This window comes from Streptosporangium sp. NPDC002524 (assembly GCF_040295985.1).
In the GTDB taxonomy this organism is placed as follows: domain Bacteria; phylum Actinomycetota; class Actinomycetes; order Streptosporangiales; family Streptosporangiaceae; genus Streptosporangium.
In genome coordinates, this window is record NZ_JBEOWK010000034.1 from 1 (window position 1) to 95,419 (window position 95,419).

The following is a 95,419-nucleotide window of genomic DNA, read 5'->3' on the forward strand; positions in this document are numbered from 1 at the left end:
ACGTCGCCCCCATAGCAGTCGACGATCTTCAGACCGCTGACCTCGCAATCGCGGATCTCGAGACCGGCGAGGTCGCACAGGTGGATGCGGGCACCACGGAACCGGTCACTCTGGACGTACTCGATAGCCATCGAGGCAGTCTTCCGCATCCGTCCCGCCCGCGCCACTGCCGACGGTGAGGCCCATGGTGAACGTGCCCCATCCCTGCGTCAGGAAGATCGCGAGACGCGAGTGACCTGGGAACCACCGGCTACGACCGGGAGCCGCGACGCTGCCGGCTCCCGGCCATGATCGCGGGCCATCTTCCCTGCGAAAGGGCCAAGTATCAAGAAAAGTCTCACCCGGGCGGGTGAACGCGGGTCAGACGTCCTTCCAGGACAGGGCGAGCGTGGTGTGGCGCTTGCGGATGAGGAGCCCGCCGTCGGGCGGGTCGCCCCGGTAGGCGTCGACGCGCAGCCCCGACGTCATGGGCCTGTCCGCCATGTCCCAGGCCTGGATGTGGGCGACCATCTCGCTCGCCAGCCGAACCCTGTCCGGCCCGTGGCCGCGCGCGATCAGTGTCCCGTCCGGTGACGGCTCCAGCAGGCAGAGGTTGTCGCGCTCGACGATGCCGACGGCCATCCGGAAGCCCGTCGTGTCGAGCGGGGGCGAGGCCAGCCACCCGGGCCGCGCCTCCGAGATCGTGCACCAGCGGGGCTCGTGCACCGCGAGCCACAGGCTCAGCCCGTCGAGGAGCTGGGAGAGGCTGGCGCTGATCTCGGTGGACAGCTCGACCACGGGCCCGTCGAGCGCCCCCAGCACGTCGCCGATCTCGCTCGCCTCGGGCAGCGAGATCATCAGGTCGGACTCCCGGTCCAGCACCAGCGTCGTCTCCGGACCGGCGAAGGGGCCGCGCATCCGCATGAACCCGCAGGGCAGCACCGAGCGGCTCGTCCAGTGCCCGTTGTCCCGTTCCATCGCCACCGAGCGCTGCACCCCCCGCAGGTCCAGCGGGGCGACGAGGCGCCCGCCCGGCGCGAGCTGCTCCAGCCACGCCGGGGCGAGATCCCACACGCCGACGGTGGCGATCACCCGGTCGTAGGGCGCCCCCGGGGAGAACCCCTCCGCGCCGTCGCCGCACACCAGCCTCACCTCGGGGTGGCCCGAGGCCGCCAGGTGCTCCCCGGCCAGCGCCACCAGGTCGGAGTCGATGTCGAGGCTCACCACCCGGCCCTCCGGGCCGACCAGATGGGCGAGCAGGGCGGCGTTGTAGCCCGTCCCCGTCCCGATCTCCAGCACCCGCTGTCCCGGCTCCACGCCGAGCTGGTCGAGCATCAGGGCCATGATCGCCGGCTGGGAGGAGGAACTGATCGGACGGCCCTCCACGTCGCGCTTGGTCACGATCGCGTCGTCCTGGTAGACGGCCTCGGCCGCGAGCTCCGGCAGGAACACGTGGCGCGGCACCGTCCGCAACGCGTCGGCCACGACCTCGCTGATGCCCCGCGCGCTCACCCGCGAGACCAGCTCTTCCCGTAACGCGTGCCACTCAGTCATCGCCGACCTCCGTGCCGTATGCGTAGTGCCCTGAGTTATATGCCCCCGCACATGTCGAACGTCCCCGTGGTGCGCCGTCTCCCGTCTCCCCGTGCCGGGATCGGGCGGGAAGGCGCACGGGTCCCGGGGGGCGTGACGGTACCCCTCATACGGATGCCGCGCAACGCCCGCGCGGGCGGGATATTTCAATCCCCAACCGGCTGAGAATGGCGGAGAACGGCTTTAACATCCCAGCATGAACAGCGATTTCGACTTCCTGCACGGCACCTGGGACATAGACAACCGCAGGCTCCTCAAACCGCTGAGCGGGGAGGACGAGTGGGAGGAGTTTCCCAGCGTCGCCGTCTGCCACGGGTTCTTCGACGGCGCGGGAGTCTTCGACGAGATCACCTTCCCCACGAAGGGCTTCAAGGGGGCGTCGATACGAACCTTCGACGTCGAACGCGAACTGTGGGCGATCTACTGGGTCGACAGCGAGACCGGGGTCATGCACAGTCCCGTCTTCGGCAGGTTCGCCGACGGGAAGGGCGTGTTCCACGGCGACGAGACCCGCGAGGGCAGGCCCATCCGGATGCGCTACACCTGGTCGGAGATCACGCCGACCTCGGCCCTGTGGGAGCAGGCGTTCTCCGCGGACGGGGAGAAGACCTGGGAGACCAACTGGACGATGAGGCACACCCGCCGGGCGTGACGGCACCCGGGGGCGTCGCCAGGCGGCGTTCGGGGGGCCGCCCCTGCCGGTACTGCCCGCGCGGGGACGACCCCCGGGCTCGTGCCCACCCGGACCCCCGGGCCCGTGCCTGGACGGACCCCCGGGCTCGTGCCCATCCGGACTCCCGGGCCCGTGCCTGGACGGACCCCCGTGCCCGCGCCGGGATGGGGACCCGTGAGCCGGCCCGGGCGCGGGGGTCCGGGTGGGTGGAGGGCGGAATCGGCCGCCCTCCACCTCCGGTCCTGGGAGCGTGGACCGCTGTCCGGCATTCGGGGGACGGAGCCGGACAGCGATGAATCTATGCGTCCACCAACAGGATGTATGCGTAGAAATGCATGCTTACTGCAGGCAGAACTCGTTGCCCTCGGGATCGGTCATGACGGCCCAATATTCGCCGTACTCCTCCACCGTCCGCACCTCGACGGCCCCCAGGGCGGCGAGCCGTCCCACCTCCGCCTCCACGAGCTTGCGGCGCTCCTCCAGCGGCGTGTCGGGCGAGCCGCTCACGTTGACGTCCAGGTGGACGCGGTTCTTGGCGGTCTTGCCCTCGGCCACGCGCTGGAAGTAGAAGCGGGGCCGCCCCTCGGCCGGGTCCACGATGGCCGACCGGCTGGAACGCCTCTCCTCGGGGATGCCCTGGGCCTCCTCCCACGCCTCCCAGCTGCCGAACCCCTCGGGGGGCGGCTGGAGGCGGTAACCGAGGGCTTCGGCCCAGAAGGCGGCGAGCGACGGCGGATCGTTGGCGTCGAAAGTGATCTGGATCTCCATGGAGACCCCTATGCCCACTCGGCGAGGATTCTGGCCTCCTTCTCGGGATCGATGCCGTGCCTGCCGAACGGCCGCTCCGCCGGGGGGACGTCGCGGAGCCACGCCCAGGTGTCACGCACGGTCTCGGCGACCGGGCGGCAGGTCAGCCCGGTCGCGAGGGCCTTCGCCGACGACGGCAGCCAGACGGCGGCGAAGTCGGGGGTGTCCGGGGCCCAGAGCGGGAACTCCGTCCACGGCTGCACCTCCCGGTCGAGCAGGAACCGGTCGTCGGCCCAGACGAACTCGGCGTCGGAGCCGGTCACCGCGCGGCACTCGGCGAGCCAGCCGCCGTAGGTGACGTTGCCCGGCACCCCGCTGGCGAGGAACCGGTCGGCCTTCCCCGCCTCGGTGCGGTCGAGGACGAACGCGGCGAGGTCGCGCACGTCGATGACCTGCATCGCGCGGCCGGGGTCGCCCGGCGCCAGCACCCGCCCGCCCCGGGAGATCCGGTCCAGCCACCACGGCAGGCGGCCCACGCCCTCGTACGGGCCCAGGATGAGACCCGGCTGGATGATCAGCGCCTCACCCTCGAAGCCCTCCTCCACGGCCCGCTCGCACCCCGCCTTGAGCGCGCCGTAGTCGCCGTCCTCCGGCCCCGCGTCCGGCGCGCACTCGAACCGCGGCGAGCTCTCGTCGCACGCCTTGGCGGGGAAGTCGGCGAGCGCCGAGATGCTGGAGACGTACGTGTAGACGCCCGCCCGGCCGTTGAGCCTGCGCACCGACTCGCCGACCAGCCTCGGGACCCTGCCGATGACGTCGATGACGGCGTCCCACTCCCGGCCTTCCACCAGGCGGTCCAGGTCGGCCGCGACCCCGCGGTCGCCCTTCACCGCCTCCGCGCCCGGCAGGTCCACCCCGCTGAGCCCCCGGTTGAACGTCGTGACCTCGTGCCCGCGCCGCAGCGCCTCTTCCGTGACCGCCCGGCCGGCGAAGACCGAGCCACCGATGATCAGTATCCTCATAGCGCCTCATCCTGCGCGCCCGGCCGGTGCGTGACCACAGGCTTTCACCCGTGGCGCAAGTCATCCGCTCACAGCGGACGGCTCGCGGTCGGAGGATGCTCCAGCAGGTGCACTCGGGCGGTGCCGATGTCGAAGTACATGCCGACCAGCTCCAGGTGCCCGGCGCGGAAGAGCCGGTCCACCTGCGGGTAGGTCCGCAGGTTCTCCAGCTGCTGGATCACGTTGACCCGGCAGAGGCGGTCCAGCGGCCCGTCGTCCTCACCGGCGCTCTCGCCCTCGATGAACCGCGCCAGGGTGTGGTTGCCGTGGCGCATCCAGCGGCCGAACGCGGGCAGGCCCGCCGCCTTCTCACCCCCGCTGAGCAGCGCGGCCATCGCCCCGCAGCCCGAGTGCCCGCAGACCGTGATGGTACGGACGTTGAGCGCGCCCGTGGAGTACTCGATCGCCGCCGCCACCGAGTCGTCCGCCGGCACCGACCCCAGCCGGGGCACCAGGTTGCCGAGGTTGCGGACGGTGAACAGGTCCCCGGGACCGCTGGCGGTGATCAGGTTCGGCACGATGCGGGAGTCGGCGCAGGTGATGAAGAGATGCGAGGGCTCCTGCCCGCGCGCCATGTCGTGCAGGAGGGGACGGACCAGCGGAGCCGTACGCCGGTGGAACTCCCGCGCCCCGGCCAGCAGGTCGGGCACGGCGGGACTGGCGGGGCCGTCGTCGCGGGGCGCGTGCCGGGCGGCGACCAGCGGCCGGCTGCTCGCCCGCTGCCCGTTCCGCCGGTGGGACCAGGGCAGCCACCACCGGTCGGGGGCGAGGGGCGGCGTCTTGGCGGGGAGCACCCGGACCCCGCTGGCCGCCATGGAGTACCACTCGTCGTGGATCTCGTCGATGTTCACGGTCCCGCCGGCGCGCTCGTGCTCGTTGCGCCAGTCGTGGATCGCCTCGAACGCCGCGTTGTCCATGAAGTCGATGTTCAGGTCGAGGTCGACCGCGGCCCCCGCGGGGATGGCCCGCAGCTCCGAGGTGAGCGTGGGCACCCCCAGGAAGGTCAGCGAGCCGGCGATCACCACGTGCCAGTGGCCGTCGGCCTCCGCCATGGCCCGTACGGTCACCCGGGTGAGGCGGCGCAACGCGAACAGCGCGGCGAGGCCGAGCCCGACCAGCACGCCCTCGGCGAGACCGAGCAGCACCACCCCGGCCATCGTGACGACGTACACCGGGACCTCGCTGTGGCCGCGCAGGTTGCGCAGGTGCCCCATGTTGACCATCTGCACGCCGATGAAGACCAGGAGCGCGGCCAGCGCCTCCATCGGGATCAGCGCGATCATCCACCCCAGCCCGACCGCGAACAGCAGGATCCAGACCCCGTGCAGGATCGTGGACCAGCGGCTGCGGGCCCCGGCGCGGACGTTGGTGGTGCTGCGGACGATGACCCCGGCCACCGGCAGCCCGCCCAGCGCGCCGGTCACGATGTTGGCCACGCCCTGGCCGGTGAGCTCCCTGTCGAGGTCGGAGCGCCTGCCGTCGTGCAGCTTGTCGACGGCCACCGAGCACAGCAGCGACTCCACCCCGGCGAGCAGGGCCACGAGCAGCACCGCCCCGATGATCCCGTGCCAGTCGCCCTCGGGCCAGACAGGAGAGGCCCAGGAGTCCAGGCTGGCCGACAGGTCGATCCGGGTGACCTCCCAGCCGAGCGCCCAGGCGGTCACCGAGGCGACGAACAGGGCCGCCAGCGGAGCGGGGAGGGTCCGCAGCCGCTGCGGAAGGCGGGTCCAGGCGACCAGGACCGCGATGGTCAGCAGGCCGACGAAGACCGCGTGCGTGTGGTTGTGGATGATCTGCTGGGGCAGCTCGATCAGGTTCTCGACCGCCGAGCGCTGCGGGCTCCCGCCGAGCACCACGTGCAGCTGGGAGAGGGCGATCACCACGCCCACCCCGGCCAGCATGCCGTGGACCACGGCGGGGGAGACCGCCAGCGCCGAACGGGCGACCTTGCAGACGCCCAGCAGCAGCTGCAGGACGCCCGCGAGCAGAGTGATCATGCAGGTGGCCCGCCAGCCGTACGTGATCACGAGGTCGGCCACCACCAGGGAGAGCCCGGCCGCCGGCCCGCTCACCTGGACGACTGAGCCGCCCAGGAAACCCGCCACCACGCCGCCCACCACGCCGGCGATGAGTCCCGCCGCCAGTGGCGCTCCCGAGGCGACCGCGATGCCCAGCGAGAGGGGCACGGCCACCAGGAAGACCACCAGGGAGGCGGGCAGGTCATGCCGCAGCACGGAGGCGATGCCACCCGCTGTCAGAACACCGTCGCTCTTCGTGTCCGTCTCCATGGGGCAGACCTTACGGTGCTGCCCCGTGCCATCCGGGCGTTTACCCGAGGCCTTTACGGAGGACGGAAAGAATCAGCGGTAATAGTCGGGGTAGTCGGGCTCCTGCGCCCGGTGGTGGTTGCCCCGCGAGCTCGCGCGGCCTCGTGCGTCGGTGCCGGTGGCCGCGGCCTCGGGGGCCGGTGCCGTGCCGTAGAGCTCGCCGTAGCTCGGCCAGCTCGCCGCGTCACTCCCGTTCGGGGCGCCGGGCTCCGGCCAGGCGGCCGGGCTGGCCGGGCTCGCCTGCCGGGGCTCGTAGCCGTATCCGCCCGTCGCCGCCCCGCCCCGCGGGTCGGCCTGACGGCCGGGGGCAGGGCTCGGAGCGGGGGCGGGTCCGGAGTTCGGGGTCGGGGAGAAGGTCCGGGAGGGGCCGGTCGAGGTGGACACGGCCGGGCTCGGGCCGGTGATCGCGTCGTCCTCGATGGTGGCCCAGCCGGAGCTGACCTCGTACGAGCCAGTGGGCGGAGCGTTGTAGACCGGCGTCTGGTACGAGGAGTAGGACGGGCCGGGGTCGTCGAGGATGTCGGCGGTGTTGGCCGCGGGCCAGCCCCCCGAGGAGGGGTTCGTGGCCTGCGCCCACGGGTTTTCCGCCGGGCCGCCGTTGCCGGGGCCGGGTGGCTGCGGCGGGGTGCGGTAGGTGGCGGCGAGCGGGTCGGGCATCGCGGGGAAGCCGCCGCTGGTCGTGGGTCCCATCGGCGGCATCGGGGCGCCGGAGGCACCGCCGGGGCCGGGACGGCCACCGGCCGGGCCGGGGCGGGTGCCGGGGGCGCCGTTGCCGTTCGCCGGGGAGGCGGCGCCGCTGGGCCGGGAGCCCGCGCCGTTCGCCGCGGAGCCCGCGCCGCGACGGGCGTAGGAGCCGCCGAGCGGGTCGTTCAGCGGATCGGGCCGGGACCCGCCCTGGGCGGACCGGGGCGAGCCGCCCTGGGTGGACTGGGCGGCCGGCTGCGAGGGAGCCCTGTTGCCGCCGCGACGGGAACCCGCCCGGGAGGGGCGGGCCTCGCCGAAGGCGCCGGGGGTGGGAGCCGCGAAGGTCACGGTCTTCTGCTCGGCGAGCGAGGCGGCCGTGGGAGCCGGGTTCGGCTGGACCGGGGCGACCAGGTCGGAGAGGCCGGAGGGCAGGGAGGCGGAGGCGATGGCGGGCTCGGGAGCGGACCTGGCCGGCGGGGCCGGGGGCCGCTGCGGGGTGGCGCGGGGCGGCTGGGGCCTGGTCGGCAGCGGGGCCTGCACGGTCACCGCGTCGGGGTCGGCCTTCTGGCCCTCCTGCTCGACGGGACGGCTCGCGCCCATCCGGGCCGCCAGGGATCCTCCGAAACCGCCCTCGTCGGCCTGGAGCCGCGTCCAGTAGTCGTCGTCGTAGTCGTCCACCTGGCCGAACTCGTTCAGCCCACGCTTGCCCCGGGAGCTCGGCGGCCTCGGCTGGCGCGGCGGCTTCGGCTCGTCGAACGGGGTCAGGTCGGGGGTGAAATGGTTCATCTTCGGTTCTCTGGTGGCGAAGTCGTCGCTGGACATGGTCGGAGTCAGCGCCTCCTTCTCCGCCATCTCCCGTAGGCGCTCCGCGGGGAGTGCGCTCTCCCTGCGGTTCATCGACCGCATTCCCAGTGCCACGACGACGAGCACGAGGAGCACGACGGCGACCAGGCTTACTACGACCGCGATCATTGCACCACCCTCAAGGCCATGGCCTTACAGCGGCGCCGGTGAGATCGCGCGGCCATCGACGCGACCTGCCCCCATGCATCACCTGCGCTTGGACATTGGATCTGATTGTGTCGGACCACTATGAGCGTTGTCACACCCTAAGTGAAGAATTGGTAACCATTACTACCTCCGGTGTTTGGCCAGTCACTCGATGTGCGCCGCGGTGAGCCGCCCCCAGGCGATCGTCTTGTCCGCGATGCTCTTCAAGGTCTCGTTGAGGAGAGTCCCCTTACGAAGATCGACCTTGCCGTCCAGCGCGTAGACAGTGAAACGATAGTTCTCCTGGGCGTCGCACGGAGGGCTATAGCCCACCTTGCCGCTCGTCGTGCTCCCTTCCACGGCTCCCACCGGGACGCTACCCTCCGGTAGCTCGTTAGTCCGCGGATCGATGTCGAAAACGACCCAGTTCACCTCGCCGCCGGTCCGGGAGTTGTTGTCCACCACGATCGCGACGGACTTCGTTCCCTCCGGCACGCGAGACCAGCGGAGCGGCGGGTTACCGGCCGAACCCTTGCACGAGTAGTCGGACGGCAGGGGGCCGCCGTCCTTGACCTGAGGGCTGGAGACGCTGATCGGCTCCAGCTGCAGCCGTTCCGTGGAGGCCATGCCGCTCGCCATCCCGCAGCCCGAGGACATGGCGACGAGCGCCGCGGCCACCGCCACTCTCGAGGTGTGCCGCGGGCGGCGCGTAGACGTTTTCGGCTGCCCCATGCCCGATGATGCTACGCGGGTCTGGAAGATGTGCAGACCGGATCGCGAGGTTCTGCCGCAGGGAAAAAGTCTGAAATAGCAGGAAATCGAGGGGCGGAAGGGGTTGGAGTGACTTCCAAAACGAGTTTCCTCCACCCGCCGGGCCGCCCCTCGCCGGACCGCCCGTCCGTCGAGCCGCCCACCGGCCGGGTGCTTGTCGGGCCGAGCCGCCCGGCGGCCGGACCGCCCATCCGCCGGGCCCTCTATCCGGGCCCTCTATCCGCTGGGCCGCCCGTCCGTTCTGGCGCTCATCCGCCGGGTCGCCCACCGGCCGGGCCGCCCGCGGGGCCGGTGGGTCCGAGGCCTCAGTCGCCGCCCAGCTCCCGGTAGGGCTTCCTGAGCAGGTCGACCAGCGGGATGTGCCGTACCTTGACCGCCGGCGGTTCAAGGGCCCGCAGCAGCAGGTCGGCCGGGGCTCCGGTGACGTCGGGCCGGGGCCGCAGGCGGTTCAGGGAGACGGCGGGGGAGTAGAAGTCCCCGATCCGCTCGTCGAAGGTCCGCTCCCCGGAGCTCTGCGCCTTGGAGGTTCGCCCGTCCGGCGGCCTGGCGCCGGATCCGGTGTCGTGCATGTCAGCTCACCGCCCCGGGGCCGAGCCGGAACAGTTCGCGCAGTTGGTCGGTGGACAGGTCGGTGATCCAGTCTTCGCCGGTGCCGACCACGCTCTGGGCCAGGGCCTTCTTGCGTTCGATCATCTCGTCGATGCGCTCCTCCAGCGTGTCGAGGCAGATGAACTTTCTGACCTGGACGTTTCTGGTCTGGCCGATCCGGAAGGCCCGGTCGGTCGCCTGGTCCTCCACGGCCGGGTTCCACCACCGGTCGACGTGGACGACGTGGGTGGCGGCGGTGAGGTTCAGGCCGACCCCGGCGGCCTTGAGCGAGAGCAGGAACAGCATCGGCTCGTCCTGGCCCTGGAAGCGTTCGACGAGGGCGTCGCGTTTGCGTTTGGGCAGCCCGCCGTGCAGCCACAGCACCGGCCGGTCCAGGTGGGCGGCCAGGTAGGGCTGCAACAGGGCGCCGAACGCGGCGTACTGGGTGAAGACCAGCGCCTTGTCGCCCTCCTCGACGATCTCCTCGGCCAGCTCCTCCAGCCGGGCCAGTTTCCCCGACCGGCCCGCCAGCCGCGAGCCGTCCTTGAGCAGCTGGGCCGGGTGGTTGCAGACCTGCTTGAGCTTCGTCATGGTCGCCAGCACGTTGCCACGCCGCTCGATGCCCGTGGAGGCGTCGATCCTTCCCAGCATCTCGCCGGTCACGGCCCTGTACAGCTCCGCCTGCTCCGGGGTGAGCGTGCACCAGACCTTCATCTCCTGCTTCTCCGGCAGGTCGGAGATGATCGAGCGGTCGGTCTTGAGCCGCCGCAGCACGAACGGACCGGTCGCCCGCTTCAGCGCCGCGGTGGCGTCGGGATCGCGCCGCGTCTCGATCGGCTCCTGGTAACGGGTCCTGAACCGCCTGGCCGGGCCGAGCAGGCCGGGGTTGCAGAACTCCATGATCGACCAGAGCTCCGCCAGGTGGTTCTCCACCGGCGTGCCCGTCAGCGCCAGCCGGGTGCGGGCGGGAATGGACCGCACCGCCCTGGACTGCTGCGCCGAGCTGTTCTTGATGGCCTGCGCCTCGTCGCAGACCACCCGCTCCCACCCGAGTCCCGCGAGCGCCCCCAGGTCACGCAGCGCGGTGCCGTACGTGGTGACCACCAGGTCGGCCTCCCGCACGGCGGCGGCCAGCTCCTCGTCGCGCCTGCGCGTGCCGCCGTGGTGGACGTGGACGCGGAGCGACGGGGCGAACCTGGACGCCTCCTTCTGCCAGTTGCCGATCAGCGACATCGGGCAGACCAGCAGCGTCGGGGCGGGCGTGCCGGTCTCGCGCTCCGACAGCAGGAGTGAGAGGGTCGAGACGGTCTTCCCGAGGCCCATGTCGTCGGCGAGGATGCCCCCCAGGCCGAGCCCAGACAGGAAGCTCAGCCAGGACAGGCCGCGCTCCTGGTAGGGGCGGAGGGATCCGCGCAGCGCCCGGGGCGGGGCCACCGGGGTGAGACGGCGGTCGGCCTCGCCGGACAGCAGGTCGCCCAGCAGGCCGTCCGCGTCGACCGCGATCAGCGGCAGCCTCTCGTCGCCGCCCTCCACGACCTCGCGGATCACCTCGCCGACGGTCCGCTCGCCGCCGCCGCGCTGCTCGATCACCTTCAGGGCGGCCTTGACCTGCTGGTCGTCCAGCTCGACCCAGCGGCCCCTGACCCGTACCAGGGGGATGCGGAGCGCGGCCAGCCCGGCCAGCTCCTCCGCGCTGATCGTATGGTCGCCGACGGCGACGTCCAGCCGGACGCTCACCCGCCCGCCGAGGCCGAACCCCTCGCCGCCACCGCCACCGTCACCGGCGTCGCCGCCGGTGAGCGTGCGGGTGGTCAGCTTCAGGCCCAGCCCCTGGCGTCCGGCCCAGGCCGGGAGCCGTACGCCGTATCCCGCCGCCCTGAGCATGGGCGCGCCGTTGCGGAGGAACGAGAACGCCCACGCCGTCTCCACCGTGAGGGCGACCGGCTCGGGGGCGCGCAGCGCGACGTAGAGGTCGGGATGCAGGCGTACGGCCCGGCTGAGGTCGGCGCGGATCAGCTCCCCGGGCCGCTCGGGCAGCCACGGCGCCCGCTCACCGGCCCGGATCCGCTCGGCCGACAGATACCGGACGGGCTCGTGGTCCTCACGCCCCCGGCCGTTCCCGTCGCCTTCGCGTCCCCGGTCTCCGGGGAACTCTCCGCCGTTTTCGCGTTCCCGGCCTTCGTGGAGTCCTCCGTCGCCGTCCCGTTGCTGCTCTCCGGGGTGCCCTCCGCCGCGTTCGCGTCTCCGGTCTCCCGTGTGCTCTTCGCCGCCGTCGTGTCCCCCGCCGGGGACGGTGTCCAGGTCGGCCGCCGGGGCGAGGCCGAACTCGACCCTCCAGGAGTCGCCGTCGCCGGCCGGTTCGATCAGCCGGAAGCAGACCCTGACCGGTCCGCCCAGCTCGTGTGCCGAGTCGAACCAGCCGGTCAGGGCCTCGCCGAGCGCCGTGGCCTCGTCCTGCCTCGCGCCGGGGAGCGAGGCGTCCTCGCCGGTCAGGGCGTACAGCCAGCGGTCGGGCAGGGCGGTCTTGGGGCCGGGACGGTTGCCGAGGATCAGGCGGCCGGGCAGTGACAGCCGTGCCGCGCCGTCGACCAGGCCGTCCAGGGCCTCTCTCAGCACCTCTCCCGCCGGTCTCTCGCGGACCACCGCCCTGCACACCGGCGGCATCGCGGCGGTAAGGGCGGGCAGCGCGGCGAGGTCGGCGCCGGTCAGCACCGGGCGCCAGCGGGCGGCGTGGACGTCTCCCTCCGGTCCCTCAAGGACGAGCTGGGGAAGGATCCGGCCGCGCCGGACCAGGCCGCGAGCGTGCTCGGCGACCACGGCGAGGTAGCGCAGCGAGAGCGCGGGCTCCCACACGAGATCCCCGGCCTCCCCGGTACTCTCGGTATCCCCAGTCCTCCCGGCGTCCCCGGCCTCCTCGGCATTTCCGGGATCTCCGGCATTCCCGGCGCCGCCCGCGCTCCCGACGCCGAGACCGACGCCGAGACCGGTGCCGAGGCCGGTCCCGAGACCGACGGGGCCGACTGGGCCGAGGTCCGACAGCGAGCCGAGCAGGCGGAGCGCGCCGGCCGGCCGGAACAGCAGGGCGGGGACCCGCCAGGCGGAGATCCTCGGGCTCCGGGCCCGGCTCGCCAGTCCGGACTCGGGAGAGGGCAGCGGGCCCGAGGCCGAGCCGGGGAGCAGGAGGACCAGCTCACCCTCGACGGCCGTGGTGTCGGCCGGGGTCGCGACCGTCCCGGTGCTCGTGACGCCTGGGATCCGCGCGACGGAGGGGGTGCCCGTGGCGGCAGGGGTGCCCGTGGCGGCCCCCTGAGGGGCCGCCACGGCCTCGCGGCCCCCACTCGCACCTCGGGGGAGGGGCCTACCCGAAACTTCGCTTAGCGCCTCATTCAGAGCTTCTATTGATAAATCCCCCAAAATGCCACCGAGGGCGGTGGCCAGCGCGGTCGTGGACGCCGCGAAGGGGTGCGGGCGCGGGGCGGCACGGGAGACGGACCTGGGGGCCCGGGCGGTGTCCTCCGCCCAGACCCCCAGGAACCCGTCCACCCACACGCCATGGACCACGAGCACGTGACCACCCCTAGCCTTCCGTCGTCCGGCGGGCGTCACCCCCGAGCCCGGCCTGCCGACAGACTAGACGTGGCTGCGGAACGCGCGGATCGCCAGCGGGGCGAAGACCACGGCGAACCCCACGGCCCAGAGCAGCGAGAAGAAGGTCGCCTGGCCGACGTCGCCACCGATGAGAAGGCCCCGGATGGCGTCCGCCAGGTGCGTGACCGGGTTGATGTCCGACCAGGTCTTCAGCCAGGACGGGAAGGTGGCCGAGGGCACCAGCGCGCTGCTGGTGAAGGTGAGCGGCATCATCGTGGAGAAGGAGATCATCTGCACCTTCTCGGGACTGGAGGCCTTCAGGCCGATCAGCACCGACATCCAGGACATGGCGAGGGCGACCACGACCAGCAGGGCCAGCGCGCCCAGCAGGCCGAAGACGCTGGTCGTCACCCGGAAGCCCAGCACCATGCCGAACCCGATCAGCAGGGCGAACGCCCACACCTGCTTGGCGGTGTCGGCGATGACGCGTCCCGACAGGGGCGCGGTGCGGGCGATGGGCAGGCTGCGCAGCCGGTCGAAGACGCCCTTGGTGATGTCGGTGTTGAGGCCGATGGCGGTGGACAGCGTGTAGAACAGGGCGTTCTGCACGAGCAGGCCGGGCAGGGCGAACTGCAGGTAGTCGCCGGTGGACCCGGAGATGGCGCCGCCGAAGACGTAGGTGAACAGCAGCAGGAACATGATGGGCTGGATGCTCAGATCCAGCAGCTCCCACGGGTTGTGCTTGATCTGGACCAGGCTGCGCCAGGCCAGGGTCATGGTCTGCTGCAGCGTGGCCAGGGGGGTGACGCGCTTGGCGGCCACCTGCGGGATGGTCGTCGTCAGCGTGGTCATGCGAAGGCCTCTTCCTTGCGGGGGGTGCCCTCGTCGCCGGGGGCGGTCTCGTCGTCCGGCAGCCTGCCGGTGAGGGACAGGAACACCTCGTCGAGGCTGGACTTGCGCAGCGCGAGCTCCGAGGCGACGATGCCCTGGTCGTCGAGGAGACGCACGATCGCGGGGACGACGGCGGGGTCGTGGACGGCGGCGGTGGCCCTGCCCCCGTTGAGGTCGGGCGTCTCGCCCAGCACACCGGCCATGATCTTGCCGACCAGGTCGAGGTGCTCGGCCTCCAGGGGACGCACCTCCAGGACCTGGGCGCCGGTGGTCGCCTTGAGCTGGTCGGAGGTGCCGGAGGCGATGACCTTCCCGTGGTCGAAGACGACGATGTCGTCGGCGAGCTGGTCGGCCTCCTCCAGATACTGGGTGGTGAGCAGCACCGTGACGCCGTCGGCCATCAGGCCGCGCACCACGCTCCACAGCTCGGTGCGGCTGCGCGGGTCGAGCCCGGTGGTGGGCTCGTCGAGGAAGAGCACCTGCGGGCGGCCGACCAGGCTGGCGGCCAGGTCGAGGCGGCGGCGCATGCCGCCGGAGTAGGTCTTGGTGGCGCGCCCCCCGGCGTCGGACAGGTCGAAGCGCCTCAGCAGCTCGCCCGCGCGTGCCCGGGAGCCGGCACGCGTCATGCCCAGCAGGCGGCCGATCATCATCAGGTTCTCGACGCCGGTGAGCATCTCGTCGACTGCGGCGTACTGGCCCGTCAGGCCGATCAGCGAGCGCACCTGGTGCGCCTGGCGCGTCACGTCGTAGCCGCCGACGCTGGCGGTGCCGGCGTCCGGACGCAGCAGGGTCGCCAGGATCCGCACCGCGGTGGTCTTTCCCGCTCCGTTGGGGCCCAGCACGCCCAGCAACCGCCCCTGCGGCACGACGAGATCCACCCCGTCCAGCGCGCGGGTCTCCCCGTAGCGCTTCACCAGACCCTCGGCCTGGATCGCATAAGTCATCATTCGCGCCTCTCGGTAATTATCGGGTCCCCAGCATGCCCTGCGGCACCGACACTTTTCCGCGCTTCAACTGGGACGGAGGCGAGGGGAACACCGGCGCACGAACGAGGGGGTGCCTCGCCGGCGTACCGGGGGTGCCGGGGCACCCTCTCCCGCGCTCGCGGTGCCGCCTTCCCCAGTGCCCGGCGGGGTTTTTCCGTGACGAGGCCGGAACGCCCGCCGGGACAAGAGCGTTTAGGCTGACAGCGTGAGTGACCGAGCCGATGAGCACAGCGCCGCTGAGCACAGCGCCGCCTCCCAGGGGGCCGGGGTGGCCGGTCTGCCGGGCGAGCGCCGCACCGGAGTCTCCCTGCGCGCCCCCGCCAACCCGGTCTCCCGCAAGGCCATCCTGTTGTGGCTGCTTGAGGGGCTGTTCTGGTCCGTTCTCCTGGTCGGGGGCTCCTTCTTCCTGGCCAGGTGGATCGACGAGGACGGGTGGTCCTGGCTCCCCGGGTGGGCGCTCGACAACATCTGGTGGCTGCCCTGGCTGATGGTGCTGCTCCTGATCCCCGGCACGCTCGTCGAGCCGTTCTGGCGGTACGCCGTGCACCGGTGGGAGCTCGGCGGGGACGTCGTCTACGCCCGTTCCGGGTGGCTCAGCAGGGAATGGGTGTTCGTCCCCGTCAGCAGGATCCAGACGGTCGACAAGGCGCAGGGCTGGTTCGAGCGCCTGCTGGGCCTGGCCACGGTCGAGATCCGCACCGCCTCCCACGCGGGCTCGTCCACCATCAAGGGGCTTGAGTACCAGGTCGCCGCCGAGCTGGCCGAGGGTCTCGCCCGCCGGGCGGAAGAGCTCAGGGACGACGCGACGTGACCGAATCCTCCCCCGATCCCGGCCGCCCACCCGCCGGCGGCCCACCCGACGGACACGCGTCTGACGGGCATCCGCCGGCCGGAGCCGGCCCGCGTGCCGACGCGCGGGCGGGTTCGCGGGCCGGGCCGGACGGCCCCGAGGTGAGCGCACGGGCCGCCGCCGACGACGGCGCGCCGGACCACCCGCCCGTTCAGGGCGGTGACGGGCCAGGTCCCCCGCGCGCGCCCGGCGTGCCGGACCACCCGCCCGTCCCGGGCGGTGACGAGCCCGGAGACGAGCCCGGACTCTCGCGTACGCCCGCCGGTGACGTGGCCGGTACGGGAGCCGTACCGGAAGGGGTCCCGCCGGGGGTGGAGGGGCCGGGGGGCCCGCCGGTGGAGAGGACGCCGACGGAGAGGCCCCTGCGGCTCAGCCCGAAGGTGCTGCTGACCGACCCGATCCGGATGCTGCCCTCGCTCCTCCTGCCGCTGGCCGGTGTCCTGTTCCTCGGCGGCTTCTCCCTCGGGTCGTTCGGGTGGGCGGCGACGGCCGTCGTCGGCTCCGTCGTGTTCGCGGCCGTGCGCTGGGTCACCTTCACCTACCAGATCGTCGGCGACCGGCTGGAACTCACCCGGTCGCTGATCAGCAGGTCGGTGCGGACGATCCCGCTGGAGCGGATCCGCGGCGTCGACGTCAGCGCCCCGCCGCTGCACCGCCTGCTCGGCATCGCCGTCCTGCGGATCGACACCGGCGCGGGCGGGGACGAGAAGCAGGAGGGCGAGCTCGACGGGGTCACCGTCGCGGAGGGGGAGCGGCTCAAGGCCGTGCTGCTCTGGCACGCCCGCGCCAGGACCGCGAGGCGCGTCCAGGCGCGCGGGGCGGCGCCGGCGGCCACCTCCGTCCCCGGCACCCCGTCCGGCGAGCTCACCGCGGGCACGCCCGACGTGCCCGCCGGATCCTCCGCCCGCCACGAGGTGGGCGACACGACCCCCGAGCGGGTGTTCTTCGTGATGCCGAGGAAGTGGCTCGCGTACGGCCCGATCTCCGGCGCCTACCTGCTGACCCCGTTCGCGCTGGTGGCCGGTGCCGTGGGCCTGGCGTTCCAGTGGGGCAGCGAGTTCAGGATCGACAGGCGGGTCGTGGTGGGCGCGGGGGAGTGGATCTGGGAGCATCCGCCCCTGCTCGTCGCGGCCCTGGTGCTGCTGCTCCTCGCCATGCCGGTGATCGCCGTGATCATGTACGCGGTGTTCAACTGGGACTTCACCCTCCGCGCCAGCGAGGGATACCTGATCGCCGGGCGCGGTCTGATCACGCGCAGGAGCGTGTCGCTGGAGCGGCGCAGGGTGCGGGGGTTCGAGTTCGTCGAGGGACCGGCCGAGCGCCGGGCGGGGCTCGGCCGCGCGTGGGCGATCGTGACCGGTCTCGGCGACTCGGAGACCCGGGGCCAGCTGATGCCCGTCGCCCCGAGGGACGTCGTGCTCGGCGTGGTGGGCGAGGCGATCGGCCCGATCGCCACCGGGCTGCGGCCGCACCCGCCGGCGGCGCGCAGGCGCAGGCTGTTCCGGGCGATCTTCCCGTGGCTGGTGATCGCCGCCGCTACGGCGACGCCCGCACTGCTGTGGTCCGGGATCTGGTGGGTGCTCGCGGTGCCCGCCCTGCTCCTCGCGCTGCTGGGCGTACCGCTCGGCCTCGACCGCTACCGGTCCCTCGGCCACACGTACGACGGGAGCCGCCTGTCGGTCCGGTCGGGGTCGCTGCGGCGCTCCCAGGCGGTGGTGGAGCGGCGGGCCGTGGTCGGCTGGACCCTGAGCCAGACCTGGTTCCAGCGCCGCGCCGGTCTGCTGACCGTGACCGCGGGCGTGGGGGCGGGCACCGGCGGCTACGCGGCCGTCGACGTCGGCGAGGCCGAGGGCCCCGCCTTCGCCGCCGAGGTCACCCCCGCCTGGCTCACCCCGTTCCTCATCCCGGAAGCCTCCGCCGCTCCGAACGCCACTCCGGACGCCGCTCCGAACAGCGCTCCCTCTCCGGACGCCGCTCCCGCTCCGGACGCCGCTCCCGCTCCGGACAGCGCTCCCGCTCCGGACGCATCTGCCGCTCCGAGGACCTCCAGCGCTCCTGACGTCCCCGGGGGCGGCTGACACACGACGAGGCGGGGTCACCGGTGTCCCGGTGGCCCCCGCCTCGCGCGGTGCGGTCAGTCCTGGCGGCGAGCGCCGAACATGATCTCGTCCCAGGTGGGCACGGACGCGCGCCGTCCCCGGGACTTCTTGGCAGGCCGCGCCGGAGCCGGTGCCGGCTTCGGCGGCTCCGCGGGCTTCTCCGCCGCGGGCTTGTCGACCTTGGTCTCCTGCATGGCCCCCGTGTCCCCCTGTGTCTCTTGCCTGCCCGGCTCGGCCTTGGCCCGCTCGTCCACGCTGACGCGCGCCGCCGGTACAGCTATCGAACCCTCCTGGGCCGATCCGGTCTCCGTCGCGGGCTCGGAGGCGGGGGTCTCCTTCGCCGCGACGGTCTTCTCCGCTTCCGAGGAAGCCTGCTCGACGGCCTTTCCGGCGGCGGCGGGGGACCGCTGCCCGGCGGGGCCGGACGGGACGGCGGCCTGAGCTGTCTGAGCTGCCTGGGCGGCCTGAGCGGACTCGGCCGACTCCGCCGTGGCCGCGGCGGGGGACAGCGAGGGCTGCGCGACCTCGGCGACCTCCGGACTCCTCGCGACCTCCGGAGTCCTCGCGACCTCCGGTGCCCGTACGACCTCCGGGGCCTTCGCCGCCGCGGGCTCGGTCACGGTCTCCGGCGCGGTGGCCGCCGCGGGGGGCAGGGCCGGTCCGGGCTCAGGAGACGGCTCCCGCGGGAGGGCCTGTTCGGGCGCGGTGGCGGGTCCGTGCGCGGCGGGCGCCGGGTCCGGCGCGGTCACCGCGGGCGGCCCGGCCGCCACCACGGGCGGTTCGGCCACCGTCGCGGCGGGCTGCGGGGCGGGCTGCGGTGTGAGGACGGGCTGCGGCGCGACGGGCGCCGGGGGCTCCGGCTCCGGCGCGACGAGCGGCTCGTACGCGGCCGGCGTGACCGGCTCGTACGCGGCCGGTTCGTACGTGACCGGCTCGTGCGCCGCCGGGGTGACCGGCTCGTACGGAGGTGGGTATGGGGCGAGGGGCTCGGGCAGCACGGGCTCGGGGGGCCTGACCCGCGCGGCGGGCTCGGAGCCCTGGACCGGCGCGGGGGCGGCGGGCTCCGGGGCCCTCTCCTGCTGGTATCCGGCGGGGTCGGGGGCGCGCAGCGGCGGCACCGAGACCCTCGGCGCCTCGTACCCGGCGGGGAGCGGGGGCATGGGCGGCTGCTGGTAGGCGGCCGGGGACGGAGAGGGCGCCGAGGGCACCGAGGGCACCGACGGCGTGGGGGAAGCCGGGGGCGCGGCGGTCTCGGCCTGCGCGTAGGCGGGCCGGGGCTGGGCCGGGGTCTCGTGCCGCAGGACCGAGGGGAAGGCCACCGGCGGCTGGTTCAGCGGCTCGGGCGCCAGCGGCGGCACCGGCGCGAGCTTGGCCACGCGCGGCACGAACGGCGTGACCGTGGTGTCCTCGAACGGCTCGACGTCCTCGCCGCTGGACAGCCGCAGGGCCTCGTCGTCGTGGGGCGTGATGTGGCGCCGTCGCGGGTCGAAGAGCCACTCGGCGTTGCGCGTGTGACCGTTCCACACGAACCCGAGCTTGATGCGCCACATGTTGTCGTCCCGCTTGGCGGAGTCCCACTCGATCTCGTCGGCGGGGACGCCGCGGCGGGTCAGCCGCTCGGCGACGAGGTCGCCGAGGGTGGGACCGGGAGCGGAGTCGCCGGGCAGGCGTACGGCGCAGCGCTGCGCCTGCTGTGCCATGTACTCACGTTCCTGGAGCACGGGACCCTCGAACCATCGCACGCGCTCGACCGGGATTCCCGCCGTGTTGGCGATCTCCTCCGCGGTCTCGCCGGCACGGATCCGGGCCTGGATCTCCTTGGGGCGCAACGGACTCTCCACTTCGATCTCGTACTGGCCGAGACGGGAGAAGTTGCCGCGGACGGCAGCACGGAGCCGGTCGTCGACGGGCAGCGTGAACCGGGTACCCCGGCCGGCTGTCGCCAGCACGAGATAGGTCCCGTCCTCACTCACCGCGACGAGTCGGAGCTCCTGCATGCGAGTCCCTTCGTCGTCGTGCTCAATCTTCCCCCGGACCCTTGAGTCTCTCGCGTGTGCCGGTTGCCTGCCAGCACCGTACCCGGCATGTCCGAACATCGCCTTCCTGGATGGGGCTCGCAGCGATGTGACGCCGGTCACATTTGCTCCATTCATCTAATTACAGGGCACCGGGCTGGAGCAGCAACTTCGGGGTCCTCAAGGGATTCTCACGGATAACTCCGGGAACCGCTGCGGACTTCCACCAAGAACCGGGAGATGGCGGTGAGGCCGGTCCGCCGGTCCGGTGGGGGTATGCCGCGATTGCGGCGTTGTGCGGAGGCCGGTCGTCGCGGTCCGTGACGAGGTCCGTGAGGACGGGACGCGGCGGCGGCTGACATGGACGGCGGGAGAAGGTCATCTCCAGCGGACTCCCTCGGGGTCGAGCGGGCGCGGGCGTCTGCGAATCTGCCCCTCGTACGCGCCCGGGGAACGGCGGGACACGCGGACGCGTCACTCTTCGAGCGAGCCTTTGCGCCACCCTTTACCGAAAGCTGGCGAGAAGCGGCCGATTCGGGGGAACGGGGCCGGGTGGCCCGGGGAAAGCGGAGGGCGCCGTCGCTCAGCCCAGGACGGTGTCGAGGTGGTCGTTGGCGAAGACGCGCCCCGGGTCGAGAGCATCCCGTACCGCCAGGAAGTCAGCGAAACGGGGGTAGACCCCCGCGAGGTAGGCCGCGTCGCGGGTGTGCAGCTTGCCCCAGTGCGGCCGTCCGCCGAGCCTCGTCATGATCTCCTCGACGCCCTCGAAGTAGGCCGGGTTGGGGGTCGGCCGGTAGACGTGGCAGGCGAGATAGGCCGAGTCCCTGCCGTAGGCGGTGGACAGCCAGGCGTCCGAGGCCGGGGTGACCCGCACCTCGACAGGGAAGCTGATCCTCCAGTCGCGCCGGTCCAGCAGGTCGCGGACCTCGCGGAGGGCCTGGCCGAGGTGCTCTCGCGGGATGGCGTACTCCATCTCCAGGAAGCGCACCTCCCGCACGCTGGTGAAGACCCTGTGCGAGGCGTAGGTGTGGGCCGAGGCCGACAGGGTCGCGGCCGAGAGGGCGTTGAGCCGGGGGATGGCGCCCGGGTAGCGTCCGCCGACGCCGCACAGCGCGCCGAACAGGGTGTTCTCCATGAAGCGGTTGTCGAACCAGTATTTGAACGCGCCCGGCGGCCTGGCCGGCCCGGGGTCGCGGTTGTTGCGCTTGGTCAGGCAGGCGTCGGTGTGCGGCATCCAGAAGAAGTCGAGGTGCTCGTTGCCGGCGACGAGCGCGTCGAGGGAGCCGAGGATCGCGGTCAGCGTCATCGGCTCCCGCACGCTGCGCAGCAGGAAGGCGGGCTCCACCCGGAAGGTCACCGCGGTCACCACGCCGAGCGCGCCCAGGCTCACCCTGGCGGCGTTGAACAGGTCCTTCTCGGCCACCCCGCGGATCTTCCCGTCGCCGTCGCCGCGGACCGTGACGATCTCGCCGTCGGCGAGGACCATCTCCAGCGCGAGCACCTGGTCGGCCATCCCGCCGACGTCCCTGCCGGTGCCGTGGGTGCCGGTCTGGATGGCCCCGGCCACGGTCTGGGCGTCGATGTCGCCCATGTTGGCGAGGGCGAGGCCCCTGCGGTGCAGCTCCCGGTTGAGGGCGCCGACCGTCGTCCCGGCCTCGGCCGTCACCCAGCCGTCCCCGGCCTCGCGGATCCCGGTCAGCGCGCCGGGCCGCAGCAGGAGGCCGTCGGTGAGCGCCACCGGGGTGAACGAGTGGCCGGTGCCGGTCATGCGGACCCGGCGGCCCGCCGCGGCGGCGTCCCGTACGGCCCGGGAGACCTCCTCGGCGGAGGAGGGCGCGCGGACCTCCGCGGGGGTGGCGGACTGGTTCCCGGCCCAGTTGCGGAAGGTCTCGCCCATGGTCACTCCTGCCCCGCGGGCGGCGCCCGGCCGTCCGGGGGCGCCGACGCCCGCTCACGGGGGAGTCCCGCCCACGGTCGGGTGGGCCACCGCCGGTTCACGTTCGGTTCACGGCCGCGTGTCTCGCCAGCGAATATGAACGATACTCACGATTGCGGCCGGGCAACAGGGGTCCGCAGCCAGGCGGAACCGCCGACGCCGACCGCCACGGCCAGCAGGGCGCAGGCGAAGGAGAACCCGTAGGCGTTGGAGGCGCCGAACGCGTCGGTGAGCCTGCCCCCCGCCCACGCGCCGATCGCCACGCCGAACCCGACCGACGTCGAGATCCACGCCATGCCCTCGGTGAGCAGGCCCGCCGGGACCAGCCGCTCGGTCAGGCTGTAGCCGGTGATGATGGTCGGGGAGATGGCCAGCCCGGCGAGGAACAGCGCGCCCGCCATGAGCCTGAGGTCGCCGATGAGCGTGATCGGGGTCAGGCCCGCCGCGAACACCGCGAGCGAGCGGACGAACCTGCTGCTCAGCGGGATGCTCCACCGCCGCGAGCCGTACCAGAGGCCGGAGACCAGGCTTCCGGCGGCGAACGAGGCGAGCAGCAGCCCCGCCACGGGCTTGGCGCCCCGCTCGTCGGCGAACGCGACCGTGATCAGGTCGACCGAGCCGAACACCGCGCCCATCGCGAGGAACGCGCACGACATCAGGGCGACGCCGGGAATGGTGATCGGGGTGCCGGACCCGGCCTGCCTGGGACGGACGGGCGGCTCCGTGCCGCGCTGCAGCGCGAAGGCGACGGTGCCCACGACCGTGCAGGTCAGAGCCACGATCAGGCCGGCGTACGGGTTGATCGTGGTGGCCAGGGCGGTGACCAGCGCCGGGCCCGCGACGAAGATGACCTCGTCGGCGACCGACTCGAAGGAGAACGCGGTGTGCAGCCTCCCCGACCCGGCCAGCAGGTGCGACCAGCGGGCGCGCACGAGCGAGCCGAGCGAGAGCGCGGTCGCGCCGACCGCGACGCCGGTGGCGAAGAGGGTCCAGAGAGGGGCGCCGTAGTGGGCGCAGAGCATCAGGCCCGCCAGCGTGGCGCCGTGCGTCAGGGTGAGCGGGACGACTACCCTGGCCTGGCCGAACCTGTCCACCAGGCGCCCCGACAGCGGGGCCGCGACGGCCATGGAGACGTTGACGGTGGCCGCGACCGCGCCCGCCGTCGCGTAGGAGTCGGTGAGCGCCTCGATGAGCAGGATGATGCCGATGCCGAGCATCGCCATGGGCATCCGCCCGACGAACCCCGCGACGACGAAACCCCTGACACCGGGCGTGCTGAAGAGCCCCCGGTACGGCCCGACCACCGATCGTCTCCTTGCCGCTCCGCGCGCGCGGAAGCAGGCCGACGATTTCGCACAGGACCGCCGATCGGCAAGTGATTTTCCGGGCAACGGCTCACGACACGCTCCGATGGAGCTAACGTGAGCGCGGTGTCACGTCTTTCCGGGTTGCGGTTGTTCGTCCCAGTCGCAGTGGTCATCACCGCCCTCCTCGCCCTCGGCGGCGTCGCGCTCGCGATGATCAACGCCGGTCGCCCCGTCACTCCCGCGGCCTCCGCGGCCTCCGCGGGCTCGGGTGAGAGCGCCGTCGTGGAGTCCCGCATCCGGGATTTGTCGGCGATCGCGCCGGTGGCGAGCCCTCCCGCGACCCCGGCGGGTACAGCGGGTACGGCGGGTACAGCGGGTACGGCGGGTACGGCGAACCCTGACGCGAACCCGGATCCGAACCAGATCCCGGACACGCGGGCCGGAGACGATCCCGCCGCGCGGAACCCGGTCACGCAGGTCCCGGACCCCCAGAACCCGGCCCCGCAGGACCTGACCTCGCAGAATCCGGATCCGCTGGATCCGGGTTCGCGCGATTCCGCCTCCCAGGGACCGACCGCCGGGCCGGGAACCGGCGAGACCCCCGTCCCCCGGCCAGGGGCGACGGGTGCCTCCGGGCTCACCCCCACCCCGCCCCGGCTGCTGGTCATCTCCCCCTCGACGCTGACCGAGCAGACCAAGGAGGACATCTCCCGGCTCAAGTACGTCCAGAAGATCGACTCCTTCGACGGCGGGGCGGTCAAGGTGTCCGGGGTCGGGCTCAACCTCATCGCGGTCGATCCGGCCCGCTTCCGCGCCTGGGCCCCCAGGGCCGTCGCCGAGCAGCAGGGGATCTGGAACGCCCTCACCAGGGGCGAGTTCGTCGCCGACAGCGCGGCGGCACGCCGCCTCGGACTGGTCCTCGGCTCGGAGTACCAGGTGGACGGCGGCCCCCGGCTGCGGGCCGCGGCCTCCGCCGGGTTCGGCCTGCCCGGCGTGGACGGCATCGTGGGGGAGGAGACCGGCCGCAGGCTGGGCCTGCTGCCGGGCGTGGCGCTGCTCGTGCACAGCCCGGAGAAGGCCGCCGGCGTCCTCAGGACGCGGGTGGGCAGGCTGCTGGGCCCGGGGTCCCACGTGGTCGCCGTCGGCGGCCCCCGTGCGGCGAAACCCACCCTGAAGCCCACCACCGGCGGGACGACCGGGAGGGCGGGCACCGGCGGGGTGCGGCAGGCCACGGTCGGCAGGCCGGGCAGCTACCTGGAGCTCTACCGCAAGGCGGCCGGGGTCTGCCCGGGGCTCTCCTGGACGATCCTGGCCGCGATCGGCCAGGTGGAGAGTTCGCACGGGCGCAACAACGGCCCCTCCTCGGCGGGCGCGCAGGGACCGATGCAGTTCATGCCCGCCACCTGGAAGGCCTACGGCGTGGACGGCGACGCCGACGGGGTCGCCGACATCTGGAACCCGTACGACGCGGTCCCCGGCGCGGCCAACTACCTGTGCGCCAACGGGGCGGGCCGGGGCGGCAAGAAGCTGGAGAAGGCCATCTGGTTCTACAACCACTCCTGGTCGTACGTCGCCAAGGTCATGGGCATCTCCCGCGGCTACGCCGCCGCCTACCCCTGACGCGCCCGCGCCCGCCCGGACCCCGCGACCGCTTGGATCCCGCGACCATCCTTGAGGCCCGCGCGGATCAGCGGCCCTCGCCGATCAGCGGTCCCGCGCCCGGCCGCGCCCACGACCACCGGCGGCCCCGTGGCCCGTCGTCCCGTGACCGTACGCGCTCCCGCCCTCACTCCCGGCGGCGCGGCGGGGCCGGGCAGCAGGTGGCGGCGCACCCGGCGGGCTCGGGCTCGGCGAGCAGCTCACCGACCATCGAGACGAACCGCGGGTGGGTGCCGGCCGTGGCCGCCCTGGCCAGCGGCAGGCCGATCTTCTTCGCCGTCTCCGCGGCCTCCACGTCGAGGTCGTAGACGACCTCCATGTGGTCGGAGACGAAGCCGATCGGCACCAGCACCACCGCCGGGGCGTCGACCTCCAGCAGGTGGTCGCAGACGTCGGGCTCCAGCCACGGGATGTGCGGGGCGCCGCTCCGGCTCTGCCAGACCAGGTCCCACGTCCCGTCGCTCCCGTCGCCGCGCACCTCGGCGGTGACCAGCGCCGCCGCCCGGCGCAGCTGCGCCTCGTACGCCCCGCCGCCGGGCCCGGCCGTCGCGGCCATCGAGACCGGGATGCTGTGCGCGGTGAAGACCAGCCGCGCGGAGTCCCGGAGCCCGGCGGGCAGCCGGTCCAGGGCCTCGCGGGTGTGGTCGGCCACCGCCGCGACGAACCCGGGGTGGTCGAAGTAGTGCCGGAGCTTGACGACCTCCGGGGCCCCCTCGACCGCGGCCCTGGCGAGCGCGATGTCGTCGAGGTACTGGCGGCAGGCCGAGTAGGAGCTGTAGGCGGAGGTGACGAAGGCCGCGGCCCTGCGCACACCGTCCGCCGCCATCTGACGGAGCGTGTCTTCCAGGTAGGGGTGCCAGTTGCGGTTGCCCCAGTAGACCGGGAGGTCGATGGTCGGCTCGACGGCCGCGATCAGGTCGCGGCACTGCTGGTTGATCGGGCTGGCCCCGCCGAAGCGCTGGTAGTGCGCCTCGACCTCCAGCAGCCGCTCGCGCGGGATCCCCCTGCCCCGGACCACGTTCTCCAGGAACGGCATCACGTCGTCCGGCTTCTCAGGTCCCCCGAACGAGACGACGAGAAGCGCGTCGTAATTCCCCATGCCATTTATCAAACCGCATCCCGGGGTGTCCTCTCGCATCCTCACCTTGAGTGCTTCGTTATCAACAAGGTTTGTGGATGCATGTTCGGATGCATGTTCGGAGACGATCGCCGGGGTAAGTTCGAAACCGTGACCCCATTTAACGACATCCGCGATTATGTCGGCGTGCCGCGGGTGGCATCCCTGCGGCTATCCCCCGATGGAGCGCGCCTGGTCAGCGTGGTGCAGGCGCTTAATCCCGATGGAAGATCCTACGGAACCTCCCTGTGGGAGATCCCTCTCGACGGCCGCAGGCCCTACCGGCTGACCAGATCCGTCAAGGGCGAGGCCGGGGCCGAGTTCACGCGGGACGGCGATCTGCTCTTCGGTTCGCGCCGGCCCGATCCGACCGTGAAAGAGGCGGACGAGGAGGTCTCCGCGCTCTGGCTGCTGCCCGCGACGGGAGGCGAGGCCCGGCAGATCGCCTCCCGTCCGGGGGGCATCGCCGGGTTCGTGACCGGCGGCAGGACCGTGGTCTTCTGCTCCGACGTGCTTCCCGGCGACGAGGCGGACGAGGCCGAGCGGCGTAAGACCCGCAAGGACGCGGGGATCAGCGCGATCCTGCACGAGAGCTACCCGGTGCGTTACTGGGATCACGATCTCGGCCCCGGGGAGCCCCGGCTGTTCGCGGGCACCCTGGACGACGACGAGCGGCTGACCGAGGTCAGGGACCTCACCCCGCAGCCGGGCAAGGCGCTGTCCAGCCACAGCGCGTGCGACGTGACACCCGACGGCTCCACGGTCGTGACGACCTGGGGCGTGTCGATGCCGCGGGGCGAGCTCCGCTTCGAGCTGGTCGCCATCGACACGGCCGACGGCGGCGCCCGGCGCGTCCTGGCCGCCGCGGACGACCACGACTTCGACGGGCCGGTCAGGATCTCCCCGGACGGGCGCCTGGTCGCGTGCGTCAGGAACAACCACGCCGACATCGACCAGATCCCCGAGAGCACCCTGTGGATCGTCGACCTGGCCACCGCGGAGGGCCGCCCGGCGGGCGGCGCGCTCTGGCCGTCCGAGATCGTCTGGGCGCCCGACTCCCGCTCGCTGTTCGTGGCCGCCGACGACAACGGCCGCCGCCCGATCTTCAGGGTCCCGGCCGACGGGGCCGCGCCGGAGCGGCTCACCCCCGACGCCGCCGCCTACTCCTCGCTCAACGTCGCGCCCGACGGTGCCGTCTACGCGCTGCGCAGCGCCGTGGACGCGCCCGCGGCCCCGGTCAGGGTGGCCCCGGACGGCACGGTCGAGAGGCTGACCTCGCCCGCGCCCGAGCTGAAGCTGCCCGGCACGCTCACCGAGGTCACCGCGACCGCCGACGACGGCACGGAGATCAGGGCCTGGCTGGCGCTGCCGGAGGGCGCCTCGGCGGAGAACCCCGCCCCGCTCCTGCTGTGGATCCACGGCGGCCCGCTGTCCAGCTGGAACGACTGGTCCTGGCGCTGGAACCCGTGGATCATGGCCCAGCACGGTTACGCCGTACTGCTGCCGGATCCGTGCCTGTCCACCGGTTACGGGCCGGACATGATCCGGCGCGGCTGGGCCGACTGGGGCCCGCGCACCCACGCCGACCTGATGGCGATCACCGACGCCGCCCTGGAGCTGCCCCAGGTCGACCCGGCCAGGACCGCCGCGATGGGCGGCTCGTTCGGCGGCTACATGGCCAACTGGGTCGCCGGGCACACCGGCAGGTTCAAGGCGATCGTCACGCACGCCTCGCTCTGGAACCTCGACCAGTTCGCCGGCACCACCGACGCGTCCATGTACTGGCAGCGCGAGTTCGGCACCCCGGGCACCGGCCTGTACGCGAAGCTCTCCCCGCACCTGTCGCTGGAGAACATCTCCACCCCGATGCTGGTCGTCCACGGCGACAAGGACTACCGGGTGCCCATCGGGGAGGCGCTGCGCCTGTGGTGGGACCTGCAGCGCTCGGAGGTGGAGTCGAAGTTCCTGTACTTCCCCGACGAGAACCACTGGGTGCTCAAACCGGGCAACGCGGTTGTCTGGTACGAGACCGTCCTGGCCTTCCTCGACCAGCACGTCCTCGGGCGCGAGTGGAAGCGCCCGGAGTCGCTGTCGTGAGCACGGCGCGGCGAGCGGGGGGCGCCGCGCCGGAAGTGGTGACGGAGGACCCGATTCGGCGGGCCGGGCGGGGAATGCCGTACCGTCCGGCTGGGCATAGGGGGGCGGCGGGTGCCGTCGCGGACCCGGTGGAGCGAGTGAGGAATGAGGAGCGGATCGTGGACAGCGCCGTGACCTTCGGCCGGCTGGCGGAGGAGATCGCCAGGGAGGCCGGCGAGATGCTGCTGGCCAAGCGGCCGGCCCGCCCCGAGGTGCTGGCCACCAAGTCCAGCCCGACCGACGTGGTGACCGCCCTCGACCGGGCCTCGGAGGAGCTCATCCGCGACCGGATCAAGGCGGTCAGGCCCGACGACGCGATCCTCGGCGAGGAGGGCGGTCCCACCGGCGAGGGCAGGGTCCGCTGGGTCGTCGACCCGATCGACGGGACGGTCAACTTCCTGTACGGGGTGCCCGAGTGGGCGGTCAGCATCGCGGTCGAGGTGGACGGCGAGGTGATCGCGGGAGTGGTCAACGTCGTGCCCCGCGGCGAGGTGTTCACCGCCGTCAGGGGCGGGGGCGCGTGGCTGGCGGGGGAGCGGCTGAGCTGCAACACCGGCGTGCCGCTGGAACGGGCGCTGATCGCCACCGGATTCGGCTACGAGAGCGGGCGGCGCGAGGTGCAGGCGGAGGTGCTCCGCCACGTGCTGCCCCGGGTGCGCGACATCCGCAGGGGCGGCTCGGCCGCCTCCGACCTGTGCTCGGTGGCGGCGGGGCGGGTGGACGGCTACTACGAGCGCGGCCCCCAGTACTGGGACTACGGGGCCGGTGGCCTCATCGCCGCCGAGGCCGGGGCCAGGGTCGGCGGGCTGCGGGGCGGCCCGGCCAATCCCGGCCTCACCCTGTGCGCGGCCCCCGGCCTGTTCGAGGAGCTGCGCGACCTGCTCCTCCCGCTCGACCCGGAACGCGACGCCTGACCCAGAGGACGCCCGAAAACGCTGACCCCGGGAACGCCTGACCCAGAGGACGCCCGGGAACGCCTGACCCCGGGAACGCCTGACCCCGGGAACGCCTGACCCCGGGAACGCCTGACCCCGGGAGGGCCGTCGGCGGCCCCGGTCTCCTCCGGAGGCCGCCCCCACCCCGGCCGCGAGGGGGCTCCGGCCCCGGGCCGGGGAGGTGACGGCGCGAGGGCCGAAACAGCCCCGCCCCCGCCCTCGGCCCCGGCCCCGGTCGTAGGGGGTGACGGGGCGCGGGCACGAAAAAGCCCCCCGGCGGTGGCCGGGGGGCTCCTTCCCATCAGCGCTGGATGGGGACACCGTTGTCTGTGGCTAGACGGTGGAGATCCTCGATCTCGGCGGTGAAGGTGTCGGCGAGGTAATCGTCGCCGGAGGTCCTGGCCTCCTGCAGATTCCTGTGTGCCTGGTCGAGGCGGTGTTCGATCGTGGTGGTGAACTCGCCCATCTCACCTTCTTTCTCACGGACTCATGGGGACGGAAGGTACCGCGATAGAGACTGAGACCGGCTGTACCCAGGGTGAACCGCGAGCTAAACCTGTGTGTTTCCGACATCACACGGAGTGCCCCTTCTCGTGTGAGGGCCTTACCGTGTGCTTACAGGTGGTGAGGGGAGAATGGGGAGCCGTCCCAGCGGTTGCTCAGGGAATGTGACGGGAGGTGCCATAAGCCGTGCGAGTGCTTGTGGTTGAGGATGAGCGGGTGCTCGCCGACGCGATCGCGACCGGGCTCCGGCGCGAGGCGATGGCCGTGGACGTGGCCTACGACGGCGCGGGGGCGCTGGAGCGGACGGGATACATCGACTACGACGTCATCGTCCTGGACAGGGACCTGCCCAAGGTCCACGGCGACGAGGTCTGCCGCCGCCTGGTGGCCTCCCGCACGGCGTCCAGGATCCTCATGCTGACCGCCTCCGGCGACGTCGACGACAAGGTGGAGGGGCTGGGGCTGGGGGCCGACGACTACCTGGCCAAGCCCTTCGTGTTCGTCGAGCTCGTCGCGCGGGTGCGGGCGCTGGGCCGCCGGTCCGCCCCGGCGCTGCCGCCGGTGCTGGAGCGCTCGGGGGTCCGCCTGGACCCGGGCAAGCGGCTGGTGACCAGGGACGGCGGGGAGATCGCGCTCACCAAGAAGGAGTTCGCGGTCCTGGAGGAGCTGATGCGCGCCGAGGGCGCGGTCGTCAGCCAGGAGGACCTGCTGGACAAGGCGTGGGACGAGAACATCGACCCGTTCACCAACGTGGTGCGCGTCACCATGATGACGCTGAGGAAGAAACTGGGCGAGCCTCAGGTGATCGAGACGGTGCCCGGGGTCGGGTACAAGTTGTGAGCGCTCCGGCAGGCGGGGGAGAGGAACGCCCGACGTTCGTCCCGGTGGGCGAGGGCCGCGAGTCGGTGCCGACCCACCCGATGATCAGCCCCCACTCCGAGCGGGGCGCGTGGAAGAGCGAGCGGCTGGAGTCCGGGCCCGTGGGGAAGGGGGGCGGGGCGGCCGAGCGGCCCCCGCCGCCGACCGGGCCGCCCGCGTGGGACGGGCCGCCTCCGGCGGGCGCCGCCCAGGTCCCGCGGACCCCGCTGGACCGGGTGCGGGCGATCCTGGACCGGCTCAGCATCAGGTGGCGGCTCACCCTCACCTACGCCGTGCTGTTCTTCACGGCCGGTGCCCTGCTGATGGCCGTGATCTACCTGATGGTGGGCTGGGCGCTCTACGCGGCGTGGCCGCCCTTCCCGTTCGAGGAGCTGAAGGAGCTCATCGGGGCGGACGGGGCGGCCAACATCAAGCAGGAGTGGTACTGGCAGCAGCACGCCGCGATCTCCGGGGCGCAGCGGGAACTGCTGGCCCGCTCGCTGCTCGCCCTGCTGGGGGTCGGCATCCTGGCCGTCATCATCGGCTACATCGTCGCCGACCGGGCGCTCAAGCCGATCCAGCAGATGACCGCCACGGCCCGCAAGCTGTCGGGCTCCACGCTCGCCCACGAGCGGATCGACCTCAAGGGGCCCGACGACGAGCTGAAGGAGCTGGCCGACACCTTCGACGCGATGCTCACCAGGCTCAATGTGGCGTTCGACACACAACGAAGATTCGTGGCCAACGCCTCGCACGAGTTACGCACCCCCCTGACGATCAACCGGACGGTCCTGGAGATCGCCCTGGGCGACCCGGAGGCGTCGGGTGACCTGAAGGCGCTGGGCCGCACCCTCCTGGAGGTCAACGCCCGCAACGAGCGCCTGATCGAGGGCCTGCTGCTGCTGGCCCGCAGCGAGCGCGAGCTGAGCGTGCGCAAGCCGGTGGACATGAAGGACGTGGCCGAGACGGTCGTCGACCAGCTCGCCGCGCGGGCCGAGGAGGCCGGGATCACCGTGGTCGCCGAGTTGCGGAGCGCCGAGACCGTCGGCGATCCGGTGCTTCTCGAACGCTGCGTGGCCAATCTGGTGGAGAACGCTATAAAACACAATCTTTCCGATTCCGGCCGTCTGTGGGTCAGGGCGGGAATGGTGGAGGGTGCCTTGGTTGTTCAGGTGGCCAACACGGGGCCGCATGTGCCCGCGTACGAGGTGAACAGCCTTTTCGAGCCGTTCCGGCGGCTCAACGCCGACCGGGTCGACTCGGACAAGGGGGCGGGGCTCGGGCTGTCCATCGTCCGCGCGGTCGTGCGCGCCCACGGGGGCAACGTGACCGCCGTACCCAGGGACGGAGGCGGTCTGGTGGTCACGGTGCGACTTCGGTCACGTTGATCCGGCGGGGGGCGTCTCGTTCACGCCGTACATGTGGTTGGATGTGCCGTCGAACACGGTGGTGCATGCCGCCGATGCTGTGGTTTACGCCATATTTGGCTAACCGTGGCCATTGGCAGTACGTCCCTCACGTGTAGGGAGGTTCAGTGACCATTCCGGCGGGGTACCGAAGCAGGAATCTCTCTGGCGGATCGGGCACAAGTCGTGCCTCTCGAACGTTACACACGCGCGAGTGAGCGCAGACAGATAGATGAGGGGGATGGAGCAGACCGATGGCTACCGATTACGACAGCCCACGCAAGACCGACGACGACCTCAGCGAGGACAGTCTTCAGGAACTGCAGGCCCGCCGTACCGACAAGTCCTCGGGCAGCATCGACATCGACGAGACGGATCTCGCCGAGTCGCTCGAACTGCCGGGCGCGGACCTGTCAAACGAGGAGCTCTCGCTCCGGGTGATTCCTCGTCAGGCCGACGAGTTCACCTGCGCGCGCTGCTTCCTGGTGCACCACCGCAGTCAACTCGCCGTTGAGAAGAACGGCCAGCAGATCTGTCGGGAATGCGCGGCTTGAGATGATTCCGATGGCCTGTCCGAGGTGTGCCCTTCCAGGTATGGGTAGGGCCTCAGGACAGCCTTGAGGAGGTTCCGAGACATGACGTCAGAGAACAGGCGGACCGGTGCCGCGCCGGACGACTCCACGGCCGAGGAGTCGGACGGCGCGCCTGATCACGAAGTGACCACGGAAAGTGATTCCGGTCACAGGGTGGCCGCGGACGGCACACCCGGTCCCGGAGTGGCCGCGGACGGCGGGTCCGACCGGACGGTGCCCGTGGACGACGGTCCCGATCGCGAGGCGGCCGGGGACGACCGGTCCGAGCGGGAAGTGGCCGAGATCGTCGGCAGGCTCGCCGAGCCGGGCGACATGGACGGGGCCGAGCGGCGGAAGCTGCTCGGCCGTCTCACGAAATCGCTGGCCCGGGGGGCGAAGAGGGCCAAGGCGTCGGGTGAGAGCCGGGGCCGCTGGCTGACCGACGTGTTCATGGCCGTGGCGCCCCGCATCCCCATCCGCGACCTGCAGACCCTTTCCGAGCACCACCACGGTCTCACCTCCGAGGCGCTCGCCGACGACCTGGTGCGCACCGCGACCAAGGCGACCATGGCGGTCGGCGCCATCGGCGGGGCCGTCGCCGCCGCCGAGTTCGCCGCCCCTCCCCTCCTGCTCTCCGCCCCCGCCCAGCTCGTGGCCGAGACCCTCGTCGTGGCCGCCATCGAGGTGAAACTGATCGCCGAGCTCCACGAGGTGTACGGCATCCAGGTGCCGGGCACCGGCTCCCAGCGGGCGATGGCCTTCGCGATGGCCTGGTCCAAGCAGCGCGGCGTCGACCCCATGGCCCCCGGGACGATGACCGTCGCCCTGGGCACCGCGGCCAAGACCGCCCTGCGCAACAGGCTGATGCGCACCCTCGGGCGGCACCTCACCACCTTCGGGCCGTTCCTCACCGGAGCCGTGGCCGGAGGGTTCCTCAACCGCGCCGCCACGAAGAAGCTCGGCGAGGTCGTCCGGGCCGATCTGAGGGTTCATCGTGCCCTCCCACCTGGCAAGTCATAGAAACCTCTCAAACGGGTAGTTAATTCAGTAAGCCCCCGACTACCTGGAGGAATCTGTGCTGGGCCGCAGCGCATTTGTGATCGTCGCCAACCGTCTCCCCGTCGACCGAGTCGGTGAGGACATGTGGCGGCGTAGCCCCGGCGGCCTCGTCACCGCGATAGCCCCCGTCCTGCAGCGCAGGGAGGGGGCCTGGGTCGGCTGGCACGGCGCCCCCGACGAGAACCTCGAACCCTTCGAACACGACGGGATGCAGCTCGTCCCCGTCCCGCTGTCCGAATCCGAGGTCGAGCTCTACTACGAGGGCTTCTCCAACGCGACCCTCTGGCCGCTCTACCACGACGTGGTCGCCGCCCCCATCTACTCCCGGGTCGCCTGGGAGGCCTATCGGACCGTCAACGAGCGCTTCGCCGAGGCCGCCGCGGAGGAGGCCGCGGAGAACGCCGTCGTGTGGATCCAGGACTACCAGCTCCAGCTGGTCCCGGCCATGCTGCGCAAGCTCCGCCCCGACCTGCGCATCGGCTTCTTCCTGCACATCCCGTTCCCGCCGGTCGAGCTGTTCTCGCAGCTGCCGTGGCGGCGCGAGATCGTCGAGGGACTGCTGGGCGCGGACATGGTGGGGTTCCAGCGTCCCGGCGGCGCCTCCAACTTCATCCGGCTCTGCCGCCGCCTGCTCGGCCTCCAGCACCACAAGCACGAGATCTACGTGGAGGACCGGGTGGTGCGCGCCGGGGCGTTCCCCATCTCCGTCGACTTCGGCGAGCTCGACTCCCTGGTCAGGGAGCCGCACATCATCTCCAGGGCGAGGGAGATCCGCGCGGAGCTGGGAGACCCCGAGTGCATGCTGCTCGGCGTCGACAGGCTCGACTACACCAAGGGCATCGGCCAGCGCCTGAAGGCGTTCGGCGAGCTGCTCTCCGAGGGGGCGATCAAGCCGGGCGAGGCGGCGTTCGTGCAGATCGCCACGCCGAGCAGGGAGCGCGTCGAGGAGTACATGCGGCTGCGCGACTCGATCGAGCTCCAGGTCGGCCGGATCAACGGCGAGCAGGGGGAGCTCGGGCAGCAGCCGGTGCAGTACATGCACCAGTCGTACGGCAGGGACGAGCTCGCCGCGCTCTACCTCGCGGCGGACGTGATGGTGGTGACGCCGCTGCGCGACGGGATGAACCTGGTCGCCAAGGAGTACATCGCCTGCCGCAACGACCTGCGCGGCGCGCTGGTGCTCAGCGAGTTCGCCGGGGCGGCCGACGAGCTGCGCCAGGCGTTCATGGTCAACCCCTACGACGTCGACGGCCTCAAACGGGCGATGCTGACCGCGATGCGGGCCACCCCGCACGACCTGTCGCGCCGGATGCGGTCGCTGCGCCGCAGGGTGTCCACCTACGACGTGGACCGCTGGGCGAAGGAGTTCCTCACCTCGCTGGAGTCCTCGGGCTCCTCGGGGCACCCGGGATCCGCGGGGGTCACGGCCTCCCCGGGGGCCGTGGATTCCCCGGAGTCCCAGGACTCCCCGCAGGCTCCGGAGTCCCCGGAGACCCTGGAGTCCTCGGGGGCCTCCTGACGTCGGCGTTCCCGGTGCCGCCCGTCACGGGCGGCACCGGGAACGCCGTTTTTCCCGTCACCCGCGCGGCAGAGATCGCCCTCCGGAGGTGACGCGCGGGGGTTCCGGCGGCGACGATGATTCACATGGCCGAGCGCGGGCCAGCGGATTACCGTCGATCTAGAGCCGGTCGGGGTACCCGGCGGGGCTCACCGGAAGGGTGACGCGAATGGACATCGCGGAGATCGGAGCCGAGTTACAGGGGTACGCGGAGGACATACGCCGGGCGACCGGGACGCCCGGCGGGGTGATCGAGGTGTCGGACGGCTCCGAGACGGCCGAGGTGGCGTGCGGGTGGGGCGACCTCGCACGGCAGGAGCCGATGACCGCCCGCCTCGCGTTCCCCGGCGGGAGCCTGAGCAAGATCTACATCTCCCTCGCGGTCGCCCTCCTGGTCGAGCGCGGGGTGCTCGACGTCAACGCGCCGCTGACGAAGTACATCGAGGTGGCCAACCCCCTCGGCGGTGATCCGCTGACCGTCGCCCACCTGCTCACCCACCGCGCCGGGCTGGCACTGGACACCTACGACGCCGTCATCGGCACCTCGCAGGACGAGGCGATGGCGCTCGTCCAGGAGCTGTACGGCCCGGAGTACGGGCAGGTGCGGCAGCGGTGGGTCGCCCCGGCCGGGGAGGCGTTCGCGTACTCCAGCCTCGGCATGGCGCTCGTCGCCGCCGTGGTCGAGCAGCTGGCCGGGGTGCCGTTCGCGACGTTCGTCGCCGACGAGATCGCCGCCCCGGCCGGGCTCGCCGCCACCTCGTGGCCCGGAGGCCCCGGCTGGGGCCGAGGCGAGCGCATGACGGGATACATGGGGTTCGGCGACCAGGCGGTGCCGACGCCGGTCATCGGCTCGCGGTGCGCGTCCAGCACGGGGGTCGTGACGACGGCCGGGGACCAGAACCGCCTGATGGCGCACCTCCTGGGAGGGGAGGGCGCGCTCCTGGGCCCGGAGACCCTGCGGTGGCTGACGACGTCGCGGGTGGAGTACACGTTCCTGGGGCGTCCCGTGGGGATGCACCTGGGGGCCGGGGTCCAGCTCCGCGACGTGGGCACGCGGGAGTTCGCGGTGGGCCACAACGCGGCCTACCCGTTCGGCTGGTGGTCGGTGTCGTGGGCGTACCCCGAGCTCGGGCTGGTCGTGACCGCGGCGGGCAACCGGTGGGACATGCGGCAGTACATGGAGATCGAGCCGACCTGGGCGTGGCAGGTCGCGCGGGAGGCGGCCCGGCTGCGGGCCGGGGGCGCGCCCCGGCCTCCGGGCGGGCGCTCGCGGTCCTACGTCGCCGGGATGGTGGCCGGGGGGCGGCTGCACGGGCTGCTCGGCGTCGGGCAGGGGATCGGCGAGAACGAGCTCACCGAGATGATCGCGGGGACCCGGCGGGTCGGGCGCGGCGAGCCGTGGACCGGCGAGGACTTCGCCGACGGGCTGCGCGCGATGGAGTCCGCGCGCACGCCGGACGAGATCCGGGCGCGGATCGCCGCCGAGGGCGGGCTGGCGGCGGCCGTCGACCTCACCGCCCTCGCGTGGGGCGAGCGGCGCGGCGGGTCCATGATGGTGATCAGGGACTTCGCGTAGCCGGGCCCGTACGGGCACCCGGCCGGGTCCCGGCCGGGTGCCCGCCGCGCGTCCGCCGGCGGCGGGGCATGGCTTTCACAACAGGGCCTTCACGGCGGGGCGGGGCCCTCGCCGTCAGGTGGTGACCTCCTTGGCCGCGTCCTTCACGGCCTTCCACGCGTTGTAGCGCTTCCTGGCGGTGCGGGCGACCACGATCTGCGTCACCTGCATGCCGACCCCCATCACCACGGCGTAGCCGATCGCCTCGCCGAGGCTGATCTCCAGGGACTCGTTGTCGACGGGGGGCTTCCTGCCGGTGGCCTTCTCCCAGGCGAACCCGATGGCCTTCTTCGCCCCCCACGCGGTGGCGAGGCCCAGGAGGCCGCCGATGGCCTTCCACGCCATGTCCTGCTTCTCGGTCTTGTCGGCCATGTGGTCCTCCCGTTCGCGGTATGCCCCAAGAACACTAGTCTCCCCGAGCGTCGCATCGCGTGAAGCCATACCATAGGGAGGCATGACACAACAGCGACCGCGCCCTGCGCCCATGCCCGAGAAACCGACTCTCGATGGCCTGGAAGCCGTATGGTCCGGCCGCTGGGAGACCGAGGGGACCTACCGTTTCGACAGGTCGCGCACGCGCGGGGAGATCTACTCGATCGACACCCCGCCGCCGACCGTCTCCGGTTCCCTCCACGTCGGCCACGTCTTCTCCTACACCCACACCGACACGATCGCCCGCTTCCGGCGCATGCGCGGGCGCGAGGTCTTCTACCCCATGGGCTGGGACGACAACGGCCTGCCCACCGAGCGCCGGGTGCAGAACCACTTCGGCGTGCGCTGCGACCCCTCCATCGCCTACGACCCCTCGTTCGAGCCCCCCGCCAAACCCGACCCCAAGCGGCAGATCCCGATCTCGCGCGGAAACTTCATCGAGCTGTGCGAGCGGCTCACCGTCGAGGACGAGAAGGTCTTCGAGGAGCTCTGGCGCCGCCTGGGCCTGTCGGTAGACTGGTCGCTGACGTACGCCACCATCGGCGACGCCGCGCGGACCGCGTCCCAGCGCGCCTTCCTGCGCAACCTGGCCAGGGGGGAGGCGTACGTCGCCCAGGCGCCCACGCTGTGGGACGTCACCTTCCGCACCGCCGTCGCCCAGGCCGAGCTGGAGGACCGCGAGTGGCCCGGCGCCTTCCACCGGCTGGGCTTCGGCCTGTCCGAGGAGCAGCGGGCCCGGGGGTTCGGCGACCGGGTCTGGATCGAGACGACCCGCCCCGAGCTGCTGCCCGCCTGCGTCGCGCTCGTCGCCCACCCCGACGACGAACGCTACCGGCCCCTGTTCGGCACCACGGTCAGGACGCCGCTGTTCGGCGTCGAGGTGCCGGTGCTCGCCCACCACCTGGCCGAGCCGGACAAGGGCTCGGGCATCGCGATGATCTGCACCTTCGGCGACGTCACCGACGTCGTCTGGTGGCGCGAGCTCGACCTGCCCACCCGCGCCGTCGTCGGCTGGGACGGCAGGCTGCTGCCGGACGCGCCCGAGGGCGTGCCCCGGGAGCCGTACGCCGAGCTGGCGGGCAGGACCGTGCACGGCGCCCGCGAGCGGATCGTGGAGCTGCTGCGCGCGTCGGGCGACATGGAGGGCGAGCCGCGGGCCGTGCGGCGCGCGGTGAAGTTCTACGAGAAGGGCGACCGGCCCCTGGAGATCGTCACCACCCGCCAGTGGTACATCCGCAACGGCGGGCGCGACCTCGCCCTGCGCGACGCGCTCCTGACGCGCGGCGCGGAGCTGTCCTGGCACCCGCCGCACATGCGGGTCCGCTACGACAGCTGGGTGCAGGGCCTGGCGGGCGACTGGCTGATCTCCCGGCAGCGGTTCTTCGGCGTGCCCATCCCGGTCTGGTACCCCCTGGACGGCGACGGCGAGCCCGACCGCTCAGCGCCGATCGCGCCGCCCGAGTCCGCGCTGCCGATCGACCCGTCCGCCGACGTCCCGCCCGGCTACACCGAGGACCAGCGCGGCAAGCCGGGCGGTTTCATCGGCGACCCGGACGTCATGGACACCTGGGCCACCTCCTCGCTGACGCCGCAGATCGCCGGGGGCTGGGAGCGCGACCGGGACCTGTTCGAGCGGGTCTTCCCGATGGACCTGCGCCCGCAGGCCCACGAGATCATCCGGACCTGGCTGTTCTCCACCGTGGTCCGCGCCCACCTGGAGCAGGGCACCCTGCCCTGGAACCACGTCGCGATCTCCGGGTGGATCCTCGACCCCGACCGCAAGAAGATGTCCAAGTCCCGGGGCAACGTGGTCACCCCGCTCGGTCTGCTGGAGCAGTACGGCTCCGACGCGGTCCGCTACTGGGCGGCCGGTGGCCGTCCGGGCACCGACACGGCGTTCGACACCGGCCAGATCAAGGTCGGCCGCCGGCTGGCCATTAAGATCCTGAACGCCTCCAGATTCGTCCTGGGCCTGGGCGAGGGGGGCGGGGAGGTCACCGAGCCGATCGACCTGTCGATGCTGGCCCGGCTGTCGGAGGTGGTCCACGAGGCCACCGAGGCCTTCGAGGGCTACGACTACACCCGCGCGCTGGAGCGGACCGAGCGGTTCTTCTGGGAGTTCTGCGACGACTACCTGGAGCTGGTCAAGGCCAGGGCCTACGACGACGCGAACGAGGGTGACGGGGGCGGCGGGGGCGGCGGGAGCGCTGCGGCGCGGTCGGCGCACGCGGCGCTGCGCGAGGCGCTCGACGTCATGCTCCGGCTGTTCGCCCCGTTCCTGCCCTTCGTCACCGAGGAGGTCTGGTCCTGGTGGCGCGAGGGCTCGGTGCACCGGGCCGCCTGGCCGCGGGCGCGCGGGCGGGGAGGCGATCCCGAGCTGCTGCCCGTGGTGGCCGCCGTCCTCGGCCGGGTCCGCAAGGCCAAGTCCGACGCCCGCCTGTCCATGCGCGCGGAAGTCTCCCGGCTGACCGTCACCGGCTCGGGGGTCGCCCTCGTGCGCCTGGCGCAGGACGACCTGTGCGGGGCGGGCGTCATCGACGAGTTCGTGCTCCAGGAGGGCGAGGGGGACCTGCTGGTGGAGGTCGCCCTCACCTGACCCCGGGCGCACGCGAATCTGTCCCCGCCGTCGGGGGATCCTGCCGTACGGTCGAGGCAGGACAGGTGAGAGGAGGACAGGCATGCCGCCAGGATGTGGCAACTGCAGCTGCTACCTCGAAGACAGGGTGATCTCCCGCCCGCCGGACGAGCGCTGACCTCAGCCCGGTGAGCGCCCGCCCCTGACCGGGCGGGCGCTCACCCCGGTCGTCCGAGGGGCCCGAAGGCCGGGCGGCGGCGCGGGCCCGCGCGTAGCCGCAGGTCCGGACCGGCTGGAATCCTCCGGGCTCATCCGTTCCGTCCGTGCAGAGCGCTTCAAACCCTCGCGCATTTCTCCTCCCGGCGTGACAGTCTGGTCACGTGATCTCCGATCGGGAACGCCTGACCAGCCTGGTGCCTCGCGCGTTGCTGCGCATCGCGATGTGGAGCCTCTGCCTGATCATCATCGGCTGGGCGGTCTTCTACTTCGCGCAGTTCATCGCGACGTTGCGGATCGTGGTGCTGCCGGTGGCCATCGCGCTCCTGCTGACCGCGCTGCTGTTCCCGCTCACCCGGCGGTTCGGCGCGATGGGCATGCGGCCCATCTACGCGACCTGGCTCACGATGATCATCGCGCTCACCGTGCTCGGCGGCACCGGCTGGATCATCGGGGTGCGCGCCAACGACGAGTTCCCCGGTCTCGTCGACCAGGTGCGCGAGACGGCCAAGACGGTGGAGAACTGGCTCTACACCGGGCCGCTGCACCTGCAGCCGACCCAGATCACCAGCTGGGTCGACGAGATCGGCAGGCAGATCACCACCCAGCGCAACCAGATCACCCAGACGGTCCTCACCGGCGCCACGGTGGCGCTGGAGGTGCTGGCCTCCATCGTGCTGCTGCTGTTCGTGACGTTCTTCCTGCTCAAGGACGGCGACCGGATCTGGTCGTGGTTCCTGAAGGGCTTCGGCGGCGTCGCGCCCCGCGTCGACATGGCCGGGCGGGCCGCCTGGGTGACGCTCTCCCACTACGTGCAGGGCACGGTCGCGGTGGCCGCCGTGCACGGCGTGATCATGGGCATCGTGCTCGCGGGGATGGGCGTGCCGCTCTGGGCGCCGCTCGCGGTGATGATCTTCCTGGCCAGTTTCATCCCCATCGTCGGCATCTTCATCGCCGGTTCCGTGGCGACCCTGGTCACCCTCGGCGCCAAGGGCCCGATCTACGCCCTGATCTTCCTCGGCATCCTGCTCGTGGAGCAGCAGCTGGAGAACCACGTGCTCCAGCCGCTCATCGTCGGCAGGGTGCTCCACTTCCACCCGCTGGCGATCATCCTGGTGCTGGCGGTGGGCGGCATCCTGGCGGGCATCGCCGGGGCCGCCGTGGCGGTGCCGGTGGCCGCCGTGATCTACCGCGCGCTGCCCGAGCTCACGGGCCGCTCCCACCTGGCGCTGCCACCGGCCCCGCCCCACCCCGATCCCGGGGATCCCGGGGATCCCGGGGATCCCGGGGATCGGAGCGGCCCCGGCGATCCCGGCGGCCCAGGTGGTCCCGGCGATCCGGACCCCGATCCCGGAGGCCGGGCACCGGCGGGTGCGGCGGGAAAGCCGGTGAATGAGGAATCACCGCAGCCCAGGGGGTAACGTTCTGCCCCGTGACCCGTTCCGCCCTGACCACCCCCCCGCCGGACGCGACCCGCCCGGCGCCGCTTCCCGGCGCGCCCGCTCCCGGCACCCCGCTCGGCCCCCACTACAGCCGCTGCTTCGGCTGCGGCGCCGGGCACCCGAACGGCCTGCACCTGACCGCCCTCACCCCCGACGGGATCTCGGTGGTCGCCGAGTTCACCGTGGAGGAGACCCACCAGGGCGCGCCGGGCCTGGCGCACGGCGGCGTGCTCGCCGCGGCGATGGACGAGGTCATCGGCATGTCCGTGTGGCTCTTCCAGCGCCCCTACGTCACCGGCCGGCTGGAGACCGACTATCTCGCGCCGGTTCCGGTCGGCACCGTCCTGCATATGCGTGCCTGGTGCAACGGCATGTCCGGCAGGAAGGCGTACCTTGAGGCTGAGGGCCGGATCGGTTCCCCGGACGGGCCGGTCGCCGTGCGGGCCGCGGCGCTCTTCATCGAGGTGGCCATGGAGCATTTCGCCAAGCACGGCGACATCCAGACGATCGCCGACGAGCACCACGAGTACGAGGTGAACCCGTGACCCACACCGTCGAGGTGCTGATCCACCGGCTCGACGCAGACCTGCCGCCGCCCTCGTACGCCCACCCGGGCGACGCGGGCGCGGATCTCCACGCCGCCGAGGACGTCGAGCTCCTGCCCGGGGAGCGGGCCGTGGTCGGCACCGGGCTTGCGATCGCCCTGCCCGACGGGTACGCCGCGTTCGTCCACCCGCGCTCGGGCCTGGCCTCCAGGCACGGCGTGACGCTCGTCAACGCGCCCGGCACCGTCGACGCGGGATACCGGGGCGAGATCAGGGTGACGCTGATCAACACCGACGCCAAGGACGCCGTACGGCTGCGCAGGGGTGACCGCATCGCGCAGCTGGTGATCCAGAAGGTGGAGAAGGCGGCGTTCCACGAGGTGGAGCGGTTGCCGGGATCGGCGCGAGGCGCCGGCGGGTTCGGGTCCACCGGCCGCTGACAGGGAGCGAACCCGGCGAGGCGGGCGCGGTGACCGGTGGTGATCGGTGACCGGGGCGCGCCCCCGGCCCGCGGGCCGCCCGCCGCGCCCGGCGGGGGACGAGTGACCAGTGAATCTTCAAGGAGCGTGAGGAAAGTGTTCGGACGTAACCGCCGTGAGAAGTCCCCGGCAGCCAAGGCCGTGGTGGAGGAGGTCGAGCGGGTCCCGTCGCGGGAGTCGGGGCCGTGGGACGCCGACGAGGCCCACCCCGAGCGGGAGCGGGTCGACCTCGGGGGCATGCGCCTGCCGGTCGGCGCCGGGTTCGAGGTGCAGCTCAACCTGGCCGGTGACCAGATCGTCGGCGCGGTGGTCCTGTTCGAGGGCAGCGCCCTGCAGGTGCACGCCTTCGCGGCGCCCAAGCGGAGCGGGATCTGGGACGAGGTCAGGGCCGAGCTGGCCGAGGGGGTCAAGGGCGCCGGGGGCACCGCCGAGGAGCGGGAGGGGCCGTTCGGCGTCGAGCTGGCCGCCCGGATCCCCGCGGAGGGCGGCGAGCAGCCGGTCCGCTACATCGGGGTCGACGGGCCGCGCTGGTTCCTGCGCGCGGTGATCAGCGGGAAGGCCGCCGAGGACGCCGCGGTCGCCGCGACGCTGGAGGGTGTCGTCCGGGACATAGTCGTGGTACGCGGCGACGAGCCGATGGCCCCCAAGGAGGCGATCGAGCTCCGGCTCCCGCCCGAGGCCAGGCAGGCCGCGGAGCAGCAGGCCGCCGGGGGCGACGTGCCCGACCTCAACCCGTTCGACCGGGGGCCGGAGATCGCCGAGATCCGCTGACGGGGCGGATCGCGTACGCTGGTTCGACTCGTGTGTGAAGGAGAGGTCCGTGGGTTCTCAGGAGCCGCATAAACAGAGCGGTTTGCGGGGATTCTTCCGCCGGCTCACCGCCGGTCAGGCCGAATTGGAGGCCGACGAGCTCCAGCAGGACCTCGACCGCCACGGTGCCACGCCCATCGTCTCGTGCGGCGTGCGCCGTCGCTTCTGCGTGACCGGCACGCTGCGCACGGTGACGCTGCGCCCCCGCGGGGGCGCCCCGGCGCTGGAGGCCGAGCTTTACGATGGTTCCGATGTGATCGACCTGATATGGCTGGGCCGCAGGAAGATCGCCGGGATCGAGCCGGGGCGTCTGGTGCTGGCGGAAGGGCTCGTCAGCGTGCAGGATGGCCGCAAAGTCATGTTCAATCCGAGATACGAGCTGCGCCCAGCGGGCGGTGCGTGAGTGATTGACGATCACGAGACGGTGAGCGAGAAGATGACCACCACCGGCGAGACCGCCGCGCACGATACGGTCGAGGCCGCGATCCGCAGCCAGCTTGCCAAGGCCTTCGGCGGAGTGCGGGGCGTCATCGAGGCGGCCGTGCCCACCATCGCCTTCACCGGCATGTGGATCACCACCTCCGACCTGAAGATGTCCCTGATCGTCAGCATCTCGGCCGCGGTGCTGCTGCTCGTCGTGCGGCTGCTGCAGCGCTCGACGCCGCAGTTCGTGGTCAACAGCCTGATCGGCATCGGCATCGGCGCGTTCTTCGCCTCCCGCACCGGTCAGGCGGAGGACGTCTTCCTGCCGGGCATCCTCTACAACGCCGGATACTCCGTGGTGATGCTGCTGTCGATCGTCACCCGCTGGCCGGTGGTGGGCTTCCTCATCGGATCCGTCACCGGCGACCCGACCGCGTGGCGCGCGGATCCGGCCGTGGTGAAGCTGTGCACCAGGCTCACCTGGCTGCTGATGATCCCGTGCGTGGTCCGGGTGGCGGTGCAGCTCCCCGTCTACCTGATCGGCCGGGACGACGCCGTCGCCGAGCTGGGCATCCTCAAGATCGCGATGGGCTGGCCGCTCCAGGTCGCGGCGCTCGCCGCGATGGTGTGGCTGCTGGCCAAGGGCAGGACCCCGGTGCGGCCCGCGGTCTCCTGACCGCCGGGCCCAGGCCCCGGCTGGGAACCGGCCGGGGTGGCGTGCGGGGCGGGAAGGCCCCTGCTCAGTGGGGCGTGCGGTGCGGGGACAGGAGCTCGGCCAGCTCCTCCTCGACCTCCTGGCTGGCCACGAACATCAGCTCGTCACCGGCCTCCAGCGGGTCGTCTGCGGTGGGCACCAGCACCCGGCCCTCGCGCAGGATCGCGACCAGGGCGGTGTCGTTGGGCCACGGCACCGAGCCGGCGCGCTGGCCGACGACCGGGGCGTCCTCGGGCAGGGTGAGCTCGACCAGGTTGGCCTGGCCCTGGCGGAAGGTCATCAGCCGCACCAGGTCGCCGACGCTGACCGCCTCCTCCACCAGCGCGCTCAGCAGGCGCGGGGTCGAGACGGCCACGTCGACGCCCCACGACTCGTTGAACAGCCACTCGTTCTTGGGGTGGTTGATCCTGGCGACCACGCGCGGGACGCCGTACTCCGTCTTGGCGAGCAGCGAGACCACGAGGTTGACCTTGTCGTCGCCGCTGGCGGCGACGACCACGTGGCACTCGGCCAGGCCCGCCTCGTCCAGCGAGGAGATCTCGCAGGCGTCGGCGAGCAGCCACTCCGCCCGCGGCACCGTATCGATCTTGATGGCCTTGGGGTCGATGTCGACGAGCAGGACCTCGTGGCCGTTCTCCAGGAGCTCGGCGGCGATCGACCGGCCGACCGCTCCCGCGCCGGCGATGGTGACGCGCATCAGTGCTCCTCCTCCGGTGCCCCGGACAGCACCTTGTTGATGCGGTCCATGTCGGCCTCGACCGCCATGACGTGCAGCACGTCGCCCTCCTGCACCACCGAGTCGTTCCTGGGCAGCAGGGTGTCGCCGATCCGGTTGATGAACGCCAGGCGGGTGCCCGCCGCCGCCTCCAGGTCTCTCGTCGGGGTGCCGATCCAGCCGGGGTGGTAGGCCACCTCCGCGAGCACCACGCACCCGCTGGGGTCGCGCCAGAGCGGCTCGGCGCCCTCGGGCAGGACGCGGCGCAGGATCTGGTCGGCGGTCCAGCGGACCGTGGCGACGGTGGGGATGCCCAGCCGCTGGTAGACCTCGGCGCGCCGGGAGTCGTAGATCCTCGCCACGACGTTGTCCACGCCGAACGTCTCGCGGGCGACCCTGGCGGAGATGATGTTCGAGTTGTCGCCGCTGCTCACCGCCACGTAGGCGCCCGCGGCCTCGATGCCCGCCTCTTCCAGCACGTCCCGGTCGAAGCCGATCCCGGTCACCCTGCGACCCCTGAAACCCGCCCGCAGGCGGCGGAACGCCTGCGGGTCACGGTCGATGATCGCGACCGAGTGGCCGCTGTCCTCAAGGATGTGCGCCAGGGTCGAACCGACCCGGCCACACCCCATGATCACGATATGCATGCTCCCCCGCCGGTCGCTGTGAGGCGGATCTTGATCCCGATGTATTCAGCCAGTATGGACCGCCCCGGGAGTGCCGCGTGAGTGGGGCCGAGTAATAACGGCTAGCATCTGCAGACGTGTCGAAGGTGACGGACCTTGTCAAACGCCTTTTCATCGGGCGGGCGCTGCGCAGTACGCAGCTGCACGAGCAGCTGCTCCCCAAGCGCATCGCGCTGCCCGTCTTCGCGAGCGACGCCCTCTCGTCCGTGGCCTACGCCCCGCAGGAGATCCTGGTCATCCTCTCCCTCGCGGGGGTCTCCTTCTACCACTTCAGCCCCTGGGTGGCCCTCGCCGTCGTCGTGGTGATGCTCACCGTCGTGGCGTCGTACCGGCAGAACGTGCACGCCTACCCCAGCGGGGGCGGCGACTACGAGGTCGCCACCGTCAACCTCGGCCCGAACGCGGGCCTGACCGTCGCCAGCGCCCTGATGGTCGACTACGTGCTGACCGTCGCGGTCTCGGTCGCCAACGGCGTCGACTACGTGGGCGCCACCATCCCCTACGTCGCCGAGCACAAGCCGCTGGTCGCGATCGTCATCGTGGTGCTGCTGACGATCGTCAACCTGCGCGGGATCCGGGAGTCGGGCGCGGCCTTCGCGATCCCCACCTACGCCTTCATGTTCGCCGTCCTCGGCCTGGTCGCGTGGGGCGCCTTCCGGGTGCTCGTCCTCGGCGACGAGCTGCACGCGCCCACCTCGGGGTACGAGATCGTCGCCGAGCAGTCGAACCTGACCTCCTTCGCGGCGGCCTTCCTGATCCTGCGCGCGTTCTCCTCCGGCTGTGCCGCCCTCACCGGCGTCGAGGCGATCAGCAACGGCGTGCCCGCCTTCCGCAAGCCCAAGAGCAGGAACGCCGCGACCACCCTGCTGATGATGGGCCTGGTCTCGGTGACCATGTTCGTCGGCATCATCACCCTGGGGCTCGCCTCGGGGGTCAAGGTCGCCGACCCCGCCGTCGCCTACCGCGACGTCCTGATCGACGGCAAACCCGCCGGGCCCGGCTACTACCAGCAGCCGATCATCGCCCAGGTGGCCGACGCGGTCTTCGGCAACGGCTCGCTCCCCTTCTTCGTCATCGCCGCCGTCACCGCGCTGATCCTGTTCCTCGCCGCCAACACCGCCTTCAACGGCTTCCCGGTGCTCGGCTCGATCCTGGCCCAGGACCGCTACCTGCCCCGCCAGCTGCACACCCGGGGCGACCGGCTCGCCTTCTCCAACGGCATCGTGATCCTCGCCGCCGGGGCCTGCCTGCTGCTGTGGGGCTTCGACGCCGACGTCAGCCGCCTGCTCAACCTCTACATCGTGGGCGTCTTCGTGTCGTTCACGCTGAGCCAGATCGGCATGGTCAGGCACTGGACCCGGCACCTGAGGACCGAGACCGACCTGAAGGTCCGGCACCAGATGCACCGCTCGCGGACCATCAACTTCTTCGGCGGCGTGATGACCGGCGTGGTGCTGGTGGTGGTGCTGGTCACCAAGTTCACCCACGGGGCGTGGATCGTCTGCGTGGCCATGCCGGTGCTGTTCCTGATGATGAAGGGCATCCACCGCCACTACGAGAACGTGGCCGCCGAGCTCGCCGTCGCCGAGGACTCCCAGGTGGACGAGTCGATGCTGCCCGCGCGCAACCACGCCATCGTCCTCGTCTCCAAGATCCACAAGCCGACCCTGCGCGCCCTCGCCTACGCCCGCGCCACCCGCCCCTCCAAGCTGGAGGCGATCACCGTGGGGGTTGAGGGCCCCGAGGCCAGGGCGCTGCAGGAGGAGTGGGAACGGCGCGGCATCCCGGTGCCGCTGAAGATGCTCGACTCGCCCTACCGCGAGATCACCCGGCCGATCCTGGAGTACGTCAAGTCGCTGCGCCGCCGCTCGCCCCGCGACGTGGTGAGCGTCTACATCCCCGAGTACGTCGTCGGCCACTGGTGGGAGCACATCCTGCACAACCAGAGCGCGCTGCGGCTCAAGGGCCGCCTGCTGTTCCAGCCCGGCGTGATGGTCATCAGCGTGCCCTGGCAGCTGCACTCCTCCGACCGGCTCAAGGGCCGCCCCGAGCCCTTCGCGCCGGGCGCCGTACGCCGTCCGCGCCCGGAGGCGGCACGGGACGAGGACGTCAAGGCATAACCTTTCGTATGCGCTCCTGACGCGAGGAGGCTCGACCGACGACGGATTTTCCCTTGGGGGCAAACGACCATGGCCATCGAACTGACGGTAGGACCGGTTGCGCACGGTGGCTGGTGCGTCGCCCGCCACGACGGCCGGGTCGTCTTCGTACGGCACGCGCTGCCCGGCGAGCGGGTCACCGCCGAGATCACCGAGGAGACCACCCGGTTCCTGCGGGCCGACGCGGTCGAGATCCTGGAGCCCTCCGCCGACCGGGTGACCCCGCCGTGCCCGTTCGCGGGGCCCGGCCGCTGCGGCGGCTGCGACTGGCAGCACGCCTCCCTCGACGCCCAGCGCCGCCTGAAGGCCGACGTGGTGGCCGAGCAGCTCGAGCGGCTGGCCTCGATCGACTGGAAGGGCGTCGTCGAGGAGGTCCCCGGAGCCCCGGACGGGCTCGGCTGGCGGACCCGCGTCCAGTTCGCCGTCGACCGCGAGGGCGGCCTGGGCCTGCGCCGCCACCGGTCCCACGACGTCGAGCCGGTGGACGCCTGCCTGATCGCCCACCCCGAGGTGGAGAACGTCGGCGCCGAGGTCATGAACTGGCGCAACGCCTCCTCGGTCGAGGTCATCGCCTCCAGCACCGGCGACCAGGCGGTCGTGGTCGCGCCCAAGCCCCGGCGCACGGTGGCTGTGCCCGACCTCGACACGAGCGTGGCCGTCTTCGTCGACGAGGGCAAGGGCCGCAGCCGCGTCGTCCACGGCCGCAACCATCTCGTCGAGCGCGTCGGCGAGCGCGACTTCCAGGTCACCGGCAGCGGCTTCTGGCAGGTGCACCCGGGCGCCGCCGCCACCCTGCTCGACGTCGTCCTGGAGTTCGCCGCCCCGCGGCCGGGGGAGTGGGCCCTCGACCTCTACTGCGGCGTCGGGCTGTTCGCCGCCGGGCTGGCCGAGGCGGTCGGTCCCGAGGGGGCCGTGTTCGGCGTCGAGTCCGAGTCCGTGGCCGTCCGCGACGCCGAGCGCAACCTCCGCGACCTGCCCCAGGCCCGCTTCGCCAGGGGACGGGTGGAGAACGCCCTCGACCGCTTCGGCATCGAGCGCGCGGACCTGGTCGTCGTCGACCCGCCCAGGGCGGGCCTGGGCCGTGACGTCGTCGACAGCCTGACGACCCTCCAGGCGACCCGGATCGTGTACGTCTCCTGCGACCCGGCCACCCTCGCCCGCGACCTGGCCTGGTTCGCCGAGCGAGGCTACCGCCTCGCCGACCTGCGGGCTTTCGACGCCTTTCCGATGACGCACCACGTGGAGTGCGTGGCCCACCTGGTCAGCGAATCGGCCTAGTCTCCGACCTGGGGAGATGTGGCGAATGGTGTTTCATCGAGCCCCAGGGGGACCCCGTGGATCGCACGATCCACGGCGGTTGTTCACCCTTCCTCACGTGAAGGTCAACGAACAGCGAGACCATCGGACGCGGCGGAGATCGTTTCGTCGGGACCTCCAAGCCGGTTCGAGCAGGCCGGACCCGGGCTCCGCCCCTCACGCCCTCGACACGAACGAGCGGCTCGGCCTGCTGCCCGCCTGCTACGAACGCAATTCCAAGGAGATGTGCGAGGACAGCGCGCGAAGAAAGCCCGGCGCGTCGAAGATCTCGCCGGCGGAGGCGACGCCGACCGTCCTGGTCTGTCCCGTGAGGATGCGGTGGACCGCCTCCACCGCGAGCGGCGCGGTGACGGCGTAGATGTCCCGGCCGCCGGCCACGGCGCGCCGTTCGTCGCCGCCGGAGCGCACGACGACGTCGACGAGGAAGGTCTGCGCGGACCGCCCCCGCTCGTCGACCGGAACCGGCGTCGATGTGTCCGGGGCCGACAGGTCCCTGGCCGCCTCGACCGTCATGTAGGTGCGCACCTCGGGGATGGACAGGTGGCTGGGAACGGTGACGACATCGGCCATCGTGAACTCCGCGATGACCTCCCGGGGGCCCATCGGGTCGGGGAAGGGCCACTTGAGGGTCGTCGCGTCGTCCTGGCGATAGTCCAGCCGCCCGTTCCTGTACACGACGCGTGCGCCGCCCCGCCGCTGCCGGGAGACCGCTCCCGCGACCCGCGTCCCGTCCGTGGGCTGCCAGCCGCTCAGCCCGTACGCGATGTGCGCCTCGTCGGCTGCCGTCCAGTCGCCCATCGCCGCGGTGGTCAGCAGGTCGCCGAGGCCGCCGTAGAAGGCCATCGCGGGGACGATCACCGCTCCCGCGGTGCGGGCGCGGTCGGTGAAGTGCGCGAACGTGTCGATGTTGGCCTCGATCTCGGCCGCCACGTCCACGTACGCGATCCCGGCGCGCAGCGCCGCCTCGATCACGGGGGCGGCCGTCGTGGCGAAGGGCCCGGCACAGTTGATCACGGCTGCCGCCCCGGCCAGCGCGCGGTCGAGCGAGACCGGATCGCCGACCGACGCCGGCCGGACCTCGAGTCCGGGATGGGACGCCGCCAACGCCTGCAGCTTGCCGGCGTCGCGGCCGGAGAGAACCGGGACAAACCCGCGCTCCCGTAGCTCCGCCACCACGAACCGCCCGGTGTGCCCGTACGCGCCGAACACCGCTACCGTCTGCCCCGATCCCATGTGCTCTCCCCTGTGCTCGAATGATCCACTGCGGACATCCTGACGGCGGCGGGCAGCCGACCGTGAGTGTCCGGAACGCCATGACTCGTACAATTCCGGACATGAGCACTGTCGCGCTGGCTGTCACCGACGGCACGCTGCACTTCGAACTGTCCTTGGCACACGAGGTCTTCGCCGCCGCCCCGGACGGCGTGACGGTCCCCTGGTACGACGTCACCGTCTGCGGGCCGGTCGCCGTGCGGGTCGGCCGATTCCGGCTGGAGCCCGACCTCGGGCTCGACCGGCTCCGGCACGCCGACACCGTGATCGTCCCCGGAAGGGCCGACATCGACGAGGATCCGCCCGCCGACCTGGTCGACGCGGTGCGCGCGGCTCACGAGGCGGGCGCGCGCGTGGCCTCCCTCTGCACGGGCGCGTTCGTGCTGGCCGCAGCCGGCCTGCTGGACGGAAAGCGCGCGACCACGCACTGGGCGCACACCGAGGCTCTGGCCGCCCGCCACCCCCGGGTGGAGGTCGACCCGGACGTGCTCTACGTCGACAACGGCAGCGTGCTCACCTCCGCCGGCAAGGCCGCCGCGCTTGACCTCTGCCTGCACCTCGTCCGCCTCGACCACGGCGCGTCGATCGCCAACGCCGTCGCCCGCCGCCTGGTCGTACCACCGCACCGGGCCGGCGGCCAAGCCCAGTTCGTCGCCACCCCGGTGCCCGCCCAGGACGACCACCCGCTCGCCGCCCTGTTTCCCTGGATCATCGAACGGCTTGACCAGCCGCTGACAGTGGAGGACCTGGCTCGCCGGGCGCGGATGAGCTCACGCCACCTGGGCCGCCACTTCAAAGCGGCGACCGGCACCACCCCCCTGCGATGGCTGTTGACCCAGCGGATCCGCCACGCCCAGGAACTGCTGGAGAAAACCGACGACAGTATCGACACCGTCGCGGCGGCCACCGGCATGGGCACCGCCACGACGCTGCGCCGGCACTTCAACCGCACGGTCGGCGTGCCCCCGGACACCTACCGCCGCACCTTCCGCTCACGGCCCCGCTGACCCCCGAGGCCGGCGCCTGCCCACACCATGCGATCAGCCGCCGACCGGTGCTGTGGCCGGAAACCTCTGCCGGTCTCGCGTGTAGCCGCCGGCGTCGGTTGGATGTGTCGTACACGTCCGGCCCGCGCGAGGAGGCGCGGTGGGAGAACCGGTCAGCGTACGAAGACAGATGGACGCCGAGGGGCGGAAGCTGCGGCAGATCGTGCGCCGGGGCAGCACCGGTTCGGCCCGGTATCGGCGGGCGATGATCCTGCCGGCCTCTGCCGGGGGGTAACACCGTCCCGGTGATCGCGCGCCTGGTGGATCGCAGGCTCCGGTCACCCCGACCACACCGTCCAGACCTGGGCTCTGCACGGCCTACCCGCGCTGGCGCAACGTCAACGCCCGCCACCCCGACGTCCTGGCCGCCCAACGCCGTGAACGCGCCCGCGTCCGCAGCGAGAAACGCGTCCGCTGTGGCGGCCGACCACTGTCAGCTGCCGCCCGACCGCCCAACGTTTCCGGTCACAGCACTAACCGGGCTCGGCGCCGGTTGTCCGGGTCCTCCCGCGCCGGGCCAGCAGGAGGAGGGCGGCGAGCTGCGCGAGGGCGGCGGCGCCGAGGACGCCGACGGTGATCTCCTCCCGCCAGGCGGGGAGGTGCTCGGTGAAGCCCGACTGCTCGTTCGAGTACATCATCAGGTTGTTCAGGGCCATGAGCGGCAGCATCAGCAGGTAGAGGAGCGTGAAGACGCCGACGAGCAGCAGCGTGCGCGAGCCGGCGCCGTGCCCGCGCAGGCGGATCCCGTACAGGGCCAGGGCGACGGCGGGCACGAGGGCGAAGGCGCACCCCAGCACCATGAGTTCCAGCGCGGAGTCGGCCTCCCAGAAGGACGCGGGAGGGGCTGTGGCGCGGGCGATCCGATCGGACACGAGGTTGGCCGCGGCGAAGACCAGCAGGAAGGCCAGCGGGAGCGAGAGGAGCCACGCGCTCCGCGGGGAGGGCGGAAGGACCGCGTCCCGGCGTACGACGCCGCGCACGGTGGAGAGCTGGGCGATCGCGGCGGCGGCGAGGAGCACGCCGAGCAGCGGCGGGTACCACGGCGGCGACAGCGCGCCCATGTCGAAGGGCATCGTGGCGTATCCCCCCGACGGGTCGGGAAACCACTCGTCGTAGCCGGTGACCGGGTTCAGGACGTAGACGACCGGCATCGCGGCCACGTAGGCGGCGCTCAGGAAGCCCGTCCCGAGCACGAGGCTCACGGGCCGGCGCGACCCGAACTCGACGACGCCGAACAGCAGGGCGGCGGCGACGAAGAAGGCGCCGAGCAGGGCGAGGCGACCCTGGACGAAGGGGACGAAGGCGTCGATCGCCTGGGGCACCACGTGCTCGTTCACCTCGGCGGGGGCGCCGGGAAGGCGCCCGCGCACATCGCGGGCGGCGAAGAAGCCGACGATGACCACGAGGAGCCCGAACGGCAGTGGAAACCATGTCATTTTGCCCATAGCGATCGATGATCGCATGGGGTGATCGCATGGGGTGATCACTTCAAGCCCGGCACGGCCTCGTGGCCGGGCCGGCCGTGAGCGTGTTGTACTACCGGTTTCCCGGTGTGCTCGCGTCGTGGACCAGGAGGGCGATCTGGACCCGGTTGTTGAGATCCAGCCGGGTCAGGATCCGTGACACGTGCGTCTTCACCGTCGGCAGCGCCAGATGCAGCTCCCGCGCGATCTCCGCGTTGGAACGGCCGCGCCCGACCGCCAGGGCCACCTCCCGCTCCCGCTCGGCCAGCAGCGCCAGCCGGGCACGGGCCGCGGCGGCCCGGTCGCCCTGTTCGGAGCTGTCCGTCACCTGCTCGATGAGGCGGCGAGTGACGGCGGGGGAGAGGACCGGATCTCCGGCGGCCACCGTCCGGACGGCCGTGACGATGTCCCGCGGCGGGGTGTCCTTGAGGAGGAACCCGGCCGCGCCGGCGCGCAGCGCCCGCAGCACGTGCGCGTCGGTGTGGAAGGTGGTCAGGACCAGCACCTCCGGGGCGCCGGGACGGGCCCGGAGCCTCTCGGTCGCGGCCAGCCCGTCGACGCCCGGCATCCGGATGTCCATCAGCACCAGGTCGGGTCCGTACGCGGTGACCAGGGCGGGGACCTCGGCCCCGTCGGCGGCCTCCGCGACGACCTCGATGTCCGGGGCGCCGCCCAGCATCAGGCGCAGCCCGGCCCGCACGATCGCGTCGTCGTCGACCAGCAGGACGCGGATCACCTCATCCCCCTCCCGCGCCGCCGGACCTCTGCTGACCCGCGCTACCGGACTTCTGACCTGCGTTGCCGATCCGCTGACCTGCGTTGCCGAACTGCTGACCCGCGACGGGTTCCGCGCCGCCGGACTTCTGACTCGCGACGGGTTCCGCGCCGCTGAACCTCTGACCCGCGACGGATTCCGCGCTGCCGGACCTCTGGCCCGCGCTGTCGAATCGCCGGCCCGCGACGGACGCGATGTCCGCCGCGGGCCAGGGTAGCCAGGCGCGGACCAGGAAACCACCGTCGGCGGGACCGGCCGTCAGCTCACCGCCCGCCAGGCGGGCCCGTTCGGCGAGCCCGATCAGTCCCTGCCCGCGGCCTTCGCCCCTGTCCGCCCTGACGCCTTCGCCCTCGTACGCGCCGACACTTTGGCTTCGGCCCGTCATGATGTTTTCGGCCCGGTCCGCTCTGAGGCTTTCGTGTCCGTCGGCGCCGGAGGCCGGAGCCGGGCAGGGTGGTGGCGTGTTGCGGACCTCCACCGCGAGCCCGCCGGCCGGGCTCCCGGTCACCTCCACCGCGACCGCCGCGCCGGGCGCGTGCTTGCGCGCGTTGGTCAGCGCCTCCTGGACGATCCGGTACGCCGTACGCCCCACCACGGGCGTCGGCGCAGGCCCCTCCGGCGGCCCGGTCAGCTCGATCCGGCCGCCCGTCGCCCGCGCCTCCGCCACCAGCCTGGCCAGGTCCGCCAGTTCCGGTTGCGGGCGCTCGCCCTCCTCCGGCCCGGCCCGCAGCACCCCGATCACCTCGCGCAGGTCGCGCAGGGCCAGGTGGGCGCTCTCCCGGATCACCCCGGCGGCCCGCGCCACCTCCTCCGTGGGCGCGCCCGGGTTGAACTCCAACGCTCCCGCGTGGACGCTCAGCAGCGACAGCCGATGACCGAGCACGTCGTGCATCTCGCGGGCGATCTCCTCCCGCGTCTCCCGCCGGACCCACTCGGCCCGCAGCTCCGCGTCCGCCTCGGCCAGTTCGGCGCGCTCGCGCAGCGAGGCGATCAGCTGCCGCCGGGAGCGCCGGAACAGCCCCCACCCGATGGCCCCGGCGATCAGCGCGAAGTACGTCAGCGCCGAGCCCGCGCGGTCGTCGGACAGCTCCGCGAGCCGCCACAGGAAGACGGGCAGCGGTGCGAAGGCCAGCGCGGCCACCCACGCCGTGACCCGCCACGGCCGGGTGGCTGCCACCGTGAAGACCGCGACCATCGCCGGGCCGGTCAGATAGTGCGCGTAGGTGCCCGCCAGCAGCAGAGTCACCGCGAGCGGCACCGGCCAGCGCCGCCGCAGGAGCACCGCCGCGCACCCCAGCCCGCCGACCACCTGGTCGACGTCCCGCAACAGGGGATCGAGGTCCTCGGGGACCGGTATGGACTGTGAGCTGACGGCGGCGAAGCAGGCGGCGAAGAGGAACAGCGCAAGATCGGCGACCCAGTCACGGCGGGTGCGGTGAATGCGGCGCATACCTCGAGAATCTACGCGGCCCCCGCCCGCGACCGGGTGTCCGCGTGGCGGCCGGATACTTAAGTACGACTTCCGGGCCACCGGAGGCCGACCTTGGTCACCACCCGGCCGTCTTGAGCCCGATCCGGTGGCCGGTACCGCACGCCTACCGTCGGGCCATGACCTCAACCACCCCGAAGTCCCCGCTGGCGGCCCTGTCCGGCCTTGTCTGTTTCATCCTCGTCGTCGGCGGCGCGAGCGGCCTCCTGCACGAGTGGCTCGGCTGGATCCACTTCATGGGCTTCGTCCGTTTCCTCGTCCCCGGCGGCTACGAGATCTACAGCTACGTCATCATGATCGTCCTCGGCCTCGCGGTGGGCGCGGCCGGTGACGCGGTCACGCGCCGGGGCCGGGGATGACCCGCCGGGTCTCCACGGGCCCCGGCCTCGCCGCACGCTACCCGGACACCTCCTCGGCGGCCTGTTCCGCCAGCCGGGTCCGCAGGGCCCAGCGCACGGCCGGTCCGGTGGCGAGGCCGGACAGCGGGAACAGGCCGCCGAGCACCAGCCGGCCCGGGGTCCCCCAGGTGAGGATCAGCGTCGTGAGCGGCAGCGGGCCGGGCATCCTGGCGACCGCCGCGCCGGATCCGAAGAAACCCTGGTACTGCCCCTGCCTGTCGGCCGGGGCTCGCCGCGAGCCGTACGGAGGGCAACTCTAGGGAGCTCATTGGTCCCATGTAAGATCCAATACGACGAGGATCCACTGGGCCAATATGAGGAGGCGCGATGGACTTCCACGTGAGCCTCACCGGTCGCGGTGACCTGTCCGCCCGCATCTACCGGCAGCTCCTGGACGCCGTCCTCGACGGCCGCCTGCGCCCGGGGGAGCGCCTCACACCCACCCGCGAGCTGGCACGACGGCTCGACGTGTCGCGCAACACCGTGGCCGTCGCCTACGAGCGGCTCACCGCCGAGGGCGTTCTCGTCGGCCGGGTCGGGGCGGGCACCTTCGTGTGCGCCGAGCCTCTCGCCCGCACCCGTGCCAGGAACGCGCCCGCGGGCGGCGGCGTGCGTCCCCGCCGCCTCTGGCGCTCCCCGGACGCCTCCCCGGACGCCTCCCCGGACGCCTCCCCGGACGCCTCCCCGGACGCCTCCCCGGACGCCTCACCGGACGCCTCACCGGACGAGGCGGAGGGAGAGCCGGTCTACGACTTCAGGGTGGGCCTCCCCGACGCGGAGCTGTTCCCGCTCGAGACGTGGCGCAGGCTCGTCGCCCGCGAGCTGCGCCCGGCGCTGGTGCGCTCCGCCGGCTACGGCGCGCCCTCGGGGCACGCGGGCCTGCGGGAGGCCATCGCCCGCCACGTCGGCGTCTCCCGCTCGGTGCGGGCGAGCGCCGACGACGTGCTCGTCACGCAGGGAGCGCAGCAGGCGCTCGACCTGATCGGCCGCGTCATGATCGAGCCGGGCTGCCGGGTGGCCGTCGAGGAGCCGGGCTACCCACGGGCGAGGCTGCTGTTCCAATCCCTGGGCGCGCGGGTCGTCGGCGTGCCCGTCGACGGCGAGGGCCTGGACGTGGCCGCCCTCCCCGACTCCGCCCGCCTCGTCTACGTCACGCCGTCACACCAGTTCCCGCTGGGTACGCCGATGTCGCTCGGCCGCCGCACCGCGCTGCTCGAATGGGCCGGGCGGCGCGGTGCCGTGGTGATCGAGGACGACTACGACAGCGAGTTCCGCTTCGAGGACCGCCCGCTCGAACCGCTCCAGAGCCTCGACCGCAGCGGTCACGTCATCTACGTCGGCTCCTTCTCCAAGACGATGCTGCCGATGCTGCGACTGGGCTTCCTGATCGCCCCCGCCTCGCTCCAGCCCGCCCTCCGCGCGGCCAAGCGGCTCACCGACTGGAGCGGCGAGCTTCCCACCCAGGCGGCGCTGGCCGGTTTCATCGACGAGGGCCTCCTGGGGCGGCATGTCCGCAAGGCGACGCGCGAGTACGCGGCCCGCCACGAGCGGATCCTCACCATCCTCCGGCGTGACTTCCGCGACTGGCTGGAGCCGGTCCCCTCCGCCGCGGGCCTGCACCTCTGCGCCCACCTGACGCCGGACGCCGGGGTCGACACGGCCCTCGTGACGGCGTACGCGCGGGAGTCGGGCATCGGGCTGCAGGACCTCGCCGCCTACTACGGCGAGGCCCCCGCGCGGGCGGGGCTGGTGCTCGGGTACGGCGCGATCCCCCTGGAGCGGATCGAACCGGGCCTGAGGCGCCTCGCGGAGAACTTCCGCGAGGCCGGGAAATCCCATGGGCGGAGCTTCCGCTAGGCCGGAGGCTCTCGCCTCGGGAGGAGCCCGCGAAGGTTCGTCGGATGGGGCACTGAAACGTCCGGGAACGGGCCGCTGGAACGTCTGGCGGGATGGGACGGGCCGGGCCGCCTCCCGCTTGGTGTCCGGGGCCCCACGGCGCTTACGTGGGGATGCGCCGTCCCCACCCGGGCCTCTGCCGGAGGCGCTCGGCACGGCTTCGTACCGGTCTCGCCGGGCGATGGTCGCTTCCATCTTTCATCGCCTGTATCGGCTTCGCCGGGCCCGGTGACGGGGGAGGTCAGGCGCGCGTCAGCGGGAGCTCCGCCTGCAGTCTGTACGTGTCGTCCGCCGTCGTCCCGGCCCGTAACGTTCCCCCCATCGCGGACACGCGGACGGTGAGGTCGCGGATCCCCGACCCGCCGCTCCCGTTCGCCGGGGTCACCGGCCGGTCGTCGGCCGCGCCGCCGGCGGGCAGGAGCCCGTCGTTCACGATCCTCATCGTCAGCCGGTCGTCCCGGCAGGTCAGCGTGATCTCGCAGCTCTCCGCCCCGCTGTGCCGCAACAGGTTGGCGACCCCTTCGCGCAGCACCATGGCGAGCGTGGTCCGTACGTCCGGCGTGAGCGCGCAGGGTTCCAGCCGCAGGGTCACGTCGATGTCCACCGCGTCGAGCAGGGCCCGCGCGGACGCGATCTCGTCGTCGAGGGACGGCTCGCGGTAGGAGGAGGCCACGGCGCGTACGTCGGACAGTGCCCGGCGGGAGATGTCGAGGATCTCGGCCAGCTCCCGCCGGGCCCGCGAGGGGTCGCGGTCCATCAGCCGATGGGTCAGCTCGGACTTCAGGGTGACGGCGGACAGCGAGAGGCCGAGCAGGTCGTGCAGGTCGCGGGCGAAGCGCAGGCGTTCGCGGGTGACGGCGAGGTCGGCCAGCCCGGCGCGGGCGTCGTGCAGGTCCTGCACCATCGAGCGGAGGCGGGACAGGGCGAAGACCACCAGGCCGTGGTTGACGGTCACCAGGAAGCCGTACGTGACGCCGATCGAGTCACCGCCCAGCAGGAAGTGGGCGCCGCCCACGCTCACCACGACGGCGAGGAAGAGGGGCAGGCCGAACCGGGTGGGCAGGGTGAGCAGCAGGCTGCCCGCCAGCAGGCCGGGCAGGCCGAGGTAGGGGTTCTCGAACAGCGCGACGGGCAGGTAGGTGACCACGGCCTGCGCGGCCAGCAGCGCGTAGCCCAGCGGCGACCGTACGCGGGAGGCCGGGCGGCTGAAGAAGCCGAGCACCAGGCCCAGGGAGACGAGCACGCAGGCCCCGGCGACGAACGTACCGGCCGGGCTCATCCGCGCGACCGCGACGAAGACCGTGGCGTTGACCGCGTAGCCGGTGAACACCGCGGTGGCGACGGCCAGGCCCAGCCGGGGCGCCATGGCGGGACCGCGCTCGCGGCTCCCGCCCCGCACGCTCCACCCGCCGCTCCACCTGCCCTGCAGGCTCCACCCGCTCCACCCGCTCCACCCGCTCCATCCGCTCCACCCGCTCCACCCGCTCCACCCGCGCCGCTCGTGCCGAGAGGCGGCGGCGGGGACGCCGCCCTCGCCGCCCTCGTCGCGCAGGGGGATGACGGCGTGCAGGCGGTAGGTCTCCTCCGGGCCCACGGCCGCGGTCAGGGTGCCGCCCAGAGCCTCGACGCGGGACCTGAGGTTGCCGATGCCGTCGCCGTGGTCGCCGGGATCGCCCATGCCCCGGACACCGTCGTTGACGATCTCGATCGACACCGTGCGCTCGTCGCGGGCGACGGTGACGCCGCACCTCCCGGCCCCGCTGTGCCGCAGCAGGTTGGTGACGCCCTCGCGCAGCACGGTGGCGAGCACGGTACGGATCCGCGGCGGCAGGTCGCCCCCTTCGTACGTCACGGTGACGGCGACCTCGGCCGCGGCGAGGACGGAGCGGGCCGAGGCCAGCTCGTCGTCGAGGGACAGCTCGCGGTAGGAGGATGCCACGGCGCGTACGTCGGACAGCGCCTGGCGGGAGATGCCGAGGATCTCGGCCAGCTCCCGCCGGGCCCGCGAGGTGTCGCGGGGAAGCAGTCGCCGGGCCAGGTCGGCCTTGAGCGTGACGGCCGACAGCGAGAAGCCGAGCAGGTCGTGCAGGTCGCGGGCGAAGCGCAGGCGTTCGCGGGCCACGGCGAGGTCCGCGAGCCCGGAGCGGGCGTCGTCCAGCTCCCGCACCAGCGACCGCAGCCGGGACAGGCCGTAGACGACGAGACCGATCACCGCGGTCAGGTTCGTGATGTAGACGGCCTCCGCCGGCACGCCGCTGATCTCGTACTGGACGAGCCCGGTGACCAGCGCGATCACGCCGAACACGAGCCAGCCCGCGAGGGGGCGGAGGACGAGCAGCGCGTCACCGGCGAGGAAGCCCTGCATGCCGGTCCAGCCCCGGCCGTAGGACGCGAGGGGCACCAGCGCCACGGCGGCCTGCGCGAGCAGCGCCACGCGGCCCCACCGGCCGCGCACGTCCGCGCGCGGATTGCTGAACAGGCCCAGCTGCAGGACCATCATCACGACCAGGCAGAACGCGGCCGGTGCGATGTGGCCGAGCGTCGCGCGCGTGGCCACCACGTACTGGAAGGCGTTCACCACGAAACCGGCGAATACCACCGTGACGACGAGGAGCGCCAGCCGGGGGGCGAGCCCGGCCGCCCGGCTCCCGGAGTCGTCCTCCCGCGCCGGCACGGGGGCGAGGCGTCCTGCCACAACATGCTCCCCGGGGAAGAGTGGAGGACCGCGTCGGAGCGCAATGCTAACCGGTGCCCCGAAGGTGTCCCACTGGTTTTCCACGGCCCTTTCCATGGCCCTTTCGGCGGCCCTTTCGGGGGACCTTTCCACGGCCCTTTCCGCGGCCCTTTCCGCAGCGCTTTCACGGCCCGTGCACCTGGCCCGTAGCCGGAGCCGAATCTAGTGCTTGCCGGATATGTGGTGACATCCCGCTCGGAGGCTTCGGACGCCGCCGCTCCCCGCCGGTGTCTTCCCGCCCTCGTCCCCTTTGCCGTCGTCCCCGCTGCTGTCGGCCGCTGTGCCGGGGGATCGTACTCGGGCCGATCACTTCCGGCCGGGCCGTTCGCCGTGGGGCGTGCACGACCGGAGAGGGTAGGGGAGACCCTCCCGCAAGAGCGGTGCAGGCGTCACTGTCCTTCTCCCCTCCACCGGACAGAGTCGGAGGCGTCATTCGTCCCCCTGATCCCTAAGGCGCACCCATGTCTCGGAAGAACTCCCGCCGGTTGCTCGCGGTCGCTGTCGCCGGCGCGCTCGCCCTGTCGGCACTGCCGGCCCTGCCGGGTCCCGCCTTCGCACGCACCGGGCCGGAGACGCTTCGCCCCGCCTCCCTTCAGGCGCACCTGGACCGGCTCACCGGCGCCGACGGGCTGCCGGGCGCGCTCGCCCACGTCCGTGACCGCCACGGCAGGAGCGTCACCACCGTGTCCGGCACCGCCGAGCGCGGCACTGCGCGGCCGATGGTCGGCGCCGGTGGGAGGTTCAGGATCGGCAGCATGACCAAGCCGGTCATGGCGGTGACCGTGATGCGGCTGGCCGAGCGGAAGAAGATCGACCTGAACGCGTCCGTCGACCGCTACCTGCCCGGCACCGTACGGGGAAAGGGCGAGGGCGCGGCGACGGACGGGCGGAAGATCACTGTGCGCGACCTCCTGCGGCAGACCAGCGGGCTGCCCGAGTACGCCGACGTGGCCGACTGGTCCAAGCTCCCTCAGGACTATCTCGGGCTCGCGCTCGCTCGGAAGCCGACGCCCCTCGGCCGGTTCGCCTACTCCAACACCAATTACCTGGTCGCCGGGATGATCGTGCGCGCCGTGACCGGCCGCGACTTCCGCGAGGTCAGCCGTGATCTGGTGATCGAGCCGCTGGGTATGCGGGACACCTACTGGCCGGCCGACGGCGAGACGGGCATCCGCGGGGCGCACGCGCACACGTACGGTGTGCACCCCGCGGATCCCGGAGCCGGTGTCGTCGACCTCACCAGGCTGCCCGGCTACGAGTTCGGCGCCAGCGGTGGCCTGATCTCCACGCCCGGCGATCTCAACCGGTTCTGGCGCGGGGTGTTCGACGGCGAGGTGCTGTCACGCAAGGCGCTGCGGGCGATGGTCGGCGCTTCCGTGCCCGTGGGGCAGGAGGGCTGGCCCGCGGACGCCCGGTACGGCTTCGGGATCGCCAGCGCCCGGCTGAGCTGCGGCCCGGCCTGGTTCCACGGCGGTGACGTGCCCGGCGTGTCCGTCATCAGCGGGCGTGACGGGACGGGACGCCAGGCGACCGTCTACACCACGGGCCTCGCCGGTACGGCCGGGCAGCGCGAGCACCTGATCGCCACCTTCGAGGCCGCCCTGTGCGGCCGGGCCCGGTGAGCCCGATAAGCCCGGTGAGCCCGGTGAGCCCGGTGAGCCCGGTGAGCCCGGTGAGGTCGTGAGGTCGTGAGGTCCCTCGTCACCGTCACCGGTCTCCGGCGGTCGCCGGGCCGGGGTGCCACGCGCCGGGCGACGGCTCTCGGCTCCTGGGCCGGGGTGCCACGCGCCGGGTGTCCGTTCCCGGCTTCTGGGCCGGGGGTGCCATGCGCGGGGTGCCGGTCCCTGGCCACCGGGCCGATGGGAGCACGGGCCGGGTGTCTGTTCCCGGTTTCCGGGTCAGGGGTACCGCGCGTCGGGCGCCGATCCCTGGTCGCCGGGCCGGTGGGAGCACGCGCGGGGAGTCTGCTCCCGGTTTCCGGGTCCGGGGGTGCCATGCGCGGGGTGCCGGTCCCTGGCCACCGGGCCGGTGGGGCCGCGTGCCGCGTGCCGATCCCCGGCTATCGGGTCGGGGGCCGGTAGCCGGGGATCGGTCTCCGGTTCGGTGGCCGGTGGCCGGGCATCGGTCCCTGTTCCGGGCTTGTGCCCGCTTCGGCCAGGAAGCGCCTGGTGAGAGCGTGCACGGCCATGCCCGCGCTCAGGCCCGCCGGCACCCCGGCGAGCACGCCCGAGCCCATGCCCACGAGCACGCCGACCGCGATCCCGGTGACCAGCCGCGCGAGCACGCCCGCGACCAGCCGCACGGCCGGGTGCGCGGACAGGTGCGCGGACAGGTGTGCGGCCTGACAGGCGGCCAGGAAGACGGCCAGGCGGGCGGCCAGGCGGCTGGTCGGGCGGCTGGTCGGGCGGGCGGCCGGGTGGGCGGTCAGGCGGCTGGTCGGGCGGCTGGTCGGGCGGGCGGCCGGGTGGGCGGTCAGGCGTGTGGGCCGACGGGTGGGCAGGTGGGTGGGCCCGTCCACGACTACGCCTCGTCCGTCGTGCCGAGGCGCTCCTCCAGCCGTTCGAGCCTGAGCAGGACGGGGCGCAGCTCCTCGCGTACGGCCGCGGACAGGGCGTTCGCCGCTTCGGCGGGCAGCACCGGGGGAGGGGGCGGGGCGGTGGGCTGGGTCTGCGCGCGCAGGTGGACGTATCCGGCGAGCGCGGCCGAGACCGCGTGGCGGGTCAGCCGGTGGTCGGCGCCCAGCTCCCGCAGGATGCGCCCGGCCGCCCCGTCCGGTTCGGCGACCAGCCCGAGGAGCAGGTGCTCGCAGCCGACGTAGTTGTGGCCGAGCGAGGTGGCCTCGGTGACGGTCATCTCCAGGGCCGCCGCCGCGGGCGCCCCGAAGGCGAGCTCCGCCTCGGCTGCGTCGGCCGGGGACGAGGCGTCGAGGCTGAGACGGTCCAGGCGCCGCCGTATCTCCTCGGGGTCGATCTCCAGGGCGCCGAGAACGTGGAGCGCCAGGTTGCGTCCCTCGGCGAGTATGCCGCCCAGCAGGTGCTCGGTGCCGACCTCGGCCGCTCCCAGGGCGCGTGCCTGGTCCACCGACAGCTTGATCACCTCCCGGGCCCGCGGGGTGAACTGGGTGAGGCGCGCGGTCAGGTCGTCGAGGTCGGAGGTGCCGAGCGCCGTCTCGCGGATGGCGGTCACCCGCCGGACGGCCTGCTCCAGGGCCCGCTGGCACACGGCGGAGACCGGCACGCCCGCCTTCTTCACCGCCTCGGCCAGCTCGTCGGGCAGATAGACATTGATCTTCGGCATCGCGTCTCCCCTATGGGGTTATGGAAGGGTTATAACCCATTCATAACCCCAAAGGGGGCACTTGTCCAGCGCCCGTCCGGCACGCATCCGGATTTCCTGGAGCCACCCTCCGGGATCCGCCTCCTGAGCCTGCTCTCCTGGCTCCGCTTCCCGGGTTCGCTTTCCCGGTCCCGCTCTCGTGGGCGCGCTTCCCCGGTCCCGCCTTCGCGGGCTCGCCGAGGTCCGCCTAGCGCGTCGCGCCGGTGAGGAACCGGGTGATGCCGGGGGAGAGGGCCGCGCCCCTGGTGGAGAGCCACGCCAGGCGGTTGCGGCTGGTGAAGGCGGCGAGCCTGCGGGCCTCCAGCCGCGTGAGGTGGCCCGGCCCGGCCAGCACGGGCGTGAGGGCGATCCGGTGCCAGGCGGCGCTTTCGCCCAGGGAACGGGCTATCTGCGGATGCGCGGCGCGGACGGCCGAGGCGATCGGGCGCAGGCGGCTCCCGGTGCCCGAGGCGGCGTCGACGGGCGCCAGGAGGTTGACGGTGGCGATCTCGGCACCGGCCGCCCGGGTGGTCCGGAGCATCTCCTGGTCGGCGGGGGACAGGCCGGACCCGGTGACCGGGAGGGTGAAGCTCACCGTGAGGGAACGGCCCTCGCCGGCGGCCTCGCGCTGCAGGGCCGCGATCGCCCTGGCCCGTCGCAGCACGGTGGCGTCGCCCGCCGGGGCGTGGACCTCGAAGTCGATGTACGTGGCGGTGAAGGCGCCGATCGCCCGGCGGTAGGCGGCGGTGAGCCTGGCGAGGTCGGAGCAGGTCGCGGCGAGCTCGCGCCCCGCCGGTCCGCCGAAGGCGAGGCCCGCGTCCCCGCCCGCGGCGCGCAGGAGGGCGAGCCGGTTGGCGACCGGGTTGCCCCCCTGCTCCTGGAGCCCGCCCCACTTGGGGACGCAGTCCTTCTGCCCGGCGGTGAGGTGGCCCAGCGTGAACCAGCGCACGTGGCTCCTCCTGGCCTCCCTGGAAAGGTTGAAGCGCGGTTCGCGGACCGCGTCCACGAACGCCACGAAGCCCGAGGGGCGGGTGATGGCCGGTGGGGCCGGAGGTTCGGTCGCGGGCCCCGGGGCCGTTTCGGAAGGCGCCGCCCCGGCCCGTTCGCCGAGGGCGGCCCACTCGCCCTGCGCCCTGGAGGGCAGCAGCCAGATCGCGGCCCCGGTGCCCGTGGCGAGCACGATCGAGGCGAGCACCACGAGGGGCCGGGGCGGGGTGCCGGGCTCACGGCCCCGGCGGGTGTCGGGGCGGTCGGTCGTCACAGACATGTGATCCCCTCCTCGATGACCAAGGGGTGATCGCTGTGAGTGGTCGATCCGCTACCCGTTGCGTCAGAGGGTAGAACGTTAGCAAGCGTTCCCGCCACGGCGCGGGCTTTCTGCGGATGCCGTCCGGAGTGCCCGGATAATGGTTCTCATGAAGTTGAGGATCTTCACTGAACCACAGCAGGGTGCCACCTACGACGAGCTGCTGGCGGTCGCGCTGGCCGCGGAGCGGCTGGGGTTCGACGCCTTCTTCCGTTCCGACCACTACATGCGGCTCGGATCCGGCGACCCGGGACCCGGGTCCACCGACGCCTGGACGACCCTGGCCGGACTGGCCAGGGACACCTCCACGATCCGTCTCGGCACCCTGGTCACGCCGGTCACCTTCCGGCTTCCCGGCCCGCTGGCGATCAGCGTGGCCCAGGTCGACCAGATGAGCGGCGGGCGGGTGGAGCTGGGCCTGGGCACCGGCTGGTACGACGCCGAGCACACCGCGTACGGCATCCCCTTCCCGCCGATCGGTGAGCGGTTCGGCCGGTTCGAGGAGCAGCTGGAGATACTGGTCGGGCTCTGGACCACGCCCAAGGGGGAGAGGTTCTCCTTCGAAGGGGCCCACTACCGGCTGGCCGACTCGCTCGCGCTGCCGAAGCCCGTGCAGAGCCCGAAGCCGCCGATCATCATCGGTGGCACCGGCGCCACGCGCACCCCGCGCCTGGTCGCCCGGTTCGCCGACGAGTACAACGTGCCGTTCCGTACCTTGGAGGACACCTCGGCGGCCTTCGACCGGGTCAGGAAGGCCTGCGAGGCGGAGGGCAGGGAGCCGGTCGTGCTCTCCGTCGCGCAGACCGTCTGCGTCGGTTCCGACGACGCGGAGATCGCGCGGCGGGCCGGGGTGATCGGGCAGGACCTCGCCGCGCTGCGTGCGACGGGCCTGGCGGGCACCCCCGCCGAGGTGATCGAGAAGATCGGCCGGTTCGCCGAGCTGGGCGCCGAGCGGGTCTATCTGCAGGTGCTGGACCTGGACGACATCGAGCAGCTGGAACTCGTCTCGGACGAGATCCTGTCCCGCGTGTAGGTCGCGTGCCCGCACGTCACCGCGCACGGGCGGGCACCGGGCCGTTCACGGGCGAGCCGGTCACGGGCGGCTCGCCCCGGTCTTCGCCCCCGGCCCCCGGCCCCGGCCCTCGTCTCCGGCTTCTCGACCGCGGGCCGCCCCGGTGGGTACGCTCGCGGTCCCGGCGCGGGAGTCTCCCCGGACCGGGACATGTCGCATGGATCCGGAACCGTCAGGTGACGGCCGGTTCACGAGGGTTCGGAACGTTAACCGATGGCCGTCCCCGCACGGGTGCGGCACACTGAACCGGGTGTTGCTGACGATCTCCACCACCGCACGCCCCGCCACGGACCTCGGGTTCCTGCTGCACAAGCACCCCGACAGGGTCCAGGAGTTCGGGCAGTCGTACGGCGTGGCACGTGTCCTCTACCCGGAGGCGAGCGAGGAGCGCTGCACGGCCGCGCTGATGCTCGACGTCGACCCGGTCCGCCTGGTGCGCTCGCGCGACCGGTCCACGCCCGACTACACGCTGGGCCAGTACGTCAACGACCGGCCCTACGCCGCGTCGTCGCTGCTGGCCGTGGCGCTGGCCGACGTGTTCCGTACGGCGCGCACCGGGCGCTGTGACAGCCGTCCCGAGCTGGCCGCGAGGCCGATGCCGCTGGAGATCACCCTGCCCGTGCTGCCCTGCAAGGGCGGCCCCGAGCTCGCGCACCGGCTGTTCGAACCGCTGGGCTGGCGGGTCGAGGCGACCGCCCTGGCCCTGGACGAGGAGTTCCCCGAGTGGGGCGACTCCCGTTACGTGCGGCTGGTGCTGCGCGGGGAGGTCCGCCTGGCCGACGCGCTCAACCAGCTCTACGTGCTGCTTCCGGTGCTCGACGACGCCAAGCACTACTGGGTGGCCCCCGACGAGGTGGACAAGCTGATCAGGGCGGGCGAGTCGTGGCTGGCCGCCCACCCCGACCGGGGCCTGATCACCCGCCGCTACCTCGGCCGCCGCTGGGCCCTCACCCGTACCGCCTTCGCCCGCCTCGCCGAGATCGGCGACGACGTGGAGGAGGACCTCGACCCCCCTGTCGAGGAGGACCCCTCGGCCGACCCCGCCACGCCGGGTGAGGCCGACGGGACCGGCACGCCGGACGAGGTCCTCCCGGCCGGTGCGGTCCCTCCCGAGGGGGTCTCTTCAAAGGGGGTCTCTTCGGAGGGGGTTTCTTCGGACGGGGAGGCGCGGGCCGCGAGGCGGCCGTTGAACGCCCTTCGCCTGGAGGCCGTGCTCGCCGCGCTGGAGAGGCTGGGGGTGAGCACCGTCATCGACCTCGGGTGCGGTTCCGGCCGTCTGGTCGGAGCGCTGCTCGACCGGCCCCGTTTCACCAGGGTGGCGGGGGTGGACGTGTCCTCCCAGGCACTGGCGCTCGCGGCCAGGCGTCTGAAGCTCGACCGGATGCCGGAGCGGCGGCGGGAGCGGCTGGAGCTGTTCCAGGGCGCGCTGACCTACACCGACGTCCGGTTCGCCGGGTACGACGCCGCGGTGCTGATGGAGGTCGTCGAGCACGTCGACCCGCCGCGCCTGGACGCGCTGGAGCGGGTGGTCTTCGGAACCGCCCGGCCGGGGCACGTGATCGTCACGACCCCCAACGCCGAGCACAACGTCCGCTACGAGTTCCTGAGCGGCATGCGCCACCCCGACCACCGCTTCGAGTGGACCCGCGCCGAGTTCCGCGCGTGGGCGGCGAAGGTGTGCGGCGAGTACGGCTACCGCGTCGAGTTCCTGCCGGTCGGCGACGACGACCCCGAGGTGGGCGCGCCCACCCAGATGGCCCTGTTCGGCCTCGCGGACGCCAAAGGCCTCGCGGAAGCCAAAAGTGTCGCGGACGCGAAAGGCCTCGCGGGCGCCAAAGGTGTCGTGGACGCCAAAGGCTTCGCGGACGCCAAAGGTGTCGTGGACGCGAAAGGTCTCTCGGACGGCAAAGACCGTCCAGGCGCGTCGGACGGCTCCGGAAACGCGGAGGACGGTCCCGGCAGCACGGGGAGCGGCCCTGGAAGCACGGAAGGCGGCCCGGTGAGCGGGGGAGTGCTCGCGGGTGCGGGAGGGGCGGGAAACGTGGGAGGTGGAGATGACTGAGATCGCCGTACCGGAGATGTCGCTGGTCGTGCTCGTCGGGGTGTCCGGCAGCGGCAAGTCGACCTTCGCCGCCAGGCACTTCGCGCCGACCCAGGTGATCTCCTCCGACTTCTGCCGGGGCCTGGTCGCCGACGACGAGAACGACCAGGCCGCCACCCCCGACGCCTTCGACGTGCTCCACTACATCGTCGGCACCCGCCTGCGGCGCGGGCTGCTCACGGTCGTGGACGCCACGAACGTGCAGTGGGAGGCGCGCAAGCAGCTGGTCGCGCTCGCGAAGTCGCACAACGTGCTGGTCGACGCGATCGTCCTGGACGTCCCCGAGGAGCTGGCGGTCGCGCGCAACGAGTCCAGGCCCGACCGGGACTTCGGGGCGCGCGTGGTCATCAGGCAGCGCAAGGATCTGCGCCGTTCCATGGGCAGGATCTCCCGCGACGGCTTCCGCCGGGTCCACGTGCTGCACGGGGCCGAGGAGATCGAGGCCGCGACGGTCGTCACCGAGAAGGCGTGGACCGACCGGCGCGAGCTGACCGGCCCGTTCGACATCGTGGGCGACGTGCACGGCTGCCGCGCCGAGCTGGAGACGCTGCTGCGCGACCTCGGCTGGGAGATCGATCCCGGCGGCGCGGGGGCGGTCCACCCCGAGGGCAGGACGGCGGTGTTCGTCGGCGACCTGGTGGACCGGGGACCCGACTCGCCGGGCGTGCTCCGGCTGGTCATGGGCATGGTCGCGGCCGGGACCGCGCTGTGCGTGTCGGGCAACCACGAGCAGAAGCTGGCCCGCGCGCTCAACGGCCGCAAGGTCAGGGTGGCCCACGGCCTCCAGGAGTCCCTGGACCAGCTGGCCGCCGAGCCGGAGGAGTTCAGGCGGGACGCGCTGGCCTTCATGGACGGGCTGATCAGCCACTACCAGCTCGACGGGGGCAGGCTCGTCGTCGCCCACGCCGGGCTCAAGGAGGACTACCACGGCCGCGCCTCCGGCAGGGTCCGCTCCTTCGCGCTGTACGGCGACACCACCGGCGAGACCGACGAGTACGGCCTGCCGGTGCGCTACCCCTGGGCACGCGAGTACCGGGGCCGGGCCATGGTCGTCTACGGCCACACCCCGGTCCCCGAGACCGAGTGGATCAACAACACGATCTGCCTGGACACCGGGGCGGTCTTCGGCGGGCGGCTCACCGCGCTGCGCTACCCGGAGCGCGAGATCGTCTCGGTGCCCGCCGAGTGCGTCTGGTACGAGTCGGTCAGGCCGCTGACCGCCCCCGGCCACCGAGATCCCGGCCTGCTCTCCGTCGACGACGTGCGGGGCACCCGCCACATCGAGGTTCGCCACGGCGGCGGCCACATCAAGATCCGCGAGGAGAACTCGGCCGCCGCGCTGGAGATCATGAGCCGGTTCGCGGTCGACCCACGCTGGCTGGTCTACCTCCCGCCGACGATGGCGCCCCCGGAGACCTCCCGTCTCGACGGCTACCTGGAGCACCCGGCCGAGGCGTTCGCCGAGTTCGCGGCGGCCGGGGTGACCCGGGTGGTGTGTGAGGAGAAGCACATGGGCTCGCGGGCGGTGGCCGTGCTGGCCGCCGATCCGCAGGTGGCGGCGGCGCGGTTCGGGATCACCGACGGCAGTGCCGGGGCGGTCTACACCCGTACCGGAAGGCCGTTCTTCGCCGACACCACCGAGCTGGTCGACAGGCTCAGGCGGGTGTGCGCGCCGCTGATGGAGGAGCTGGGGTCGGGCTGGATCGCCCTCGACTGCGAGCTGCTGCCCTGGTCGGCGAAGGCCGAGGGGCTGATCCGCGGCCAGTACGCGTCGGTGGGCGCCGCGGCGCGCACGGTGCTGCCCGAGGCGATCGGCGTGCTGGAAGCGGCGGCCGGGCGCGGTTTGGATGTGGGCGAACTGTTGGACCGCACCCGACGCCGCTCCACCAACGCTGCCCGGTTCAGGCAGGCATATGCACGTTACTGCTGGCCCGTGTCCGGACTTGACGGCCTTCGTCTGGCGCCGTTCCAGATCCTCGCCTGCGAGGGCCGGGCGACCGCGATCCAGGAGCCGCACTCCTGGCACCTGGACCTGCTGTCCCGGCTCGACGACCCGCTGATCGCGCCCACCCGGCACGTGTTCGCCGACCTGGCCTCGCCGGAGTCGACGGAGGCGGCCACGGCCTGGTGGTCGGCGCTGACCGCCGAGGGCGGTGAGGGCATGGTCGTCAAGCCGCTGGAGCTGCCCGACGGGCGGAGCCGGGTGCAGCCCGGGGTCAAGGTGCGCGGGCGGGAGTACCTGCGGATCATCTACGGGCCCGACTACACCGAGAGCCTGGACGTGCTGCGCCGCCGGTTCCTGGGCCGCAAGCGCTCGCTGGCCCTGCGCGAGCACGCGCTGGGGCTGGAGGCGCTCTCCCGGCTGGCGGAGGGGGAGCCGCTGTGGCGGGTGCACGAGGCGGTTTTCGCCGTCCTGGCACTGGAGTCCGAGCCGGTCGATCCCCGGCTGTAGCTCTCCGGCCGTGGTTCCCTGTCCGTGGTTCTCCGGCCGTGGGCATCCGGCGACGGCTGTGGTTCTCCGGCGACGGCCGGGGTTTCCCAGCCACGCCGGAGGGACCCGTGGTTTCCCGGCCGCGCCGGAGGGACCCGAGGGAAAGGGCGGCGTCCTCCCGGGCCCGCCCTCCCGGGCCCGCCCTTCCGGGCGCGTTCTCCCAAGAGCGTTCTCCCGAGTACGGTCTCCCGCGCATGGAGGGGACGGAAGTCTGGTCCCGTGGAGCAGATCTTGGTAAGAAGGTGGGCACCTAGGAGGAGGTACCCGGTGGATCTCATCCCCGTGGAGTTCGAAGCGTTCGACCCCCGCATCGCGGGGGTCTCCGGTGACCGTCACATCGAGCGGCTCCACCGGGGCACGCGCTGGGCCGAAGGGCCCGTCTACGTCCCCGCGGGCCGCTATCTGGCCTGGAGCGACATCCCCAACGACCGCATGCTGCGGTGGGACGAGATGACCGGCCAGGTGGGGCCGTTCCGGCAGCCCGCCGGCTACGTCAACGGCAACACCCTCGACCGCGAGGGCAGGCTCGTCTCCTGCGAGCACGGCGCGCGCCGCGTGACCCGGACCGAGCACGACGGCTCGATCACCGTGCTCGCCGACCGGTGGGACGGCAAGCGGCTCAACAGCCCCAACGACGTGGTGGTGCGGTCCGACGGGTCCGTCTGGTTCACCGACCCGCCGTACGGCATCCTGAGCGACTACGAGGGCCACCGGGCCGAGCAGGAGATCGACGGCTGCCACGTCTACCGCGTCGACCCGGACACCGGCGAGGTGCGCGTGGTGGCGGACGACTTCGCCCGTCCCAACGGCCTGGCCTTCTCCCTGGACGAGAGCCTGCTCTACGTCGCCGACACCGAGCGCGGCCACCTGCGGGTCTTCGAGGTGACCGACGACGGCGCGCTCACGGGCGGCAAGGTGTTCGCCGAGCACGAGGGCGAGGGCGGCTACGACGGCATGCGCCTGGACGACACCGGCCGCGTCTGGACCGCCGTCGGCCCGGCGATCCACGCCTACCACCCGGACGGGACGCTCCTCGGCAGGCTGCTCCTGCCGGAGAGCGCCTCGAACCTCGTCTTCGGCGGCCCCAAACGCAACCGCGTCTTCATCACCGCGACCACGTCCCTGTACTCGCTGATCCTGGGAATCCGGGGCGCCGAACCGGTGTGGGCCCGCTAGAAGGACGCCCGGGGCCGGTGGCCACGTTTCCGTGGCCGCCGGTCCCGGGCACCCGGGCGTGGGGTTCGCTAGGAGAACGCCCAGGTGAACAGGTGTAGCTGGCCGTCCTCCGGGGTGGAGAAGGTCAGGCTCCGTACCCTCTTGGCCGGGTTCAGGGCGATGGGTTGCGACGCGTAGACGTGGGCGGGCACGGGCTGGAACGCCCATGAGCCCCAGAACAGCCGGTGCGGAGTGCTGGCCACGACCTCGTTGCCGAACTGCGGCTCGTCCGACCCGAAGTCCAGGATCCAGTCGCTGAGACCGAGCCGTCCCGAACCGGTCGTGCCGTCGGTGTAGGTGATGGTGACGTCCGCCTCGGGCCAGCCGTTCACGCCCGTCCCGAGGAAGGAGAGACGGGTGGCGCCGGCCGGCGCGGTCACCTCCAGCGGTCCCGCGCCCGTGCGGACGTTGTCCCACTCGCCGCGCTTCCTGTTCGGCCAGGTGAACGTGAAGTCCCGCCACGTCACCCGGGCGCCCGGGGTGAGGCCCTCCTCGGCCAGGGCCTGCGCCGAGAGGCTGAAGCCCGGACCGTCGATGTTGGCCTCACCGGGCGCGCCGATGTCGCCGATGCCGGCGTTGTTGTGGTGCCACTCGGGGGTGCCGCGCGTGGCCACGTTGAGCCGTACCGAGGCGGTACGGTCGCCCACCACGACCGGCACGGTCAGCATGCCGCGAGGCACGTTGCCGGACACGGAGATCACGACCGCCTGGCGGGCCTGCCCGCCGGCGGCCAGGTTGAGCGTGCCGCGCGCCGGTGACACGGTGACGCCGGCCGGCGGCCTCGCCTCCCAGGCGATCGTGGCGGCCCGGCCCAGCGACCTGACCGTGAGCTCCGTCGCGAGCGTGCCGCCCGGCTCGACCGGGCCGCTGCCGCGGCTGAACCCGGCCAGGTACGGGTTCGTCCCCTCGCCGAAGGACGGCGGCGCGTCCGCCGGGGCGGCGCCGAAGTCCCGGTTGGGGGAGGTGCTCCGGGCGAACTCCAGCCGCCCGCCGCCGGTCGCGAACGACTCCGGCAGCCACGCCCGATTCGTCGCCGCGCCGTTCACCCGGAGCGACCGGATGTAGGGCCCGTCGCCCCGGGCGTCGACGACGATGTCCCCGCCCGGCCGGTCGATCGTGACCCGCTCGAACAGCGGCGTGTTCACCAGCAGCTCGGCGCGGCCCGGGACGGCGGGGAAGAGCCCCATGGCCGACCACACGTACCACGACCCCATCGCCCCCAGGTCGTCGTTGCCGACGAGCCCGTCCGGCCCCGGCTTGAACAGCTCCCGCTGCACCCGTTGCACCAGCGCCTGCGTCTTGTACGGCTGGCCGGCCCACGCGTACAGCCACGGCGACGGCATCGCCACCTCGTTGCCCAGGTAGGCGTACGGCTCGGCGGGCCCGGCGTTGAGCTTGGTGAAGTAGGTGTCGAGCCGGGGCACGACCTCGCGGGAGCCGCCCATCGCGGTGAACAGCCCGGCCGGGTTGTGCGGCACCAGCCAGTGGTACTGCGCCCCGTTGCCCTCCATGTACACGTCCGGGTGGGCCGGGTCGAAGGGCGCGGTGAACGCGCCGTCGCCCTGGCGCGGCTGGATCCACCCGGTGCCCGGGTTGTAGATGTTCTGCCAGGCCTGCGAGCGCCGCATGAACTCCGTGGTCGTGGCCCGGTCACCGAGCCGGGAGGCGAGCTGGGCGATCCCGAAGTCGGCCACGCCGTACTCCAGCGTCGCCGACGGGTCGTTGGGCACGTGCCCGTCCCGCATGAACGCGGCGTTGCCCGGACGCTCGTCGTACTGGAGCAGCGGATGGCCGATGTCCTTGGGGCCGGTCCGCCTGGCCGCCTCGGCCATCGCCCGCAGCGCCGCCCGCGCGTCGAAGTCGCGCGCGCCGAACGCGTACACGCTGGAGAGGATCGAGTGGTACGGGTCGCCGACCATGACGCCGGTGACCGCGGTCTGGTGCGACCACCGGTCCCACACGTTGCCGAGGGCCTGGGCGTTGTCGTACATCGACTGCGCGATGTCGGCGGCCACGTCCGGCGCCAGCAGCGCGAGGAGCTGCACCTGGCTGCGGTAGATGTCCCACCCGGAGAAGGTCGCGTAGTGGTGGCGCCCCGGTCTCACCTGGTGCGGCTCGTAGTCGCTCCCGGTGTAGGTGCCGTTCACGTCGTCGGAGACGTGCGGCTGCAGCAGCGTGTGGTACAGGTTGCTGTAGAAGGTGCGCTGCTGGTCCTCGGTGCCACCGGCGACCCGCACCCGGCCGAGCCGTTCCTGCCACACGCCGGTCGCCTCGCGGGCCACCTCGTCCAGGCCCTTGGTGGCGATCTCCGTCTGGAGGTTGCGCCGGGCGCCGTCGATGCCGACGTACGACAGCCCGACCCGCATCTGAACCGGCCGTTCCGGGGCGAACTGCAGGTACGCCCCCGAACCGGGCCCGTTGACGGTCACGTCCTCCGAGGTGACCACGTCGCCCTTCACCTTCGCGGGAGCGGCGTTGGCGACCCTGCTCCCCCCGGGTCGCACCTCACCGTCCTTCCAGGTGCCGGACGCGGTGACCGGCTGGTCGAACGTGGCGTGGAAGTAGATCTTGTACCGGGTCGGCGGGCCGCAGAACCCGCCGGTCAGCACCCAGCCCTCGACGGTGTTCCCGCTGATCCTGGTCTCGCCGTCGTCGACGCCGTTGACCGAGCCGCTGGTGTTCAGCAGTACCGTGCCGGGCCTGCCCTGGGGGAAGGTGAAGCGGGCGACGCCCGCCCGCATGCTGGCGGAGAGCTCCGCCTTGACCCCGCTGTCGAGCGTGGCGCCGTAGAAGCCCGGCGAGGCCCGCTCGTTGTCGTGCGAGAACGTCTGCACGTAGTCCTCGCCGTGGGTGGCGGGCGAGCGGCCGATCGCCCCCGAGAAGGGGATCACCGGGAAGTCCTGCGCGCCCGTGCAGCCGGGCCCGGAGATGTGCGTCATGGAGAAGCCGCGCAGCCGGTTGTCCTCCCACCGGTAGCCGCCGCCGGCGTCGGCCACGGTGTCGGGGCTCCACTGCATCATCCCGAACGGCAGGACCGCTCCGGGGAAGGTCATGCCCCCGCCCCCGCCGTGGTCGAAGTCGGGTGCCGCCTCCTTGGTGCCGTGGAAGACGTTGACCAGGGATACAGGGTCGCGTTCCACGGCGGTTTCACGCGGAGCACCTTGTGGGAAGACCGCCGACGCCAGCAGGGCGGTGACGATCGGTAAGGACCAATAAGACACGACAGTCCTCCAAATATGGGGTCGCCGTATCGAACCCCGGCCCCGCGTAACCGGTCAACGGACGGAAACGACGGCCACAACCGGCCATCCGCCGGGTACGGGAACAGGGGGCGGCAGGGGTTGGCGGGTGGGCAGGGGGTTGACAGATTCGCGGTGAGCCCGGCTCCGTGACGACCATGTAAGGGATGTCAGCGATGACCGTCGTATCCCCGGTTTCGGTGGAAAGTGCCCCGGTTTCGATGGAGAGCGCCGCGACGCCGGTGGAAAGCGCCGTGGCGTCGGTGAAAAGTGCCGCGACGTTGCTGGAAGGTTCCGCGACGCCGGTGGAGAGCGCCGCGACGTTGGTGGAAAGTGCCGTGATGTCGCTGGAGAGCGCCGCGACGCCGGTGGAAGGTTCCGTGGTGTCGGTGGAGAGCGCCGCGATGTCGGTGGAGGGCGCCGCGGTTTCGGTGGAAGGTGCCGCGCCCCCGGTCGCCGATCCCCGCGCGCCGGTCGTCCGGTTCTCGCGCCTGCTCGACCCCGGCTCCGCCGTGCCGCTCCACGAGGACGACGACAGCGGCGTGTCGGCCGTGCGCGGCCTGGTCGACGGGGCTCCGGTCGTCGCCTTCTGCACCGACGCGAGGCTGATGGGCGGCGCGCTCGGCGCGGCCGGCGCGGGCCGGATCATCGAGGCCATCGAGGCCGCCGTGCGGCGGGACTGCCCGGTCATCGGCCTGTGGCACTCGGGAGGCGCCCGGCTCGCCGACGGCGTGGAGTCCATGGACGGCGTGGGCCGCATGTTCGCGGCCATGACCAGGGCGTCCGGCGTCGTGCCGCAGATCTCGGTCATCCTCGGCCCGGCCGCGGGCGCGGCCGCGTACGGGCCCGCGCTCACCGACGTGGTCGTCATGTCCGACGCCGCCCGCGTGTTCGTGACCGGCCCGGAGATCGTGCGCAGCGTCACCGGCGAGCGGATCGACATGGCCGGGCTGGGCGGGCCGGAGGCGCACGGCCCGAAGTCGGGTGTCGCGCACGTCCTGGCGGCCGACGAGGAGGACGCCTTCGCCAGGGCGCGCCGCCTGACCGGGTTCTTCGCCCGGCGGGGCGTCTGCGACCCCGCCGCGCTGCGCGAGCCCCGCGACCTGGGCGCCCTGCTGCCCGACTCCCCGCGGCGCGCCTACGACGTGCGCCCCCTGGTACGCGCCCTCCTGGACGGGGACGGCCAGATGGAGGAGCTCCAGCCGCGCTGGGCCGCGAACATGCTGGTCGCGTTCGGCCGGCTCGGCGGGGGCACCGTCGGCGTGCTGGCCAACAACCCGATCCGCAAGGGCGGCTGCCTCGACTCGCTCTCCGCGGAGAAGGCCTCCCGGTTCGTCCGCATGTGCGACGCGCACGGCATCCCGCTCGTCGTGCTCGTGGACGTCCCCGGCTACCTGCCCGGTGTCGGCCAGGAGTGGGGCGGGGTGGTGCGGCGCGGCGCCAAGCTGCTGCACGCCTTCGCCGAATCGGTCGTCCCCCGGGTCACGCTGATCACCCGCAAGGCGTACGGCGGCGCCTACATCGCGATGAACTCCCGCTCGCTCGGCGCCACCACGACGTTCGCCTGGCCGGGCGCGGAGGTGGCGGTCATGGGCGCGGAGTCCGCCGTCGGGGTCCTGCACCGCAAGGCCCTGGCCGCGGCCCCCGAGGAGGAGCGCGAGGCGCTGCGCGCCGCCCTCGCCGAGGAGCACCGGCGGACGTCCGGGGGCGTGGGGCGGGCCGTGGCCCTCGGCGTCGTGGACGAGGTCATCGCCCCCGAGACCACCCGGTTCCGGCTCGCCGAGGCGATCGCCCGCGCGCCGCGCGCACGTGGCGGCCACACCAACATCCCCCTCTGACCGGCTCAGATCCGTTCCCTGGTCAGGCCCTCCGGCAGGTCGCCGCGCCGCGTCACGCTGAGCTTGCGGTAGACGCGGGTCAGGTGCTGCTCCACCGTGCTCACCGTGATGAACAGCTTGGCGGCGACCTCCCGGTTGGAGTAGCCGTCGGCCGCCAGCGCCGCCACCCGCCGCTCGGCGTCGCTGAGCACCGGCCGCGTGCCGGCCCACACGCCCTCCCCGCCCTCCCCGCCGTCCGGCAGTGCCCGGCTCAGCACGCCGGCCTGGCATCCCTGGGCCAGGGCGCGGGCCCGGCGGCTCAGCATCGCGGCCCGGCGGAACTCGCCGGCCGCGTGGTAGGCCTCGGTGAGGTCGATCAGCGACCTGGCGAGCTCGTACCTGTCGCCGCCGTCCTCCAGCAGGTCGGCCGACTGGCGCAGCAGTATCACGCGGTGGCGCTTCTCGGCGGTGGCGGCCAGCACGCGCAGCGCCATGCCCTGGACCCGCCTGGACCCCCCGGAGCGCGTGAGCTGCTCCTCCACGAGCCGGCGGGCCTCCTCCATCTCGCCGAGGGCGACCAGGGCCTGCGCCGCGTCCAGCCGCCAGGCGATGAACTCGGCGCTGTCGAGCTTCCACTCGCCCATCAGCTCGCCGCACAGCCGCAGGTCGCGCAGCGCCTGCCGGGGCTGGCCGGCCGCCAGGTGGAAGCGGCCCTTGCCGTACAGGTACTGCAGCCCGAACCGGGTCTCCAGCATGGCCTCCGGCACCGGCCGGTTGACGGGCGGCAGGAACTCCTCGTGCCGGCCCATCGCCGCGCCGGCCAGCAGCAGGCTGCCCAGCGGCCCGCCGACCGCGACCCCCCAGCTGTCCGGCGGGATGAGCTCCAGGGCGCGCTGGGCGTCGGCCGCCGCCGCGGCCGGGTCGCCCCGGCGCAGGCCGATCTCGGCGCGGATGGCCGACAGGCGGGCCTGACGGCTCGGGGCCCGGCGCGAGGCGGCCTCGGCGATGAAGGAGTCGCACCAGGGCGCGGCCAGGTCGGCCCGGCCGGTGTAGGTGAGGGCCAGCAGCGCGCTCTCCACCGTGTCCATCGACATCTCGTCCAGCCGCGAGCCGCGGAGGATGCGCTCGGCCGTCGCCGCCGTCTCCGGGAGCGGGCCCTGCGTCAGCGCGCGTACCAGCGCGTCCGCCGACTCCGTCCGGCGGTCCGCGCTGAGGGAGTGGGCGGCGCCGCCCGTTTGCTCGTCGGTCAGCGCGGGCAGGTGCGGCAGGAACGAGGGGAAGCTGCTGCGGAACCAGGCGTGCGCCACGGCCAGCTCCGCCACCGCGTCCCGGTCCAGCTCGTCCAGCCTCCTCAGGTGACCGAGGACGTCCCTGGCGGCCTCGGCGTGGCCGTGCCACAGCAGCGCCTTGGCCAGCACCACGGCGTCGCCGCCGGTCAGGTGGCCCCGGCGCAGCGCCTCGGTCAGCTCGGCCAGCTGCCCGGCGGGCGTGCCGGGGTCGATCCGCCACTTGGCCCGCACCAGCGTGGTGGCGATCCTGGCGCGCCTGCGCTCGTCCGGGCAGGACCGCAGGGCGAGCATGAGGTACGCGATCGCGGACTCCACGCCGTCCTGGCGCAACGCCCGCGCCGCCGCCTCCTCCAGGATCGGCAGCGCCCACGGTTCGCCCGCGTGACCGGCCCGCAGCAGGTGCCCGGCCACCACCGGGGCCGGCGCGCCGTCGTGGTAGGTCAGCTCGGCGGCCCGGCGATGCAGGTCGACGCGCTCGTGGTCGTCCAGCCCGGCCAGCACGGCCGACCTCGCCGCCTCGTCGCGGAACCGGCCGCCTTCCAGCAGCCCGGCGCGGGTCAGCTCCTGGACCGTCTTGGCGGTGACCGCGTCGTTCTCGCCGAGCAGCCGGGAGACCGGCCCGGCCTCGCCGAGCACGGCCAGCGCCCGCGCCACCCGGGGGCTGCCGCCCTCGGCGCGGTGCAGGCAGGCGAGCACGGCCTCGGCGTACCGCTCGCCCCGGCCGTCCCCGGCCCGGTGGTCCTCCAGGAGCGCGTCCACCAGCAGCCGGTTGCCGCCGGTCAGCGCGTGCCAGCGCGCCGCCGTCGCGACGCCGGCGTCCCCGGCCGCCAGCCGCGTCACCTCCCCGAGGGACAGGTGCCCGAGGCGGACCGTGCGGCAGTGCGGCTGCCGCAGCATCTCCGCGTGCAGGCTCCCGAGGGCGTGCGGGTCCGGCATGCTGAAGACCAGCATGATCCTGGCGTACGCGATCCGCCGTGCCAGGTGCGACAGGCACAGCCGCGAGGCGCGGTCGGCGTGGTGCAGGTCGTCCACGACGATGAGCAGCGGGCAGCGCTCCGACAGCTCCAGCAGCACGGCGCAGAGCGCGTCCACGAGCAGCACGTCCATCTGCTCGCCGGACGCCGGATCGGCCGGCAGAGCCGGACCGGCCGGACCCATCGGACCCACCGGATCCGCCGGTCCGGCCGGACCGTTCTGGCCGGTCAGAACGGTCCGGCCGTTCTGACCGGTCCGGCTGCTCTGGCCGTTCTGGCCGGACCGGCCGGCCGGCAGGTACCGGCGGATGCCCTCGCGGAGGAGGCCGAGGGCGGCGGAGTGGTTCCGCTCGGACAGCGACGCGCCGAGCACGAGCTGAGAGAGCACGCCGAGGGGGAGCGCCCCCTCGGCGCGCGACCCGGTCGCGGTGAGCGAGAGGACGCCCCGGTCGAGGGCCCCCTCGGCGAGGCCGTGCAGGAGCGCGCTCTTGCCGGTGGCGATCGCGCCGGTCACCATCGCGACGCGGCCCCTGCCGGCCACCGCCTCGTCCAGTAGTTCTCGCAGCGTGGCCATCTCGTGCCGCTGGACGTCCTCGGCCATGACGGCCCTCCTTCGTTCGATGAGGAGCGTTCGACCTGAGGGAGAGCACAGGCCGGGTTCGTTCAGTAGGGGAGCGGTCGGCCCGCCGGGGAACGCAGGTCGAGGTGGGGGCGGGGCCGGCGGACCGGCCGCGGCCTCCTCGCGGTGACGCGGGTCATCTCGGTCTCCTCCCGGGCGTCAGCCGGCCGTCGCGAGGCGGCGCGGCTCGGGCAGGGGGCGGACCGGCCGCGGCCGCGTGTGCCCCGCGAGCCGGGCGTCCGCCGCGCGTACGGCGGAGAACGCCGCCGCGGCCGCGTCGGTGCCGACGCCCACTCCCCACGAGACCCCCGCCGGCCCGGCCGCGCCGGTCGCGGCGCACTCCGCGTAGACCACGATGTCGCGCGGGGAGCGGTGGGGGAGGGCGGCGCGGTCCGGCTCCATCGTCCGGTCGTCCAGCGGGGGGCCGGTCCTGTGCACGGCGCGCACGTCGATCCCCCAGGGGCCGAGCGCCGTGCGGAGGTCGCACGGCACGTCGAGGGCGCGGGCGCCGTCGATCCAGAGCGTGACGGCGATCGGCTCGTCCCCGGGCGTGTGGGACTCGTCCGGCGCGCCGTGGTAGGTGTACTCCCTTCGGAACAGCTCGCCGATCCGGCTGGGGGACAGCTCGCCGCCCTCCGCGTCGGCCTGCGCCTGCACCCGGGCCGCCAGGTCGGCCTGCAGGCCCCGGGGCAGGTCGAGCCCGTGCCAGGCGCTCATCACGTACGCGACCCCGCCCTTGCCCGACTGGCTGTTGACCCGTACGACCGCCTCGTAGCTGCGTCCCACGTCCTTGGGGTCCACTGGCAGGTACGGCGTGCGCCAGGGGAGCTCGCCGGCCGGCACCCCGGTACGGGCCGCGAGCCGCTCGCGCTCGTCGAACCCCTTCTTGATCGCGTCCTGGTGCGATCCCGAGAAGGCGGTGTACACCAGGTCGCCCGCGTACGGGTGCCGCGGGTGCACGGGCATCTGGGTGCACTCCTCCGCGGCGCGCCGGACGGCGGTGATGTCGGACAGGTCGACGCCCGGGTCGACGCCGTGCACGAACAGGTTCATGCAGAGCGTCACCAGGCAGACGTTGCCGGCCCGCTCGCCGTTGCCGAACAGGCAGCCCTCGATCCGCTCGGCTCCGGCCAGCAGGGCCAGCTCGGCCGCGGCGACCCCGGTCCCGCGGTCGTTGTGCGGATGGACGGACAGGCACACGTGCTCGCGGCGGGACAGGTTGCGGTCGAGCCACTCGATCTGGTCGGCGAAGACGTTGGGCAGCGACCGCTCGACGGTGGTCGGGAAGTTGAGGATGATCCCCCGGCCCGCCTCCGGCTGCCAGGCGTCCATGACCGCCTCGCACACCTCCAGGGCGAAGTCCGGCTCGGTCTCGTTGAACAGCTCGGGGGAGTACTGGTAGCCGAGGTCGCAGTCGCCGAGCACGCGCTCCGCGTGGTCCATCATCACCCGCGTGGCCCGCACCGCCATGTCGCGGCAGCCGGCGCGGTCGACGCCGAACACCAGCTCCCGGAAGAGCGGCGACGTCGCGTTGTAGATGTGGACCGTCGCGCGGGGCGCGCCCCTGAGGCAGTCCACGGTGCCCCTGACGAGCTCCTCGCGGGCCTGGGTGAGCACGGTGATGCGCACGTCGTCGGGGATGAGGTCCCGCTCGATGAGCAGCCGGACGAAGTCGTGGTCGTCCTGGCTGGCGACGGGGAAGCCGACCTCGATCTCCTTGAAGCCCATGTTCACCAGCAGGTCGAACATCCTGAGCTTGCGTTCGGGGGACATCGGGCTGGCCAGTGACTGGTTGCCGTCGCGCAGGTCGGTGGAGAGCCACCGGGGGGCCGAGAGGATGCGCCTGCCCGGCCAGTTGCGGTCGGGCAGATCGAGGGGCGTGAATCCGGTGTAACGTCCGGCACCCTGCATGGTGGAGTTTCCTTTCGTGGGTGACCCTCGTTTTCCTGAAGTGCTCGGAACAGGGGTTGGAAATCCACGGCGCCGTTCCTAGGGTGAGGATCGCCTGCCCCGTGCCGGCGCCGTTCCCCGAGTAAGGACCGCCCACCCCGCGTTCATGTACCGGTAATATGGCCGGACGTTATAGGGGGGTCCGGCGGCCGGGCAATACCGGCATCAGGAGTTCGGGGCGAATACCCCATGGAAGCCCGCCGGGTATCGAAAGGAGTAGCCCCCGCTACAACCTTCGGACAGCCCCTTATCGGTGGTGCCGCCCCCGATCACAATGCGAGACATGTCAGCCTTCTCGCCCCGCGTCCTCGCCCTCTGCGTCACCGAGGCCCGCCCTCTGGTGCTGACCGTCTCGACCATGCGCTACCTGACCGGCGTCGCGCTCGCGCTGCCGGCGGCCACGGTCACCGCGCCCCTCCCGCGGATCGCCCAGGGGGCGGCAGCCTGGATGCTGTCGATCTTCGCGATCTATCTCTTCAACGGTGTCACCGACATCACGGAGGACCGGATCAACGGTTCCGGCCGTCCCATCGCCAGGGGCGACCTGGACGCGCGGACGGCCGCCGTCGTGGCCGCCGGCGCGGGCTGCCTGGCGCTCGCCGCGACGGCGGGCCTGCCTGCGCCGATGCTCTGGATCGTCGCCGCCAACCTGGTGCTGGGCTACCTGTACTCGGGGCCGCCGCTGCCGCTGAAGGACAGCTCGGGCGGTACGGTCGCGGTGCTGTGCCTGTCCGGCCTGCTGTCCTACCTGGCGGGCTTCACCGTCGCGACGTCGGGCGGGGGCGTGGCCGCGCCGGTCGCGCTCGTGCTGTTCGCGGGCGTCGCCATCTGCTGGATGGTGTTCGTCGGCATGCCCGCCAAGGACCTGTCCGATATCGCGGGGGACACCGCGGCCGGTCGCCGCACCCTCGGCGTGCTGCTCGGCGAGCGGATGTCACGGCAACTCATGGTGGGCGCCGCGGTGCTGCTCCTGGCGGCGTTCGGGGCGGCGGTCTCGTTGCTGCACGTGCGCCTCGTGGGCGTCGTGCTGGCCCTGGCCGCCGGGGTCGTCGCGGTGGCGGTCGCGGGCCTGCTGGCGGCCCCGCGGCCCGGGTGCCAGGACCGCCGTCACACCCGCCGTCCGTACGGAGTATTCATGGGGACGCAACATCTGCTTCATCTGACCGCGGTTTTATCCCTCATCTGACCGAAATGTTGCATGTGTCTCCAGGTCGCGCGATAGTTTGGTGAATGCTAAACGCTCGACGGCGGAGGAGGGGGATTGGAGGCGGAACGCGGGGCCACGGGGGACTCAAGTAGACGACGATCTCCCGGACAACGGGGATGGTGGGATATTGGAGGCGGTACACAGGGCCACGAGCTACCCTGCGGAATTAGTCGAATCGTGCCGTGAGGAAATCCTCACCGAATTCGAATCGGCACTGAGGTCCGCCGGAAACGCTGTCTTCGCAGATCAGGATGTTCGTGAGCAGGCCCTGCACACCGCCCGCCACGTGTTGGACGACGTCGCCGCCACGCTACGTGCCGGAAGGGTACAGATAGGTGAGCTCTACCAATTCCAGGCACGTGAGATAGGAAACGCCCGTGCGGCCGGGGGAGTGCATCCCAAGGCCTCACTTGAGGCGGGCTCACTTTTCTTTCGTTCGGCGGTGCGCCATCTGACGCGCCGGATCGCGGCCGAGTACGAATCCCCGGCCGAGGCCATCACGCTGGCCATCAGCGGCATGGAGGAGAGTCTTTCCCAGCGTGTCAGGGAGTCCGCCGACGGCTACCACGGCTTCCTGCTCAACCAGGTCCAGGAGGCGCAGGAGGACGAGCGCCGCCGCATCGCCCGCGAGCTGCACGACCGCATCGGGCACGGCGTCAGCGTCGCCCACCAGCAGCTCGCGCTGTCGGAGGCCTACCGGCCCGTCGACGCCGCGCGGGCCGGGGCCAAGATCAGCCTCGTCCAGCAGGCCATCCAGGAGACGATGGAGAACCTCCGGCAGATCACGTCGGAGCTGCACCCGCAGATCCCCGTCAAGAGCCTGGAGAAGTCCCTGATCGGGTTCATCGAGTCCGTCGAGGACGACGTGGTCTCCATCAGGCTGGACGTGAGCGGCGACGAGTCGTGGGCCCAGCCGCGCGTGCTCGACGAGACGTTCCTCATCGTCCGGGAGGCCGTGCGCAACGCGCTCGGCCACGGCCGGCCGAAGGTCGTCCTCATCCGGGTGAACATCGCGCCGCACGAGCTGTCGGCGCTCGTCCAGGACAACGGGTGTGGCTTCGACCCCTCGGTGAAGCGCGAGCGCGGCGGCGTGGGGCTCACGTCCATGCGCGAGCGGGCCGAGCTGCTCGGCGGCCGGGTGCTCATCTCCAGCGAGGCCGGGAGCGGATGCATGGTCGAGCTCTTCGTCCCCCTCAAGAGGCGGGCCGGTGGACAGCGTGACGCCTAACGCCGAGATCTCGGTGGTCCTGGTCGACGATCACGCCCTGTTCAGGGAGGGTCTGCGGGAGATCCTGGAGTCGGCCGGCGGCATCAGCGTGGCGGGCGAGGCCGGAGACTCCGCCAACGCCGTGCGCGTGGTGGCCGAGACCCGCCCTGACGTGGTGCTGCTCGACGTGGAGATCCCCGGCGACGAGGTGACCGAGACCGTCGGCCGCATCCGCGAGCTCTCGCCGTGCAGCGGGATCATCATCCTCAGCATGTACGACGGCCCCCACCTGCTCGCCCGGCTGCTGTCCGCCGGCATCCGCGGCTACCTGCTCAAGAGCGTGCACCGGCACGAGCTGATCTCGGCGGTGCGCAGCGTCCACGAGGAGCCCTCCCGCCTGGTGCTCGCCGTCTCCCGCAGCAGCCTGGCCCGGGTGGAGGCGCCCTCGGCGGGAGTGCTGTCGGAGAAGGAGCTGGAGGTGCTGCAGCTGGCGGCGCAGGCGCTGAGCAACAACCAGATCGCCCGCCGCCTCGGGCTGGCGGAGGCGACGGTCAAGCGCCACATGCGGAACATCTTCGTCAAGCTCAACGCCGCCTCCCGGATCGACGCCGTCAACAAGGCACTGGCCGCCTCGCTGATCCCGCCTCAGAGCAGGGGTGGCGAGAACTGACCCGCCGAGGGGGGCGGGAAGAGCCCGGACAGCGCCTCGCGGGTCTCGGCCGGCAGCTCGACCGACGAGGCGGCGAGGTTCATCTCCAGGTGGATCGGGTCGCGCGTGCTCGGGACGGGCACGACGTGGTCGTCCTGGGCGAGGAGCCAGCTCAGCGCGAGCCGCCCGGCGCCCACGTCGAGCTGCGCGGCCATGGCCTCCAGCGCCTTGAGCCGGGGCGTGCCGGAGTGGCGCTCGGCCGGGTCGAAACGGGGGTCGGCGTGCCGCCAGTCGCCGGGCTCGAAACCGAGGCGCGGCCCCACCCGGCCGGTGAGGAACCCCCGGCCCAGCGGGCGGGCGGCGACCACGGCGATGCCCAGCTCGCGCGCGGTGTCGAGCAGGCCGGGCGCGGGCCTGCGGCCCCACAGCGAGTACTCCACGGCGAGCGCCGTGATCGGGTGCACGGCGTGCGCCCGGCGCACCTGCTGGGGCGTGCCGCCGGTCAGCCCCAGATGGCCGATCTTCCCGGTCGCCACCAGCTCCGACAGCCGCGCCACGCTCGGCTCGACGGGCGCGTGCTCGTCCTGGCAGTCGAGGTAGAACAGGTCGATGCGGCCGGTGCGCAGGCGCCGGAGCGAGGCCTCGCAGTCACGGTCCAGCGAGTCGGGCCGCCCGTCGAACTCCTCCGTCCCCCGCGGGCCGTGGCGGCGCACCCCGCCGCGCGTGGCCACCACCACCTCCTCGCGCCGCCCGGCGATGGCCCGGCCGATCAGGCTCTCCACCCTGCCCTCGGCGTAGAAGCCGGCCGTGTCGAGCAGGGTCACCCCGGCGTCGAGCGCCGACCGGATCAGCCGGTCCGCGTCGGCGGCCCCGGTGCGTCCGTAGACGCCGGTGAGGGCGAGCGAGCCGAGCCCGATGCCGGAGATAACCGGCCCCGCCGGGCCGAGCCTCGTGTACCGCACGAATCCTCTTTCGTTCCGCCGATTTCCGGTGCCCCCCATTCAAAAGCAACACCGAATCCCAGGGCAACCCCGCACTTTACAAACAACCTCATTAGGCAGTTAACCCCGTTTGACTCCTAATGCATGATAAGGGGCGGCGCGGGCAGGCGGCCACGCCGGAACCCCTATTCACACCCCTGAAATTCAGTTTCCGCCCATAAAGATGATTGCACTTCCTTTCGGCGGGCGCGGGCGGTGGCTAATGTGCCGGTTATACGGGGTGCGAGGGGTGGAGGGGATCCGGTCCGTGACGGCCGGGGATTTCGAAACCTTTTTCGGTCAGCCCTATGCCGTGCCCTTCCCGGGAAGGGCGTGCTCCCCGGATGGGGCGCTTTCTCCCGAATACCCGAATAGGCCGCTTTCTCCCGGGAGGGGCGCGTTGCCCGGATGGGCCGCGCCGGCGCGCCGGGTGGCCCCGGGCGGCGCGCGGAGCCCACCACCGTCCACCGCCGTCCGCGACCGCGCCCGCCGGGCATGCAAGGGCGCTGCCGCCCCCAACCGCCCCTCGCCCCCGCCTCGCCCCGCCCCGCCCCGCCCCTGGGCGGCTCGTACGGTGAGCCGCCCGCCAGCCGGAAGGAAACCCGAGATGACCAGATTCGGGGTCGTGCTCATGGCCGAGGAGTGCTCCAGGAACGAGTGGGCGGCGAGGTGCCGGCGCGCCGAGGCGCTCGGCTACGACGTGATCGCCGTGGCGGACCACCTGAACCTGCTCGCGCCGTTCCCCAGCGCGCTGCTGGCCGCCGAGGTCACCGAACGGGCGACGATCGGCACGTACGTGCTCAACGCCTCCTTCCACCGGCCGGCCCTGCTCGCCAGGGACGTCGTCACCCTCGACCGGTTCATGGGCGGGCGCCTGGAGCTCGGGCTCGGCACCGGTTACGTGCGGGCCGAGTTCGAGGCGGCCGGGCTGCCCTTCGGCGCGGGAACCCGTACCCGCACGCTGGAGAGGCTCGTCGCCGAGCTCGACCGCCTCCTGGAGCACAAGCGGCCGCCCCTCATGATCGGCGGGCACGGCGACCGGGTGCTGGGCCTCGCCGCCCGCAGCGCCGAGATCGTCAGCTTCACCGGCGCCCCGTTCCGCCCGGAGTACGGCAGGACCGCGCTCGTCGACGCGGGCACGCTGCTCGGGCGCGTCGAGCACGTGCGCGCGGCGGCGCGCGAGCGGCCCGCGCAGCCGGAGCTCAACGTGCTGGCCAAGGGCACCGTGCTGACGCGCGACCGCCGCGCGGGGGTGCGGAGCCTGAGCCGCTACGCCCCGGACCTCACCACGGAGCAGCTCCTGGAGGTGCCGACGCTCTTCGCCGGCACCCCCGCGCAGATCGCCGAGCAGGTCCGCCGGGACCGGGAACGGTACGGGTTCACCTACGTCACCGTGCTGGACGCCGCCATGGAGGACTTCGGGAAGGTCATCGAACACCTCCGCTGACGGGGAGCCGGCGCGCGCCCCGCTCGCCCGCCAGGCTGTGCAGGCAGGCGTTCAGGGTGCGCGCCTGCACGTTCAGGTAGTAGCTGTGCCGCAGCAGCCCGTCGAGCTGGTGCGGGGCGAGCCAGCGGAAGTCCGGGTGGCCGGGCAGCGGGTCCTCGTCCGTCTCGACGATGAGATAGCGGTTGCGCGCGTGGTAGAAGCGGCCGCCCTCCTCCGACAGGACGGTGTCGAAGCGCACCCGCTCCGGCGGGGCGTCCAGCACCTGCGACAGCAGCTCCGGCCTGGCCCGCGCCGGCAGGTGGTCGTAGTTGCCCGGCGTGCACTGCACGGTCGGGGCGAGCTCCACCACGTCGGTGTAGCCGGGCTCGACCCGGGCGTGCACCAGCGCGTGCAGCACCCCGCGGACCGGCCTGACGAGGAAGGCGACGAGCCCCGTGCCCACCGGCTCGATCATCGGTTGCGTCCACCGGCGCACCTCGCGGCCGTGCGCCTCCACGCGCACGCCGACGACGTCGAAGAACCTGCCGGTCTCGTGCGAGATGCGGCCCGCGGAGCGGTGCCAGCCGCGCAGCCGGTTGAGCGGCAGCGGCCGGGCCTGGACGTCCACCGTGGAGCGGAAGCCGCTGAGCCAGCTCAGGATCTCGTGCAGGCCGTGCGCGGCGTCCGCGCGCGGGTCGCGCGAGCGCGCCAGCATGGCGCCGAACCCGTCGCCCAGCTCGTCGCCGAACCCGTCGTCTCCCGCCCCGCCCTGGAGCGGCAGGCACGCGAGCACCGTCCGGGCGTCCATGTTGACCAGGTCGGGCACCGACAGCAGGTCCCGTACCAGGCGCAGCGGCAGCCACCGGAACCCGTCGGCCGCCGCCACCTCCTCGCCGACCTCCACGACCATGTTGCGGTTGCTCTTGCGGTAGAACCAGGCTCCCTGCTCCGACTGGCGCACGTCGGCCAGCACCCGCCCGCGCCGCTCCCGGAAGAAGTCCAGGTACGGCACCGGCAGCCCCCGGTGCACCCTCGTGTAGTTGCTCCTGGTCGCCTGCACGGTGGGCGAGAGCTGCGGCCCGTCGACGTTGCCCGGCTCGTTCTTGGCCTGCATCAGCAGGTACGGCACGCCGCCGACCCGTTTGAGCAGGATGCCGAGGATGCCCGCCTCGGGCTGGTTGATGATCGGCTGGGTCCAGGCTGGCACCGGCCCCCCGGGACGGCGCACGTCGAGTCCCTCGACGGTGAAGAACCGGCCGCTGCGGTGGCCGATGTCGCCGGTCTCGGGGTCCTCGTGCCAGTCGGCCAGTTCCTCCAGGGGAACCCGGGTCACGCTCATGGACGTGCGCCGGGCCATCTCGCGCAGCCACTCCTGTGTGTCGGTGATGGCAGGCTCCTTAAGGCTCCTTACCGCGCGGTCCGTCACCGGCGACGCTGCCACGGGCCGCCGGGACCGCTCAACCCCTGCTCCCGCGCCCGACCCCTGTCCAGGGGGCGGCCGGAGGATAGGGGTTCCGCCCCGGGCCGCCGCGTTCCTACCCTTCTAGGGTGGACGCCATGACCGATCACCGGGAAGTGCGGGCCAGTGACCACGACCGCGACAGGGTCGCCGAGGTGCTGCGCGTCGCCGTCAGCGAAGGGCGCATCAGCCTGGAGGAGCTGAACGAGCGCGTCGACCGCACCTACGCGGCCCGCACACTGGGCGAGCTGGACGACGTCGTGGCCGACCTGCCGGGACCCGGGCTGCTGTCCGAGCCCCTGCCGTCCCCGCGCACCGCGCCGCTGCCCGTCCCGGCGGGAGGCGACACGCTGCAGCTGCACACGGTCAGCGGCCGGGTCACCCAGGTGGGCCGCTGGAGCGTGCCCCCGTACCTGAGCGCCAAGGCCGGGCGGTGGGGCAAAGTGAAGATCGACTTCACCCAGGCCGACTGCCCGCACCGCGAGGTCCTGCTCGACATCGAGATCACCTCCTGGTTCGGCGACATCGTCGTGGTGGTGCCGCGCGGCTGGGTGGTCCGCGACGAGGAGGTCGTCCGGCGGTGGATGGGCGCGGTGTTCAACCGCCCGCCGGTCCCGCTCGCGCCCGACGGCGTCACCGTGCGGCTCACCGGCTACATCCAGACGGGTGACGTCTGGGTGAGATACCGCAGGGACACGACCTGAGGAGGACCACAATGGCGTGCCGGATCTGTTCGGGCCGTCTCCACCGTTTCGCCGACTTCGGCCGCCAGCCGATCTCCGACGCGTTCGTCCTCCCCGGCGACACCGGCGAGGAGTTCTTCTTCGAGCTGGCCGTGGGGGTGTGCGAGAGCTGCGCGATGGTGCAGCTCCTGGAGGAGGTGCCCAGGGAGCGCATGTTCCACGAGGGCTACCCGTACCTGTCGTCGGGCTCCGCGGTGATGCGCGAGCACTTCCGCTCGTTCGCCACCCGCCTGCTCGGCACCGAGCTGACCGGGCCCGACCCGTTCGTCGTCGAGCTGGGCTGCAACGACGGCACCATGCTCGCGACGATCGCCGCCGCCGGCGTGCGGCACCTCGGCGTGGAGCCGTCGGGCGGCGTGGCCGACCTGGCCGCGGCCCGGGGCGTGCGGGTGCGCAAGGACTTCTTCGAGGCGGCCACCGCGGCGAGCGTCCTGGTCTTCGACGGGCCCGCCGACGTCATCTACGCCGCCAACACCCTGTGCCACATCCCCTACCTGGACTCGGTCATGAAGGGGGTCGCGACCCTGCTGCGGCCCGGCGGCGTCTTCGTCTTCGAGGACCCCTACCTGGGCGACATCGTGGAGCGCGCCTCCTTCGACCAGATCTACGACGAGCACTTCTACCTCTTCTCCGCCACCTCCGTACGGGAGCTGGCCCGCCGCCACGGGTTCGAGCTGGTGGACGTGGAACGGCTGTCCGTGCACGGCGGCGAGGTCCGCTACACGCTGGCCAGGCGCGGCGCCAGGACGCCGAGCCCGGCCGTGGCGGAGCTCCTCGCCGCCGAGGAGGCCGCCGCCCTCGCCGACCCGGAGACGCTGCGGGGCTTCGCGAGCCGCGTGGCGGGCATCCGCGACGGTCTCGTGGACCTGCTCACCGACCTGCGCGCGCGGGGGGCCACGGTGTACGGCTACGGCGCGACGGCCAAGAGCGCCACGGTGCTCAACTACTGCGGCATCGGCCCCGAGCTCGTCTCGCACATCTGCGACAGCACCCCGGCCAAGCAGGGCAGGCTCGCGCCCGGCTCGCACATCCCGGTCCTCGGCCCCGAGGCGTTCGCGGCCCCGTACCCGGACTACGCGCTGCTGCTCGCGTGGAACCACGCCGAGGAGATCATGGCCAAGGAGACCGGGTTCCGCGACGCGGGGGGCACCTGGATCCTGTACGTGCCCGACGTCCACCTGGTCCGGGACTGACCTGGTGCGGCACCGTGAGCTGGCGGTGGCCAGCGCCTTCGTGTTCGACCCCGAGGTCCACCCGGACCTGCGCGGCAGCTTCGCCTCGCCCTACCAGGAGAGCGTGTTCGCCGCCGCGGTGGGCAGCCCGCTCTTCCCCGTCGCGCAGGCCAGCCGGAACGTCTCCCGCCGCGGGGTGGTGCGCGGCGTGCACTACACGCTCGCCCGGCCCGGCACCGCCAAGTACGTCTTCTGCGCGGGCGGCCGGGCCCTCGACATGGTCGTCGACCTGCGGGTGGGCTCACCGACGTTCGGCCGCTGGGAGGCCGTGGAGCTCACCGCGGGCAACGGCCGCGCCGTCTACATCCCGCCGGGCGCCGGTCATGCCTTCGCCGCCTTAGAGGACGACACCGTGATGTGCTACCTGCTGTCCGCCGAGTACGACAAGGACGACGACCTCACCCTGTCGGTCCTCGACGAGGAGCTCGGGCTGCCGCTGCCGGGCGGGGAGCCGCCGGCGCTGTCGGAGCGCGACGCCGCCGCGCCCACCCTCGCCGAGGCGGCGGCGCGCGGGCTGCTCCCGCGCTACCGGGAACACGGGCCGGCGCTCCGTCCCTCGGGCCGGGGCTGACCGAAGGCCCGGGGTGTCCTGGATGTGTGGGGATGTCCTGGAGTGTGAAGGGGTGTGCGGGAGTGTCCGGCGACGCGGCACAGCCGCTGGAAGACCGCCCGGGAGTGCCCGCGACACGGCACGAGCCGAACCCCCGGCTCCGCGCGTTGAACTCCCGGGCGTTGAACTCCCGGCTTCGCACGTTGAGTCCCCGGCCGTACGGGCCGGGTCTCCGGCTTCGCGGGTCGAGCCCCCGGCCTTGCGCGCCGAGCTCTCGGCCGTGCGGACCGATTCCCCGGCCTCCCCGGGCTTGAGCGCCGATTCCCCGGTCCCAAGCGCCGATTACCCGGCCATGAGCGCCGATTCCCCGGCCCGAGGGCCGGGGAGTGCGTCAGAGGACCTTTCGCAGCGCGGTGATGATCCGCTCCTGCGACTCCACCGGAAGCGAGGGGTACATCGGCAGGGAGAAGATCTCCCCGGCCAGGGCCTCGGTTACCGGCAGGCTGCCCGGCGGGTAGCCCAGGTGGGCGAAACCCGACATGGTGTGAATCGGCCACGGATAGCTGACGTTGAGCTCGATGTCGAAGGCGCGCAGCGCCTGGATGATCTCGTCCCGGCGCGGGTGGCGCACCACGTACAGGTAGTAGACGTGCTCGTTGCCCTCGGCGGTCTCGGGCAGCACCAGATCGGTGTCCGCCAGGCCCTCGGCGTAGCGGGCGGCCACCGCCCGGCGGTCGGCCACGTAGCGGTCGAGCCGGCCCAGCTTGCGGCGCAGGATCTCCGCCTGCACCTCGTCCAGCCGCGCGTTGTGGCCGGGGGTCTGGACGACGTAGTACGTCTTCTCCATCCCGTAGTAGCGCAGCCGTCGCAGCGCGCGCTCCACGTCCCCGTCGGAGGTGACCGTCGCGCCCCCGTCGCCGTACGCCCCCAGCACCTTGGTCGGGTAGAAGGAGAACGCGGCGGCGTGGCCCATCGAGCCGGCCGTCCTGCCGTGGTGGCGGGCGCCGTGGGCCTGCGCGCAGTCCTCCAGGATCACCAGCCCGCGCTCGGCGGCCAGCCGTTCCAGCGGCTCCATGTCCACGCACTGCCCGTACAGGTGGACCGGCAGCAGGCAGCGGGTGCGCGGCGTGATCGCCGCCTCCACCAGCTCCACGTCCATCAGGTACGTGTCCGCGCGCACGTCGACGAAGACCGGGGTGGCGCCCGCGGCGTCGACGGCCACCACCGTCGGCGCGGCCGTGTTGGACACCGTGATCACCTCGTCGCCCGGACCGACGCCCAGCGCCCGCAGGCCCAGCGCGACGGCGTTGGTCCCGTTGTCGACGCCGACGCAGTGGCGCACGCCGTGGTAGGCGGCGAACTCCTCCTCGAAGGAGCGCACGCTCTCACCCAGGATGAGCCGGCCGGAGCTGAACACGGTCTCGACGGCGTCCAGGATGTCGGCTCGTTCGGATTCGTATTCCGGTAGGTAATCCCACACGCGCGTGGTCATTCGTCCTCCTCGGGCTCCGGACAGCCCTCAGGATAAACAGCCCCGGCCCGGAGCGGGGACCCCTAAAAAGGACGCGAATATGAGGGGCGAGGTAGGGGTGACCGTTTCCCGCCGCCGTCCATAGATTGGGCAGCGCACGTAATGCGCGAAACTTACGGGGAGGCTCCACATGACGGGGCGTTTTCTTTTCATGTGCCAACCCGACCACGGTCACGTCATTCCCAGTCTCGCCGTGGTCGCCGAACTGGTCCGCCGGGGGAACCAGGTCACCTATCTCACCTCGCCCGCGATGGCCGGGGTGGTGACGGAGGCGGGCGCCACCGTGCTCCCGTACGACTCGATCTACCAGGACGTGGAGCTGCGGAAGCTGGAGGACGACCCGCTCGGCCTGATCTCGCTCTTCCTCGACGAGAGCGCGGCGATGCTCGCCGCCGTCGGCCCCGAGCACCGGCCGGACGTGATCGTCTACGACCTCTCCGTCCTGCACGCCGGGCGCGTCCTGGCCAGGAAATGGGGGCTGCCCGCGACGCAGCTCATTCCTGTCTTCGCCTCCAACGCCCACTTCTCCTTCCTCTCCGCCATCTACTCCGAGGAGGACGGGGAGGGTGCCCCCGAGCTGCCGGGCTGGGTGGACGACATGCTCGCCAGGACCCGCGAGCTGGCCGTCGCCCACGGCGTGGACACCGACCCCGCCGAACTGTGGTGGGAGGTGCAGGACTCCAACCTGGTCGCCCTGCCGCGGGCCTTCCAGTTCGCCGGGGACACCTTCGACGACCGGTTCGCCTTCGTCGGCCCCTGCCTGGGCGAGCGCCGCTTCCTCAGCGGATGGGAGCCGCCGGGGGACGGGCTGCCGATCGCGCTGCTGTCCTTCGGCACCGTGCTCAGCAGCCGCCCCGAGCTGTTCCGCACCTGCGTGCGGGCCTTCGCCGAGCTGCCCTGGCGGGCGGTGATCACGCTGGGCGACGGCATGGACCCGGCCGACCTCGGCCCGCTGCCGCCCACCGTCGAGGTCCGCCGGTGGGTGTCGCACCTGAGCGTGCTGCGCCACGCGTCGGTCGCGGTCACCCACGCCGGCATGGGCACCGCGATGGAGGCGCTCTACCTGGGCCGCCCCTCGGTCGTGCTCCCCGCCACCGCCATCGACCGGCTCAGCGCCCGCCGCATCGAGGAGCTCGGGCTCGGCCTGGTGATCGACCCGGAGGAGCTCACCCCCGACCGCCTGGTGGAGGCGGTGCTCGCCGTCGCCTCCGACGAGGGCATGCGGCGGGCCGCGGACGAGATGCGCCGGGAGATCGAGTCGGCGGGCGGTACGGCCCGCGCCGCCGACGTGCTCGAACGCCGTCTGGCCGTCTGATGGGGCGGATCGCGCCCGGGTGGGCGCCCGCCTTCGAGTTCCACGTGCTGGGCCCGCTCATCGTGGTCAAGGACGGGGCCGAGCTGTCCATGAGCGCCAACAGGGAACTGGTCATCCTGGCCAGCCTGCTGCTCAACGCCAACCGGGTGATGAGCGTGGAACGGCTGATCGAGGCGGTGTGGGCGGGCTCGGCGCCCCCGAGCGCCTGGCGGCAGGTGGCCATCTGCGTGTCACGGCTGCGCCGCACGCTCGGCGCGGGCCTGATCGAGACCTCCAGCCCCGGCTACCTGCTGCGCGCCACCCCCGCCAGCATCGACTGGCTCCGGTTCCGGGAGTTGGTGGCGCGCTCGCGCGGCCAGGCCGCCGCCGGGGAGCGGGAGGACGCCGTCCTGCTGCTGCGCGACGCGCTCGCGCTCTGGCGCGGCCATCCCTTCGAGGACATCCGGGGGCTGCGCCACGACGCGGAGCGGATGACCGAGTCGCGGCTGGAGGCCCTGGAGACCTGCCTGGAGCTGGAGATCGAGCTCGGCCGCCACCACCAGGTGATCCCCGAGCTGCTCGCCTTCGTGGCCGAGGCGCCCTTCAGGGAGCGGGTACGGGCGCAGCTCATGCTGGCGCAGTACCGGGCGGGCCGCCGGGCCGACGCGCTGTGGACCTACCAGGAGACCCGCCGCTACCTGCTGGAACAGATCGGCCTCGAACCCGGTCCCGCCCTGCGGCGGCTGCACGAGCAGATCCTGCGGGACGAGTCGGCCCTCATGCGCCCGCCCGCGCCGCAGGCCGCCCTCGCCCTCTCCGCGCCCTCGCAGCTCCCGCCGCGGGTGCTGCCCTTCGTGGGCCGCGACGAGGAGCTCGCCACGCTCGACACGATCCTGGGCTCCTCGCGGGCGCCCGGCGCCATGGTGCTGTGCGGGGCGCCGGGCGTCGGCAAGACCACGCTGGCGGTGCACTGGGCGCACCGCCGGGCGGACCGCTTCCCCGACGGGCAGCTCTACGCCGACATGAGCGCCACCGGCCCCGGGCCGGTGATGGACCGGTTCCTGCGCGCGCTCGGCGAGCGGGACATGCCGGCCGACCCCGCCGAGAAGCTCGCCCTCTACCGGAGCCGTACGGCACGCGCGCGGCTGCTGGTCGTGCTGGACGGCGCCCAGGACGGCGACCAGGTGCTGCCGCTGCTGCCGGGCGGGCCCGACTGCCGCGTCATCGTCACCAGCGCGAACCCGCTCGACGAGCTGGTGGCCCGGCAGGGGGCGAGCCGGGCGTTCCTGCGGCCGCTCGCCGACGACGCGGCCAGGCACCTCGCGGAACTGCTGGTCGACGGGGCGCTCGGCCCCCAGACGGTGGCGGACCTCGTGGTCACCTCGCGCGGCAACCCGCTGTCGCTGCGGCTCGGCGTCGCCCGCCTGCGCTCGCGCCAGGGGCAGCCCGCCGCCTGACATCACCCGACACCCCTGACGTCTGCATCACCCGACACCCCTGACGTCTGACATCACCTGACCACCTTTGACGTCCGACATCGCCTGGAACCGCATGAAACCGCTGGTCACCGTCGCGGGGGGGGGGGGGGGGGCGCGGGGGGGGGGGGGGGGGGGGGGGCCGGGGGGGGGCCCGGGGGGGGGGGGGGCGGAGGGGGACGGCGGG

The 95,419-nt window shown here is 72.7% G+C and carries 73 protein-coding genes and 1 pseudogene; 41 read left to right on the forward strand and 33 right to left on the reverse strand.

The genetic code is table 11. The features are described 5' to 3' along the window. Positions 1 to 360: 360 nt before the first annotated feature. Positions 361 to 1,533, reverse strand: coding sequence for a methyltransferase, FxLD system (fxlM, locus tag ABT053_RS38205; protein ID WP_350976038.1), 1,173 nt, complete (start codon positions 1,531 to 1,533; stop codon positions 361 to 363). Positions 1,534 to 1,768: 235 nt separating this feature from the next. Between fxlM and ABT053_RS38210 the strand changes: the two genes are divergently transcribed. Then, positions 1,769 to 2,224, forward strand: coding sequence for a hypothetical protein (locus tag ABT053_RS38210; protein ID WP_350976040.1), 456 nt, complete (start codon positions 1,769 to 1,771; stop codon positions 2,222 to 2,224). A 360-nt stretch (positions 2,225 to 2,584) separates the two neighbouring features. On the opposite strand, the gene ABT053_RS38215 is transcribed toward ABT053_RS38210, so the two are convergent. The 7 genes from ABT053_RS38215 to ABT053_RS38245 all read right to left on the reverse strand — a co-directional run bounded on the left by ABT053_RS38215 (position 2,585) and on the right by ABT053_RS38245 (position 12,734). Next, positions 2,585 to 3,013 (reverse strand): VOC family protein, encoded by a 429-nt coding sequence (locus ABT053_RS38215; RefSeq protein WP_350976042.1) that lies wholly within the window; start codon positions 3,011 to 3,013, stop codon positions 2,585 to 2,587. Between the two features lie 8 nt (positions 3,014 to 3,021). Beyond that, positions 3,022 to 4,014: an NAD-dependent epimerase/dehydratase family protein gene (locus tag ABT053_RS38220; protein ID WP_350976043.1), complete on the reverse strand. Its 993-nt coding sequence runs from the start codon at positions 4,012 to 4,014 to the stop codon at positions 3,022 to 3,024. Positions 4,015 to 4,082: 68 nt separating this feature from the next. Further along, complete coding sequence (locus ABT053_RS38225) at positions 4,083 to 6,341, reverse strand: SulP family inorganic anion transporter (RefSeq protein ID WP_350976045.1); 2,259 nt, start codon at positions 6,339 to 6,341, stop codon at positions 4,083 to 4,085. Positions 6,342 to 6,413: 72 nt separating this feature from the next. Beyond that, positions 6,414 to 8,036, reverse strand: a complete 1,623-nt coding sequence (locus ABT053_RS38230; protein ID WP_350976046.1) for a hypothetical protein — start codon at positions 8,034 to 8,036, stop codon at positions 6,414 to 6,416. Positions 8,037 to 8,219: 183 nt separating this feature from the next. Beyond that, positions 8,220 to 8,786 carry a YbhB/YbcL family Raf kinase inhibitor-like protein gene (locus tag ABT053_RS38235; RefSeq protein ID WP_350976047.1) on the reverse strand — a complete coding sequence of 189 codons (567 nt, stop codon included), beginning with the start codon at positions 8,784 to 8,786 and terminating at the stop codon, positions 8,220 to 8,222. Between the two features lie 423 nt (positions 8,787 to 9,209). Beyond that, a complete protein-coding gene (locus ABT053_RS38240; RefSeq protein WP_350976144.1) occupies positions 9,210 to 9,380 on the reverse strand; it encodes a pentapeptide repeat-containing protein in 171 nt (56 codons plus the stop codon). A 15-nt stretch (positions 9,381 to 9,395) separates the two neighbouring features. Then, entirely contained in the window at positions 9,396 to 12,734 is a 3,339-nt protein-coding gene (locus ABT053_RS38245) for a DEAD/DEAH box helicase (protein WP_350976049.1), read from the reverse strand. Between the two features lie 94 nt (positions 12,735 to 12,828). Between ABT053_RS38245 and ABT053_RS38250 the strand changes: the two genes are divergently transcribed. Then, entirely contained in the window at positions 12,829 to 12,984 is a 156-nt protein-coding gene (locus ABT053_RS38250) for a hypothetical protein (RefSeq protein WP_350976050.1), read from the forward strand. 59 nt (positions 12,985 to 13,043) lie between these two features. Here ABT053_RS38250 and ABT053_RS38255 read toward each other — a convergent pair whose 3' ends face one another. Continuing rightward, a complete protein-coding gene (locus ABT053_RS38255; protein ID WP_350976052.1) occupies positions 13,044 to 13,853 on the reverse strand; it encodes an ABC transporter permease in 810 nt (269 codons plus the stop codon). Further along, entirely contained in the window at positions 13,850 to 14,836 is a 987-nt protein-coding gene (locus ABT053_RS38260; RefSeq protein ID WP_350976054.1) for an ATP-binding cassette domain-containing protein, read from the reverse strand. The genes ABT053_RS38255 and ABT053_RS38260 overlap by 4 nt, the downstream gene beginning before the upstream one ends. 247 nt (positions 14,837 to 15,083) lie before the next feature. Here ABT053_RS38260 and ABT053_RS38265 point away from each other — a divergent pair, with 247 nt between their 5' ends. Then, positions 15,084 to 15,689, forward strand: a complete 606-nt coding sequence (locus ABT053_RS38265) for a PH domain-containing protein (protein ID WP_350976056.1) — start codon at positions 15,084 to 15,086, stop codon at positions 15,687 to 15,689. Positions 15,690 to 15,829: 140 nt separating this feature from the next. After that, complete coding sequence (locus tag ABT053_RS38270) at positions 15,830 to 17,806, forward strand: PH domain-containing protein (RefSeq protein WP_350976058.1); 1,977 nt, start codon at positions 15,830 to 15,832, stop codon at positions 17,804 to 17,806. Positions 17,807 to 17,862: 56 nt separating this feature from the next. Here the strand turns inward: ABT053_RS38270 and sepH are convergent, their stop codons facing one another. From sepH to ABT053_RS38285, 3 genes are all read right to left on the reverse strand, one after another. Further along, on the reverse strand, positions 17,863 to 19,824 hold the full coding sequence (sepH, locus tag ABT053_RS38275) for a septation protein SepH (protein ID WP_350976059.1): 1,962 nt from the start codon (positions 19,822 to 19,824) through the stop codon (positions 17,863 to 17,865). A gap of 601 nt (positions 19,825 to 20,425) precedes the next feature. Beyond that, complete coding sequence (locus ABT053_RS38280) at positions 20,426 to 21,739, reverse strand: D-arabinono-1,4-lactone oxidase (protein WP_350976060.1); 1,314 nt, start codon at positions 21,737 to 21,739, stop codon at positions 20,426 to 20,428. A 146-nt stretch (positions 21,740 to 21,885) separates the two neighbouring features. After that, a complete protein-coding gene (locus tag ABT053_RS38285) occupies positions 21,886 to 23,082 on the reverse strand; it encodes an MFS transporter (RefSeq protein WP_350976062.1) in 1,197 nt (398 codons plus the stop codon). Between the two features lie 126 nt (positions 23,083 to 23,208). Between ABT053_RS38285 and ABT053_RS38290 the strand changes: the two genes are divergently transcribed. Further along, complete coding sequence (locus tag ABT053_RS38290; protein WP_350976063.1) at positions 23,209 to 24,705, forward strand: lytic transglycosylase domain-containing protein; 1,497 nt, start codon at positions 23,209 to 23,211, stop codon at positions 24,703 to 24,705. A gap of 166 nt (positions 24,706 to 24,871) precedes the next feature. Here the strand turns inward: ABT053_RS38290 and ABT053_RS38295 are convergent, their stop codons facing one another. Beyond that, positions 24,872 to 25,843 (reverse strand): ferrochelatase, encoded by a 972-nt coding sequence (locus ABT053_RS38295; RefSeq protein WP_350976064.1) that lies wholly within the window; start codon positions 25,841 to 25,843, stop codon positions 24,872 to 24,874. 93 nt (positions 25,844 to 25,936) lie between these two features. Here ABT053_RS38295 and ABT053_RS38300 point away from each other — a divergent pair, with 93 nt between their 5' ends. Together ABT053_RS38300 and ABT053_RS38305 are read left to right on the forward strand one after the other, a co-directional pair. Next, positions 25,937 to 27,958 (forward strand): S9 family peptidase, encoded by a 2,022-nt coding sequence (locus ABT053_RS38300; protein WP_350976066.1) that lies wholly within the window; start codon positions 25,937 to 25,939, stop codon positions 27,956 to 27,958. 158 nt (positions 27,959 to 28,116) lie between these two features. Then, positions 28,117 to 28,911 carry an inositol monophosphatase family protein gene (locus ABT053_RS38305; RefSeq protein WP_350976067.1) on the forward strand — a complete coding sequence of 265 codons (795 nt, stop codon included), beginning with the start codon at positions 28,117 to 28,119 and terminating at the stop codon, positions 28,909 to 28,911. 322 nt (positions 28,912 to 29,233) lie between these two features. On the opposite strand, the gene ABT053_RS38310 is transcribed toward ABT053_RS38305, so the two are convergent. Then, positions 29,234 to 29,398, reverse strand: coding sequence for a hypothetical protein (locus ABT053_RS38310; RefSeq protein WP_350976068.1), 165 nt, complete (start codon positions 29,396 to 29,398; stop codon positions 29,234 to 29,236). 224 nt (positions 29,399 to 29,622) lie between these two features. Between ABT053_RS38310 and ABT053_RS38315 the strand changes: the two genes are divergently transcribed. The 6 genes from ABT053_RS38315 (at position 29,623) to ABT053_RS38340 (ending at position 36,465) form a co-directional block, all read left to right on the forward strand. Further along, positions 29,623 to 30,276, forward strand: a complete 654-nt coding sequence (locus tag ABT053_RS38315; RefSeq protein ID WP_350976070.1) for a response regulator transcription factor — start codon at positions 29,623 to 29,625, stop codon at positions 30,274 to 30,276. Between the two features lie 80 nt (positions 30,277 to 30,356). Further along, the gene (locus ABT053_RS38320) at positions 30,357 to 31,682 is read left to right on the forward strand and encodes a sensor histidine kinase (protein ID WP_502991965.1); all 1,326 of its coding nucleotides are present in this window, start codon (positions 30,357 to 30,359) and stop codon (positions 31,680 to 31,682) included. A 272-nt stretch (positions 31,683 to 31,954) separates the two neighbouring features. Next, on the forward strand, positions 31,955 to 32,254 hold the full coding sequence (locus ABT053_RS38325) for a DUF4193 domain-containing protein (RefSeq protein ID WP_030914836.1): 300 nt from the start codon (positions 31,955 to 31,957) through the stop codon (positions 32,252 to 32,254). A gap of 81 nt (positions 32,255 to 32,335) precedes the next feature. Beyond that, the gene (locus ABT053_RS38330; protein ID WP_350976073.1) at positions 32,336 to 33,292 is read left to right on the forward strand and encodes a hypothetical protein; all 957 of its coding nucleotides are present in this window, start codon (positions 32,336 to 32,338) and stop codon (positions 33,290 to 33,292) included. A 55-nt stretch (positions 33,293 to 33,347) separates the two neighbouring features. Continuing rightward, on the forward strand, positions 33,348 to 34,850 hold the full coding sequence (locus ABT053_RS38335) for an alpha,alpha-trehalose-phosphate synthase (UDP-forming) (RefSeq protein WP_350976075.1): 1,503 nt from the start codon (positions 33,348 to 33,350) through the stop codon (positions 34,848 to 34,850). 208 nt (positions 34,851 to 35,058) lie between these two features. Further along, entirely contained in the window at positions 35,059 to 36,465 is a 1,407-nt protein-coding gene (locus ABT053_RS38340; protein WP_350976077.1) for a serine hydrolase domain-containing protein, read from the forward strand. A 114-nt stretch (positions 36,466 to 36,579) separates the two neighbouring features. On the opposite strand, the gene ABT053_RS38345 is transcribed toward ABT053_RS38340, so the two are convergent. After that, positions 36,580 to 36,876 (reverse strand): DUF4235 domain-containing protein, encoded by a 297-nt coding sequence (locus tag ABT053_RS38345; RefSeq protein ID WP_350976079.1) that lies wholly within the window; start codon positions 36,874 to 36,876, stop codon positions 36,580 to 36,582. An 82-nt stretch (positions 36,877 to 36,958) separates the two neighbouring features. Between ABT053_RS38345 and valS the strand changes: the two genes are divergently transcribed. From valS to ABT053_RS38380, 7 genes are all read left to right on the forward strand, one after another. Further along, the gene (valS, locus tag ABT053_RS38350) at positions 36,959 to 39,532 is read left to right on the forward strand and encodes a valine--tRNA ligase (RefSeq protein WP_350976080.1); all 2,574 of its coding nucleotides are present in this window, start codon (positions 36,959 to 36,961) and stop codon (positions 39,530 to 39,532) included. A 359-nt stretch (positions 39,533 to 39,891) separates the two neighbouring features. Then, entirely contained in the window at positions 39,892 to 41,148 is a 1,257-nt protein-coding gene (locus ABT053_RS38355; RefSeq protein WP_350976081.1) for an AI-2E family transporter, read from the forward strand. Between the two features lie 11 nt (positions 41,149 to 41,159). Further along, positions 41,160 to 41,714 carry a PaaI family thioesterase gene (locus tag ABT053_RS38360; protein WP_350976082.1) on the forward strand — a complete coding sequence of 185 codons (555 nt, stop codon included), beginning with the start codon at positions 41,160 to 41,162 and terminating at the stop codon, positions 41,712 to 41,714. Beyond that, the gene (dut, locus tag ABT053_RS38365; RefSeq protein ID WP_350976084.1) at positions 41,711 to 42,154 is read left to right on the forward strand and encodes a dUTP diphosphatase; all 444 of its coding nucleotides are present in this window, start codon (positions 41,711 to 41,713) and stop codon (positions 42,152 to 42,154) included. The genes ABT053_RS38360 and dut overlap by 4 nt, the downstream gene beginning before the upstream one ends. 135 nt (positions 42,155 to 42,289) lie before the next feature. Beyond that, positions 42,290 to 42,964 (forward strand): DUF3710 domain-containing protein, encoded by a 675-nt coding sequence (locus ABT053_RS38370; protein WP_350976085.1) that lies wholly within the window; start codon positions 42,290 to 42,292, stop codon positions 42,962 to 42,964. A 49-nt stretch (positions 42,965 to 43,013) separates the two neighbouring features. After that, positions 43,014 to 43,406 carry an OB-fold nucleic acid binding domain-containing protein gene (locus ABT053_RS38375; RefSeq protein WP_350976087.1) on the forward strand — a complete coding sequence of 131 codons (393 nt, stop codon included), beginning with the start codon at positions 43,014 to 43,016 and terminating at the stop codon, positions 43,404 to 43,406. A gap of 33 nt (positions 43,407 to 43,439) precedes the next feature. Beyond that, entirely contained in the window at positions 43,440 to 44,102 is a 663-nt protein-coding gene (locus tag ABT053_RS38380; RefSeq protein ID WP_350976145.1) for a DUF3159 domain-containing protein, read from the forward strand. A gap of 64 nt (positions 44,103 to 44,166) precedes the next feature. Here the strand turns inward: ABT053_RS38380 and ABT053_RS38385 are convergent, their stop codons facing one another. Together ABT053_RS38385 and ABT053_RS38390 are read right to left on the reverse strand one after the other, a co-directional pair. Next, positions 44,167 to 44,838 carry a potassium channel family protein gene (locus tag ABT053_RS38385; RefSeq protein WP_344744600.1) on the reverse strand — a complete coding sequence of 224 codons (672 nt, stop codon included), beginning with the start codon at positions 44,836 to 44,838 and terminating at the stop codon, positions 44,167 to 44,169. Further along, positions 44,838 to 45,503: a potassium channel family protein gene (locus ABT053_RS38390; protein ID WP_344918225.1), complete on the reverse strand. Its 666-nt coding sequence runs from the start codon at positions 45,501 to 45,503 to the stop codon at positions 44,838 to 44,840. Before ABT053_RS38390 ends, ABT053_RS38385 begins: the two co-directional genes overlap by 1 nt. Before the next feature lie 116 nt (positions 45,504 to 45,619). On the opposite strand from ABT053_RS38390, the gene ABT053_RS38395 reads away from it, so the two are divergent. Then, positions 45,620 to 47,662: an APC family permease gene (locus ABT053_RS38395; RefSeq protein WP_350976088.1), complete on the forward strand. Its 2,043-nt coding sequence runs from the start codon at positions 45,620 to 45,622 to the stop codon at positions 47,660 to 47,662. Between the two features lie 69 nt (positions 47,663 to 47,731). Next, entirely contained in the window at positions 47,732 to 48,979 is a 1,248-nt protein-coding gene (locus ABT053_RS38400; RefSeq protein ID WP_350976089.1) for a class I SAM-dependent RNA methyltransferase, read from the forward strand. Positions 48,980 to 49,219: 240 nt separating this feature from the next. Here the strand turns inward: ABT053_RS38400 and ABT053_RS38405 are convergent, their stop codons facing one another. Next, complete coding sequence (locus ABT053_RS38405; protein ID WP_350976090.1) at positions 49,220 to 50,251, reverse strand: saccharopine dehydrogenase family protein; 1,032 nt, start codon at positions 50,249 to 50,251, stop codon at positions 49,220 to 49,222. Between the two features lie 101 nt (positions 50,252 to 50,352). Between ABT053_RS38405 and ABT053_RS38410 the strand changes: the two genes are divergently transcribed. Next, on the forward strand, positions 50,353 to 51,297 hold the full coding sequence (locus tag ABT053_RS38410; RefSeq protein ID WP_350976091.1) for a helix-turn-helix domain-containing protein: 945 nt from the start codon (positions 50,353 to 50,355) through the stop codon (positions 51,295 to 51,297). Positions 51,298 to 51,588: 291 nt separating this feature from the next. Beyond that, positions 51,589 to 51,781 (forward strand): annotated as a pseudogene (locus ABT053_RS43535) (IS630 family transposase); the annotation flags it as partial. 28 nt (positions 51,782 to 51,809) lie between these two features. On the opposite strand, the gene ABT053_RS38415 reads toward ABT053_RS43535, so the two are convergent. The 3 genes from ABT053_RS38415 to ABT053_RS38425 all read right to left on the reverse strand — a co-directional run bounded on the left by ABT053_RS38415 (position 51,810) and on the right by ABT053_RS38425 (position 55,024). After that, entirely contained in the window at positions 51,810 to 52,772 is a 963-nt protein-coding gene (locus ABT053_RS38415; protein WP_350976093.1) for a hypothetical protein, read from the reverse strand. A 100-nt stretch (positions 52,773 to 52,872) separates the two neighbouring features. Further along, on the reverse strand, positions 52,873 to 53,535 hold the full coding sequence (locus ABT053_RS38420; protein WP_350976094.1) for a response regulator transcription factor: 663 nt from the start codon (positions 53,533 to 53,535) through the stop codon (positions 52,873 to 52,875). Position 53,536: 1 nt separating this feature from the next. Continuing rightward, a complete protein-coding gene (locus ABT053_RS38425) occupies positions 53,537 to 55,024 on the reverse strand; it encodes a sensor histidine kinase (RefSeq protein WP_350976096.1) in 1,488 nt (495 codons plus the stop codon). Positions 55,025 to 55,182: 158 nt separating this feature from the next. Here ABT053_RS38425 and ABT053_RS38430 point away from each other — a divergent pair, with 158 nt between their 5' ends. After that, entirely contained in the window at positions 55,183 to 55,422 is a 240-nt protein-coding gene (locus tag ABT053_RS38430; protein ID WP_350976098.1) for a hypothetical protein, read from the forward strand. Positions 55,423 to 55,459: 37 nt separating this feature from the next. Here the strand turns inward: ABT053_RS38430 and ABT053_RS38435 are convergent, their stop codons facing one another. Further along, positions 55,460 to 55,627, reverse strand: coding sequence for a hypothetical protein (locus ABT053_RS38435; protein ID WP_350976100.1), 168 nt, complete (start codon positions 55,625 to 55,627; stop codon positions 55,460 to 55,462). A gap of 161 nt (positions 55,628 to 55,788) precedes the next feature. Here ABT053_RS38435 and pdxR point away from each other — a divergent pair, with 161 nt between their 5' ends. Next, entirely contained in the window at positions 55,789 to 57,318 is a 1,530-nt protein-coding gene (gene pdxR, locus ABT053_RS38440; RefSeq protein ID WP_350976101.1) for a MocR-like pyridoxine biosynthesis transcription factor PdxR, read from the forward strand. A gap of 280 nt (positions 57,319 to 57,598) precedes the next feature. On the opposite strand, the gene ABT053_RS38445 is transcribed toward pdxR, so the two are convergent. Next, a complete protein-coding gene (locus ABT053_RS38445) occupies positions 57,599 to 60,052 on the reverse strand; it encodes a sensor histidine kinase (protein ID WP_350976103.1) in 2,454 nt (817 codons plus the stop codon). A 500-nt stretch (positions 60,053 to 60,552) separates the two neighbouring features. Between ABT053_RS38445 and ABT053_RS38450 the strand changes: the two genes are divergently transcribed. Further along, on the forward strand, positions 60,553 to 61,713 hold the full coding sequence (locus tag ABT053_RS38450; protein WP_350976105.1) for a serine hydrolase domain-containing protein: 1,161 nt from the start codon (positions 60,553 to 60,555) through the stop codon (positions 61,711 to 61,713). A 437-nt stretch (positions 61,714 to 62,150) separates the two neighbouring features. On the opposite strand, the gene ABT053_RS38455 is transcribed toward ABT053_RS38450, so the two are convergent. From ABT053_RS38455 to ABT053_RS38465, 3 genes are all read right to left on the reverse strand, one after another. After that, positions 62,151 to 62,609, reverse strand: coding sequence for a hypothetical protein (locus ABT053_RS38455; protein WP_350976107.1), 459 nt, complete (start codon positions 62,607 to 62,609; stop codon positions 62,151 to 62,153). A 2-nt stretch (positions 62,610 to 62,611) separates the two neighbouring features. Then, positions 62,612 to 63,388: a Clp protease N-terminal domain-containing protein gene (locus tag ABT053_RS38460; protein WP_350976109.1), complete on the reverse strand. Its 777-nt coding sequence runs from the start codon at positions 63,386 to 63,388 to the stop codon at positions 62,612 to 62,614. 226 nt (positions 63,389 to 63,614) lie between these two features. After that, positions 63,615 to 64,673 (reverse strand): glycoside hydrolase family 18 protein, encoded by a 1,059-nt coding sequence (locus tag ABT053_RS38465; protein ID WP_350976111.1) that lies wholly within the window; start codon positions 64,671 to 64,673, stop codon positions 63,615 to 63,617. A 148-nt stretch (positions 64,674 to 64,821) separates the two neighbouring features. Between ABT053_RS38465 and ABT053_RS38470 the strand changes: the two genes are divergently transcribed. From ABT053_RS38470 to ABT053_RS38485, 4 genes are all read left to right on the forward strand, one after another. After that, positions 64,822 to 65,745 (forward strand): LLM class F420-dependent oxidoreductase, encoded by a 924-nt coding sequence (locus ABT053_RS38470; protein ID WP_350976113.1) that lies wholly within the window; start codon positions 64,822 to 64,824, stop codon positions 65,743 to 65,745. A 289-nt stretch (positions 65,746 to 66,034) separates the two neighbouring features. Further along, positions 66,035 to 67,846: a 3' terminal RNA ribose 2'-O-methyltransferase Hen1 gene (locus tag ABT053_RS38475; RefSeq protein ID WP_350976115.1), complete on the forward strand. Its 1,812-nt coding sequence runs from the start codon at positions 66,035 to 66,037 to the stop codon at positions 67,844 to 67,846. Next, positions 67,839 to 70,337: a polynucleotide kinase-phosphatase gene (locus tag ABT053_RS38480; protein WP_350976116.1), complete on the forward strand. Its 2,499-nt coding sequence runs from the start codon at positions 67,839 to 67,841 to the stop codon at positions 70,335 to 70,337. The genes ABT053_RS38475 and ABT053_RS38480 overlap by 8 nt, the downstream gene beginning before the upstream one ends. A 306-nt stretch (positions 70,338 to 70,643) precedes the next feature. Then, on the forward strand, positions 70,644 to 71,552 hold the full coding sequence (locus tag ABT053_RS38485) for an SMP-30/gluconolactonase/LRE family protein (RefSeq protein WP_350976117.1): 909 nt from the start codon (positions 70,644 to 70,646) through the stop codon (positions 71,550 to 71,552). A gap of 68 nt (positions 71,553 to 71,620) precedes the next feature. Here ABT053_RS38485 and ABT053_RS38490 read toward each other — a convergent pair whose 3' ends face one another. After that, entirely contained in the window at positions 71,621 to 74,812 is a 3,192-nt protein-coding gene (locus ABT053_RS38490) for a GH92 family glycosyl hydrolase (RefSeq protein WP_350976118.1), read from the reverse strand. 422 nt (positions 74,813 to 75,234) lie between these two features. Between ABT053_RS38490 and ABT053_RS38495 the strand changes: the two genes are divergently transcribed. Next, complete coding sequence (locus tag ABT053_RS38495) at positions 75,235 to 76,668, forward strand: acyl-CoA carboxylase subunit beta (protein ID WP_350976147.1); 1,434 nt, start codon at positions 75,235 to 75,237, stop codon at positions 76,666 to 76,668. A 5-nt stretch (positions 76,669 to 76,673) separates the two neighbouring features. Here ABT053_RS38495 and ABT053_RS38500 read toward each other — a convergent pair whose 3' ends face one another. Continuing rightward, the gene (locus ABT053_RS38500) at positions 76,674 to 79,511 is read right to left on the reverse strand and encodes a helix-turn-helix transcriptional regulator (protein ID WP_350976119.1); all 2,838 of its coding nucleotides are present in this window, start codon (positions 79,509 to 79,511) and stop codon (positions 76,674 to 76,676) included. A gap of 177 nt (positions 79,512 to 79,688) precedes the next feature. Next, complete coding sequence (locus tag ABT053_RS38505) at positions 79,689 to 81,440, reverse strand: 2-isopropylmalate synthase (RefSeq protein ID WP_350976121.1); 1,752 nt, start codon at positions 81,438 to 81,440, stop codon at positions 79,689 to 79,691. Between the two features lie 322 nt (positions 81,441 to 81,762). On the opposite strand from ABT053_RS38505, the gene ABT053_RS38510 reads away from it, so the two are divergent. From ABT053_RS38510 to ABT053_RS38520, 3 genes are all read left to right on the forward strand, one after another. Next, complete coding sequence (locus ABT053_RS38510; RefSeq protein WP_350976123.1) at positions 81,763 to 82,665, forward strand: UbiA family prenyltransferase; 903 nt, start codon at positions 81,763 to 81,765, stop codon at positions 82,663 to 82,665. 463 nt (positions 82,666 to 83,128) lie between these two features. Next, on the forward strand, positions 83,129 to 83,914 hold the full coding sequence (locus ABT053_RS38515; RefSeq protein ID WP_350976124.1) for a sensor histidine kinase: 786 nt from the start codon (positions 83,129 to 83,131) through the stop codon (positions 83,912 to 83,914). After that, a complete protein-coding gene (locus ABT053_RS38520; RefSeq protein ID WP_350976126.1) occupies positions 83,904 to 84,563 on the forward strand; it encodes a response regulator transcription factor in 660 nt (219 codons plus the stop codon). Before ABT053_RS38515 ends, ABT053_RS38520 begins: the two co-directional genes overlap by 11 nt. Here the strand turns inward: ABT053_RS38520 and ABT053_RS38525 are convergent. Further along, positions 84,539 to 85,504: an aldo/keto reductase gene (locus ABT053_RS38525; RefSeq protein ID WP_350976127.1), complete on the reverse strand. Its 966-nt coding sequence runs from the start codon at positions 85,502 to 85,504 to the stop codon at positions 84,539 to 84,541. The two genes, ABT053_RS38520 and ABT053_RS38525, sit on opposite strands and share 25 nt — an antisense overlap. A 625-nt stretch (positions 85,505 to 86,129) precedes the next feature. Between ABT053_RS38525 and ABT053_RS38530 the strand changes: the two genes are divergently transcribed. Then, positions 86,130 to 86,969, forward strand: coding sequence for a TIGR03621 family F420-dependent LLM class oxidoreductase (locus ABT053_RS38530; protein WP_350976129.1), 840 nt, complete (start codon positions 86,130 to 86,132; stop codon positions 86,967 to 86,969). Here the strand turns inward: ABT053_RS38530 and ABT053_RS38535 are convergent. Next, positions 86,950 to 88,389 carry an NDP-hexose 2,3-dehydratase family protein gene (locus ABT053_RS38535; protein WP_350976131.1) on the reverse strand — a complete coding sequence of 480 codons (1,440 nt, stop codon included), beginning with the start codon at positions 88,387 to 88,389 and terminating at the stop codon, positions 86,950 to 86,952. The genes ABT053_RS38530 and ABT053_RS38535 overlap by 20 nt on opposite strands. A 116-nt stretch (positions 88,390 to 88,505) precedes the next feature. Between ABT053_RS38535 and ABT053_RS38540 the strand changes: the two genes are divergently transcribed. From ABT053_RS38540 to ABT053_RS38550, 3 genes are read left to right on the forward strand one after another with little or no spacing between them, the layout of a single operon-like run. Continuing rightward, on the forward strand, positions 88,506 to 89,111 hold the full coding sequence (locus tag ABT053_RS38540) for a DUF1707 SHOCT-like domain-containing protein (protein ID WP_350976133.1): 606 nt from the start codon (positions 88,506 to 88,508) through the stop codon (positions 89,109 to 89,111). 11 nt (positions 89,112 to 89,122) lie between these two features. Beyond that, complete coding sequence (locus tag ABT053_RS38545) at positions 89,123 to 90,343, forward strand: methyltransferase domain-containing protein (RefSeq protein ID WP_350976135.1); 1,221 nt, start codon at positions 89,123 to 89,125, stop codon at positions 90,341 to 90,343. Between the two features lie 4 nt (positions 90,344 to 90,347). Continuing rightward, positions 90,348 to 90,953 carry a dTDP-4-dehydrorhamnose 3,5-epimerase family protein gene (locus ABT053_RS38550; RefSeq protein ID WP_350976137.1) on the forward strand — a complete coding sequence of 202 codons (606 nt, stop codon included), beginning with the start codon at positions 90,348 to 90,350 and terminating at the stop codon, positions 90,951 to 90,953. Between the two features lie 370 nt (positions 90,954 to 91,323). Here ABT053_RS38550 and ABT053_RS38555 read toward each other — a convergent pair whose 3' ends face one another. Next, positions 91,324 to 92,424: a DegT/DnrJ/EryC1/StrS family aminotransferase gene (locus ABT053_RS38555; RefSeq protein ID WP_350976139.1), complete on the reverse strand. Its 1,101-nt coding sequence runs from the start codon at positions 92,422 to 92,424 to the stop codon at positions 91,324 to 91,326. Between the two features lie 190 nt (positions 92,425 to 92,614). Here ABT053_RS38555 and ABT053_RS38560 point away from each other — a divergent pair, with 190 nt between their 5' ends. Both ABT053_RS38560 and ABT053_RS38565 read left to right on the forward strand, forming a co-directional pair. Beyond that, on the forward strand, positions 92,615 to 93,778 hold the full coding sequence (locus tag ABT053_RS38560) for a macrolide family glycosyltransferase (RefSeq protein WP_350976140.1): 1,164 nt from the start codon (positions 92,615 to 92,617) through the stop codon (positions 93,776 to 93,778). Beyond that, positions 93,778 to 95,214 (forward strand): AfsR/SARP family transcriptional regulator, encoded by a 1,437-nt coding sequence (locus tag ABT053_RS38565; RefSeq protein WP_350976142.1) that lies wholly within the window; start codon positions 93,778 to 93,780, stop codon positions 95,212 to 95,214. Before ABT053_RS38560 ends, ABT053_RS38565 begins: the two co-directional genes overlap by 1 nt. The last annotated feature ends 205 nt before the right edge of the window (positions 95,215 to 95,419 follow it).

Excerpts from the sequence above, each read along its gene's own strand:
- fxlM (WP_350976038.1), bottom strand. The coding sequence starts at position 1,533 with ATGACTGAGTGGCACGCGTTACGGGAAGAGCTGGTCTCGCGGGTGAGC.
- ABT053_RS38210 (WP_350976040.1), top strand. The coding sequence starts at position 1,769 with ATGAACAGCGATTTCGACTTCCTGCACGGCACCTGGGACATAGACAAC.
- ABT053_RS38215 (WP_350976042.1), bottom strand. The coding sequence starts at position 3,013 with ATGGAGATCCAGATCACTTTCGACGCCAACGATCCGCCGTCGCTCGCC.
- ABT053_RS38220 (WP_350976043.1), bottom strand. The coding sequence starts at position 4,014 with ATGAGGATACTGATCATCGGTGGCTCGGTCTTCGCCGGCCGGGCGGTC.
- ABT053_RS38225 (WP_350976045.1), bottom strand. The coding sequence starts at position 6,341 with ATGGAGACGGACACGAAGAGCGACGGTGTTCTGACAGCGGGTGGCATC.
- ABT053_RS38230 (WP_350976046.1), bottom strand. The coding sequence starts at position 8,036 with ATGATCGCGGTCGTAGTAAGCCTGGTCGCCGTCGTGCTCCTCGTGCTC.
- ABT053_RS38235 (WP_350976047.1), bottom strand. The coding sequence starts at position 8,786 with ATGGGGCAGCCGAAAACGTCTACGCGCCGCCCGCGGCACACCTCGAGA.
- ABT053_RS38250 (WP_350976050.1), top strand. The coding sequence starts at position 12,829 with ATGCCACCGAGGGCGGTGGCCAGCGCGGTCGTGGACGCCGCGAAGGGG.
- ABT053_RS38255 (WP_350976052.1), bottom strand. The coding sequence starts at position 13,853 with ATGACCACGCTGACGACGACCATCCCGCAGGTGGCCGCCAAGCGCGTC.
- ABT053_RS38260 (WP_350976054.1), bottom strand. The coding sequence starts at position 14,836 with ATGACTTATGCGATCCAGGCCGAGGGTCTGGTGAAGCGCTACGGGGAG.
- sepH (WP_350976059.1), bottom strand. The coding sequence starts at position 19,824 with ATGCAGGAGCTCCGACTCGTCGCGGTGAGTGAGGACGGGACCTATCTC.
- ABT053_RS38280 (WP_350976060.1), bottom strand. The coding sequence starts at position 21,739 with ATGGGCGAGACCTTCCGCAACTGGGCCGGGAACCAGTCCGCCACCCCC.
- ABT053_RS38295 (WP_350976064.1), bottom strand. The coding sequence starts at position 25,843 with ATGGGGAATTACGACGCGCTTCTCGTCGTCTCGTTCGGGGGACCTGAG.
- ABT053_RS38300 (WP_350976066.1), top strand. The coding sequence starts at position 25,937 with ATGTTCGGAGACGATCGCCGGGGTAAGTTCGAAACCGTGACCCCATTT.
- ABT053_RS38310 (WP_350976068.1), bottom strand. The coding sequence starts at position 29,398 with ATGGGCGAGTTCACCACCACGATCGAACACCGCCTCGACCAGGCACAC.
- ABT053_RS38320 (WP_502991965.1), top strand. The coding sequence starts at position 30,357 with ATGATCAGCCCCCACTCCGAGCGGGGCGCGTGGAAGAGCGAGCGGCTG.
- ABT053_RS38325 (WP_030914836.1), top strand. The coding sequence starts at position 31,955 with ATGGCTACCGATTACGACAGCCCACGCAAGACCGACGACGACCTCAGC.
- ABT053_RS38330 (WP_350976073.1), top strand. The coding sequence starts at position 32,336 with ATGACGTCAGAGAACAGGCGGACCGGTGCCGCGCCGGACGACTCCACG.
- ABT053_RS38340 (WP_350976077.1), top strand. The coding sequence starts at position 35,059 with ATGGACATCGCGGAGATCGGAGCCGAGTTACAGGGGTACGCGGAGGAC.
- ABT053_RS38345 (WP_350976079.1), bottom strand. The coding sequence starts at position 36,876 with ATGGCCGACAAGACCGAGAAGCAGGACATGGCGTGGAAGGCCATCGGC.
- valS (WP_350976080.1), top strand. The coding sequence starts at position 36,959 with ATGACACAACAGCGACCGCGCCCTGCGCCCATGCCCGAGAAACCGACT.
- ABT053_RS38380 (WP_350976145.1), top strand. The coding sequence starts at position 43,440 with ATGACCACCACCGGCGAGACCGCCGCGCACGATACGGTCGAGGCCGCG.
- ABT053_RS38385 (WP_344744600.1), bottom strand. The coding sequence starts at position 44,838 with ATGCGCGTCACCATCGCCGGCGCGGGAGCGGTCGGCCGGTCGATCGCC.
- ABT053_RS38390 (WP_344918225.1), bottom strand. The coding sequence starts at position 45,503 with ATGCATATCGTGATCATGGGGTGTGGCCGGGTCGGTTCGACCCTGGCG.
- ABT053_RS38400 (WP_350976089.1), top strand. The coding sequence starts at position 47,732 with ATGGCCATCGAACTGACGGTAGGACCGGTTGCGCACGGTGGCTGGTGC.
- ABT053_RS38405 (WP_350976090.1), bottom strand. The coding sequence starts at position 50,251 with ATGGGATCGGGGCAGACGGTAGCGGTGTTCGGCGCGTACGGGCACACC.
- ABT053_RS38410 (WP_350976091.1), top strand. The coding sequence starts at position 50,353 with ATGAGCACTGTCGCGCTGGCTGTCACCGACGGCACGCTGCACTTCGAA.
- ABT053_RS38415 (WP_350976093.1), bottom strand. The coding sequence starts at position 52,772 with ATGACATGGTTTCCACTGCCGTTCGGGCTCCTCGTGGTCATCGTCGGC.
- ABT053_RS38425 (WP_350976096.1), bottom strand. The coding sequence starts at position 55,024 with ATGCGCCGCATTCACCGCACCCGCCGTGACTGGGTCGCCGATCTTGCG.
- ABT053_RS38430 (WP_350976098.1), top strand. The coding sequence starts at position 55,183 with ATGACCTCAACCACCCCGAAGTCCCCGCTGGCGGCCCTGTCCGGCCTT.
- ABT053_RS38435 (WP_350976100.1), bottom strand. The coding sequence starts at position 55,627 with ATGCCCGGCCCGCTGCCGCTCACGACGCTGATCCTCACCTGGGGGACC.
- pdxR (WP_350976101.1), top strand. The coding sequence starts at position 55,789 with ATGGACTTCCACGTGAGCCTCACCGGTCGCGGTGACCTGTCCGCCCGC.
- ABT053_RS38450 (WP_350976105.1), top strand. The coding sequence starts at position 60,553 with ATGTCTCGGAAGAACTCCCGCCGGTTGCTCGCGGTCGCTGTCGCCGGC.
- ABT053_RS38460 (WP_350976109.1), bottom strand. The coding sequence starts at position 63,388 with ATGCCGAAGATCAATGTCTATCTGCCCGACGAGCTGGCCGAGGCGGTG.
- ABT053_RS38465 (WP_350976111.1), bottom strand. The coding sequence starts at position 64,673 with ATGTCTGTGACGACCGACCGCCCCGACACCCGCCGGGGCCGTGAGCCC.
- ABT053_RS38470 (WP_350976113.1), top strand. The coding sequence starts at position 64,822 with ATGAAGTTGAGGATCTTCACTGAACCACAGCAGGGTGCCACCTACGAC.
- ABT053_RS38480 (WP_350976116.1), top strand. The coding sequence starts at position 67,839 with ATGACTGAGATCGCCGTACCGGAGATGTCGCTGGTCGTGCTCGTCGGG.
- ABT053_RS38495 (WP_350976147.1), top strand. The coding sequence starts at position 75,235 with ATGTCGGTGGAGGGCGCCGCGGTTTCGGTGGAAGGTGCCGCGCCCCCG.
- ABT053_RS38500 (WP_350976119.1), bottom strand. The coding sequence starts at position 79,511 with ATGGCCGAGGACGTCCAGCGGCACGAGATGGCCACGCTGCGAGAACTA.
- ABT053_RS38505 (WP_350976121.1), bottom strand. The coding sequence starts at position 81,440 with ATGCAGGGTGCCGGACGTTACACCGGATTCACGCCCCTCGATCTGCCC.
- ABT053_RS38510 (WP_350976123.1), top strand. The coding sequence starts at position 81,763 with ATGTCAGCCTTCTCGCCCCGCGTCCTCGCCCTCTGCGTCACCGAGGCC.
- ABT053_RS38530 (WP_350976129.1), top strand. The coding sequence starts at position 86,130 with ATGACCAGATTCGGGGTCGTGCTCATGGCCGAGGAGTGCTCCAGGAAC.
- ABT053_RS38540 (WP_350976133.1), top strand. The coding sequence starts at position 88,506 with ATGACCGATCACCGGGAAGTGCGGGCCAGTGACCACGACCGCGACAGG.
- ABT053_RS38545 (WP_350976135.1), top strand. The coding sequence starts at position 89,123 with ATGGCGTGCCGGATCTGTTCGGGCCGTCTCCACCGTTTCGCCGACTTC.
- ABT053_RS38555 (WP_350976139.1), bottom strand. The coding sequence starts at position 92,424 with ATGACCACGCGCGTGTGGGATTACCTACCGGAATACGAATCCGAACGA.
- ABT053_RS38560 (WP_350976140.1), top strand. The coding sequence starts at position 92,615 with ATGTGCCAACCCGACCACGGTCACGTCATTCCCAGTCTCGCCGTGGTC.
- ABT053_RS38565 (WP_350976142.1), top strand. The coding sequence starts at position 93,778 with ATGGGGCGGATCGCGCCCGGGTGGGCGCCCGCCTTCGAGTTCCACGTG.